This window comes from Okeania sp. SIO2C9 (genome assembly GCF_010672455.1).
GTDB lineage: Bacteria > Cyanobacteriota > Cyanobacteriia > Cyanobacteriales > Microcoleaceae > Okeania.
The window spans coordinates 1-115343 of record NZ_JAAHGO010000018.1 but is presented as its reverse complement, the minus strand read 5'-3'; the positions used below and the strand labels follow the sequence as shown (position 1 = coordinate 115343).

The window sequence follows — 115343 nt, the reverse complement described above, 5'->3', positions numbered from 1 at the left end:
CTCCAGAATACAGCATCAGAAGCTTTAAGTCAAGATGCTCCTACTCGCTACGTTAAACCTAGTTCAATTCAGTCTACCCAATCACCTGCAGCATATCTTAAGTATATTTATGATTTGGCTAAGGCGATCGAGAATGTTAATCCAGATTTCGATTTAATTGTTCGTCGTCCCGATCTAGAGGACTTGGTATTAAACGAAGATAATTTACCGAAAAATAGGGTCTAAAGCCTCCCTCTTCTAGGGCAGGGGGACTTGATCTGATCGGATTTTTTTGCAGCTCATAGTTTTATCTGCCAAAATATATGATAAAATAATACTATATAAATTAAACTGATAGCAATGTTAGTAAGAGAAGCCAAGCTATTAAACGGGACTTTAAATCAATATAAATCTCTAGATGAAGCTATCAGAACAGCACAGTTTATCAGAAACAAAGCTGTTAGATACTGGATGGATAATCAGGGGGTGAATAAGTCACGTTTATATAAACTGAGCAAGATATTAGCGAGTGAGTTTGTCTTTGTAAATAAGTTAAACTCCTCAGCTAGACAAGCCTCAGCAGAAGTGGCTTGGACTTCTATCAACAACTTTTATCGTCGTTGTAAAGAAGGGGTAAAAAAGAAAGGCTACCCTAAGTTTAAAAAGCATTCTCGGTCAGTAGAATATAAACAATCTGGTTGGAAATTATCAGATGATTGTCTGTTGATAACATTCACTGATAAGTTTAAAGCTGGCAAATTTTCTCTGTACTGTAACTCAGAAACAAGAGAGGATTTATTCACTCTTAAAATTAACCGAGTAAGGGTTGTTAGACGTGCAGATGGTTACTACTGTCAATTCTGTTTAGATGTTGATAGAAAAGAGTCAGGAAATTATACAGGTAATCTAATAGGAATTGACTTAGGATTAAAATATTTCTACAAAGACCAGAATGATAATGCTGTTGTTTATCCTCAATATTTAAGGAAATCAGAAAAAAAATTAAAACGTCTACAACGGCAGTTAAGTAAAAAGTTTGTTAAAAGCAAAAAGCCTCAATCAAACAATTACCACAAAGCAAGAATTCGACTAGGGTTATGCCATTTGAAGGTTAGTAGACAACGTAAAGACTGGGCTATCAAACAAGCTCGGTGCGTAGTAGCATCTAATGATGTTATCGTCTATGAAGACCTCAACATAAAAAACATGGTCAAAAACCATCATCTGGCCAAGTCAATATCTGACGCTTCATGGTATCAATTCATTCAATGGCTTGAATACTATGGAAAGATTTGGAACAAAGTAGTTGTTTCAGTAAATCCTAATTTCACCTCTCAAGACTGCTCTAATTGTGGGCATAGAGTTAAAAAATCTCTATCAACTCGTACTCATGTTTGTCCTAGTTGTCATACAGAAATTTGCCGTGATACAAACGCTGCAATTAATATCTTAAAACGTGGATTAGAAGCAGTAGGTATTGAGTGGAATAACAGTACCGTAGGGCATACGGAAACTGCCGATTTAGCCTCCTACGGAGGAGCTTCGCTAACGGAAACGCTTGGGGAGACTTGAACCAATGCTGATGATAGGCAACTAGATTTAGTAAGTTCTGTCATTGAACCAAGAATCACTATTTAAGTGGGAATCCTCATGCGTTTACGCCGGGGAGTATGTCAAATCAGGAAGTGACGACTCTGGATGGTAGTTTAAGTGATTCATACTGGTATAAAGGTAAAGTAGCCAATCTTTAGATTTACAACCGAGCATCATCGCCAGCAGAAATTGGTGAAAAATATTCTTCTCTTTCTCAAGTAGACAACTTCCGAGAAGCAACCAAACTTTCAACAGAAGAATTCAATCAATTCTACCGCAACTACAGAGTCAAAGATGACGCAGACAACAACTATCAAACAAACGAAGTCTATGCTACCTATATCAGTAACGGTCATAACTTAACTCTCAATACAGTGCGTGAAAAGTTAGTGATGGGTTATGACGACGAAACATATCTAGATGACGACTTCTTCTATCGCTTCAACCGCATCATCCGTCTCCATAAAAGGACAAATATACCATACTATCAATTAGACTGGTTACTCAATACAATAGAAAATACAAACGGACTAATTGATAATGACAGACTAAATGTTGTTGCCCATTATCTATACTGGAGCCACAAATATCAATTTAGTGTAGATGAATTTGTCGGTATACTGACAGAAGTTAATAGTTATCGTCGCATGGGAGAACAAGAGACTTCCCTGCTGCGACAAATATTTGGGAATGCAGCACCAGCATTAGTAGAAGTTCTCAAAGATGGCAATACAAAATTTGCCGATTTAGAATCTTCCCTCAAAGAATATTTGATTATTGGTTTGCGCATCACTTTTGTAGAATACAATGCTATTGTCAAAGCAATAACCAATGATAAGCTAGATGCAGTATTTGACAAAGCAGCATTAGCACGAATGTACCGTTTAGTCAAGGTATTTACATTATTTGAGTGGGGTATTGCTAAAGGAATTGAATTAGTAGAAAAATTAGGACTAACTAAGGTATTTGCTCATCCTGGAGAAAAAGTAACTGATGTATTATCAGCATTAGACAAACTCGTGTCTTTATCTGAGTGGATGAAAGCAGAAGGTAATAACCTGACAATAGATAACATTCTGACAATCTTAACACCACCGGATGATGCAGGAACTTTGCAACCAACCATAGAAGCAGGTGAATTTTTGGATTTACTCGCACAGGATATTCAAGAGCAACGAGTTGTAGAATTCAGTTTCACTAATTATGAAAGTTGGCAAATTATCCAAGGGAATGATGAGAATACAATCCAAATCATAACTATTCCTTCCGAAGAGTGGTATCGACTCTTGCAACAAGGCGATCCAAAAATTCTTGATAACTATGGATTAGTTCTAAATGTTGAAACAAAACATATTGCAGAGCGGGTAACAGCAATTATCAATCAGAAAATAACAGCAGGATATCAACTCACAGAAGCAGCAGAAGGACAAAAACAAGAATTAATTGGAGAAATTGGTAATTTCCAAAGACGACAACAAGAATCTCTTGCCAAAATTATTACAGAGAAACTGAGCGAACTTAGTCAAGAAATTATCCCTGTGATATTGCTATGGATGGGAACAGATTATTATCAGACACTTAAGCAATTATTAGGGTGGCAATATCCAGACTCAGAGGAAGCAAAACTAAATAAAAAGACCCTGGAATTACTGTACAACTTTAATCGTCATGGAATAGTTGTATCTCAGTTGGAGTTAGACACATATACAGTATTAATTGCTGCGGAAAAACCAGAATGGTTAGTAACAGAAATGAGTCGTGACCTATCTCTGGAGCAAGTATATTATCTGTATAAGTTCAAAACTCTATTGAATGCTCAAGTCAGTTCTAAACATTGGTTAGTTTATCTAGCAACAGTCAATGAGGATGAATTTGATAAAGTAGAAGAACAAAACCGACTATTAGCTGCATTTTTAGATTGGTCTGTAGAAGATATTCCCAACTTAACTAAAGAAATTGCTAACGGTTTGGTGAAAACTGTACAACAAATAGAGTATTTGCGTCGTCAGATAGAACTTTGCCAAGATTTGCATATTCCGGGAGAACAACTCCATCAATTAAATAATGCAAATGGTAATGAACCTGAGTGGGAAGCAGCAGTCGCAGCAGTCAAATTAGGATTAAATCGTCAAAATGACGAAGTACGCAAAAAAATAGCGACAGATGCTATCAATTTAGAACTTAGGGATGCTTTAGTTGCCAACTTTATGAATGAAGTCGTTGGTAAGAGCGAACTGCTGCAAGATAAAATCAAGAGTTGGGAAGATATTTATCAATATTTGCTCCTGGATGTCAATGTTTCCTCTCAAGTACCCACAACTCGTTTATTAGAATGTACTGGTGCAGTGCAATTGTATATTAACCGGATGATCCAGGGAGTCGAGGATGCAAATTGGAAATCAGGTCAGTTAGAGAATCTCAAAAAAGATTGGGATCTATCACAACAGTATCGGTTATGGGAAGCGAACGAAAAATTAGGATTATATCCTTCTAGTTATATAGAACCCACATTACGTTTGCATAAGACAGAGATTTTTGAAACCTTTGAACAAAGTTTAGGTCAAGGTGCTCTGAATGAAGAGATGGTACAGCAAGCAGTGATGCAATATTTGCAGCAACTACAGCAGTTATCAGAGTTGCGGGTAGAAGGTTTTACTTCTCAAGAATTAAGGGATTCTATTGAATTTTGTTTTACAGCAAAGGCAACTTGGGAAACGAATAGTTATTACTATCGGTTGTTGAGGGTTGATAAAACTAAGCTGGAAGCAGGAAGTAAGTATGCTTTTGAATGGGGTGGTTGGATAAAAGCGGAGCTAGTATTTAGTCAGCAACATATTTATGGTGTAGCTCCCTGTTATGGTTGGAATCGATTATATATGTATTGGTTTGAGTTGTTTGAAACCCGTTCTGAAGATGGTCAAACAAGACTTTATTATTTGCAACCTAAATATTGTCGTCAAAATACTGATGGCAGTTTTGGGCAACCGAGGAATAGTGTGGTGGAAATAGACGGAAAGATTGCACCTCAGGGGATTAAGATTGAATATGAGGGAGAAAATATTGTAGAACAGCTACAGGTTCAAATTTATCAACCTTTTTTTGATCCCACAGTAGAGCAGATATTAATGTATTTTTCTTCTGGTATTAGTAATCCTCTTGAGTTATTCTTTTCTGTTACCTCAAAAGAAGAAACCGTTGTGAAAACAACTGATGATTCTATTGAAGAAGATGAAAAGCCAAATGGTTACTATGCAATTAGCAAAGTACCTACTCCACCACTAATTATAGTTCCTGGAAAGAATACATACCCTCCTATAGAATGGCTCTCTATACTACCAGACAACCGGGAATGGTCTAATGAGTGGTTAACTGGGATAGAGATAAAATGGCTACCTCCGGAACTCAATGATGGTGGTACAATCAATTTAAAATGGGAATTGAATTGCCGAGAAGCCTACTACTTCCTAAATAAAACTCAATATCAGGTAAATGACTCTGAGACCTTTAGTAACAGTCACCATGATCTTACTGATCTAGAATTCATTGCTAGCAACGGTTCCTTTGATGAATGGGCACCTTTATTCTTGAGCCACAGTAAGGAGACAAAAGAGCCTCTTCCTTTGTCTCCTCTGCTAGTGAACCATGGTTCCATTTCGTTTGACGAAAATGAAAGCCAAGGAACAGAGTTTGATATTAGGGTTAAACTTAGTGTTAGGTGGTTTTATCACCGTATAGATGACTATAAAAACATACCTAGGAGAAAAGAAGAAACACTATTCACATTTAGAGTCATTTCTTTTACTCAAGAGCGAGCGGTCTTCGTTAGAAACCACAGACAAGATAATCCAAGTTTAGCCGATCAGCGTTTTCTAGTGTTTTCTCATAACAACTCCTTCTATACAACAAATCTCTACTCTACCGCCATTCAACGAGTAGTCGAACTAGCTCACCCATATTACGACATTCATCAACTCTTTGATTTAGCTCATCAAAACTACAAAGAAGAAGGGATTCAACATTACTTAGATGCACTGAAAGAAACCGAGACTTATAAGAACATCTCCAACCCCAAACCTGATGAATATATGGATTTCTGGGGACCTTATGGCATATATGCTTGGGAAATCTTCCACTACATTCCTTTAATGGTAGCTTACAAGTACACTCAATCCCAGAACTTTGATTTAGCCAAGAAATGGTTAAAGCACGTTTACGATCCTACCCTCAAAGGTAATCCTTGGAGAAATTATCCTTTAGCATATCGACCAAACGGAATTAGTGCTTTGGGTATCAATGACCCAGATGCGATCGCTCGTGAGATTCCCTATTATTATCGCATATCTACCATTCGTCAATACATACAAAACCTGATCGAACAGGGAGATTACTATTATCGTCAGATTACAACGGAAACTCTGCGTCAAGCAAAAATGTATTATGTGGAGGCGAAGAATTTATTCAAAGAAAGCACAGAGTCTTTAGGAAATATTCAAATAGGAGAAGACTGGAGCGATCCGACTTTAGGAGAAGTGACAAACAAGGATTTTATAGAACCTTACGACGAAGAAATCATCAAACTCTATCAGACAATAGAGGAACGACTATATAATCTACGTCATTGGTTGGCAATAGATGGAACGCCGTTGAATATACCTCTACTTGCTCCTCCTGTTGACCCCAGAGTGTTGCAACAAGCAGCTCTTGCTGGAGTTTCACTTACAGAACCTCAACAACCAGCAACCAGAACTCTGAATTATAGTTTTGATGACATACTCAGTCGCGCTCGCAGTTATGTGCAAGATTTAATTAGCTGGTCAACTAATTTGCTGCAGTATTGGGAGAATTATGAAAACGTCCAGTATCAAAACCTAGCAGACAGTTTAATTTCCTTTGATTCGGCGATATTGATGCAGGAGAAAACAATTGAAGCTCTAGAAAAAAATATTGAGATTCAAGAAAACACGAAAAAACAAACTGAAGATGAGCACGATCTTTATGAATATGAAAAGACATTGATAGATGTCATTGATGCTACAATTGAAAAGTATTATGCAGTAATGCGGAGGATAAAGTTAATATCATTGTCAATGAAAGCAGTTGTAGGAGGTTTAAAAGCCATACCTAATGTATTTGGACTTGCTGGGGGTGGTTTTAGACCTGAAGGACCAGCAGAGGGTGTAGATAATTCACAGGAAACTTCAAGTGAGCTTAAAGAGATACTAATTGAATGGTATCAAACAGCATCAGAACTGCAAACAAAAAAGAGAGAAACCTCATTTAAAGAGCGTCAAGCGGAGAACGCAATAGAGATAATTGAAAAGGAAACTGAGGTATCAAACATAGAGTTAGAGATACAAAAACAGGTTCTTGAAGATATTAAAGGAGATAAACAAGACGCTGAGACATTGGCAGCATTTAATCAAAAACGTTTCACTAACGAAATGTTTTTCAAGTGGTATGTTGATAATTTGAGGCAACTTTATCGCACTCTGTTTGACCAGACTGTTAGTTTCTGTTTATTAGCAGAAAGGGTGTATCAAGAGGAAACAGGAGAAAAAACTATATTTATTCGACCTCAATGGGATGATGTTTATCATGGTTTATTATCAGGTCAGAAGTTATTGCTGAATCTCCAACAAATGGAGTACAGTTATTTGCAAAAGACTCTCCATAATGAGCAAGCTATAACACGGACTTTCTCCCTAGAGGAAAAAGATGAGGATGTACTGACAAGTCTGAAGACTCATGGAAAAGCTGTGATTCATATTCAGGAGTCTTGGTTTGAGGAAGATTTTCCAGAGGAGTTCGGAAGACGTATTCAGAGTGTTAAGGTGAAATTCTTGGGGTTAGAAGGTAGCAATCCTATAGCAGCAGAATTAACTCAAATTTCTAACCGATATTCTGCTAAAGAACGAACTTTGCAAAAGGTTTGTGCTTACGGCAAAATTAAGCTATTAGGTGTGGAGACAGATACAGCAACGATGACACCGAAGCAAAAAGGACGATTATTACCATTTGAAGGTTCTGGTGTAGAATCTACTTGGTTGTTATCTGTTCCGGCGGCGGTGAAAGCTATCCAGGAGAAACAAGTTAAGTTTAAGCATAAGTCTACTCTGGAGAAACTTGAAGATATTGAGATTACTGTTCGTTATACGGCGAAATATTAATTTTCGGCGTTGCTGATTCTGGGTATGATGCAAGCCCCCCTAACCCCCCAATGCGTGGGGGGAATAAAACTCTAAAAGTCCCCCAATTTTGGGGGATGCGCGGGGGCTTGACTAGAACCAAACAATCGCGCATTCATACTTCAATTCAGCAACGCCTAATTTTCCTTATTTGGTGGGGGGTTTAGTTCCCAAATCCCTACGATATTGAATTGTACCGAGCTTACAGCGCTTTTCATTTGAGGAGACCACAATGGTAGGGACGTTCCATGGAACGTCCCTACAGGTTTATCTCAACGTTGGTTGAAGACCCCCGCTCTCCCGGAGGGGAGCGTCGGGATGAAAACCAATCAATAAGAGCGGTTTTACAGATGAGCATGTTAAAATACAAGTGTTGCTCAACCAAAAACCAAAGTTGAGACTACTATCACTTTTAAATCAAGTCGCCGAGGGGCACCCGGAGACTTTAAATGGACACTGAGGAAGCGTTAGACTGGCAAGCCAGCATTTTCGGTGTGAGGTGTCAACCCGCCCTGAGTCATTTGTTTAGCTTAGTATGCTTGAATGATGGATGGGAATCCCGCGCTGCAGGTGTAGGTCAGCGTCGGGAGGATGTCAATGTTTTTTTTAGGTACTCCTGCATAGTAATGGTATACAAGGAACAAGGGATACTTGGTACGGGAGCAAGATGCTCCCACTGCCATTACAATGCACCACCACCTTTTTTTAATGTGGTTATTGACCTGAAAACCTTTGTATGGTAATATTATATCCGGATAATTAGTGATCAAAAACCTTGCTCCTTCTTATACCTTACAGCCCTTTTCAGATTGATAAACCACATCGTCATCACCAAAAACCTATAAGGGCAAATGCCATTCGCCCCTACTTTGGTTCATTGACCTGAAAACCGCTGTAAGAAACTTCTTCTTCTTCCCTCCTGACTCCTGACTCCTGACTCCTGACTCCTGACTTAAAAAAAGCGATCGCCTGAACATGATAAAATGTAGCATTATACATTATTTTTGTATAGACAATATAACTAAACTATGCTACAAACCACCAAAAAAAAAGACGTTCAAATTGCCATCATTACTGAAGAAACAAAAGTGCTCCGGTCTCGCACTTGGGATAGACTAAAATTTGAAGTCGAATATTCTCTACAAAAAGGCACTACTGCTAACTCCTATCTCATCCAAGCTGAAAAAACTGCCGTTATCGACCCACCAGGTGAATCATTTACTAAAAATTACTTAGACTCATTACAAATACGCTTAGATTGGCATCGCCTTGACTATATAATTCTAGGACACTTTAATGCTAACCGTGGTACTACCCTCAAAGCTTTATTATCCCTCGCACCTCAAGTAACTTTTGTCTGTTCAAATCCCGCAGCTTTAACTCTCAAAGACTATTTTAAAGAACAAGAATTGAAAATTCAAATAGTTAAAGGTGAAGATACTCTAGACTTGGGCAACGGTCATCAATTACAATTTATTACCACTCCTACCCCTAAATGGCCCGATGGTTTGATGACTTACGACCCACAAACTCAAATTTTGTTTACTGATAAATTTTTCGGCGCTCACGTTTGCGGAGACCAAGTTGCTGATGAAGGATGGAGTATCTACAGCGAAGACCGACGTTTTTATTACGACTGTCTCCACGCCGCTCAGGCAAAACAAGTGCTTTCTACCCTAGATAAAATTTCTGAGTTGAATGTAAAATTCTATGCTTCCGGTCATGGACCGATAGTACGCTACGGAATGACCGAGTTAACCAGTTTATATCGGAAATGGAGTCAGGAACAAAATTCACGAGATTTGAATGTTGCCTTGCTTTATGCTTCAGCTTATGGTAATACTGCAACTATTGCTCAGGCGATCGCTAAGGGTTTAACTAAAGCAGGAGTATCTGTAGAATCAATTAACTGTGAAGCTGCCACGTCTGATGAAATCAAGGACGCAATTGAAAAATGTGATGGATTTATTATTGGTTCTCCCACTCTTGGCGGTCACGCACCAACTCAAATTCAAACAGCTTTGGGTATTGTACTGAATACAGCTTCTAAGAGTAAATTAACTGGGGTATTTGGCTCCTTTGGTTGGAGTGGTGAGGCCATTGATATTTTGGAAAGTAAGTTAAAAGATGCGGGTTATAAGTTTGGTTTTGAAACTATTCGGGTGAAGTTTAAGCCAGACGATCTGACGCTTCAAACTTGTAAGGAAGCAGCTATTGATTTTGCTCAGACTTTGATTAAGTCTCGGAAACTTCGCGCTCCCAAACCTTCGGCAAGTGCTTCGGGAAGCGACCGCACAGCTCAAGCAGTGGGGCGTGTTGTGGGGTCTTTGTGTGTGATGTCTGCCAGACGTGGAGATGTCACCAGTGCCATGTTAGCTTCTTGGGTCTCTCAGGCGACTTTCAATCCTCCTGGGGTAACTGTTGCAGTGGCGAAAGACCGAGCGCTGGAATCTTTGACTCATACAGGCGATCGCTTTGTGTTGAATATATTAGCTGAGGGCAAACAATTGAGGAAGCATTTTCAGAAGTCTTTTGCACCAGGAGAAGATCGTTTTGTGGGAGTGGAAACCAAGGAAGCTGAGAATGGTTGTCCGGTTTTGACAGGTGCTCTAGCTTATTTGGAATGCAAGGTGGCAAACCGGATGGAATGTGGCGACCATTGGTTAGTTTATGCAGTGGTGGAGAATGGTCAGGTCTTGAATGAGGGAGTAACAGCAGTTCATTTCCGCAAATCAGGTAGCCATTATTAAAGTAAAGTCATTGAAAACTTTCTCCTACAATACAGTAGGAACATACTATATAGCGTCCCTACATCAGTAGAGAATTGTCAGAAAGAGACATTGAGGTTTTCATTTGGGTAGACCACAGTAGGGACGTTCCATGGAACGTCCCTACAAGGTATTATTTGTGAAGATGTGGTTCATCAACTTGAAAAGCGCTGTAAAGGTCAATTTGCGTAAGTCCTGTTAGAAATACATTTAATTGTGCTACTGGAGTGGCACACCTAAAACTGTGCACTCTGATTTTTGTTTCTAGGTGTCTTTTTCTCCCCCTAACCCCACATTCACCTCCAGGGAGGGGCGCACGGGTGGGTACCCACACTTCCCACACTCCCCACACTCCCCATCTCCCCACCTCCCTATTTCTCCATCTCTTTTTAAATAGATCTCAAATGGGTTTTATTAGGATAAGAAAGAATAATATCATGTCCGGTTGAACAGTGATAAATAAACAACGAAGGAGTCAGGAGTCAGGTAGGGGAGCCATCGGATTGGCGACCTACAGGAGTAAGGAGGGAAGAAAGAAGAAGAAGAGTAAAGAGAAGGAGAAAGTTGTTGATCACGCTATTATCCGGACATGATATAAATGAAAAATATTAGGTATTGCAGCCCAGAGCTTACAACATTCTACAGCAGTAGGAAGCAATCATAATCACAATTCCATATATAGCAGATATTTATTATGCTTATTATTATAATTATCAAAATAATATGGGTCGTGCAACCCCGCCTTTTAAGGCGATCGGGTTTTTGGAGCGGGGCTCAAATCTCCTACTTCCCCTCCCAGGAGGGGAGGGGGAGGGGCTAGGGGTGGGTTAACTTCTGACTTCTGACTTCTGACTTCTGACGCGCGTTAATTAACCCAATACGATCGGGACTTACTAACTAACTATAACTGAACAAGATATGATAATAAAAACTAAACAGTTGTTCAGGAGGATATAGTCTATGACATTGCTATTAGCTGGTGACATTGGCGGTACTAAAACAATACTACAATTGGTGGAAGCTAAACGGCAAGAATCAAAGGCTGCCGTGGAATTGCAGAGCCTTTATGAGAATCGTTACTCCAGTCACGATTTTCCAGATTTAGTACCTATAGTACAAAAATTCTTGGCAGAAGCAAATGAGAAATTGGGTGAGCAATTCCAACCAGAAAAAGCTTGTTTTGCGATCGCAGGTCCGATAGTCAACAATACTGTTAAATTGACGAATCTGCCTTGGATGTTGGATGCCAAACTGCTAGAAAATGAGTTAGGGGTATCCCAAATTAGCCTGATCAACGATTTTGAAGCAGTGGGTTATGGAATTTTGGGCTTAACTGACAATGACTTGGAGACTTTACAAACTGGCGAACCCCACGGTGATACTCCAATAGCTGTAATTGGTGCAGGTACAGGATTAGGGGAATGCTTTTTAATTCGAGGAGCAGGAACAGTTAAAGTTTACCCCACAGAGGGGGGTCATGCAGATTTTGCACCACGCTCTGAGTTGGAATTTGATCTATTAAAATATTTGTTAGCAAAGCATAATATAGACCGAGTGTCTGTAGAAAGGGTAGTTTCGGGAATGGGAATTGTGGCAATTTATCAATTTTTACGCGATCGCAAATCTGCTGCTGAATCTCCTGAAATAGCGGAAGTACTAAGAAAGTGGGAAACAGAAATTGGCTCAAGTGAAACTACAGTAGATCCAGGTGCAATTATTGGGAAAGCTGCGTTGGAGTCGAGCGATCGCCTGTGCGAGAAAGTTTTAGAGCTGTTTGTGGAAGCTTATGGAGCGGAAGCAGGTAATTTAGCCTTGAAGCTTTTACCTTATGGTGGTTTATATATAGCGGGAGGTATCGCTGCTAAAATTCTGCCACTGATGAAGTCAGGTACTTTTATGGAAGCTTTTCACCATAAGGGACGGATGAGACCATTGTTAGAAAAAGTACCCGTTCATATTGTGTTAAATCCTCAAGTGGGATTAATTGGTGCGGCGATTCGTGCTTCTAATTTATAGGGAATGATATTAAGTAGGGGAGTAAGGGAGTGGGGGAGTGGGGGAGTGGGGGAGTGGGGGAGTAGGGGACTAGGGGAGATTAAATATTGAAGTAATTGGGCGATCAGTAGTTTTAAAACCTATGTTAAGACCATTTGAGCTGCTGTGAGAATCCTTAAAACCCTGATTAATTCGTAGGTACTGCACCTTAGAAGTTCAGAACTTACGCAAATTTACCTTTGAAGCATCATCTGTAGGGGCGAATGGCATTCGCCCTAGCCATAAGTAGAGTCCCTGCGTCACTTCAGTTATCAGTTATCAGTATCTCTGCAATAAGGAGGCTTCAAATATGGAATATGCTCTTTTTTTATCCCCTTAAAAGGGGAGGCGCATACCCAAATTTTTTCGGTAATTCTAAATTCTTAATTCTTGAACGATCGCCCTCCCCTAGATATCCTCTACAATGTACTTAGTACTTCACCAAATTTTATTATTGATATAATTTGCGGTGGTGGATTAAAGAGTAAGAATAATCAAATAATTCTAAATTCTAATAGAGCTTCTAATTGTAACTGTTCGACCAGATATGATATTACTTCTAAATTTAAAATTCTAAATTCTAAATTCTAAATTCTAAATTCTAAATTCTAAATTCTTGAACGATCGCCCTCCCCTAGATATCCTCTACAATGTACTTAGTACTTCACCAAATTTTATTATTGATATAATTTGCGGTGGTGGATTAAAGAGTAAGAATAATCAAATAATTCTAAATTCTAATAGAGCTTCTAATTGTAACTGTTCGACCAGATATGATATTACTTCTAAATTTAAAATTCTAAATTCTAAATTCTAAATTCTAAATTCTAAATTCTAAATTCTATGTGGATACCCTATCTAGAATCAATTTGTCGGGAATATGCCAAATGGTGGGAAGTTTATACTCTGACGGATGTGAGAGGAAAAAAGTCTTTTCAGCAGCAGCAAAATATTTCCCCACTGTTGGATTTAGGTTTAATGGTACAAACTATTGAGTCAGAGGAAAAGCAGAGGGAAAGACAAGAAAAGAAAATTGAACGGTTGACGGTTTTGGAGGGTTTGCGAAAATATGCCCCAAATCATGTGTTGTTGGTGGGGCGGCCGGGGTCAGGAAAATCTACTGCTTTGGCCAGATTATTGTTAGAGGAAGCAGATAAGGTCAGGTCTGGAGAAAATGGCCAAATTCCCGTTCTCATAGAATTGCGCTACAGTCAATCTTCCATACTTGACAGAATCCAAAAATTTATCCACAAACACCACCCCACTATAAATATAGATAAAGCAACTCTAGAAACTTGGCTCCGTCAAGGTGAATTTTTGGGCGTTGCTGAACCAATCGATGAATCTTTCACGAACCACACTCCCCACACCTCCCACACTTCCCACACCTCCCACACTCCCCACACCTCCCACACTCCCCACACCTCCCACACTCCCCACACCTCCCACACTCCCCACACCTCCCACACCTCCCACACTTCCCACACTCCCCACACTTCCCACACTCCCCACACTCCCCTTTTGCTCTTATTCGATGGGTTTAACGAGATGGCATCGGAAGCGGCACGACAACAGGTGAGAATGTTTCGGCAAGACTACCCCAAAACTGCGATGGTGTTTACGACGCGAGATTTGAGTCTGGGGGGAGATTTGGGCATTGAGAAAAGGTTGGAAATGCAATCTCTGACCGAATCTCAAATGCAGAAGTTTGTCTGTGCTTATTTGCCTTTTGATGGTGAAAAATTATGGCAGCAGTTGCAGGGGAGGTTGCGGGAGTTGGGGGAAACTCCGATGTTTTTGTGGATGTTGTGTGATGTGTTTGCTCATAACAATGTAGTACCTGCTAATCTAGGGTTGGTGTTTCGGAGTTTTACTCAGATTTATAGTGGTCGCCTCAAGCAAGATGTTCCCGTTGATGAAAGTTCTCGACGTTGGTGGGATAGGTTATTGCAGGAGTTGGCGTGGGTGATGACCAATGGGGAGTGGAAAACTGAGATTATGGTTACTATTCGTCGGCGAAAAGCTGAGGAGCTGTTGACGGAGTTTTTGCGAGGGGAGGTGGTAGCTCCGACTGACTGTGCGATGCGTTGGTTGGAAGATTTATTGGAGCATCATTTGATTCAGGTGGGAGATGATGGTCAGATTTCGTTTCGCCATCAATTGTTGCAGGAGTATTATGCGGCGGAAAGGTTGTTGTGGCAGTTGTCTGGTTTGAGTGACTATGAGTTGCAGTGGGATTATTTGAATTATTTGAAGTGGACGGAAGTTGTGGCGTTGATGTTGGCGTTGGTGCAGGATGAGGGGTTGGCAGTGCGGGTGGTAAGGTTGGCGTTGGAGGTAGATTGGTTTTTGGGGGCGAGGTTGGTGGGAGAGGTGCAAAGGAGGTTTCAGGAGTTGGCGTTTGGGGAGGTTGAGCGGTTGGAGTTGCCTGTGTTGGTGAAGGTTGAGTTGGCAGGGTTAACGAAGTTGGAGGCTGCTGTTTCGGGGTTGATTAAATTATTAGAAGACTCTGAGGAATCTGTGCGTGAAGCAGCAGCATTTGCTCTGGGTGAAATTGGCTCGGATACTGCTACTTCGGGGTTGATTAAATTATTAGAAGACTCTGAGGAATCTGTGCGTGAAGCAGCAGCATTTGCTCTGGGTGAAATTGGCTCGGATACTGCTACTTCGGGGTTGATTAAATTATTAAAAGACTCTGAGGAATTTGTGCGTGAAGCAGCAGCACTTGCTCTGGGTGAAATTGGCTCAGAAACTGCCATTCCCAAATTAATTAAACTCCTAAAATCTTCAGAAAAATATGTGCGTGAAGCAGCAGCATTTGCTCTGGGTGAAATTGGCTCAGAAACTGCCATTCCCAAATTAATTAAACTCCTAAAATCTTCAGAAAAATATGTGTGTGAAGCCGCAGCGTCTGCCCTGGGCAAAATTGGCTCAGAAACTGCCATTCCCAAATTAATCAAAATCTTAGAAGACTCAAACAAAGATGTGCGTAAAACAGCAGTAGCTGCTCTGGGTCAAATAGGCTCGGACGCTGCTATTCCCAAATTAATTAAACTCTTAGAAGACTCAAATAAAGATGTGGTTGAAGTAGCAGCATTTGCCCTGGGCAAAATTGGCTCAGAAACTGCTATTCCCAAATTAATTAAACTAGATTGGCATATCAGAATGGCGTATTTTCTAGGTGCAAATGGCCAAGAAACTGCCACTCCCGGATTAACTAAACTCCTAGAAAACTCAAATAAAGATGTGCCTGAAGCAGCAGCATTTGCCCTGGGCAAAATTGGCTCAGAAACTGCCACTCCCGGATTAATTAAATTCCTAAAAGACTCTGACTCTAATCTGCGTAATAGTGCAGAATTGGCGATAGTTAAAATTGGCTCAGAAACTGCCACTCCCGGATTAATTAAACTTCTAGAAGACTCAAACAAAGATGTGAGTAAGAATCCAGCAGATGCTCTAGGTAAAATTGGCTCAGAAACTGCAATTTCCGAATTAATTAAACTCCTAAAAGACTCTGACTCTAATCTGCGTAATAGTGCAGAATTGGCGATAGTTAAAATTGGCTCAGAAACTGCAATTTCCGAATTAATTAAACTTCTAAAATACTCTGACTCTAATATACGTGAAAAAGCAACATATCTTATGGGTGAAATTGGATCAAAAACTGCTATCCCAGCATTAATTAAACTCCTGGAAAAACCAGAGTCTGATGTGTGCAGGATAGCAGTATCTGCTCTATGTAAAATTGGCTCAGAAACTGCTATTCCTGAATTAATTAGGCTTATAGAAAACTCAGAATCTGATTATGATCTGCGTGAAAGAGCAGCATTTAGTATAGGTAACATTGGCTCGGAAAAATCAATTATTGAATTAACTAAAAAACTAGGCAAAGATAGTTTTGTTAAACTAAGTTTATATGAAACTATCGACGCCATCCAAGCCATCCAACAACGCCTTCAATACTACAAACCAACCCCCAAAATACCCATGTCTAACACACTTTCTCACAACTACGCCCTACTAATAGGAGTCGGCGACTGCAAATACCCCAACTGGTCACTCCCCACCACACTCAAAGACGTTCAAGCCATCAAATCATTCCTCATAAACCCCGACTTATGTGGTTACATTGACAATGAAAATTATCTCCGGGTACTCTGCAATGAACAAGCAACAAAACAAAATATTTTAGACAATTTAAACTGGCTCCAACAACAAGCAAAAAATGACCCAGAAGCAACAATGTTAGTCTATTATTCCGGTCATGGTTGGCTAGATAAATCAACCCAAAACTATTATTTAATCCCTCACGACACCAGTCCGGTAAAACCACAAAAAACAGCATTACCAGCAACAGAATTTAACAACGCAATCCAGCAAATATCCGCCCAAAAACTATTAGTAATTATAGATAGTTGTCACGCCCAAGGAATGGCAACTGCCAAAGAAACAGACGAACTAGAATTACCGGAAAACTTCAGTCAAACCGCCCTCCCGAAAAACTTAATAGAAGACTTAAGAAAAGGAACAGGGCGAGCAGTTTTTACCTCATCCACAGGAGAGGAGTCATCATGGATACGCTCCGATGGAAAAATGAGTATCTACACAGACCATTTTCTGGAAGCATTACATGGTGGTGGCAATAAACCAGGAGATAAATTTGTCACGGTTTCCAATTTAATGAATTATGTGGGAAAGACTGTTCCTGAAAGCGCTAAACAATTAGGGAGAAAGCAAACTCCTATTTTTGATTTTTCTCAGACAGAAGACTTTCCGGTAGCGTTATTGTGTGGGGGTAAAGGTTTACCGGATGGTGGGTGGGAGGAGGTTAAGTCAGAAGTTCAGGAGAATATTTCAGCGGGGCGAGATGTTTATAGTGCTGATGGTGATAATATTAGCCAAATTAATGTTTTTGGTGGTTCTGAAGCAAATATAACAATTAATGAGATTAGATCCAAACGAAGCTAGTAACTATGTAGGGGCGATTCGCGTTTGCGGAGCATTCCGTTAGGAAATCGTCCCTACAGATTGTGTATAATTAGATATTTTTCGTGATTTTGCCCCCCTAGCCCCCCAATTCTGGGGGGAACAAGAGTCAATTTGCTTCTCAAAGTCCCCCAATTTTGGGGGATGCGCGGGGGCTTGACCGGAACCAAACAATCGCGCATTCATATTTTCTAGAGATGTCTAATATTATAAGCAGCAAGTATAATCTGTTGAGTTAAGAGGATATTTGAAAAGTTGTTTAATACTGAATTTTGCCCCCTAGCCCCCCAATTCTGGGGGGAACAAGAGTCAATTTGCTTCTCAAAGTCCCCCAATTTTGGGGGATGCGCGGGGGCTTGACCGGAACCAAATTTTGCCCCCCTAGCCCCCCAATTCTGGGGGGAACAAGAGTCAATTTGCTTCTCAAAGTCCCCCAATTTTGGGGGATGCGCGGGGGCTTGACCAGAACCAAACAGGCGAAGCGCAAAACCCAACCCCGGTCTACTTTCACTTTTGACTCAAACCATACTTATCATTCAAAGCATCCCTTGCTTGCTCCCGGTCATCAAAATGGATTTTTTCTGTTCCCAAAATTTGATAATCTTCATGACCTTTTCCTGCTATTAATACCCCATCTCCAGGTTTTGCTTCCATAATAGCAGTGCGAATAGCTTGGGAGCGATCGCCTATTACTAAAGGCTTAACTTCTGGAGATATTCCCTCTAAAATATCCTGTAATATTTTTTCCGGGTCTTCAGTGCGGGGGTTATCAGATGTCACCACAGCTAAATCTGATAATTCAGCAGCTATTTTACCCATTTTTGGCCTCTTAGTGCGGTCGCGATCGCCTCCACAACCAAATACACAAATCATGCGACCGGGAATAAAAGGTCGTGCTGCTGTTAATAAATTCTCTAAACTATCGGGAGTATGAGCATAGTCAACTATGACGCTGACATCTTGCTCGTTACGAACCTGCACCTTTTCCATCCTACCAGGAACGCCAGGAAATTCTGATAACTGAGCAACCACCATTGCCAAATCTAAACCCAAATGTAAAGCTGTTCCCACTGCTGCTAACATATTAGATAAATTATACTGCCCTACCAACGGCAAACTAAAAGGAATTTCACCTTGGGGAGTATGTAGAATTCCTCTAACTCCAGTAGGTTGATATGCCAAATCTGAAGCCCAAAAATCGGCAGAAGTATTGCTAGTGCTATAACTCCAAACTTGCTCCGGTTTCATTCTGGCGATTAACTTTTTACCGTAGGGGTCGTCAGCATTAACTATAGCGCGACCCTTGAGATAGTCTGAACTAAACAACAATGCTTTTGCCTCAAAGTAATCATCCATATCTTTGTGATAGTCGAGATGATCTTGAGTCAAATTGGTAAATACTGCCACCTCAAAACTACAACCCCAAACACGTTTTTGATGTAAAGAGTGGGAACTAACTTCCATAACTCCATATTTGCTACCTGCTGCTACTGCTTGCGCCAGTTGTTTTTGCAATTCCACTGGAAAAGGTGTGGTGTAAGCTGCTGTTTCCTCAAAACCAGGCCAACGAGCGTAGAGGGTGCCGAATAAAGCAGTTGGTAATTGAGCGTTATTGAGGAGAAATTCCACTAAGTGGGTCGTGGTTGTTTTGCCGTTGGTACCAGTAATACCTACCATCTTCATTTTTTGCCCAGGATAGTCGTAGAATGCTGTAGCAACTTCCGGACAAGTTTGAATCATGTCAGCAACTGGGATAACACATTCATTTTTTGCCTGATGTTTTTGAGCTGCTTGTTGAGAAACTAGAGCTGCCACTGCACCATTAGCGATCGCGCTGCCCCAAAATTCTCCTCCATCGACACGTGTACCTGGCATTCCTAAAAATAAATCCCCTGTCTGACAAGCATGAGAATTTGTGGCTAAACCTGTGATTTCTGTCTCTAATGCAGGATGATTATTGGCAAGGGAAATACTGGGAACTTTTGTTAATAATTCTCTCAATTTCATGTTAGGAATTCCTATAGTTTTTTGCTAAAGTTTAGGACTTTTTACCAACAGGATTTTTTGGTTATCCTTACTACAAGTTTACCGAATAATTAAGGTTTAAAGCTTCTCCTTTAAAGGAGAAAAAAGCGGTCGTTTTGCTTCGCAACATGTAAAGCGCAGCTTTCCCGTAGGGTGGGATGGCGAGGCCTTCTCGCCATATCCAATTGACCAAGAGAAGAAAAAATTTTCCTTTTAGTCAATCCTCTCCTTGAAAAGAAGAGGTAATAATTAATAATTAATAATTAATTATTAATTATTAATTGTTGAAAAATATTTTTGTAACATTTGCTGCAATTTTCTCACTGACATTCTGGGAGAGGGACGTGGTATGAATTGTTCAGTTGTGGTATCCGTTTCACAGAAGGAAAGAACGGGTACTTCATATTGATATGCTTGAAACCAATCATCACGGGTGGTAATGTCTCTAATCTCTAAGTCGAATTTACAGGGGTTTTCAGGGTCTTTCAGTATTTCTTCAAGTTTTTCTTGGAGTCCTTCGCAAAGATGGCAACCTGGTTTACTGTATAAAATTAGGTTCATGGTTTAGATTAAATTCTTCAGTTTACTCATTTTAGAGTGCCTGGGTTTCAAAAGTATATATAGTGCTGTGCGCAGGCAACAGCTCCGGAAAGCAACAGCTCATCTGGGGAAATAAAAAACTGATAATATAAGGCTTTTAGCTATTGGACAGTTCTTGTAATTTGTAAATATGCCAGCGCAAATTGCTATATATCAGGACTTACGCAAATTGACTTTTAAACCACCATCTGTAGGGGCGAACGGCCGTTCGCCCCTACAGGTGATGTATAATTTGATCTGCGTGGGTAAGTCCCATTAGGAGTAGGGGAGTAGGGAAGTAAAGCTTAAAACTCAGATAAAACAAGATTTTTCCTTCTTCCTTCTTCCTTCTTCAATGGATTTAATTTTGATCCCCTTGACACAAACGCTGCAAAATATTGCTACGAAAATCTTGTAATTCCATAGAAGGTTTCTTAACTTTAAATACTTCTGATAAAGCGTCAGACCATAAATTACGTTCAGCAAAAAATTTAACTCTAGCTAGAGCGATCGCTTCTTCTGTAGCTCCTTGTTTGTTTAAATCTTGATCGAGTTTGGCTAAATCTTGAGTAATAGCTTCATGTTTTTCTAAATCAATAATTTCAAAAGTTCTTCGTTGTATACCAACTAAAGAATCTGCACTAGAAGTTGAATCAAATATTCTCCAATAATAAGTATTACCAGGTTCTAATTCTTCCCCAGTATAATCAACTATTTCTTCATCATCTTGAATATCAAAAGTCCACAAAACCTGATAGCTATTAGAGGGACGAATCTCAATTCTGCTTAATTGTCCTTGCCAAATAAATATAGGACGAGTATTCCAAATTTTTCCTTCTACCTCTATTAGACCAGGAGAAACTAAACATAAGTCATCACCTCTGCTAGTACCATCTTTCATCTTTACTGGTGGGTCTTCATCTGATTGATTAAATACGTCTTCAAAAGCTTTTTCCCATTTTCTGCTAGTAGCATATTTATCAGGTACTGGAGGTTGATTGTCTTTTTTTGAGTGATTTTGTACTTGAATAGTTTGTGCTATTACTCTTGGTAAATGCAAAGGTGTCATTATTGTTAATGCTAAGAAAAATAACACCAGATTTAATTTTTGATTCATCATAATTCTCGTTAATATAATTTAATTACAATTTTTATGAGTATTTATTCCTAGTTTAACAGAAATTATATCAAACATAGTTAATTAACTATACTATTTCCCTTTTTTCAAAACAGATGATTTTCATAAATTAATATTATTTCAAGAGTTGAAAAATATTAATACTATCATTAGATTATACCAATTAATGGATTTAAATAAATTTGATAATTTTCAATATATGAATTACCATCTATTAAAAGGTATCTTAAGCTTTACTCCAATATGATAGCCTAACTTTCCTGTAACCTTCCCGTTTTGCATAAGCTATTCTTACCCATAAATAGAGTATTATATATACATCACTTTAATCAGGAACTTATCTGTTTGTTGTGGTTTTATAATCTGAGATATATCAGAAGTAAAAAGAAAGAAGGCTTTAGTTATGGGTGCATCTCATATTTGCAAAAATACTTTTTTCCTATATATTCCCTATTCCCTATTCCCTGTTGCCTGTTGCCTTCCGGAGCTGTTGGCTAAAAGCGATAAATTTTTGGCTTTCTGCAAAATTGAGATGTACCCTTAGTTATCTAGGAGAGAAGGAAAAATCTGGTGTTGTCTGAGTTTTAAGCTTTTGATATGTCCGCGCCCTTTTCTTCCACTGCTATAATTACAGAAATTGGGACTATATATAAGGTGGTTTGGTCAACACTTCATTTAAAGATATATAGCAAAACTTTTGAGATTTGGTCTGATATAGCTAATTAATTTATGCTAAACTTAAGAAAAACAACTCAACTTAACTCAAACCGTTTAATTATTTGGTTCAACGTAAGTATTGAAAATATCAAAAACAACTTGAATTATAGAGGCAAAAGCAACTAAAATAATGATAGTTAAAGATGAAAGTAAATTAGCAGAAGTAGCAATAACAATAATAAATGCTGCTCCTCCAAGGCGGTAAAAACTCAAAATTCTTGTACATTTAGTTTGTCCGATATTGCAACTTGTCCAATGAATTCCCGCTAGAATTAACATACATAAAGCTACAGAAAGGCAAAATAAAGTTTTTTCCATATTTACAGGATCGTGAGCTAGACCGTGAATCATTTTTTCCACACCAACTCCTGTAGCTGTTAAACCAATAGTTAAAGGCAAATGAGAATAAAGCCAAGTAAGAGCAATATTCATTTTGCCTTGTTTCATGGCATATAAAGGAGAATTATCTATAGTATCAAAGTACATCCACCAAAAACTAAAAGTAATAGATAAACCTAGTAAAGCAACAATAATAGAAGATAAATTCCATTCTATTCCTGAGACTCCACCAACTACTGCTACGATAGATTCTCCCAAAACAATAATAGTAAATAAGCCAATTCTTTCCGTAGTATGGGATAAATCTGGGGGGACTTGTACAACTTTTTTTCCTGCTGTTAAAGGAGTAGCAAAATCGATTACTAAACCTACACCCCAACATAAAAAACGCCAAGGAGTGGGAATAAACAGCGAAATCAACCATAAAACAATACTGCTACTAAATCCCAGAGAATACCAATTAGTTAATCCTCTTGCTTCTGGAACATGATATCCTGCATGGAGATATTGACAGATTAAAACACTCCTAAATGCTATATAACTAAGAGCAAAACCAATAGCAGAAGAGTCTAAAGCATGATGTATATTAGCTGCCATCATAGCAACGATTGCCATTTGGACTAAAGTGATGAGACGATCTACTAAGCCATCATTATCAAAGCGAGTGTCATAAAAAGTTGCTCCTATCCAACACCACCAAACAGGAATAAACAGAACCGCAAGTTTTGCTAAACCAACAATGGAATAATCTTCATGCAAATTATGAGCTAATTGAGCGATCGCCACTACAAAAACAAGGTCAAAAAATAATTCTAACCAAGTTGCCCGACGTTCACCTTCTTCAAGCTCTTCTCTGCGCAACCTTGGAGGCTGAAAAATAGCTTTAGTCATAGTTAAATATTTAAAATCAATTGGTTATTATAATTTATTTAGAAATATTATCATGTGGGTTAGCATCTATTGACAGCCTTTATAAGTTTTAGATCTTGTCTGAATGACCCACCATCTAGTGCAGGATGGCGGAAATAACTGACCAGTTACAAAATCCCAAAACAATTACAAATCAAAAATGATTGACTGTCAGATGTGCGTCTTACATTCTGGAGGGGCTGTGTGCGGAATTACTTCCGCACTTTATACACCCCGTAGGACACCTCGCCAATTAGCACTCGATGCATGAATTTTGACTTTTAACTTCCGCGTAGCGGCACTACTCTCATAGAAGAAGGTAGGTCTATAGAATTTGAACTAAACCCAATATTAGACACAGATGGTACACATACATTAGTAGTTAAAAGTACAAGTACTTCTAGTGTTGGTAATTATGCTTTATTTGCTCAGAATATCACTAACCCAGAAAACTCGACTCTACTAAACTTTGGTAATTCCACATCTGGAAGCATATCTGTCAGTGACGAAATTGATAGCTATCATTTTAACGCTACTGCAGGAGAACAGATCATCTTCAACTTACTGGGGAACTCATTTAGTTTAAATCCAGAAGTAGAAATTATTAACCCTGATGGTACTATCTTTCCTGTAAATGAGGATGTAGCAATATTTCAAATTTCTCTAGAACAGACTGGTAACTATACCGCTTTGATTACAGATGATTTTGGTAGCGATACAGGTGATTATGGTCTGAGTTTGCAAAGTACCACTAATCCCGGTAACGTTACTCCTACACCAGCACCAACAGAACCGCCAGCTCCCACTCCAGCACCAACAGAACCACCAGAAGATCAGACCCTCAATGGTGGTAGTGGTAACGATACTCTTAATGGTAGCAATGGCAATGATTCATTAATTGGTGGAGGTGGTCAAGACACTCTCAATGGTAGCAATGGCAACGATACTCTCAATGGTGGTAGCGGTAACGATACTCTCAACGGTGGTCAAGGTAGTGATCGCCTATTTGGTACATCTGGTAATGACTCTTTAATTGGTCGCTCCGGTAACGATATCTTGTTAGGTGGTTCTGGTAACGATACTTTAGAAGGAGGTATTGGTCGCGATCGTCTCAATGGTGGTAGCGGTAATGATACCCTCACAGGTGGCGGCAGTATTGACCGCTTTATCTTTAACACTAATGAGCCATTTCAACTGGAAGATTTGGGTGTAGACGCAATTACTGACTTTTCTCAAGCACAGGGAGACATTATTATCCTAGACCGCAAAACTTTCACTGCTATTAATAGTGAATCGGGAGTAGGTTTCAGCATTGCGAGTGAGTTGGCTACAGTTACTGATGACGAACTGGCAGAAACTGCTGATGGAGTCATTGTCTATAACAGTGAAAACGGTAATTTGTTCTACAACCCTAATGGTAGTGAAACTGGTTTTGGCGATGGAGGTCAATTTGCCACTTTGATAAACACTTCACCGTTAGAAGCAGGAGATTTCTTACTCAGAGGTTAAAACTAATTGAGCGGGTAAATCTAAAACTACAAGTATGCTCTAGTTAGAATCTTAAATTTAACGGGAGTATCTTTAGTCAATAAGAGAAAAATTTATATAGTGTCAACATAACTACTAAGTGTATATCAGGGAAAAATAACTATGTTTGAACTCCAAAATCCTAGTAACACACCTTTTACTAATGTAGATGGTCCAAACCGTTTTAATGGGACAATTTTAGCTACACCTTATTTACTCTCAATTAATGGTCAACCAGGATTATTTATTAATGGCCAGAAAATTATTTTCCCTAATTTTCAGGTTAGTTTTATTTACGCCGTAGATACTGAGTTTTATTTTTTTGATTCAGGACAATATCAATTCTTATCAGATAACTTATCTAGTAATCCTATTTTTAGTATACCGAAGGGTTGGTTCAGTGGAGAAGCTACTACAGCAGATTTTGATGGAGATGGCAGCGACGAACTTATTTGGAGTTATTTCAATGGTGGTTTCCTATCTAATGCAGACCCCCAAGTTGATTATTTTAAGTTAAATGATAATGGAGTTTATGAACGAGTCAATGTTCCTTTTGATGATTTAGACCTGAGTTCGGATTTTCATTTTCACGCAGCTATTGATGTAGATTTTGATAACGATCTTGATATCGTCTTTGAAAATTTAGCAACAGAAGAAATTCAGATTTATCAAAATGATGGAGGCAATTTTTCCTCATTCTTAGGTGATATTTTCTTTGGTATTCCTTTGGATAATTTAGAAAATATTCATAGTGTAGATGATGATAATGACGGTGATTTTGATGTTATAGTAGAGGATAGTTTTGGCAATTTTTCTTTCTATATCAATCAAAATGGTGCTTATATAGAACAATTTGGCGATAATAATCCCTATGGTAATTTAGATGCTACAAACCTTAATGTTTCTTTTTATGATGTAGATCGAGATCGAGATATTGATGCCTTATTTCTGGATGAGGATGGCAAAGCAATATATTATGAAAATCTCAAAATTGACGATAATAAAATACCTTTCGTAATTGGCGATCGCGCTCAAGTTTTAAGTGATACATCTGAAACTATTGATGTTTTAACAAATGACTGGGAATGGGATGGAGAGAACTTAGAAATAACTAATTTTGAGACAATAACAGCTCAAGGTGCGACAGTCAGTTTAGACAATAATAGTACACCTAACGATCCTAGTGACGATCGGTTAATTTACACCAGTCCACCAGGAATTACTGCAGATACCAACGATAGTTTTACCTATACTGTTGAAGATACCGCAGGAAATGAAGCTACTGGAACAGTAGAGATAGAAATTGATTTTGATGAGCCACCAAACCCAGAAAATGATAACATAGATGTCTTTGCAGATGATAGTAAAAGTATTGATGTTCTGTTGAATGATTCTGAACCGAATTTTCAACCCCTAACTATTACTAACTTTGATACTAATAGTATTTTTGGAGGAACGATCACTCTTAACAATAATGATACTCCTGATGACTTACAAGACGATCAATTAACTTATACTCCACTTAGCGGGATTATTGAAAAAATTGAGGATTCATTCACCTATACAGTCAGTGATGATACTGGAAATCTGACAACAGCTACGGTCAATGTAACTATTGTTCCCCGATTATTTGTTCGACAACCAGAAAGTAATAATCCTTTTGCTGGCCTAGATGCAGGTACAACTAATGGCAGTACAGATTTTTCTACCCCTATTTTAGTCGATGTAGATGATGATAGCGATCTTGATTTAGTTTCAGGCAATCAAGATGGCAAAGCAGTTTATTTCCGTAATGATAATGGTACTTTTAACCAACAAATTGGCAATGATAATCCCTTCGATAATATTCAAGTAGGTGGTACTTTAGGTACTTATTCTAGTTTTGCCATTGCTGATTTTGATGGAGATGGAGATCAAGATATTGTTGGTGGCGATCGCGACAGTCTGGGCTACGATTATTGGCAGAATGACAACGGGGAATATACAAAACTTACTGATGAATCCAACCCGATAAAAGTGGAAAGTTTTACCCCATCCTATAGTTTAGTTACCGCTACAGATTGGGATCAAGATGGAGATATAGACCTGGTTACAGGCAATGAAATCAGATATCTGCGTTTATTTGTCAATCAAAATGGCATTTTACAAGAAGTATCTGATGAAAATAATCCTTTTCAATCTCTCAATCCGGATCAGAATTTAGGTAACCACATTAGTCCAGCTATCATAGACTTCGATGGCGATGGAGATTTAGATTTACTCGCAGGCAATGATAATGGAGAAATATTAGCCTATCGTAATGATGGTTTCGATCTATGGACGCAGTTAACTGGTTCAGATCATCCTTTTGGGGAAGATATTGATGTCGATCCTAGTAATTTTATCGAACGCACCACTTTAACTTTAGGAGATGTAGACGGGGATGGTGACGATGATTTAGTCACAGGTACAAGAGATGGTAGCTTTTTGTATTGGGAAAACATTACACCAGCGAATCCTATTATTAATCCACAACCACAACCACAACCAACACCAGCACCCACCCCAGCACCCACCCCAGCACCCACAGAACCACCAGCACCCACCCCAGCACCCACAGAACCACCAGCACCAACTCCAGCACCCACACCAGAACCAACAGAACCACCAGTACCCACACCAGAACCAACAGAACCACCAGCACCCACACCAGAACCAACAGAACCACCAACTCCCACACCAGTACCAACCCCAACACCAGAACCAACAGACCCACCAACTTCCACACCAGTACCAACAGAACCACCAACTCCCACACCAGTACCAACAGACCCACCAACTCCCACACCAGTACCAACTCCCACACCAGCACCAGCAGAACCACCAACTCCCACACCAGAACCAACAGAACCACCAACTCCCACACCAGAACCAACAGAACCACCAACTCCCACACCAGAACCAACAGAACCACCAGCACCCACACCAGAACCAACAGACCCACCAACTCCCACACCAGAACCAACAGACCCACCAACTCCCACACCAGAACCAACAGAACCACCAGCACCCACACCAACTCCCACACCAGAACCAACAGACCCACCAACTCCCACACCAGAACCACCAGCACCCACACCAACTCCCACACCAGAACCAACAGAACCACCAGCACCCACACCAACTCCCACACCAGAACCACCAGCACCCACACCAACTCCCACACCAGAACCAACAGACCCACCAACTCCCACACCAGAACCAACAGAACCACCAACTCCCACACCAGAACCAACAGAACCACCAACCCCAACACCAGAACCAACACCAGCACCAGCACCCACACCAACTCCCACACCAGAACCAACAGAAACACCAGCACCCACACCAACAGAACCACCAGCACCAACAGAACCACCAGAAGATCAGACCCTCAATGGTGGTAGTGGTAACGATACTCTTAATGGTAGCAATGGCAATGATTCATTAATTGCCGGAGGTGGTCAAGACACTCTCAATGGTGGCAGCGGTAACGATACCCTCAGTGGGCAAAGAGGTAGCGATATTCTCAATGGTGACAGTGGCAATGATTCATTAATTAGTGGTATCGGTAATGATACTCTCAATGGTGGTAGCGGTAACGATACTCTCAACGGTGGTCAAGGTAGCGATCGCCTATTTGGTACATCTGGTAATGACTCTTTAATTGGTCGCTCCGGTAACGATATCTTGTTAGGTGGTTCTGGTAACGATACTTTAGAAGGAGGTATTGGTCGCGATCGTCTCAATGGTGGTAGCGGTAATGATACCCTCACAGGTGGCGGCAGTATTGACCGCTTTATCTTTAACACTAATGAGCCATTTCAACTGGAAGATTTAGGAGTAGACGCAATTACTGATTTTTCGACTACACAGGGAGATATTATTATCTTAGACCGCAAAACTTTCACTGCTATTAATAGTGAGTCGGGAGTAGGTTTCAGTATTACGGGTGAGTTTGTTACTGTTACTGATGACGAGTTGGCAGAAACTTCTGATGGAGTAATTGTTTACAACAGTGAAAATGGTAATTTGTTCTACAACCCTAATGGTAGTGAAGATGGTTTCGGTGATGGCGGTCAATTTGTTACTTTGACAAATGCTGCACTCTTAGAAGCAGAAGATTTCTTCATCAGATAGGCGATCGCTCTTTGTATTAGGCAAAGTCAACTGTTTCAGTAATTGCCAAATCATTAGTTGATAGCGGTTTTCATAAAAGTATACTGTAGACTATAGTAGCGAGTATGGTTCAACAATTAATAATGAATAATGAATAATGAATAATTACCTCTCCTTGAAAAGAAGAGGATTGACAAAGAGATGAAAATTTTTATTCACAGGAGTCGATAGTCGGACAGCTCCGAGACCTCGCCATCCCATCCTACGGAATGCTGCGCAAACGACCGCTTATTATCCCCTTAAAAGGGGAGGCGCATACCCACAATTTTTCGGTAAAAATTGAGGAGTCATATAATTGATAGTTGTAGTCTATTAATGAAAACCGCTATTCTAAATTAAAATATTTTTCTTGCAGTTTTAAAGCTCCTAAAATATCATTTAATTTTTTGTTTTACTATACTCATGATTTGATTAAATTTCAATATATTTGATATGATTAATTAAATATAAATAACTGTTTTTTAGTAATTTCCTGAAAGTTTTTTGTACTTGTTTGGAGGCTGTATCATATTATTTTAATTCTGTTTATATTAGGAAGTTTCAGTGATTTGAAACAAGATTTTTCCGTTGTAATAGTTATGTCCGCTGCTTAGGTTTTATCTGTCATTTTTGCTTTTTCATTTTTTCGATTTAAACTATGGGTCATTTCAGTTATCAGTTATCAGTTATCAGTTATCAGTACCGACCACTAAAGCCGGAGGCTTGAAATACTGAACTGAATATTTTTTCATCCCCTTAAAAGGGGAGGCTTTATACTTCACTTTTTGGTAAAAGTAATTTATCTTTAATTTTATCTAGCACAGAATCAGTTAAATTATAATCACAATAATATAGACAATATAAAAGCAAAACATTTGCATGATAATATTCCTTCAACAGCAAGCGATCGTGCCAACTAAATTGCCAGTCGTGACCAATATCACGATATTCAATCATTACTTTTCTGAGCTTTTCTGTCCAATTTTTACTATTAGTTTTCCACCAAGCATCAAACAGTTCTTCTTTTTGATTTGGGTCTGGCAATTCGGATTTTAATTTCTGTAATGCTTGTTTTAGTTCTACATCAATATACTGTCCATCTCCAGTCAAATCATCAATTTCACTAGCTAAAGCATTTTTAGGGTAAAAGTGTGAATATCCACCAAATTCAAGAAGATCGTATAACCTTTTATCCATTAAAAAGTCGTATAGTAGATATTCATGTATTTCATAAGCTACTTTCATTTTTTCGTCAATCTTACTAACATCAGTAGAAGTAATAAAATCCCAAAATACTTCTCCAATTTATTCTATAGAAGGGATACCAAAAAAACTAGCTAGTTCCAAAAATTCGTATTGCTCAAAAATTCCGAAACTGTACACATATTCAAGACAAAGATAAAAAGCTCTAAAATCTAATGGAGTAAAATCTGAATATACAAGAGTAACTTCTCTTAGCCATTCTAAAAAATACTGAATTTTCTCATCGCTTACCAATAATTTATCAATTTCTTCTTTCATCAACAGAAGAGTATTATCCAGAGAATCTAATCTTGTCAGAGATTCTGCTCTAATAACTGGATGTAGCCAATATTTTCCTGCTTCAAACTCTATTAAATATCGTCTTTGTAAAGATTCAATTACCTGCATAGTTTCTGACTTTTTTACATCCCAAAGTAAACAATAAAGCCCAATTTTTTGCACTCTAGGAATCTCTCGATAAGAATAAATTCCTAAACGATATAGAAGATTATAAGCATGACGGTTATGTTCAAATAAACGGTCGAACTGACTAGCAATTAAATCCTTAATTTGTCCCTTTAATAAAAATTGTTTATTATCCAGCCAATAATCCTCTAAGCTACCACCATAATATGTTTCTATTGGATGGGTAATAACTTTCATTGCTAAAGCATTTCCACCATATGCTTTATGAATTTCACTCAAAACAAGAGTATTTATATTAATTTCAAATATGCTGAAAAATTCTTGCCATGCTAACTCGCTTAATTCTGGCAGTGGATATGATTCTATAAAACTTAATTTTGCCTCATTAATTTCTTCGCGACAAGTAATTAATGTTATGGCATTAACAGTGGGGTGATTTAAAACTCTTGTGATTAATTCAATATAATCACGATGTCTCTGTTGGAATTTTCCCTTTTCATCAAGAGCAGTTTCTAAATTATCAATTAATATCCCTACCTTTCCTTTTTCATTCTGGAGTAAATATTTTAGTTGCTCCAGCATATCAATAAATTTTTTTTTAGCTTGCTGTTTAAATTGTTCGTTTATTTGACGTTTTACCCAACTTTTGACAGAAACAATATATTCAGTATCCATCCCAACATTAAGCTCTAAAATTTTGAGTCTTTGAATTTGCAAATATTCACGAGCAAGAGTTGTTTTTCCAATACCTCCCTTGCCATAAATACCAATGATTTTTGCATTTCGGTTAGTAATAAGAGTATTAAGGTGAGCGATCGCTTCTTCTCGCCCTACAAAATCTGGTTTTTTCGGCACATTTATTTCTGTAGTTAATTCTTGCGGTAAAGAGTTGTTTGAAGAAAGCGAGATAGATGACTTCCCAGAGCAAAATTTTCGTCTTTCCAATGCTCCCCAAAAATTAGTCTTACTAACCTTTTATCCCAATACTTCTGATAGTAACCGCCAAAAAGTAGCACCTTCATTCTTAATATGCTGCTCATCATAGCCATTATTTTCAGCAATTTTTCTATAAGTATGCTTTTGAAAAGCACCAATAAAAATAAGCTCTTCAATATCTTTGAGTTTTCTTAGTTCCTTTTCAATAATTGCCTCATTAACAATTTCTAATGCTTCTTGCTCATTCATCATTCTTTTACTTAGAAAACTTTCTTTTTAGTTAGGGCTTGCTGATTAAATCTAAAAGCATTGATAGATAAATATTTTCGCTGTTTTAGGTAAAAAAAATGCCTGTTTTTCAGCTCTTCATGCTCAAAAAGTTAGTATTTTAGGCGCATAGTTGGGCAGAAAAATCATTCTTACAATTGTTACTTCTACCTCCTCTTAATTCCCATTTCTCCTGTTTTCCCCTCCTGGGAGGGGGAGGGGCGAGGGGTGGGTTGTCTCCTGTCTTCTGTCTCCTTCTCCTACTAAAAGACTTTTTCCGCAAGCCCTAGTTAAACCTTACTTTTGCGTACCTAGTCAGGTTACTAAACTTCTTAATTTATCTTACCGACAAATAATGAAATTGTCAGCAGAATAGTTTCATACCTTAAATAAATAGGAAATATCCAAATGTTTATAACTACTAACTCCCACTGGAAAAATATCGACCCCTTTAACTGCCAAGAACTCATTCAAGGCAAACATCAACATCGTTACCTACTCTTAAAAACCCTCCGCCAAGCACAAGAAAAAATTATTATTGTTTGCCCTTGGTTAACTCGTTATAGCCTCGATAATAATTTGATTCAAGAATTTAAAAATACCCTTAACCGCAAAGTAAAAATACAGATTAATTGGGGATGGCAACAAGATATTGGTAATATTATTATTCCTGGTAATGGTTGTTGGCAATTAAATCCTGCCAATATTTGGAAATACGATGCTATGAGAGAATTACAAAAACTTAAACAATTATACCCCAAATATTTTCAACTTAAACTAATAGGCACTCATGCCAAAATTTGGGTTTTTGATTATAAAATTGCCGTAATTACAAGTGCAAATATTCTCTGTTCAAAACCAGGAAATACTGATAACTGCCATGAATAAATTGGAATTTGGACTAATAATATTAATAACATTCAAAACTTGATTAACTCTTTTACCCAAGCACCAAACTTAGCAGCAAAAAAAACTTGTTATATCATGTCCGGTTGAACAGTTATAAATAAATAACGACCGAGGAGTCAGGAGTCAGGATTCAGGAGTCAGGAGGGAAGACTGAAGTTGGAAGAAGGAAGAAGGAAGAACAAGAACTGGAGTTGAAGGAGAAAGTTTTTTGATCACGCTCTTATCCGGACATGATATTAGGAATAGATAAAATTAGGATGCGATCGCTTCTCAAAAATAACTGAAAAAGCCATTGCATCCCCCTAATATTTTTTCAGCAATAATATTAATTAGGGCTTGCTGATTAAATCTAAAAGCATTGACATATAAAGACAAGTACCTTTTTGGGGCCTTTAAAAAGTGCCTGGTATCACGTCTAATATCATGTCCGGTTGAACAGTTATAAATAAACGACGAAGGAGTCAGGAGTCAACCCACCCCTAACCCCTCCCAGGAGGGGAATTCAGGAGTCAGGAGGGAAGACTGAAGTTGGAAGAAGAAGAACTGGAGTTGAAGGAGAAAGTTTTTGATCACGCTCTTATCCGGACATGATATAAAACGCTCAAAAAGTCAATATTTTAGGCGCATAGTTGGGCAGAAAAATCATTCTTACAATTCTTACTCCTACCTCCTCGCTCATTCCCGTTTCTCCTGTCTCCTGTCTCCTACCCCGGCAAAAAGACTTTCCATACGCAAACCCTAATTATTAGGTAGTGTACTCAGCATTAATTTTCACATAATCATAACTCAGGTCGCACCCCCAAGCTTTCCCACTACCAACACCATCGCCAACTTTGACAGAAATTAACACAGTATCATCCTTCAAATATTCTCCCGCTGCTCTCTGCTTCAAATATTCGCTAGCAGCAGCTCGGTCAAAATCTAAAGGTTGACCGTTTTCCATCATCAAAAAGTCTCCTAACTTTATCTCTAACTGCTCCTGCTCAAACTTCACTCCAGCGCGACCAGCAGCTCCGGCAATTCTTCCCCAGTTGGGGTCGCGACCAAAAATAGCTGATTTTACCAGAGAAGATCCTGCAATAGTCTTAGCAATTTGATTGGCAGATGCTTCATCAGATGTTCCTGTAACCTGAACTTCCATCAGACAAGTTGCCCCTTCACCATCACGAGCTACCGCCTTTGCCAAATAGACACAAACCTCTGTCAACATCGCCTCCAACTTTTCCGCCTCCGCCCCCACATTAGTAATAGCAGAGGTGCGAGACTGACCATTTGCCAAAGCAATTACTGTATCATTAGTACTCGTATCCCCATCAACAGTAATTTGATTAAAACTACGATTAACTGCTCTTGTTAACATCTCTTGCCATAATGGAGGAGAAACCGCTGCATCACAAGTTACAAATGACAGCATTGTTGCCATATTCGGATGAATCATCCCAGAACCTTTAGCAATGCCACCAATACGCACCGGGCGATCGCCCATTTGAGTTTCCAGAGCAATTGACTTTGTGACTAAGTCTGTAGTGACAATAGCTTTTGCTGCTGCTTCTCCCCCCTCTGTAGAAACTGTAGAGACTAATTCAGGAATTGCTGCTTTGAGAGCATCCATTTTAATTCGTTTGCCAATAACTCCTGTAGAAGCTAGTAATATTGACTCTGGAGAAATATTGAGTGCTTTACCCAATGCTTCCGCACTTTCCACAGCATCCTGCAAACCTAAACTTCCAGTACCAGCATTTGCTTGTCCAGAATTACACAAAATGGCTCTAGCACTTGGTTTAGCTTCTAGCTGTTGCCGACAGTAGTCCACACAAGCAGCTCGTACTTGACTTGTCGTGAAGACTCCAGCTGCGATCGAGTCTACATCTGACAAAATCAAGGCTAAGTCTGGTGCCCCGGAGGGTTTAAACCCCGCAGTAACTCCTGTTGCTCGATATCCTTTAGGAGCTGTTACCCCGCCAGTTATTACTTGCCAGTCTGACATAGTTTCTTTCCTTTATTTGATAATTGTGCTGACTGGCAATTATAAATTATTTGGGGGGTATTACGGATTAAACTTCATCATAAATCTAGATTTTCATTTGAGGATAAAAAAATCAGTGGCAACTTCCTTTGATGGATATCTCAAATTATTATTGATATTTCCTTGTTTGAGATATTCCATCAATCCTAATCTTTGTGGCTACTCCCACAATACCTTGCTATCATAAACTAAAGCGTTCCGTTTATCCATCAGTTTCTGTTCTTCACTAATTACTGCCTCCATTTCCTCTACCACCTGCTCGGAAACTCCCATTAAACCTGCCATTTTCCGAATTGCTGCTTTTTCTAGATCGTTATATTCTGCATCTGCAGAACATGCTTTTATTGCCCAATAGATCACACCTTTTTTCCCTTTCTGCACTATTGGACTACGGGACAGAATATCTGCAATATCTTCATTAGCATCGTACGCTCTCCCTGCCTCAATTATAGACATAGGCATTTCCCTACAAGCCGCAAAACCAAGCGCCCACTCACGCTCTGCTTCGCTAATGACAGCATCGCCTTTAGTACAGACCAAAAGCGCCTTTAATAAATCCAATCCTTCTTCATCACTGAGGTAGGTATCAGAAGACCATCCCCATTGTTCTTTGATCGCCCAACGGGAAGCCATTTTTAGTAAAGTATCTTCGTTACTCAACTTCTTAAATCCTTGAAAAACAACAAACGCCGCTATGATAGCAGCTATGAAGACATTTGTCAAGGTTTGAGAATTGTAACTTAAAAGCTACTGGGAAAAGGATTTCAGGCAAAATAATCTCCTTACTTAGGGTTTGCTGAAAAAGTCTTTTCGCAGGGGGAGGAGGACCGAGTCAGGAGGACCGAGTCAGGAGAAATGGGAATAAGCGAGGAGGTAGGAGTAAGAGTTGTAAGAATGATTTTGCTGCCATAGTCAGCCCAAAATACTAGCTTTTTGAGCGTTTTCAACTGAAACAGGCGCACTGCAATTAGACCCTCAAAGCGATCTAAGCTTTATATATCAATACTTTTATAATTAATCAGCAAGCCCTACTTATCTTAACTTAACACAGCAACCAGACTGCCGTGTCAATGTGCAACATGGAGGACGCGATCGCCTTCGGATTCTGTTACATCACTTTTGTTTTCAAAAGTTTTTACTAAGTTAACAAGCTATCAGCTATCAGCTAAAATCGGCGGGTTCGGTGTCCCCCACTAATTATATCATGTCCGAAGGCAATCGTTTGTGTAAAAGTTAGCGTGGATATCTACAGGAAATTTAAGTTTTTTTCTTGCCTGTTGCCTGTTGCCAGATGAGCTGTTGCCTATTTACTATATAAGACCGATGCTACCGGACATGATATTAGTGGTGTGCGTTGATGGGGGGGTCAAATTCCCATCATACGCCTTGAGAGCTGACCGCTGACCGCTGACTGCTGACTGCTATTTTTAATTTAACCATCCCAATTTTCTTGCCCAATTTCCAGCAAAATATATAGGCTTCATAAAACTCTCAACTACAGCCTTAAACCCATAGACCGCACGACCCCTTAAACCAGCTTTAACAACGATGACACCATTGAAAGGACTCACTGGTAACTTTGCAATTAATTCTTGAGCTAAGGCTTCCTTCTGACCTAGTCCTCGCAAACGAAACTGAGTAGCCTGGGTAGGACCATATACTATACGCAGCCATAGATTAGGATGTAAGAAGAAGTATTTCCACAACGGGGGTTTGCATCCAATTAGACCTGCTAGTTCGTCGATGTAAATATGATAATCAACTAAGCTTCGTATGCGAGCAGCATTATATTCAAACTGTTTTAAATATTTCTCTCGATCTATAGATGCTACCTTTTCCATTTCCTCAGAACTTGGGAGTTCCCTTTCCCCAGTGCAGATCGAGGCGAAAAATCGGGCTTGCATTTCTGAAAGAGGAAACTGACTTCCCAGGGCAGGACGCGCCCATCCTATCCAAGCAATTTTGTCTCGATACTGGGGATGAAATATATGTTTGTAGATAGTCCGAGGGTCAGTTTTCTTTAGTTCGTCGGGAAGGAAAGATACATAATTTTTGTAACCGGTACAAAAAACTACTGCATCCACATTTTCCAAAATTTCCCCATCGGCAGCTACTAGGATTCTGCCTCCATCTTCTACTTTCAATATTTCGCCGACGACTTTACACCCATGCTCTACAATTGCCTTTGGTAAAGAGAAATTTTTAGTTCCATAGACCCCCCAAATTCCGTTTTTGCACTTAACCTTTTGATTGAGCTTAACTGCAGCTTTGTACATTGGATCGTTGAAACTCAACCATTTTTGCGATAGGAGTTTGCTCAAGGTACGCCCGTATTCCCTGGGTAGTCCGTACACGCCCCGATGACTAGCATTGTCGAGAGCAAAACCACCTCTTTTCCTGGGTATTATCCACCCTGCTGAATTGCGAATGCTGACCCAGCAGTTATTGGCAACACGGGATATTTCTAAGGTTATGTCTGAAGCGGACTCTCCGCCACCAACTACTAATACATTTTTGCCGACAAAGCGATCGCCACTGCAATATTCCTGGGAATGGGAAAACTCGATATTAGTTAATAAATCTTTCCACTGTGGATAATTGGGGATACTGTTGTTGCCTATGGCTAATGCTACTCGTTTTGACAGCAGAGTTTCTCCAGATTCTAGTCTAACTTGCCATACTCCATCGTCTTGGGGAGTGACTGCCATGACTTGGGAGTTGAAACGGATTTTCTCAAAAACGCCAAAATGTTTGGCATACCTTGTCCAATAGTCAATTGCTTCATCCTTTGTCCAGAATTTGTGCTGATTGCCATCACCTATCCAGAAATCAGAAAACATACTAAACGAGCAAGAGGTAGTCAGAACTAAACTATCGTAAGCTTTAGAATAAACGCCTCCTATCTTTTCAGTTTGCTCCAAACATACTACTTGCTGCAATCCTCTTTCAAGTAATTCTTTGGTAGTAACTATACCTGCTACACCTGCTCCAATGACAATGCAATCTAACACCAGATTTAACCTCCTATTATAATTAAAATCCATCGGTTATTTTAGTTAACTATCAGGACTGACGCATAACCACAACATATATTAGGGGTGAATGGCCGTTCACCTCTAAAAATAGTGTATAATTTAATCTTTGACGTAAGTCCTGTCTATATTTCTCAATCTTTCACTGCTTCAATGATACTAAGCTCTGATTCTGTTGGAACTATTTTAGTAAGTTTGAATCCCGTCGTTTTTAATAATTTTCTATATTCAGTCTCACTTCGCACCCTTCCACCGGGAGTCATTATTAACATATTCATATCTATAAATTTACCCATATAAGGGTCGTTTCCTGGAGGCATGACTATCTCGATTATTAATAGAATTGCTTGTTCTCCCATCGTTTGATAACAATTCTGGAGAATAGCGATCGCCTCTTCATCACCCCAGTTATGAATAATATGTTTCATCATATAAGCATCCCCTCCAGTTGGAATAGCTTTAAAAAAATCCCCTTTTGCTAGTTGCAGGCGATTTTTAACCCCCATACTTGCTGGGAAATCAGATGCTCTATCAATTACATTAGGTCGATCGAACAACACTCCAGTCATATTCGGATAAGCTTGCAAAATAGAAGATAGCAATCTACCATTACCACCACCCACATCAACCAATTTACCAATAGATGAAAAATTGTAACTAGATAAGATACTAGGATTTACAATTCCTGAAAATTCTGTCATAGCTTGGTCAAAAGTTTTTGCTGGTACAGGGTTTTGCTGCAAAAATTCGTAAATATTCATACCATACAAGTTCTCAAAAGCATTCTCACCTGTTTGTATACTAAACATCAAATTTCCCCAGGTTTGATAGTGCTCTTCTCCAGACATAATTGCATAAGCATTTAAAGAATTAGGAATATTGCTTTGCAAATATGTTGCTAGTGGAGTCAGGCAAAAATAGTGGGGTTTAGTTTCAGCAAAAATGCCAAAACTTGCTAGAGTGCGTAACAATCTATAAATAGCATTTTTGTTGGTATTCGTTGCAATTGCCAAAGTATCACTATGTTGTTCTCCATCTTTAAGCAGATCGGCAATTTTAAGTTTAGCTACTATATAAATACATTGTGAAATTTGGTAGCTTCTAATCATGCCTAGTAGAGTTGTTGGAGATGGAACTTGGTTCAAGTTGGTTGGATAATTTGATGGAGTCATTTCAGTTATCAGTTATCAGTTATCAGTTATCAGTTATCAGTTATCAGTACCGACTGCTGTTTGCGCAGCATGACCTAGGAAAGCATAAGGCACCGAAATACTGAAGTTTAGTTTCTCTTGGTCTATTGGATATGGCAAAGTTTCCTCGCCATCCCACCCTACGGGAAGCTCCGAAGATAGAACTCCGTTCCGCTGTCACGAACGACCGCTTTTCATCCCCTTGTAGAGCGACACTCGCGATGCAGTCAAGGGGAGACTATTGACCCTATTTTTTTGTCATCAGTATATAACAAAAGATATGAGTTATACTAATTTGAAAAAAGAATGTTACAAATAATTTCAAACTTTAGATGTCGAATAATTTGCTGAAATTACTGAAGCATCAAAATTTTGAGCTATAAAATCATAATGCATGACTGTCTTGAGTGCGTCTTACATTCTGATATCCCCTCAGAATTACGCACTCGATGCATGACTTTTGACTTTTGAATTCCGTGAAACGGTATTAAATTGTAGCTAACTATAACCTTAAAAAAAATTAGTCGCAACTTTTTACAGGAGGTAAAAAGTCGCGACTATTGAGTCAAAAACATTATTCAGTTATTCAGAAAATATTTCTAACTCATGGAAGCATGACTACGGTCATAAGTAGTGACAAAACTAGGATGTGGTTTTCCTTGAATATTTCCCCAGTAATCATCTGCTTCTACACCGACTTCTGTGGCGGTGCGGTTCAGCATTGACTGTTGACGATTTTTAATCAGGTTATGATGACGGATCATTAAAGAGCGTGCTTGATTTTCTACATACATATTTTTAATTCTCCTGTTGCTGAGTTTTGATTTTTACTCTAACTCATGGAAGCATGACTACGGTCATAAGTAGTAACAAAACTAGGATGTGGTTTTCCTTGAATATTTCCCCAGTAATCATCTGCTTCTACGCCAACTTCTGTTGCAGTGCGGTTCAGCATTGACTGTTGACGATTTTTCACTAGGTTGTGATGACGGATCATTAAAGAGCGAGCTTGATTTTCTACAGACATATTTTTAGTTCTCCTGTTTGATTAACTATTGTTTGTTAAAGATTAATGAAGGTGGCAAGAAAGAAAATAAATTAGCTCATTGAAGCATTACCACGCTCATAATTTTTCCTAAAGCTAGGCTGTACTTTTCCTTGAATATGGCTCCAATAGTTACTATTTTCTAAGCCCACTTCTGTAGCTACTCTGTTTAGCATTGACTGTTGACGATTTTTTACTAGGTGGTGATGACGTACCATTAAAGAGCGTGCTTGAGGTTCAGTAAACATATTTAGCTGTTCGGGCGAGAAGCCCCACGCCATAATCTCCGATTTGACGATGGGATGAATCGCCAGTAAAATGATTAATGTAGGTAAAGTTAAATACAAGAGGGCTCATCCACCTACAAACTGAACCTAGACAACTGAAAGTATGGGGTTTTACAAGGAATTGTGCAGAAATTGCAGCCGCCGCTTGTATGTAAAACTTTCAAGGAAAATAGGTAGAGCGAGAAATTAATCTCTACTCCTTCTCCGGTGGGGCAGCACAGGGAAGTAAAACCAAAGCTTGTGAAATGTCCAACGGGTTGCCGGGAGTCAACGAGAAGCCCGCGCTATAGCTCGCAAGAGTTTAGCGACGGGAGCTGTCACATTTTCTCCCCTGATTATTGAACTCACGTTTGGGAAGTTTTTTTCCCTTACATATTCATATTAACTAAAAATTCTGTAACTGTTGCTACAAAATACTAATTGTTTACAAATATTTATATTTATTGTTTCTAAACGCTATATGTAGAGTTGCATTATATTAAATTAATATATGTAGCGTTTTGGCGCAAGAAGGCAGAAGGTAGAAGGAAAGGTTAGAAGAGGGAAAGTTTTTCGATCGCTAGAAATCTCCAATACAGCGCTTTTGCTAATTTATGAACCACATCTTCACAAACAAAACCTTGTAGGGACGTTCCCATGGGAACGTCCCTACTGTGGTCCAATCTGCATTAAGAGAATTAGCAACTACCCTGGGGCACAGGGAAAGTCACGCCTCTGGAGAGAACGACCTCTGATTGCTTGAGGAAACTCAGGCAAGTAAGTTGACTCGACGAAAGAGGAAAGTCTCGCAGTGATGTGGGAATCTCCGTTGCTTTAGCACGGAGAGGATGTCAATGAAAAAGTGGTTTGTAAACTCGATAGTTGATTTGAGGAAAAATATTGTCGATCACCTCCAGCTTTTCCAACCAACCTGAATCAATCTTTCCCTGTAGAATCTCTTCATAGAGCTTATTAAAACGCATCAAATGGGATCTTGTTCTCCGCACAGCATAAGAAACCATAGTCCCCGTACTCATAATAAAAGCCCAATCAGAAGATTGAGCCAGTAAAAGTTCTCTGGCCGCTTGATTTAACGCCCGCAACTCCAACTCATCTGCTGGTGTTCGTCCCGCCAACTCAATCATTCGCTCTGCAGTAGTATGTAGATGAGGATAAATCCAAGAGTTAGTATTATTGAGCCAATATTCATGGAAACCCTTATATCCCCAACTAGACTGTGCTGGAAGACAAACTTGATGTTCTGGGTGTTTCTGCAAATAATCTGCTAAATGAGTCATCCGATAGGTACTTTGGTCATACCAAGTTTTACGGAAGAGGAAATCCAAAAACCAAGGTCCTTCATACCACCAGTGCCCAAACAACTCAGCATCGTAGGGAGAAACAATAATCGGGAGTTGCTCCATAATATGGTATAGATGCTCAACTTGGCGTTCCCGATTAAACATAAAATTGCCAGCGTGTTCCGCAGCTTTTTCCCTGGCCCAGTATGGGTCGTAAAGTTGTTTATCCCCTAATCCCAAGCCACGACCTGTAATTTTGTGATACTTAATACCAGTATTCTTCCTCTGGCCATTAGGCATAATGTAAGGTTTAATATATTCATATTCTGCTTCCCAACCTAAATCTTTATAAAACTCTCGATATTCTGCGTCTCCTGGATATCCTACTTGGGAAGACCAAACCTGTTGAGAAGATTCATGGTCTCTGGAAAAAACAGCTACTCCTGTTTCTGTAAAGATAGGAGCATAACTACCAAATCTAGGCCGTGGTCGAGCATAGAGTACGCCGTGGCTATCTGTTAAAAAGTAACGTATACCAGCATCTGCCAACATTCGCTCCAGACCTTCATAATAGGCACATTCTGGCACCCAAATTCCTCTGGGACGACGGCCAAAATTTGCTTCATAATCTTGACAAGCAACCTCTATTTGTGCCCAGACTGCCTCCGGATACATTTTCATTAGTGGAAAGTAACCATGAGTGGCCCCACAGGTCATAATTTCTAGGTTATTGCTGTCTTGAAACTGTTTAAATGCAGAAATTAAGTCGCAGTCGTAACGTTCCCAGAGTTCTCGAACATTATTGAAGTGAGTGGCGTAATGTTCTGCAAGGTAGCGGATATGACCGTTATGGAGATTGTGGTCATATTCTTTTTCTGCTAATTCTTCAAGTAAGCTTAAATGGTGTTCATAGCGTTCTTGTAATAGTGGGTCTCGTAGCATAGACACCAAAGGTGGTGTGAGACTCATAGTAATTTTAAAGTCCACACCATCTCGTTTTAATCCCTCAAACATTTGTATCAGGGGGACATAAGTTTCGGTTATTGCTTCAAAGAGCCACTCTTCTTCCAGGACATAATCACTTTCTGGATGTCTGACAAAAGGTAGATGGGCATGAAGAACAAAGGCGAGGTAGCCAATAGCCATAGTTTTTAAGGGTAATTAATAAAAGGGCGAATTAAAATTGAAAATATTTACAATGTTTTAAGATTTTGACTACTCCCCGGACTAAAGTCAAGAGAATTCTAAGCGGATACTACACAACAGGATAAATCCTTGTTGCTTTGTCTCTTCTTAGCTGAAATAAACTCTCTGGGGACAAGTCAAAGTATCCCTACACAGTTAGCTTAAGTCTAAACCTAGCTTTGTGCTTACTTTTCGGATAATATTTGCAGCGACCTTACAGTCTGCATTGACAAAACAATTATTACCTGTTCTATACAAACCACGCTTTGTTCTTCTTCCTGACGGTTTCCAATCATTGGCCCGTAGGGTCGGTGCTTCCTTGCTCGGAACCTGAGTCCGAGCACCAGCACCGAGTTTTTCACCATAAATAGGTGGATAGTCACCATCTAAAAATGTAGGGGCGAATGGCCATTCGCCCCTACAAGTATAACTTTCTTCGGTTTCTATAAATATAATTCCATATTCTTGAGATAATTGAGCTATTCTTTCTTTGAGTCTAGCAATCGGAATTTGTACAAATTCTGAGTTATTTTTCTTGCCTAATTTTATTTCATTTTTTTGTCTTTTATTCCAACCAAATACAATTGTACCAATATTATTTTCTAAACAATGATTAATGACTATTCTGATTACTTTATTGATACCATCAAGCATTTGACGGCTGCGTTTTTCAGTAATCTCAGCTAGTCTATTGGACCAAAGTTCGGTCGGCTTGTTTTCTTTGATAGTTGATATTTGTTTGTTGTACCAACTATTCATTGATTTGAGGTGTTTTCCATCTACTATCAAACTATTACCAACATTCGATACACAGGTCAACCAGTTATTTAAACCATGGTCTATCCCTAATCCATTGTCTTGATTTAATTGAGGAATAGTTACTTCTTTTTCATAGACAAATTCCCAATAAAAACATCTATTTATCGGTAATATTCTCAGTTCTTTAAGAGAATTAAATTCTAGATTACTCGGCTTATAAATATAAAAGCAATCTAAACCAAACCAGCGCTTACAAGTCTTACCTAGTGGAACTCTAATTTGATTACCTTTGAGTTTTAACCCTTGTTTAGGATAACTAAATGTAGCCATTCCTCCTTTTTTTCTGTAGTTAGGAATCCTTGGTATTTTTGTTATTTCACCTTCAGTATAGGCTTTAATTAGACCATAATAATACCTAAATGATTCGGCTAAAGTTCTGAGTATTTGTTGTGCTGCTTGAGAATGTATAACTTTATAGTGATTATTGTTTTTGTAGACCTTTTCCAAGTAAAATTTACCAATGGTTTTTTTCGACTTAAAATATAATTGTCTAGCATAATATATGCCCATGTTAGTTAGTTTGTGGGACTGCTCACACAAGAATTTTAAAATAGCAATTAATTCGGAATTTTTACCTACTAAAACTTGCTGAAAACCATACATTTTTCGCTCCTTTAAACTTCAGCTAATTGTACTATATAATTGGAACGACTTTAGTGGTCTACCCTGAACAGCTTCCTCGGTTCAAACACGGGGACTTTCAACGGCAGCTTTTCCGCAAAGGGTACAAAAGTTAATTTGATGTCCTCTCCACGGCGTTATACCATTTATCTGTAACAATGCGCTTAATAATTCTTACCAAAACCTGAATTTTACTAATAGCTGTTATCTTTTATTAAGCACAACTTCATGGAGAAATGGTATTACATATTTGCGGGATAAATTATAGTTTTAGATAAAGAGGAAGTCAAAGACGGGATTTACCTCTTCTGCAAAGATTCATCCCTTGGTTGAGCAACCCTTGAATCCCAATTTCCTAGTCAATTAGTAGCTGATACCTTCAGCCTATCTATATTGATATATACTTCCATCAGGTAAGATTGCACCATTGAGTTTGGCATCGATGAAGCTAGCATTACTAATATCAGTGTCCCGCAAATCTGCTCCTCTTAAATCGGCATTCCAAAAAATGGCTTCTGTGAGGTCTGCTCCGCGTAAATTGGCCTCTTGAAGATTGGCTCCCCAAAAGTTAGTAGATTTGAGAATAGACCCTTGTAAGTTGGCTTCTTGTAAGTTGGCGCTCTCGAATTTTGCCCCTGTTAAGTCTGTATTGGTAAAATTGGCTTCTTCGAGATTTGTACCAGAGAAGTCAGCATTTTGTAATACGGAACCAGTCACGTTCATTTTCTGATACTTATTAGAATCACTAAGATTTATATTGGAAAGGTTGCAGAAAAAACATTCTTTTGTACGTTTTAAAATTCGTAGTTGCCACCTTGTATATGCCACTACGGGTGTAGCAAAAGCTAGTGAAAATAATAGGGTTGTTATTAATATTTTAAATTTCATTTTAGCCATTAATATTTGAAGACAAAATAAACTGTAGATAGCTAAGTTTATTATAGCAACCGAGAAGGAAGAAGGAAGAAGGAAGGAGGAAGGAGGAAGGAGGAAGGAGGAAGAAGGAAGGAGGAAGAAGGAAAAATATTAGACATCTCCAATAATAAAAAATTAAATCAATTATCCTGTAGAAATTATCAATTATTTCTCCCTATTCCCTCTTTTCCGGAGGGGTCTATTGCTTTTTCTGAGTTTTCAGCTTTCGATCTATCTGCCCCCTTTTCTTCGACTGCTATATCAGTATTATTTATTTAGTATTTAGGAATTGCATCAAGAGCGATCGCTATCTGAACCGGAGCAACATTTATAATTACAGGACTTACCGAAAAATTGTGGGTATGCGCCTCCCCTTTTAAGGGGATAATAAGCGGTCGTTTGCGGAGCAGTCCGTTAGGATGGGATGGCGAGGTCTCCTCGCCATATCCAATCGACCAAGAGAAAAAAAATTTTCATGAATTTGTCAATCCTCTTCTTTTCAAGGAGAGGTAATTATTCATTATTCATTATTAATTGTTGAAGCACGCAGACGAAATTATACACCATTTGTAGGGGTTAACGGCCGTTAAACCCTACTCCATATTTGTACTCTAAAGCTTTGATAAAATTGCTTTTATTAGGTAATAAAGCTGAATGCTGAATGCTGAATGCTTACTTAATAAGAGTTTTCATAAAAAGCTAAAACCAACCAATATCATATAAAAACCAAGCCAAACTCCCTGAAATTAACATTAGTCCAAATGCATATATATAAGTAGTTGTTCTTTGAGCCATCGCCCATATTTCACCATAACTAAGTTGGTGATTTTGAATCATCATAAAAGCAGGAGGACTAAAAATAAAAGGCAATATCCGACTCAACAGTAACCGGATAAATGCGATTACCATCAGCTTTAATTTCTGTTAGGTAAAAGTCTGTATTAGGAACACTAATTTTTGCTAATTTTTCAGTTAAACCCAATAAATCAGTAAATTTTTGACCGCGCCCATCTATTAAATAATGGAATGATTTATCAGGTTCATAAAAATCTGCAGCAGGTCGTTTTTCTAATACTGTAATTTGATGCCAACCACGTTTAGCTAACATTAGTGCAGTGGCAAAACCAGCCGGACCTCCACCGATAATTACTGCATTTTGGTTCGAGTTTTTTGTTTCTGTAGACATAATTTTTAGGAAATAATAATAGCAATTTTATAAATATTTGCTACAAATAGTTAGAGTATTTATTAAAATTAAAGTAGGAGAACCGTCGGATTGGTGAGGTACAGAATGAATTGCTTTAATGCCAGTTTTTAGACCAAAAACTCTCTTTTTTGTCAAAGGGATATTTCCTGTCAAGTAGGCTCGTTAACGTAGTTTGGCGCTAGCCAATGACCATTCACTCCTACTGATATTGTTATTTGTAATATCAAATATGCTAGGGTTCGGTATAAAAAAATGTTCCATCTTCAACCATTACCAAATATTTCTCGATCTCCCCATCTCCCCATCTCCCCATCCCCCCATCCCCCCATCTCCCTTCCTGACTTCTCTTATAACTACTCAACCGAACATGATATGACTCAATCCTCAAATTTATTGTATATTTCGGAGTCATTTTGGATTTGAGTTTCGTATTTTCTTAAGCTGTATAACCTGCTAGAAAAACACTGCAAAATAGCTAAAATATCTTCTACAATTTCAGTTTCAGGAGACAAATATTTGCTGTTTAAAACTACTAATTCACAATGATTTTGTTCGCACACCCAGTTAAATAAATCAAACCCAAAACGAGCTATCCTATCTTGATGAGAAACTACTACTTTTTCCACTTCACCTGACAAAATTTGTGAGAGTAACTTCAGTAATTTTTTACGTTGAAAATTTAACCCACTACCTACTTCTTTAATAATTTCAGCATCAGGATAAAGGTTTTGTAGTTCAGCTACTTGATGGTTTAAGTATGGCTTTTGAGCATTGCTTGACACTCGACAGTATAAAACTGTTTTTCTGCTAGAAACAGACGCATTTTGAATATAGGAGTCAATATCATAACGCCTTTGACCAGCAGGGGTTTTTATAGCATTTATTTGACCAGCTTGTTCCCATCTCACCAAAGTGCGAACATCAACTCCTAATACTTCAGCAGCTTCTTTAGGTTTGACAAATTTTACCACATAATTACCAGTAACAACTGGCGTATAATAACGCTTTATGACGTAAGTTGTCAACTCTAGCGCTGTGCGCAGGCAACAGGCAACAGGCAACAGGGGGAATAATATCATGTCCGTTTGAATGCTTATAATTAAGATGGGAGCGGGGGAGTAGGGGAGCGGGGGAGTAAGGGAAATAGAAAGATTTACATCTGAAGCACTCATGATAAATTTTTTCATCACGCTATTATCCCGACATGATATAAATTGCTGTTTGCGGAGCATCTCCGTTGGAATAATATAAGATTGACATCTCCAGGGGTTGAAACACCCTGGATTCCGTGGTTAATCCACCGCAAATGGGATGAATCCACATTTGCTTAAAGCCTGAAGGGCAGACTTCTAAACTCCTCGACATAGACCGAAATCTAGCTGTGAGTCTACTTTTTTTTAGCTTTCACGAGTGGTTTTACTCAATATGTTGGAGCAATCTTCTCGCTGCTCTAGCTGCCTGCTTGCTTTTCCTGCGGAATGCTACGCAAACAGCCGTCGTAAGAAATTAATTCCCCGTCTCCTGTCCGCCGGAATTTCACCGCAAAGCGCGATCTTGTCATGGCGACAAACCTTGTTCCTTATTCCGCTAGTATACCAGACTTTTACGCCGCTTTATTACCCGCGCGTCGTTATTCAACCAGGGGATAAATCTTCCGGGAACTTTCCTCCCGCCATTTTTTATGTTTTAGCTATTAGACGCCTCCGATAATTAAAAATAAAATCAATTATTCCATAGAAATTATCAATTCTTTCCTCCTATTCCCTACTCCCTACTCCCTCTTTTCCGGAGAGGTCTATTAGACATCTCCTGCAATTTGTAAATATACCAGCGCATATTGCTATAGCAGGGAATAGGAAACAGTGGGAAAAACATCTCCCAGTCTTTATGCTCCTATCGAGTGTTCCCTGTTGAATTTACCAAAAAATTGTGGTTGAAATCCTCTTCTTTTAAAGGAGAGGTAATTGTTAATTATTAATTATTAATGGCTTTGTTGCATGAAAGTATATAGCTGCCGCACTTGCTTGTGCATATCTACTTCATAACGCGCGGAACTGCTGTAACTATTGGACAATAGATAAATAGAACATCAATGTTTAACATAAAAAGGCTGAAACTTTTACCTGTAAGAGCTTTGAGGTTTAATAGGCACAGCAATAACTATTGGACAATAGTAAATAGAACATCAATAATCGTCAAACACAGCGATATAGCTGCCGCACTTGCTCCGCCAACGCTTTGTGTGCAGACCAATAACTATTGGACAATAGATCAATAGAACATCAATGTTTGACATAAAAAGGCTGAAACTTTTACCTGTAAGAGCTTTGAGGTTTAATAGGCACAGCAATAACTATTGGACAATAGTAAATAGAACATCAATGTTTAACATAAAAAGGCTGAAACTTTTACCTGTCAAGGCTTTGAGGTTTAATAGGCACAGCAATAACTATTGGACAATAGTAAATAGAACATCAATAATCGCCAAACACAGCGATATAGCTGCCGCACTTGCTCCGCCAACGCTTTGTGTGTAGACCAATAACTATTGGACAATAGATCAATAGAACATCAATAATCGCCAAACACAGCGATATAGCTGCCGCACTTGCTCCGCCAACGCTTTGTGTGCAGACCAATAACTATTGGACAATAGTAAATAGAACATCAATGTTTGATATAAAAAGGCTGAAACTTTTACCTGTAAGAGCTTTGAGGTTTTATCAGTAGAACGATAACTATTGGACAATAGTAAATAGAACATCAATGTTTAACATAAAAAGGCCGAAATTTTACCTGTCAAGGCTTTGAGGTTTAATAGGCACAGCAATAACTATTGGACAATAGTAAATAGAACATCAATAATCGCCAAACACAGCGATATAGCTGCCGCACTTGCTCCGCCAACGCTTTGTGTGCAGACCAATAACTATTGGACAATAGATCAATAGAACATCAATGTTTGATATAAAAAGGCTGAAACTTTTACCTGTAAGAGCTTTGAGGTTTAATCAGTAGAACGATAACTATTGGACAATAGTAAATAGAACATCAATGTTTGACATAAAAAGGCTGAAATTTTTACCTGTAAAGGCTTTGAGGTTTAATAGGCACAGCAATAACTATTGGACAATAGTAAATAGAACATCAATAATCGCCAAACACAGCGATATAGCTGCCGCACTTGCTCCGCCAACGCTTTGTGTGCAGACCAATAACTATTGGACAATAGATCAATAGAACATCAATAATCGCCAAACACAGCGATATAGCTGCCGCACTTGCTCCGCCAACGCTTTGTGTGCAGACCAATAACTATTGGACAATAGATCAATAGAACATCAATGTTTGATATAAAAAGGCTGAAACTTTTACCTGTAAAGACTTTGAGGTTTTATCGGTAGAACTATAACTATAGCAATGTGCGCTGGCATATTTACACATTATTTTTTGTACACCTGTTCTAGACTGCACTTTGAGCTGGACATTGTAAATACCTGAGCGCACATTAGGGCAAACGCATCTTATTTTGAAGTTCTGACAGGGCAAGGATGTCAAGCTTATAAGTATTTATACTAATTACCTCTCTAAAGTTTAACAGTAGAAACTTCCAGAATTTAGATGCGTTTTCCCTGGAGCGCACATTGCTATATTGGACAATAGATCAATAGAACATCAATAATCGTGAAACAGAGTGATATAGCTGCGGAATGAATATTCTATCGCTACTTTCATGCAACAAAGCCATTATTAATTATTAATTATTAATTGTTGAAACCTATGTTGCTTAAAACCCCAAACTTTCCAGCATTTTCCAATGCTGAGAAACAGGTGCAAGAGTATTTGCTGCTATCATCCCGCTAACTGCTACTGCAGGCAAACCTATACCAGGAAAAGTAGAGTCACCACAACACAATAATCCTGGTAAAGGTGTATTTGGTCCTGGAAACAAACTCTCCCCGGAGCGAATTGCAGGTCCGTAAGTTCCTCGGTGACGGCGGAGAAAACGTTCGTGAGTTAGTGGAGTACCAACCAATGTTACTTCACAACGAGAACGCACATCAGGTATGACTCGCTCCAATGCTTGCCACATCACTTCAGCTCGTTGTTGTTTTTGTTGTGCATATTCCTGACTCTTTCTATCCATACCATGCCAAAATTTATAAGGTTCATTTCCTGGAGTATAAACATGAATAACGTGCTTACCAGGTGGTGCAAGAGTAGCATCTATCAAAGATGGAATGGATACCAACACAACATTCTGAGGTGCATCTATCTCATCCCAATGATTGACAATAATGTGGTGACACGCCAAGTCTGGTTTGATGTCTGTAGCATCAATACCTAAATGTAAGTGCATGAAACTATTACATTCTGGTGTCTGTTGTCGTTCTTCCCGAAAAGATTTTGGCACGGCACCTTCTGGCAATAATTTCAAAGTATCCCAAATAGAAGCATTAGATATTACTGCTTTCTTTGCTCTAATTTCTGTTCCATTTCTTAAACCGACACCAACAGCACGACCATCTTTTACTAACACCTCTTCTACATGAGCATTCAATATCAATTGACCACCGTGACGTTTTAACCCACGCACCAAAGCATCAACTATTGCTCCACTGCCACCAATAGGATAGTCGAGTACAACTCCTGGTCGATACCATTCGGCAAACATAAATGCAACTTCGGCAGCACTGGTACCATTTGCAGGTAAACCTGAAAGTAGGAAACAGAGTAAGTTAAGCCAGTTATCAATAAAAGGGTCTGTGACAACATTTTCCATAATTCCGGAAAACGGTCCTGTTAACTTACCAACGTTGAAAATATGTTTTGCCATAGCAGGTAGAAACTGCCCCATGGTCATTATCGCTCCTAAGTCAAAACGGAGAGAAGCTGGTGGAATAGCGATCGCTGCTTCTGCAAATGGAGCCATAACTTTTTGGAGTTGACGCCATTCTGCTACAGCACTTTCTCCCCTCAATTTTCGGAGAACATCACAAAATTGGTCTGCACCTACGGAGGTATTAAAGTCACCTTCTGGCAAACAACAACCCCAAGTGTTGTAGGTTACACAGGGGACTTTTTCGCCGATCGCATCCAAAACTTGTGCTAGTGGGTTGGTAGAGGGACGATAGGATAGACCAGAATGTAAAGATGGTCCAGAATCAAATTTATAGCCTTGATATTCAAAACTATGAGCAGCACCTCCAGCAATAGAGTGACTTTCACAAACTATGACATTAAAACCATAGCGCGCTAGTAAAGCTGCACAACTTAGACCACCTATTCCACTACCGATTACAATTACATCAGTCTGAGACATTTTTTTTTGGTTAATTTTTAATTTATTTGATTTCTGACTTCTGAGTTCTGACTTGCGCGTAGCGCTATAGCTGTGAGTGAGTGGGAATTAAGCCTGTGTAAGAAGTTAAGCGTCAGGGTACAGGAGCAGGTATTGACTACAATCACACAGCTTACTACATTATAAGTAATATCTCAAGTTTCCTCTAACTTATAACTAATACCAAATTCACGCAAAGGCAGTTATATCTTAATTTGTGATTTATTCCTAAAAGAAAAAATTATAAATTCCATAAATTCTAAAATTTACACCTTTTTTCCTCTTTAATATTTATGTTTTTCTTTCTCTGTTCCCAGTTAAGTGTTCCCAGTTAAGTGTGTCCTCACGCTTTGCAATATTTTATGAAATTGGTATAAAATGAAAACTACTCTTAATGTTAAAAATATTGCTGCTGCTTTACCTAATTATTAATTATTAATAATTAAATAATTCACGCCTTGAAGCCTCCCCTTGATCGGGGAAAAAAAGCGGTCGAGGGATGGCGACGTCTCCTCGCCATATCCAATCGACCAAGAGAAGAAATAATATCTCCTTATATTCAATTCCGTAGCGGTTTTAACCATAGGTAATTATCAATTATCCATTATCCATTAATGAACAATTTTTGTTGAAACCGAACAAAAGGAAAAGTTTTTATTTGTCTTAGGTGCTTTAATGACTAGATTAATTAGTTTGAGAAAAGGTGCGGAAATTATGGGAATTGATGCTGAGGAATTATTGCAAATCTTGGATTTATTAGGCATTGAATTTTCCTATCTTTCCTCTGAGGATATAGAACAGGAACAAAGGTGGTAAACAATTAATAATTAATAATTAATAATTAATAATTAATAAGTAATAAGTAACTGGAGAGTACAAGTTCTCCCAAAAAACTATTTTTATTGAAGGCTGAAAGTATTACTGGCAAAAGCTTACAACACTTACAGCTCCGAATAAAGATTTTTTAACCCTTAGAACGCTGAAAGCTTTATCTAGCAATAGTTATTCCCAGAACTTTGCACTGTTTAGTAAGTAATAATTAATATTTTAATAAGTAAAAGTTTTGAAAATCGCGATTGATTCGTCTCCTATTATCTTTTTAGTCAGGTTGCAGGCTTTAGAATTATTTATTAATGACAATTATGAATTTTATACAACGCCTTCTGTGGTGACTGAAATCCATGCTAAAAGTGATGATATTAGTCAGGCATTGACTCCCATATTAGTAGCATAAAAATTAATTATAAAAAGCACTAATTTAACTTCTTTATTTAATCGGTTAAATATGAGTTTTGGTCGGGGTGAATCAGAAACTATTGCTCTGGCTAAGGAATTACAAACTGATTTTGTAATTTTAGACGATTTAGCTGCTAGAAAAATGGCTACTAATTTAGGATTAAATGTAAAGGGAACTTTAGCTATTTTGAAAAAGTTATAGCAATCCTATTTTATTCGTGTCAAAAATCTTACTACTTTTTAGGGAATAGGGAACACTTAACTGGGAACAGGTAAGAGTTTCAGTTTTTTTATCTACTTTTTGATTTGTCGCAACCTATTTAGGATTGCTATAGCTGTGGAAGGAAGAATAGAAATGTAAGGATTCAGGTGAGAGCGATCGCTCTGTGGAGTTGTCAAAACAAAAGATTTGAACTACTCAACATAATAGAAGGGGATAATACTCTCATTCAGAGTATCAGTTTCAGCCCTGATGGTAAAACTATTGCCTCTGCTGGTTATGACAATATTGTTAAACTAAAGTTTGAATACTCATCAGGCAAATATTTTGAGTGTGAGTTTTAGTCCTGATGGCAATTTTTTAAATATTCAGTAAAACTACGGAAAAGTAGTTTAAATTAGGAAAAAATTAGTTATATTTACTGATGATTGTATGAATATACTATAAAGTTGTACTGAATTATTGCCTATTTTATGAGGAATCAATCAGTGAAGTTTTTAATAAACAGTTGCTATTTCAATAATGTTTGTGCTACTATATTTTCACATCTAAAAGAAGTAAGTAATTATGATCAAGAATAATCAACGACACAAAAAAAATCCCCTAAAGTTTTTACTGTCTACGACAGTAAAAACTTTAGCTACTGCTGTAGCAACAAACACTATCCTAGCTACTGCTGCAGTAAGTGCAGTTTCTCTTTTTAGCCTCAGTACAGCTAATGCTGCTCAATTGCTGAGTCCTAGCGATCAGATTATCGGAGGGCAATTGAGTGATGGTCAATTCAATGTGGGAACAGATGGACTTTTGCTTGGATCAAATAACTGGCCGGAAAATGAGCTGCCTGAAGAGCTGATCAATGGCGCGATCGGTGGTGAGAATGAAAAGTATCTAAACTTTGGTGAATTTAATACTGGCATTATTGTCACGCCGACTGGCGCGACTGGGGGGTTGGGCAGTATTGTCAGCAGCATTGAGTTTTGGGTTGCCAACGATGCCGAAGCACGTGACCCTGCATCCTACGAATTTTATGGGACGAACAATAGTATTGGTGGGGTTTCCTCCTATTCTATAGGTGACTTTAGCCTGATATCTTCAGGATCGCTGTCATTGCCATCTCAGCGGGATACGGTTACTGATACTACTGGATTCAGTCAGATCGTAAATTTTGCAAATAACGTTGCCTACACGTCTTATATGCTGGTTTTCCCGACGGTAAAAAACAGTTCACTTGCAAACTCAATGCAACTATCGGAGGTGCAGTTCTACGGCACCGTAGTCTCCGAAACCCCAGCAGCAACCCCAGAACCAAGCTTAGTAATTAGTTTGATTGCACTAAGCGGTCTTATGCTAGGGGGAACTAGAAAGTCTAGAAGCTAAAAAGAACTCGATATGAGTAGAAAGGGGCATTTTCCGTTCTCAATTAACACCTGAAGCAGCTTCAATTTTAGGTTCGTTAGCTTTTGGTGCTGCTGGTGCTAGTTCCATGTTAAAATGCAAATATAATTACTAAAGTTATAAATAATTAGATAAGAACGATCGCTTGTTTGTTTTAGGAGCGATCGTTTTTCATTTGGTTCCGATGACAAGATTATTATGTAGTGCATCAAGAAAGTGTGGGAATGGTAAGATGAATGTTGTCCTTAAATAGCTGGACTTTTGAAAAAAAGTAAAATATATTTACCTCTATTCTATTATTAGAATCGGTTATACCTGAGTCTACCCCCAGATCTTCACAGGGGTAGATTTTTTGTACAAAAAAACTGCGAAAGCTAGGCATGGCAAGCGTTTTAGCGATTCTGATTCTAAATCTTGAAACCCTTATCCCATAAGGGTTTCACAAAAAAACCTGCCCCTGTGAAACTCCCCTACTCCCACACTCTCACTTCTCCTTCTCCACGAGGATCTGCTGCGGCTTCCAACATCCCACTTTCATCCACCACAACTACATTTGCATTTCCCCAACCATCACGGATTTCAACATTATGTCCTCGCTGTTTCAACTCATCCACAGTTGCTTCGCTAAACCCTCCCGTTTCCAAAAGTAATCTATCTGGCAACCATTGATGATGAAAACGAGGTGCTGATACTGCTTCGGCAGCATTCATTTGATATTCCAGTACATTTAACACTACCTGCAACACTGTAGTAATAATTGTACTTCCTCCTGGAGAACCAGTTGCCATAATTAACCGACCATCCTGTGTCACAATAGTAGGAGTCATACTTGACAAGGGGGTTTTTCCTGGAGCGATCGCATTTGCCTCACCTCCCACTAGACCATATAAGTTTGGTACTCCTGGAGCAGCAGCAAAGTCATCCATCTCATTATTTAATAATATTCCTGTACCACTCGCTACTACTCCAGCACCAAAGCTACCATTTATTGTATATGTCATACTCACAACTTGGCGCTCTTCATCCACTACAGTCAAATGAGTAGTATCTGGAGATTCCCAAATATAACGTTTTAGAGTTTCTGGTGATGCAGGTTTTACTTCAGTGGAAGGTCTGACTTGTTGGAGGTTAATAGCTTGACGTTGCTGTTGAGCATAACTACGACTGGTTAATTCTCTGACAGGTACTTGTACAAAATCTGGATCTCCTAAATATTTGGAGCGATCGGCATAAGCAACCCGCATTGCTTCAGTTAGTAAATGAATAGTATCAGGATTTTTATTACCCCACTGTTGCAAGTTAGTTTCGCCGACAATATTCAATATTTGTAGTAGATGAACTCCCCCAGATGATGGTGGCGGCATGGCACAAATTTCTGCTTGTCGAAAATTGCCACAGATAGGTTGACGCCAAATTGGTGTGTAATTTTTTAAGTCTTCTAATGTAATTAAACCTCCATTAGCAGCCATATCATTAGCGATCGCTTGAGCAATTTTGCCTGTATAAAAGCTTTGTGGATTTTTGGCAATGGTTTCTAAGGTTTGAGCTTTATCCTTTTGAATTAGTAAATCTCCTGACTGATATGCTTTTCCATCTTTTGTAAATATTTCTCTTGCTGCGGAATTTTTGTTGATTACTTCTAAACGTCTTTCTAATCTATTAACGAAGCGATCGCTTACTTCAAACCCATTTTGAGCATAATTAATAGCTGGTTGTAATAATTCTGACCAAGTTAATTTTCCATAGTTTTTATGAACAGTATATAATCCTGCAACAGTTCCAGGTACTCCTACTGCTAAATGTCCATCTAAACTTGCTCTTTTTTCGATTTCTCCTTGTGAGTTAAGGTACATATTTTGGGTTGCTGCTTTGGGCGCTCTTTCCCGAAAATCTAATGCTTGAATTTTATACTGTTTCTGAATTTCAGGATTTTCTGGGGGAGTTCCTAATAGCAAGAAACCACCTCCACCAATACCTGCGGAAAATGGCTCTACTACTGAAATAGCGAAGGCAGTAGCAATGGCTGCATCTACTGCATTTCCCCCTTTTTGTAGAATTAATTCCCCTGCTTCACTTGCTAAGGGATGAGCTGATACTACTATACTTTGTTTACTGCGTTTTAATTCTGCTATGGGTGTTGCAGATTTTGGAGAGTTTTGAGTACATCCAAATAGTGAAATGGAAATAGTGAGAAAAGTAGATAAGAATATTTGGCTTTTCGTTTTAAGTAATGAAATTTGAGGCATTTAGCAAGTATATAAAATTTATTTTTATTTATAGCAGAAGAAAGAAGACCTTTAGTTATCTAGGCAATTAGTTTTCTACCAGAGAAGGAAGAGGCTTGCATTATCTAAGTTTTGAGCTTTTTATATGTCAAAACCTTTCCTGATATGGAATTAAACATAGTAGCGATCGCTGCTTTGCAGTTCAAATTGCCCATCAACTTTTACAACAGGGAATTAATCCTGGTGAAGTTCTCTCCCGTTAAATAAGAGCGATTATAACGGTAGCTTCTCAAACAAAGAAGTTTCTTGCTTCACAGGCTGACTAACATCTAAGCCTCCACAAGCAGACAAGATGATACCCACCTCGTTTAATGCTTTATTTAAAATGTTGATTGCAGCATTTTCATCTCTATCTAAAACTGTTCCACATTTATGACAAGAGTGAGTTCTAACTGATAAAGTTAATGGTACTTTATGACCACAATTACTACAATTTTGTGATGTATTGTGAGGATTAACTTTTATTACATGAACACCGCGTTTTACCGCCACTGCATTCAATTTTTCAATAAAATTACCCCAAGCTACATCATAAATTGATTTTGATAGTTTCGTGTTTCTAGCTAAACCTCTAATGTTTAGGTCTTCCACAGCAATTAAGTCATATTCTTTAACTAATTTATGAGCAATCTTATAGTGGAAATCTTCTCTTTGTCTGGCTATATGTTGATGTAGTCTAGCTATTCTATTTTGTGCTACCCTCCAATTATTTGACCCAATTTTTTTTCTAGATACTTTTTTTTGCTTTCTTGCTAAATTAGATTGAGATTTTCTATAAAATTTAGGAACAGAAACAGTTTCACCAGTATTAGTAGTTAAAAATTCTTTTAACCCTACATCAATACCTACTGCAGTTTTAATATTATTTGTAGGAATTAGACTGGGAACTGACTTGTCTTCCAAACTGAAACTAACATAATAGCCATCAGCTTTTTTGGTTATAGTTGCAGTTTTAATTGTAAAGCTATCTGGAATTGGTCTATGAACTATGACTGGAATAGCACCAAATCTCGTAGTAACTATTTGTTTTCCATCAAATTTTATTACTGCTTTGGGATGATTAACTCTACTGAAACAAAATGACCTTAACTTCCCTGACTTTTTAAATCTTGGTCGTCCTCCACGTTTACCCTTTTTGTCAGGTATGAGCCAACGTTTCCAAGCTTTATCTAGTCTTTGTAAATTAATTTGCTGGACTTCTGAATATATTTCTTTGTAGTCAGGAAATAACTTTTTTGTCTGTTTAAGTGCTGATTGCTGAAAATAGTAATCTGGTAACTCTTGAATCTCGCCAATAGGGCATGAAATTAATGAGCAACGGTCAATTTGACATCTGGTTCTATTCAACCAGTCTAGTCTTTGACCTAGTGCGTAATTCCAATGCCTTCGTAACAGTTCTAGCCAATAATCTATTTTGACTGACTGTTCACAAGTGGGCTTAATTTTGTAGCAATGAGTAATTATCATAATTTTATACTACTCTTTAGTGCTATATTTGAACAGCAATCGACACCTGTTTAATTTACAGCTCGGCAATTCCCCTCCAGTTAAATAGCTAGATTATCACGGGAGACTCCTTGCCGAATCAAGTTGGACACTCAGAAATGGCAAATTATCAACCATTTTATCTCAATAATAATTAGGATGGTTCACCTCATAATTAATAATTAATAGTTAATAATTAATAATTGGACCATTCAGGCTTTAAGCTTCCCCTTTTAAGGGGATAAAATCAAAAATTTTCCTTTTAGTCAATCCCCTTCTTTTAATAATAAGTAATTATTAATTATTAATTGTTAATTGTTAATTGCTAAATATCCTCATCAAATAATTCTGTCAATTCTGTATCGAAAGTTTGCAAAACATCATTTAATTTAGTCTCTGGACATGATGCAATTAATACATCAAAAACATCTAGTAACTTAGCTGCCGTCTCCCCTAAAGTTGGACTCATTCCCCAAACATCTTGCACCCAATCTTGAGGACGTTCCTTGTCAAAAATTAATCGTTCTAATAATTGCTTTGCTTCTTCTTTTGATACAGGCATAATTATAATATGAATCTTTGAACAATTAAAAATTACCACAATATTTATGAATATACCTAATTGGATTACCTTTTCTCGTCTTCTGGGAATACCTTTGATTCTTTACATTCTGAAAACTCCTACTAATCAGAATCTTTGGATATGTCTAGTAATATTTTTAATTGCTTCAGTTACAGATTTTTTAGATGGTTATTTAGCACGAAAACTTAATCAAGTCAGCGACCTAGGTAAATTTTTAGATCCTTTAGCAGATAAGTTATTAGTATTAGCACCTTTATTAGGATTAATTGAATTAGGAAAAGTACCAGCATGGGGAGTATTTTTAATTCTAGGTAGGGAGTTAACTATAGCTGGTTGGCGTGTTAATCAAACACACATTTCAGGAGCTAATATTTGGGGAAAATTAAAAACAGTAAGTCAAATTATTGCTATTTCTTTGTTAATTGCCCCCTTACCTGAATTTTGGGCAACTCCGGCTATAATTATGTTTTGGATAGCTGTAGCTTTAACAGTAGTTTCAGGAATAATTTACTTATGGCCTAATCAAGAAGTTAGTAATAGTTGAAGAAGGTTTTAGGTTGTAGGTTTTATATATAATCCGGTTATATAATATATATTGATAATTCTGTAATTACTTTAATATTCAATTTCCCCTACTTCTTTAAGAAGTCAGAAGGCGCGAAATTATATAGAATCTGGTTATATATTATATGTTGATAATTTCTTAAATTACTTCAATCTCCCCCACTCTACCACTCCCCTACTCCCCTACTCCCAAATATATGAATAGTTGAAGTATGTTTTAGGTAGTAGGTGCTAGAGTATAGCAATGTTAATTTTTGACTTTTGACTTTTGACTTTTGACTTAAAAAAAGAATCCGGTTATATAATATATATTGATAATTCTGTAATTACTTTAATATTCAATTTCCCCTACTTCTTTAAGAAGTCAGAAGGCGCGAAATTATATAGAATCTGGTTATATATTATATGTTGATAATTTCTTAAATTACTTCAATCTCCCCCACTCTCCCACTCCCCTACTCCCCTACTCTCCTACTCCCAAATATATGAATAGTTGAAGTATGTTTTAGGTAGTAGGTGCTAGAGTATAGCAATGTTAATTTTTGACTTTTGACTTTTGACTTAAAAAGAGTGTAGCCATGTTAATTTTTGACTTTTGACTTTTAACTTAAAAAGTTAATTTTTGACTTTTAACTTAAAAAAAAATCCGATTATATAATATATATTTATAATTATATAATTACTTCAATCTCTCCTAATTAATTTTTGACTTTTGACTTTTAATTTAAAAATACTGTAGTCATGTTAATTTTTGACTTTTGACTTTTAACTTAAAAAGTTAATTTTTGACTTTTGTACGGGCGAATGCCATTCGCCCCTACGACTTTTGACTTAAAAAAATTTAATTTTTGACTTTTGACTTAAATAAATGAGTATATTCACACTTCAATCAGTAAAAAAAGACTTTGGCATCAAGGAAGTTTTAAGAGATGCTAACTTCAGTTTAGACACCAATGACAAAGTTGGTTTAATTGGTACAAATGGTTCTGGAAAATCAACCCTATTAAAAATGATTGCTGGTTTAGAACCTATAGACGGTGGTCAAATTTTGATTAATCAAAATGCCAGAATTATTTATTTGCCACAACAACCAGATTTAGATGAAAATAATACTGTATTAGAACAAGTTTTTTCTGATAGTGGAGAACAAATGTTACTGGTACGAGAATATGAAGAATTATCAGAAAAATTAGCTCATCACCCTGAAGATAATCAACTAATGGCGCGTTTTTCTGAAGTAACTCACGCCATGGATAATACCAATGCTTGGGAATTAGAAACTAAGGCAAAAATTATCCTCAGTAAATTAGGAATTCAAGATTTTGATGCCAAAGTTGGTAACTTATCTGGGGGTTATCGTAAACGTATTGCTTTAGCAGCAGCTTTACTTTCTGACCCTGATGTTTTGTTAATGGATGAGCCAACAAACCATCTGGATGCTATGTCTGTAGAATGGTTACAAAGTTACTTAAATAGTTTTTCAGGAGGAATTTTATTAATTACTCACGACCGTTATTTTCTTGACAGAGTTACTAATAAAATTATTGAAATAGACCGGGGCGATCTTTTTACTTATACGGGAAATTATTCCTACTATTTAGAAAAGAAAGCTTTAGCTGAAGAATCAGTTGTTAGTTCTCAACGCAAACATCAAGGAATATTACGTCGGGAATTAGAATGGTTGAAGCGAGGACCAAAAGCTCGTAGCACTAAACAAAAAGCTAGGATTCAACGTATAGAAGAAATGCAAGGAACGGAGTTTAAACAAGCTTTAGGAAAGGTGGATATTTCTACCCCTGGTCGTCGAATTGGTAAAAAAGTTATTGAGTTAGAAAATGTTTGTAAGTCCTACGATAGTAGAACTCTAATCAAAGATTTTACTTATGAATTTATCCCAGAAGATAGAGTCGGAATTATTGGCGGTAATGGAGTGGGAAAATCTACCCTAATGGATATTATTACAGGTAGAGTTAAACCTGATTCTGGCAAAGTAGAAATTGGTGGAACAATACATATAGGATATTTTGACCAACATTCAGAAAATTTATTGGATGCCATGAATGAAAGTCAACGGGTAATTGATTATATTAAAGATGTGGCAGAGTATGTGGAAACTGCTGATGGTACTCAAATTAGTGCGTCTCAAATGTTGGAAAAATTTCTGTTTCCTGGAAATCAACAATATGCTCCTGTATATAAACTTTCTGGAGGGGAAAAAAGACGATTATTTCTGTTGAGAGTATTGATGAGTGCGCCGAATGTTTTGATTTTGGATGAACCTACTAATGATTTAGATGTACAAACTTTGGCAGTTTTAGAAGAGTATCTGGAAGAGTTTAATGGTTGTGTAATTGTTGTTTCTCACGACCGCTATTTTCTTGACAGGACTGTAGAGAGAATTTTTGCTTTTGAAGGAGTAGGAAATTTACGACAGTATCCAGGAAATTATTCTCTTTATATAGATTATAAAGAAGTAGAAGCAGCAACAAAAAAAGCTGAGGCAGTTGCAGAAAAGTCTAAGGAAACTTCAGCTAAACCAAAAAAATCAGAAAGGGTTTCTTGGGATAAGAATAAACAAAGAAAATTATCGTCAAAAGAAAAGCGAGAATATGAGAACTTGGAGAAAAAAATTGCTCAGTTAGAAGCGGAGAAATCAAAGACTGAAAATGAACTTTATAATGCACCTCCTGGAGAAGTAAGTGAAGTTCAAAAACTCCATGAAAAAGTAGAAAGTTTAGAAAAAGAAATAGATACTGCTACAGAAAGGTGGTTAGAGTTAGCAGAAATAAATTCTTAGATGGAGGGTAAATAATTAATACCATCTATCAAAAATTTTTCTACATTTTCTTGAGTGGGGGAGTAGGGGAGTCGGGGAGAAGTAAACATAAGAATAATTAACATTAATACCAATTTTATAAATGTTTGCTACAAATAGCTAGGCTATTTCTTAGGAGTCAGGAGTCAGGAGTCAGGAATCGTATGGGAATTGTTTCAATACCAGTTTTTAGGTCGTAAATTCTCTTTTTTGTCAAAGGGACATTTCCTGCAAAATCTTTTTATCGCACTTATTATTCGTAACATTCTTTTTTCAAATTGGTATAACTTGCTAATTATTAGCAAAAATGCGATTAGGCCAGTATTAATTACTTAATAACTGAAGTGTTGCCTAAATAGGGCTTGCTGATTAAATCTAAAAGTATTTACAGATAAAGGTTTTAGCCTTTTTGGGTTCAAAAAAAGTGCCTGTTTTTCAGCTCTTCACGCTCAAAAAGTTAGTATTTTAGGCGCATAGTTGGGCAGAAAAATCATTCTTACAATTCTTACTCCTACCTCCTCGCTTGTTCCCATTTCTCCTGTCTCCTGTCTCCTGTTTCCTGTCTCCTACCCTCACCCATAAGACTTTTTCAGCAAACCCTAAATATAGTATTAATATATGAGAATTGGCATAACAATTAATCATTACATCTCCTGAAAAGGGATAGGATGAGCGAAAATTATTTTTTGTCTTTATTTATTCTTTTAGGGCGAAATTATGTCTTGATAATAAGCAATAAACAAATGAGAGTAAAAACGAAGCCTTTTTTACAAAGAGAAGCTACTGAATGTGGTGCTGCATCTTTGGGTATTATTCTTAAATATTATGGACGTGAAGTTCCTTTAATGGAGTTGCGCGGTAAATGTGGTGTGAGTCGAGATGGTACTAATGCAGGGCAAATTGTGAGAACGGCAAGGGAATATGGTTTAACAGCTAAGGGTGGAAAAAGTACCGTTGAATTCTTAGAAAATATTGATTTACCTGTGATTATTTTTTGGAAATTTAATCATTTTTTGGTAGTAGAAGGTTTTGATAAAAAATTTGCTTATCTTAACGATCCGGCGTTGGGTAGACGCAAGGTTAGTAAGGAAGAATTTGCTAAGTCTTACAGTGGTATTGTTTTGCGGATGGAACCGGGGGAAGAGTTTGTTAAAGGAGGAAAAAAAAGAAATTTTATTGCTTATTTAGCTGTTCGTTTACAAAACTCTAAAAATGCTCTTGTTTTTACTTTTATTGCTGGTTTTTTTCTCAGTTTAATTCGCTTAATTATTCCGGCTTTTAGTTTGGTTTTTGTTGACCAAGTTTTAGTGGAGGGTTTGCAAGATTGGCTCCGCCCTTTACTTGTAGGAATGGCAGTGACAACGATTCTGCAATTTACTGTTGCTAGGATGCAATATATTTTCTTGCGGAAGTTAATTATTAAACTTTCTATTACGATGAATAGTCAGTTTATCTGGCATCTGTTGCGGTTGCCAATGAAATTTTATGCCCAAAGATTTGCTGGAGATATTAGTTCTCGGGCTGCTTTGAATGACCAAACTGTGCAATTATTGAGTCGGGTGGCAAATACTTTAATTGATGCGATAATGTTGGTTTTTTATGCGGTTTTAATGAGTTTTTATAATGGAGTTTTAGCTGGAATTACTATAGTTTTTGGTTTGATTAATGTGGCAGCATTATATTGGCTCCGACAATTGCGGATTGAAGCAAGTTTGAATTTGAGCGAAAAAAAGGGAAGATTATCTGGTTATCTTTTGGGTAGTTTAGGAGGAATTGAAACTCTGAAGGCGGGGGGTTTAGAATCTTATATTTTTGCGCGGATTTTGGGAATATATTCTCAGGTAATGAATGAGGAGCAAAGATTAAATATTCAAACTAAAGTTTTAACTGTTTTGCCAACTTTTTTAAGCACTTTTACTTCTGGGATGATTTTGGTATTAGGAGGGTTAAAAGTAATGGCGGGGGAAATGAGTATAGGGATGTTAGTGGCATTTCAAACTGTAGCTTCTGGTTTTTTAAATCCTCTGGGGGAATTAATTAATTTTGGCAGTAGTTTACAAGAGTTGGAAGCAAGTTTGGAACGTCTTGATGATGTTTTAGATCATCCTATTGATGAAGATATTGAAGTTACTGAAGCTGTAGAAAGTTCTATTTTTGAAGAAGGAAATAAGCTGGAAAAATCAATTCCTGATGCGGTTAATTATGATGCGGAGCAAGATGATGGTGCGGAGCAAGATGATGGTGCGGAGCAAGATGCTGGTGCGGAGCAAGATGCTCCGCCTATATTTTCAATTCCATATTCCCTATTAAAAGGTAAAGTTGAACTCAGAAATATTACTTTTGGTTATAATCCTTTAAAACCTCCATTAATTGAAAATTTTAATTTGTTGATTAAGCCTGGTTCAAGAGTTGCTTTGGTGGGAAAAAGTGGGTCTGGAAAGTCAACTATTGCTAATTTGGTTTGTGGTTTATATGAAGCTAAATTAGGAGAAATTTTATTTGATGATATTGCCCGTCGAGAAATTCCTCGCTCGGTCTTAACAAAGTCTGTGGCAATGGTGGCGCAAGATATATTTTTATTTGAGGGAACGATTCGAGAAAATTTAACTTTATGGAATCCAACTATTAGTAATTCTGCTTTGATTCAAGCTTGTAAGGATGCAAATATTCACGAGTTTATTATGACTTTAACTGGTGGTTATGATGCTAATTTGTTGGAAGGTGGGGTGAATTTATCGGGGGGTCAAAGACAACGTTTGGAAATTGCGAGGGCGTTAGTAAATAATCCTCGGATTTTAATTTTAGATGAGGCAACGAGTAGTTTAGATGCGGAAACTGAAAGAATTATTGATCGTAATTTGCGTCGTCGAGGTTGTGCTTGTATTGTTGTGGCACACCGTTTAAGTACGATTCGAGATTGTGATGAAATTCTGGTTTTAAAGGAAGGAAAAGTATTAGAAAGGGGTACTCATCAACAACTTTGGAATCAGGGTGTTTATTATCGGGAATTATTAGAGGTAGAGGAAGGAAGAAGGAAGAAAGAAGAAGGAAGAAGGAAGGAAGAAGAAGTCACGAGTCGTAGGGACGTTGCATGCAACGTCCGTACAGGAGTCAGAATGAAGGAAGAAGAGAGTTGGGTGTCAGGAATAAATGGAGAAATACAAGAGAAAAATATTTCTGAAAATTCTGTTTTTTCTAATCAGTTATTGACTCAGTTAGAAAGCATAGGAGAAAATTATTTCCTGGAAGGTAATCAACCTCTAATTTTTGAATCTCCACAAATTATCTGGTTAGTAAAATCTGGGGAAGTGGAAATATTTTATTCTCTGGAATCAGCGGGAGAATTAATCGGAAATCGTCATTATTTATTTACAGTTAAACCGGGAGAGTTAATTTTTAATTGCGATGCTCAGACTCAAGGCAAATTATTAGGAATTGCTTTGGATAAAGCTGAATTAGTCCAGATTAATCTTACTAATATAGATTTAACTGAAGATTTGAAGAGTTTGTCTATTCCTCTAGTAGAAAAATGGTTAAACCACCTTTTTATAATTCAAAAGTCAAAATTCAAAAGTCAAAAGTATGAATTTATTACAAGTCAAAATTCTAAAGCCATTTCAATTCAAAAGTCAAAAGTCATTTCAAGTCAAAAGTCAAAAGTCAAAAGTCAAAAATATGAATTTGTAGATGAATCTATCAATTCAATACCAAATGATTTTTCCTTGCCATCTTTTGCCGAATCTGAACATCCTAATTTTTCCCAAATTGTTTCAATTAACAATAACTTTTGCAATTATCTCCAGGAAGCTATTTTGGCAGAAGAACAAACAGAAATATTCAATTCTCAACAACTCAAAACCTATAATCAACGCAGTCAAACAGAAACTATGCAAAATTTTGTTTCTGTCTTATACGACCGAGAAACAACTAACTCCATAACCTCCAACTTTAATGACTTATTATTAATAGCAGTAGGAGCAATAGGTCGCGCCAACCAAATAGAAATTAAACCACCATCTACACAAGCAAAAAATTTCCCAAATATCCCCCCAGAAAAAAAATCTCCTGCTGATTATCAACGAGATTTACAAGAGATTGTTAAAGCTTCCCGGTGTCGAATCCGGACAGTAAAATTAAAAGATAAATGGTGGCAAAAAAAATCTGGTGCTTTGTTAGGTTGGCTAGAATCAGAAAATATACCCGTTGCTTTATTACCCTACAAAAATAACTACCTTCTCTACAACCCAAAAACTCAAACATCTATTCCCATAAATCAAAAAGTTGCTGCTACTTTATCATCAACAGCATTTACTTTTTATCGCCCCTTCCCTTTCCAGGTAAAAAATGTTTGGGAGATATTTTTATTCGCCATCAAAAGTTATGAATGGGATGGAATTAAAGTAATAATTTTAGGCACAATAATCAGTATCATGGGTATGCTTACTCCTCAAGCAAGTGCTATTATTGTTAATAATGCTATTCCTGACAGTGACAAATTATTATTATGGCAAATAGCAATAGGTTTATTTGCCTTTGCTATCGGAAAATCTTTATTTAGTTTGCTCCAAGGAATAATATCTATCAAAGTTTCTCAGGGGATACAAATTAATTTACAATCAGGAATTTATGACCGCCTCTTTCGGCTAAATCCGAATTTTTTCCGAGAATTTAGTTTGGGAGATTTATTAACTCGGATTGCTGCTATTAGTCAGATTAGTAGTTTAATCAATAGTGCCGTTATTACGACGATTTTTACAGGCGTATTTTCCCTCTTAAATTTAGGTTTAATGTTTTTCTATAGCCGAAAATTAGCTTTAATTGTTCTAATTATTGGTTTAATTTCTTTCCTAATAACCTTGATTTCCGGCATAATTTTAATTCGTTTTGAACGAGAACAAGAAAAGCTGAGTGGGAAAATTCAAGGCTTAACCGTACAACTAATAAACGGCATTCAAAAATTACGAGTTGCCGCTGCTGAAGTTAGAGCTTTTGCCGTTTGGGGTAAAAAATATCAACCTCAAATTCAACTTAATAATCGGATTTTTCAGATTAACGATATTATTTCTGTGATTAATAAAGTTGTCTCTCTGGTGACTTCTATATTGATTTATTGGTTTACTATTCAGATTATTATTTCCGCTCAACAAACAGGAACTCCCGCTTTAAATATCGGTACATTTATTGCTTTTAATTCGGCGATGGGTGTGTTTCTTAGTGGCGTAACTTCTTTAAGTAATACTATTACTGATATTATTGGCATTGTGCCTTTGTGGGAAAGAGCAAAAAGTATTTTAGATTCTCCCATTGAATATAACCCTAATTTGGCTCACCCCGGAGAATTACAAGGTGGTATTTCTGTCGAAAATATCACTTTTAGTTATAATCAAAAATCTAAATTAACAACAGAAACTACCGATAAAAATCTCCCAGAAATTAATGTCACCACCGTACTCCATAATATTAGTTTAGAAGTCAAACCAGGAGAATTTGTCGCCATTGTCGGTCCCTCTGGTAGTGGTAAGTCTACTTTATTCCGTTTGTTATTGGGGTTCGAGCAACCACAAACGGGAAATATTTTTTATGATGGTAAAAATTTAGCGGAATTAGACTTAGAGGCAGTTAGACAACAATTAGGAGTAGTGCTGCAAAATGGGAAAGTAATGACGGGTAGTATTTATGAAAATATCAGTAGTGGGGAGTTAGTAAGTCCACAGAAAGCATGGGAAGCAGCTCAGAAAGTAGGTTTTGCAGATGATATTGAAGAAATGCCAATGGGAATGCACACGGTAGTGAGTGAGGGAGGAAGTAACCTTTCTGGGGGGCAACGACAAAGGTTGCTTATTGCCAGGGCGTTAATATTGGAGCCAAAAATTCTTTTGTTTGATGAGGCAACCAGTGCTTTAGATAATAAAACTCAGGCGATCGTGACTGAGAGTTTGGAGCAGTTGAATGTGACGCGGGTGGTTATTGCTCATCGTTTGAGTACCATTCGGAATGCCGATGTTATTTATGTGATGTCTCAGGGGCGAGTTGTGCAGAAGGGGGGGTTTGAGGAGTTGATGGAACAGGAGGGGTTATTTCGGAAATTGGTTAGTCGTCAGTTGGCAAATTAAATTCAAAATTCAAAAGTCAAAATTCAAAAGTAAGAATTTTTCAAGTCAAAAGGTAAAAGCTACACCAGTCCAGTAGGGTGCGTTAGTGGAACGAAGTGGAGTGTAACGCACCCTAAGGGTGCTGTGGCTTGCGTTAGCGATAGCGTAACGCACCCTAACTACTGAAAGAAGGAATATTTACGACAAAATGCGGATGCTATTGTGTGGATAGGGACGGTAAAGTCTATAATTCGTAAAACCGTAAACACGAGGAGAGGAAAAATGGCCAACCGCGAAACTCGAACTAAAACTGAAACTGCCGCAATGGCCTCCGGGGTGAAGAAGGGAGAAGAATATCAAGAACTAGACCTTTTTAGATTTGATAACTGTTAACTAAGGAGACATGGGCAGACCAAAAAGAGAATTCAAAGCAGATTATTCGTACCACATTACGACTCGGTGTATTTTAATCTTGACAAGGCAGTAGTGGCGCGTCAACCTTGAAAGACAGAAAAACGTCTTGACAAAAAGAGCGATCGCTCCACAAAGAGAAAATATCTACTTACCTCGCTCAAGAGCAGATATTTTCTGGGAAAGTCTCTGGCAAATTTTTCACTACCTATATATAAGAGTGAAATTTTCATCTTGTCAGAAAACTGGCAAAAAATCTAGGGGAGGCAAGAGGCGATCGCTCCCTGAGAGAAGAAAATATCTACTTATCTCTAGAAAGAGCAGATATTCTCGAAAAGTCTCCCTCGAAATTTTCGACTATCTATATATAGAAATTTTCATTTCCTCAGAAAAAACAGAAGTTGCTCAAACATCCAATCTCGAAAGACTGAAAAATGTTTTGACAAAATAGAGCGATCGCCCTGTTTCTCTTGATTGATGTTTAATTCATCTGTTGGACAATAGTTAGAACTTTTTGACACAAGCCATTTGATCTCTCCTTCCCGATCGCCCTGTTTCTCTTGATTGATGTTTAATTCATCTGTTGGACAATAGTTAGAATTTTTTGGCACAAGCCATTTGAACTCTCCAGAAAAGAGCTATTGAGGGAGTAAGCAGTAGTGGAAATTTCCTACGCGCAAAAAGTAGCGATCGCTCTGTTTCTTTTGATTGATATTTAATTCATCTGTTGGACAATAGTTAGAATTTTTTTGAGACCAGCCATTTGATATCTCCACAAAAAAGGTATGGAAGAAGTAGACAGTAGTGGAAATTTCCTACGCGCAAAAAGTAGCGATCGCTCTGTTTCTCTTGATTGATATTTAATTCATCTGTTGGACAATAGTTAGAATTTTTTGACACAAGCCATATTTATGGGCACATTCTTCCAGAGTAAACGACAACGGTTGTTAATTGCACGAGCGTTGATATTGCAGCCGAAAATTATTTTGTTTGATGAAGCGACCAGTGCTTTAGATAATAAAACTCAGGCGATCGTGACTGAGAGTTTGGAGCAGTTGAATGTGACTCGCGTTGTTATTGCTCATCGTTTGAGTACCATTCGGAATGCCGATGTTATTTATGTCATATCTCAGGGAAGGGTAGTGCAGAAGGGGGGGTTTGAGGAGTTGATGGAAGAGGAGGGGTTGTTTCGGCGGTTGGTTAGTCGTCAGTTGGCATGAGAAGGGGGGTGATGGGCTACGTTTGCCATATCTTCAGGGTCACATACATCTTAGTATTTTTGGGATCATACACATCTTCATCTTCACATGAGCCAAACACAACTTGAATAATATCAATAGAATGTGAAATGAATAAGAAATGTTCAATATTTGAATATTTGAAAAAAAATTAAGATATATAATAATTATGTGTAAAGCTATAAGGAAAGAAATAAGAAATGGACAACCGAACCACTATGCAACAAACAGTGGAAAAAGCGACCCAAGGGAAAAAAGCGCATAACCCTAAGGGGGTATATGAAGAACTTGACCTTCTGGAACTAGAGAAAGTGGCTGGTAACGGGCGCGGGGGGGCTGGTGGCTCCACATGCATACGGAACGGGCGACCATCCTTGTCGTGTGGGCGCGGGGGGGCTGGTGGCTCCACGTACATACGGAACGGGCGACCGTCCTTACGTCCTTAGGGTGGGCCGATCACACCACCTTCAAGTAACGCACCATTGGCGTTAGCAGAAGTCTAGTAGTGGACTGTTTCATCTAAAACTGTGCATTAGATTTGTCATTGCGAACGACAGTGAAGCAATCTCCAGACACTTTTCTATTGCAACATTTAAGATTAAACAGTCCACAAAAAATCTCTACTTACCTCTAGAAACAGCAAATATTCTGGAAAAGTATCTGGCAAATTTTTCACTACCTATATATAGAAGTGAAATTTTCATCTCTGACAAAAACTGGCAAAAAGTCGAGGGAAGGCATGAGGCGATCGCTCCCTGAGAGAAGAAAATATCTACTTATCTCTAGAAAGAGCAGATATTCTGGAAAAGTATCTGGCAAATTTTTCACTACCTATATATAGAAGTGAAATTTTCATCTCTGACAAAAACTGGTAAAAAGTTGAGGGTCTGGTTGAGGTGATCGCTCCACTTCAAAAAATATCTACTTATCTCTTGATTGAGCAAATATCTGGAAAAGTCTCTGGCAAATTTTTGACTATCTATATATAGAAGTAAAATTTTCATCTCTTAGGAAAAATGGCAAAAAGTTGAGGAGAGGGTTGAGGCGATCGCTTATCTATATATAGAAGTGAAATTTTCATCACAATTAGTTATTCTTGGTCATTTAATAGTATAGTTTTTTTAATAATTTACTTTTGGGAATAAAACCAATGCCTGAAGTTGCCAGATTTTACGGAATTATCATTAAATTATTTTTTGCCGACCATCCTCCTCCTCATTTTCATGCAATTTATGGAGAATATAATGCTCTATTTAATCTAGAAACTTTGGAAATTATTGAAGGTGATTTGCCAAATAGAGCCACAAAAATGGTAGTAGAATGGGCATCAATGTATGAAACAGAATTATTACAAATGTGGAATACCCAAGAATTTAGAAAATTACCACCATTAAAATAAATTATCAAATAAAATTTATGCTCTATCCCAAAATTCAATCAGCTCAAGTAGTCGATAACTACACTTTATTAGTACATTTCTCTAATTACCAGACAAGAAAGTATAACATTCAAAAATTATTAGATAAACCAATGTTCTTTCCACTAAAAAACTTTGCTTTCTTCAAAAATTTTCAAATAGATCCATCAGGGAGTGGAATTATTTGGAACGATGAAATTGATATAAGTGAGTATGAAATTTGGGTTAATGGTTCAGAAGAAAAATTTTAATCTTTTATGGATATTAGTCATTAAAAAAATCAATTCCAAATCCGATTAACATTATATTGGTCAAAAATAGAATCTCGACTCAAGATAGGTATTTTTTCTGTAATAGCTTGAGCTATTAATAATCTATCAAAAGGGTCATTATGGTGAAAAGGTAAGTTACTAACTAACGATAAATGTTTTAATTTTATCGGCAAAGTTGCAAAATCTTCTAATTTAATTTTTTCCTCAATATAAGGCTCTAAGGGTAAAGTTAAAGTTAACTTTCCCTTGCTTTGTTTAATAGCCATCTCCCAGACACTAGCTAAACTAATTAGTTTTTGATGTGTCGGGTTTTCCATTAAAATACGTCCAGTATCACTTAAATTAGAGCTACCAGTAAAGAACCAAATCAGGCTATGAGTATCTAATAAGAGTCGCATTACATATATTCTTTGAAGTCTACCAAAGGCTCATCAAAATCATCACTAATAGAAATACGGTCGCGATCGCTACCAAACAAAGGAGGTCGTTTTGTTTGAGGTTTAGCAGATATTAATTTTACCATTGGTTGGTGATTTTTAGTAATAATAATTTCTTTTCCTTCCGCAGCCATTTCTAGCAATTGATTGATTTGTAATACAGCTTGATTAATATCTATAGTTTCCATATTTTCACATTAAAAGTTAAAAGTAATTAAATTTTAAGTCAAAAGTCAAAGGCAATGAACTTGAGCCAGGAAAAATTCTTATTTTAGCAATTATCAGAATGTAAGATGAACTAAGCTATTTATTAGGAATAGCTAAATTCTAACATAACAAGGAGCCGAAGTCCATGTCCTACAGTGAATTTAAAACCATAGCTGAAGTGAGCGATCGCTTTGATTTGACAGTAGACGAATCAAAAAATTTATTTGCTGACATTGCTCCTGTAAAAGTAAGCGAATTTCTGCAACAAATCTTAGAAAGAAATATTCCTCTGGCAAGTGCTATCAATACAGAAAAAGCCCGTTCTGAACTTTTAATTGCCCCTACCCTATTAGAAATTCGACATATATATAAAAATGAAGTAGGTTTTTTTTCTGGTTCAGAATTCAATATCGATTCTGAGTTAGGATTAAACGGTTATTGTGACTTTATTTTAACAGCTTCAAGAGAAATTTATGAAATATGTCGTCCAGTGTTGACATTAGTTGAAGCCAAGAATGAAAATATTAAAGGAGGTTTACCCCAGTGTATGGCTGAAATGATTGCTGCTCAAAAATTTAACTTGAGAGATAATATCAATTTGCCCATTTATGGAGCTGTAACAACAGGGATAATCTGGCAGTTTCTAATCTTAGAAGGTAATCTCCTCTGTATCGATTTGCGAGAATATTACATCAGAGACACCGACAAACTTTTAGCTATTTTATCTCATCCGTTTCAGACATTAAAGTAAATTATCACTCTAAATTTATGCTCTATCCTAAAATAAAATAAGCTCAAGTAGTCGATAACTACACCTTATTCGTGCATTTCTCCAATAACCAGACAAGAAAGTATAATATTCAAAAATTATTAGATAAACCAATGTTCTTGCCACTAAAAAACTTTGCTTTCTTCAAAAATTTTCAAATAGATTCATCAGGAAGTGGAATTATTTGGAACGATGAAATTGATATAAGTGAATATGAAATTTGGATTAATGGTACAGAAGAAAAATTTTAATCTTTTATGGATATTAGTCATGCAAAAAATTAGTTCCAAATCCAATTGAAAATACAGTAGTCCTAAATGGATTTTAACATTTTACCGTAGGGATTTGGAAAGCAAATCCCACTTTTCCTTGGATTTGGAGACCCAACCCCTACAGTATTATAAAAATGATAACCCCGTAGGGACGTTGCATAACAAAGGTGAGGTACACCCACGCGAGCAAGATGCTCGCACTGAGAAAATTTAATTATTAATATCTGTATTTCATATACTTGGAATCTGCTGTAACTTAAAAAACTGACTTTTGACTTTTGACTTTTGATTTGACATGGCTTTTGACTTAAAAATTTTTACTTCTGACTTCTGACTTCAAACTTCTGACTTCTAAATCCCAGTCCACTCCCTTAAAATTGGTAAAACAAAAGTAATAGGCGCTCTTTCCTCAACTCTTACTCGTGCTGTTATAGTCGTACCAGCAGTTAATTTTTGTTGAGGTCCTTTACTTGAAGACCATTCATAACTACTAAAAGTATTATCATCTTTTTTCAGTTGAACATAAGCTTCAACTTGCCCTCCACTTTCCCCAATAATATTCTCTACAATTTCTGGATTTCCTACTACAAAACTTGCACCTTCTTTAGTCACAGGAAAATTAGAAATAGAAGTAATATTCCCAATAATCCCGCCAAATCTTTCCCGTTTCACAGTATCAGGAGTAATATGAATTTCCATATCAGACTTAATCCGCTTGCCATCTTGAACAGGGAAATAACTAACCGCTACTAATTCAGATGTAGACTTTCCTTGAACATTAATTTTACCCAGAGAAGTACCAGGACTTACATATTGTCCGACAGTGCTTTTAATTTCCAAAATACATCCATCTATCGGACTCAGAATTTTACTATTATCAGCCACCTGTTTTTCTAGTTGAGCAATTTCTCGGTTAACTTCTGCTATTTGATTTTTGCGACTATTAACTGCTTCTAAATTTTCTTGTTCCAAACGTTTTCTCTGGGTATCTAAATCCCGTAAATCTACATTTAATTGCGCAATTGTATTCTGATTTTCCAAATACTTTTCCATAGCTTCCGTTTCTTGCAATTTAACTTGCTGCAACTGCACCTTTATCTCATTAATTTGATTCTGATTATCCAGAAATTGTTTAGAATTTTCAGTCCTTTGTGAATCTAATGCCTGTAATTGAGTTTCAATTTCTCTAATAGTATTAATATTATCCAAATATCTCTGATTAGTTTCTACTTCCTCAAACTCTAAATCCTTGATTTGATCTTCAATTTCGCTAATATTACTGAAATTTTGTAAATATTTTTCAGTAGTTTCTGCTTCCTGTACTTCTACTTGTCTTAATTCAGCTTCAATTTGAGCAATAGACTGTAAATTTTGCCGAAATTCTTGTTCTGTTTGTAATAAATTATCTTGAGAAATAGCACCCTCATCAAATAATTCTTGGCGTTCTGTTAGTCTCTTTTGAAAAACAGGAACTAACTCTTGAGCATCCTTCAAACGTTGCTGTAAACTTTCTCGTTGTTGTTGCAATGCCAGTTCATTTTTCTCCCGCAAAACAGGAGTTAAATTTTGAGCATTTTCTAACCTTTGCTGAAGAGTAACTTTTTGTTCAGCGATAACTTGTAATTTTTTATCCCTCAATTCGGGAGTTAATTTTTGAGCATCTCGCAAACGTTTTTCTAAACTTGTTCGTTGTTGGTTAATTTCCTGTAATTTTTCCTCTTTTAATATTGGAGTAACAGCTTGCATATCCTGTAAACGTTGCTCCAAAGTCTGACGTTTTTCCCGGAGTGCTTTTAAAGTATTATTTTGTAGGGTAGGAGTAAGATTTTGAGTATCTTGCAAACGTTGTTTTAAACTTTCAGCTTTACTTGTCAAACCATCTATTTCTAATTCAGTGCGTTGACTTTCTAACTGTTGAGTATCTACCGCTTGAGTTTGGAGAAGAATTAGCTTTTGCTGTTGTAACTCTAACTGTTTTTTGAGCTTAGATGGATCGATAGTTGCCAGTACATCATCTTTTTTTACACACTCTCCATCTCTAATTTTCAGAGATTCTAAATTACCTTGAATTGCTGATTGAAATTCTACTACTTGTCGGGGGCGAATTAATACTCCTTTCCCAGTTACAGTAATAGGTATTTTCCCAAAAATACTCCATGAGATACCAACTAATACTAGACCGCCGAATATGGCAAAAGATAGCCAGTCTTTGATAGTAACTACTTGTATTAATTGGTCAAATTCTTCTGGGGAAGATATCTGTTCCCATGAATCTTGAGAAAACATACGGCGTTTTGGGGAGTCGGTCATTTCAGTTATTAGTAAAGGGAGTAGGGAGTAGTCATACCGTTTCACGGAAGTTAGAAGTCAAAAATCAGAAGTCAGAAGTGAAAGTCTATAAACTTAAAGTAATGGTTATACACTAATTTCAGCTTATTCTTTCACAGAAGTATAATTGTGACATCTTTAAAGTGAATTGGTATCAGTTTAGTAGGTTGGGTTAAGCGTATCTAGCAACCCAACAGGTATAACTTTACACTAGATTTTATATAATACCAATTCCCAAAAATAATACTATACTTCATCAAGGCTTCAGTTATTAAGTAATAATAATAGTTCAGTAATGTTTGTAACGATTATAGACATTAAACCAAGATATCTTTTGCCTTTGAAGAATTGATGACACGCTCTACAATAATTGATTTGATTTTTGAGGAATTGGAAATGTCTTTTGAGGAAAAGATAAAAGATATAAGTTAAGTAATAATAGCGTACACCTAAATTTTTAGAGATGCGCTTAGGGATTCTATAAAACCACCGTAAGCATTCAGCTATTAGCAGTCAGCTTTTCCTGCGGAATGCTGCGCAAACAGCAACAAGACTTTCTCTTTAAGAATAGTGTTGAAATTAACAACTGACTTTAAAGTCAAGGGAACCAATTTTTTGTAGTAAGACAATTAAATATTGCTTTGATCGTAAACTAAAACCAATAGCTGATAGCTGATGGCTGACAGCTGAATGCTTACAAACCACCTAAAACCTATCATCTAAATTCTTAATTTGAGCTGCTTCTAAAATCAAACGTTTTTCCGCACGAGCGATTGAATTATAAGTTTTATCCACAGCATCAACATTAACAGAAATAGAAGTAATACCCCACCTAATTAAATTATCTATTATTTCTGGATATAAAGCAGGAGCATCACCACAAATAGAACAAGGAATACCAGAAATTTTAGCCTGATAAATTAATTGTTGAATGGCTCTCATTACTGCTGGTTTACGAGTATCAAAAGCACTTGCCATTTGTTCTTCTTCTCGGTCTACACCTAACAATAATTGAGTTAAATCATTAGTGCCAATAGCAATACCCCGAACACCAGCTTTCACATATTCAGGTATTAAGAATAAAACTGATGGTACTTCTGCCATAATCCAAATTTGGAAATTATTAGGTCGATTTTCCCATTTAGTTTGAATACGACTATGACAAAATTGAAATTCTTCTACAGAACGTACAAATGGTAAGATTAAATGAACGTTAGTATAACCCAATTCATATACTTGAGATAAAATATCTATTTCTAAATCTAGTAAATTTGGTTCTAGCATATAACTAAATGTACCGTGTCGTCCTAGTATAGGATTAGAATAATTAGTCCGATGATTATGAAGATTTGACTTGGTCTGGTTATCTTGATTTTCAGAATAATTAGTTATAAATTCTTCTGGCATTTTAGTAAATGTTTTTTCCCCATCGCTAGAGTTAAATAATGCTAAATCAAGAGAACGATAAAAGACTGGTTTAGGAGTAAAAGCTACAGCAAATTGACTAAGCTTTTTCACAATTAGACCGACCAATTCTGGTTGACGACCTTGTTGTATCCACCATAAAGGATGATGATTTTCTAAAAGTTCAATAGCCATTAACTCTGACCGTAATAATCCTACTCCATCTATCAGCGAATCTGGAACTTTTTTAATTGAATTAATTTGACTGAGATTAACGAACAGTTTAGTTCCTATTGGTGGTAAATTTTGATTTTTCAGAGAATTTTCTACTACTGGCATCTCAAATTTATGAGGATAATAGTTATCTTCTTTTGCCAGATATATTGCCCCATTATTACCATCAATGAATAAATGGTCGCCTGTTTTAATTATATTGGTAGAATTAGTCGCTCCTACAATAGCAGGAATCCCAATTTCTCTAGCTAAAATTGCAGCATGACTTGTGATACCGCCCTGTTCAGAAATAATTCCAGAAGCTTTTTTCAGTAATGGTAAATAACTCGGAATAATTACAGCTACAACTACAATTGCTTTGTCAGGAAATTCTTCTACTTCTGGAGGAATATTTTTAATAACTATAGCTTTAGCTGTTACTTTTCCTGATGATGCTACTATGCCTTTGACAATAGGATGTTTAGTATTAGGAATAGATATTGATTTTTCTTCTTTTGCTGATTGTGGCAATTGTGCCAAAATTTTATCCTCTTGTGGAAATCTTTCAAAATCTGTAATTAAGAGTTCAAATTTTGCATCATTAGACCTTTGGAAAAAACTCCATTTTACTCCGAAATTAGTACCAATATTATTGGCTATATCCTGAGTTAATTGAATTAATGATTGTAATTGCTTTTCCTCTAAAACGAATTCTTTTTGTAGTTCTTCTGGCAATAAAAAAATTTGCAGTGCTGCTAAAGTTTTGGGAAGAGGAATTTGAGTATGATAATTTCCTTGCCATGTATCTGTATCCCTAACTTTAATAGTTCTTGCATCAAGGTTATAAGCAATAATTTTATTACCTAACTTCTTGTTTTCTACAGTGCAATTTTCAGCAGAAATTATATAAGAATCAGGGAGAACTTGTCCCAGCTCAATAGATACTCCTAAACCATGAGTTGCTTGAATTTTCCAACTATTAGTAAAAACTTGAATATTTCCCGAAGCGATCGCTGACTGTACGGGTTGTACTATAACTACTGGTTGAAGTTGTGGAATTTCAACTTGCTGACTATTCCAATATAATAAACTTTTAGCATTAAATATTTCTGCCCAGATTTGTTTAATTCCTGGGACAAATTCTTCCGGTCTAGTTTGAGAAATTATTGGTTCTAATATGCCTAAAGTTTTTAGGTAAGGAGATGCTAAGTCAAGGTTAAAACTTAAGACTTCGGCATTGAGATTCTTAATCGCATATTCTAGAGATAATAATAACTCGGATGGTAAATCTGTAGATGCAATATTGTAGTTAATTGATTGAGAAATTTGTTGTAATTGTTGATAGTTATTGACATTAAAATGTAATGCAGAATTGGGGAAGTCAGTTAATAATGGGTCAGACCAATCAATATGTTGTAAAAATTGCCAAAAGCTATTTGCTGGAATGACAAAACCAGGAATAATTGGATAACCTTGCTTCATAAGGTGAGCTAAATAAAAAGCTCTTTCTCCCACTGTTTTCCAGTCTGAGGATTTAATTTGATCTAGCCAGTAAAACTTATAGTTCATAAAAATATAGTCACATAATATAAAATCCGGTTATACAATAATCGCAAAATCACTTCCTAAACTAACCGAATAATTAAGATTTAAAGCCTCTCCTTTAAAGGAGAAACAAGCGGTCGAGGGATGGCGAGGTCTCCTCGCCATATCCAATCGACCAAGAGAGAAAAAATTTCCTTTTATTCAATCCTCTCCCTAAAAGGAAGAGGTAATTATCAATTATCCATTATCAATTATCAATTATTGAAAGATGTTAATCATAAATATGAATTGAAAAAATCATGTTGATTAATCCTTTCTTTCTCCTGAATCCTGAGGACTAAGCGATACGATAACTAATTACTGGGTGAACTAGAATATCCTAATTCCCATGGTCAAAGACAAAAGGGAGCTACTTTTATCATTATGTTTAGAGAACCATTAACAGACCTCATTAATTAGGGTTTGCTGAAAAAGTCTTTTAGTAGGGGGAGGAGACAGGAGACAGGATAAATGCGAATGAGCGAGGAGGTAGGAGTAACAATTGTAAGAATGATTTTTCTGCCCAAATCTTGAGCAAAATCCGCTCCTAATTGAACCATTACCACTTAAAATATCGCACTTTTTGAGACTTAAAAAGGCTAAAATCTTTATCTATAAAGAAAGACTTTTAGATTTAATCAGCAAGGCCTAATTAACCCTTTACTGGCGTTACGATACAAACCTCTTTTTATTCTTTTTCCAGAAAAGGTGACTTGATTTTTCTGACCTTTCTTGTACACAGGAAGAAAATCATTATCTATAAAACTTGCTTTTGAGGTGTAATACCAATTAGAAAAAAGAATGTTACGAATAGTAAGAGCGATAAAAAGGCTTTACAGGAGATATCCCTTTGACTAAAAAGATAATTTACACGCTAAAAAATGGTATTAAAGCTATTTCCATACGACTCCTGACTCCTGAGTCCTGACTCCTCAGAAAGACCCTAGATATTTGTAACAAACATTTATCAATTTGGTATAAGATTCTTCTGTAATAATTACTGAATAATTAATCATTAATAATTAAATAATTCTGGTTTAAAGCCGACCCTTTTAAGGGGGGGGAAAGAAATAATATCTCCTTATATTCAATCAAGAGCGGTTTTAACCAGAGGTAATTATCCATTATCAATTAATGAAATCTATCCCTACCATCTTGGCTTTATAAGATAACATTTCTATTTCCTTTTTATAGGGAACACAGACAAAATTTTGATTATTTCCTTTCCCTAAATTTATCTCCTGCTTCCAGTTCTTACTTTGCCCAATTATCAAAGTTCCTATTTTTTGATTAAGACGAAATTGTTTAATTTGCGAAGTAGCTATAATGATTTTGAGATAAATCCTAGTATGAGTTGGATAAATTATTCCTTAAAAGGATTTTCGGTGCGGAATCCGTCAGGAAACAGGATTGAAAAATGTCCTAACCAATCCTTGTAGTGCTATATCAGTAAATAGTCTAGTCTCAAAATAATAATAAATTGTTAACAGATAAACATCAGAAACTATTCAATATTTTAGATTTTTTAAAGGTTCTTTACCATGATTAAATTTTTCTGGAGAAAAATACTTAAACCATTTCTGAATATATTTCTTAAGTCTAACTGTCCTCTTTGTCAGAGACCAGCAGACAGAGAGTTTTGTAAATATTGCGAAAGACAAGTTTGGCAATGTCAATTTCCTCATGGAGGACAAACATTTCCTGGAAAAATTCCAGTATTTATCTGGGGTGAGTATAAAGATAGTCTCAAACGAGCGATCGCTGCAATGAAATATCAGGATAACCCACAAATAGCAAGACCTTTGGGATATTGGTTAGGGGATGGGTGGTTAAATTCCCCAGTTTCCAAAAGGCAAGTAGGGACAAATACTCTTGACAAAATTGTCGTTGTACCCATTCCCATGCACAAAAAAAAGCTGAAAGAGCGAGGTTTTAATCAAGCGGAATTATTGGCAAAAAGCTTTTGTGAATTGACTGGTTTGCAATTACGACGAAATGGTCTGGAAAGAGTGAAGCAGACCCAAGCATTATTTGGTTTGTCCAGTGGAGAGAGGTTGGAAACCGTTAAGGATGCTTTTACTGTAGGGAAAGATTTCCGCAGGGGTAGTCCCCGTAGTTTAGTTTTGTTAGTAGATGATATTTATACAACAGGTGCAACGGTTAATTCTGCAATTAAGGTTTTGCAGAAAGCAGGTATTAAAGTTGCGGGAGTTTTAGCGATCGCTACTACAAAGAAACCAAGTCCTCGTAGGGGAGTAGGGGAGTAGGGGAGTGGGGGAGTGGGGGAGTAGGGGAGTGGGGGAGTAGGAAAGAAATCGAAATACATCCTCATTTCTTTTGTCTTTTTCTTCCCTGTTCCCTGTTCCCTAAAACAAACGAATTTTGTACCTCACCAATATGGTAATTGCTATATTGACGCGAATAAATCCTCTCAAATAAATTTTCGTAATTAGCTATGCTTAGAAAAATAGACCGGAATATTTGGGTTAGCGTTTCACTAAACTCAAAAGTCAAAATTAAAAAGTCAAAAGTCAAAACTCAAAAGTCAAAATTAAAAAGTCAAAAGTCAAAATTAAAAAGTCAAAAGTCAAAAGTGATATTTTCTACTTACAGCACTTTTGAGGAAGGGTGGGGTACAGTTTTCAAGAATTTAGAATTTAGAATGCGCGAATTTAGAATTACTTATCTTTTAAAACGGATAGGATTGACTCAAAGGAAATTTTTTCTTTTTATTCCCTTAAAAGGGGAGGATTTATACCACAATTTTTCGGTAAAACTATTCTTATATTGGGGTTGCACATTATGGAATGATATTGCCAAAAATTAGTTTAGACTTTGACTAAAAAAACAGAATATCAATCATTCTAGCAATTGATTAATCGAAAATTCTGTTCATCAAAAATCTCAAATCATTCATCACTGTGTAACGCCCTTATATTTCCTGTTCCCTATTCCCTATTCCCTATTCCCTTTTTAGTAATTATACCAAATTGAAAAAATAATGTTACAAATAAACTGGCTAGTAAATAACTAATAATCTACCTAAAACCTAACACCTACCACCTATAAAATTATTTGTAGCAAACATTTATAAAATTGGTATTAGCTATGCTCAGAAAAATAGATTGTAATATTTGGGTTGCAGAGCAACCTTTCAGATTTTTGGGATTAGATGTTGGTATAAGAATGACCGTAATTAGTTTAAAAAATGATGAACTAGCTGTCATTTCTCCAATTAAAGTTGACAATAAAATTATTGAGCAATTTAGAGAAATTGGAAATGTCAAACATATTATTGCTCCAAATCTTTTTCACCATCTTTTTTTATCTGACTTTAAAAATATTTATCCTCAAGCACAAATTTATGCTGTTTCAGGTTTGAAGAAAAAAAGACCGGATATTTCTATCGATAAAATATTAGATGATGATGAAAAATATTTTGGTAGTAAGCTCGAATATTTCTTATTTGAAGGACTGAATACTTTTCTTCTGAATGGAGTATCGCCTTTACATGAGTATGTTTTTTTTCACGGTGAAAGTCAAACATTGATTGTGACAGATATTGTATTTAACTTCGATGAAAGCTTTCCATTTACAACAAAGTTAGTATCTAAAATTCTGGGAGTATACAAACAACTTAGACCATCATTTTTAGAACAGTTGGGTACTAAAGAAAAAGAGAAAGTTAGACAATCAGTTCAGAAGATTTTGCAATGGGATTTTAGAAGGGTTATTATGGCTCATGGTACTATTGTAGAGGATGATGCAAAGCAGAAATTTAAGAAAGGATATGAGTGCTTTTTAGAGAAAATTTTTTGACAATAAATAAGTAACTAACGAACCCTTTAGGGAAGTCGCACAGTTGTTGTCTGCTATAGAACCCCTGATCGTATCTTCATAAATATGCGCGTTTTTTTAGCCTTGAGTCAGGAGACAGGAGACAGGAGTTCATTAATTGATAATTGATAATTACCTCGGGTTTTAATTGTTCTTGATTGAATATAAGGAAATATCCTAGCACTTTTTTTCCCTTTAAAAGGGGAGGCTTCAAGGCGTGAATTATTTAATTATTAATTATTAATTATTCGGTAAGAAGGAAAAGGGAAGATGTGGGGAGAAATAATACAAAAAATTCAACACTCCTTATAGCTGATTTTTCCTCAAAATTGATGCGCGAAAAGACTTGAATACCATAATTATATAGATATCAAATGGGTTCTATAGTAAATATTTATCTAAATAGTATTTATCTAAATATGGCAATCCTAAATTGGTTGTGAAAATTTTTATAATAGTTAATTTGAACTGAAAACTTTTAAAATTCTGTAGGTTGCCAATCCGAAGATTCCCCTACCTGACTCCTAACTGCCATCAAAATATTACAATTTAAATAGGATTGCTTATAGTCAAGATTTACAAAAAGACACAATCTTATAGCAATTTATCTAAAAACAATTATCTAAATCAAAAAAGTAGTTTTTAGTTACTTACTTTTTTGATTTATTTGTCAATCAAGAAAAAAAATTAAGAGCGCACAATAGATTAGATATGATTTTCATCAAGCTGCTTTTTTCTTAATTAATTTTTTACAAGATTTAACAACAGTCCATTTTCCTGTTGTCGGGTCACGATATACTTTAAAAGGGTTAGATTTAAGTGATTTATAACTATTTTTAGGCTTCATAATGTACTCCTGATTTTTTGATATATAGCACTACGGAAATAGAGCGCGGATATTTCTATACTTCCTGCTCCCGGACAACTAAAATTTATTGTCAAACTCAAAAAAATGTAGTGCTATATTATTATAGTTTCAAAAAAATCATAAAAAGTCTGTAACCTATTAGGTAATTAAATGTGATGATAATTAATATTTAAAGTGATTTAAGTCACTTTTTATATATAGAAGAACAGGCTGTCAAAATTTTCCAATTTTATTTTCTGTTATCGAGACTAATATCATAGGTTTCTCATGGAAAAATTAATAATTATTTAAGTAGGAAGAAGGTGTGACTAAAAACTGGTACTAAAGTCATTAATTATGACTTGGTCCTCCTGTACGTCGCCAATCCGACGGCTCCCCTAACTAATACCATTTGTCAAAAATTTTTCTACATTTTCGCATTGCAGGGGACTCACCCCTAACGCCTCCCAGGAGGAGAAGTAAACATAATAATAATTAATGCTAACTAGCTAATAATCATCAAAAAACTTTTTCCTTCTACTACTCTTTCTTCTTCTTTCTTTCCTCCTGACTCCTGACTCTTGACTCCTGAATTCTAGATAATTAAGATTAATATCATACACGCGCTTTACCAACGCCAAAAATATGAGTAAAAAGCCTAGGAAATTAACAAAATTTTTGACAACAACTATAGTAATAGCAGGGATAATTAGCTTTGATTTTTTGCAAGATATATTCAAGCCAAAACCAGTTGATACTGCTGAAAGAATAGTATTGAAAATTCCTAATTTTATAGACTTATATATGTCTGTAGATTCTCTAGAAGTCTTTGCTAAAGAAGGAATAATTAGTAATTATTTTGCCTTTTATGCTGCTTTGATGAAAGAAGAAGATTTGGCAAATTTGCAGAAAGTATTGCAAAAACGTTTTGACATTCCCCCTGAATTAATTTCTCGTATTACAAATATGGCAATGGAGCAAGATTTCCTCAAATATTTTGGTCGTTTAGTACAAATTGAACCCGATATTAATGGTTATGACGGGATAAGAACAGCTTTAATAGAAGCTGCATCAGACCCAGAGGAAGGATTCACTATTATCAATGTTATTAAAAAATTTCCCGCAGAAACAATCCGAATAAGTACAAATTTTTTATCTGAATTTTCTAATGAGTTAACTACTTTTAATGAGTATCGAGATACTTCAGTTACAGCAATTATCGAACAGACAGAAAAACAAATTGCTAGAGACTCAAAAATTGATTATTCTCAACTTGCAGATTTGAGTAAACCAGGTCCCTATAAAGTCATTAAAAAATCTATTAGTTTTGAAATAAGTGGTTTACGCCAAACTTACACAGGTTTAGCAGGTTCTTATAATCTTGAAGCTGATATTTATTTACCAGAAGGAATTTCTCAACCAGTACCATTAGTAGTCTATAGTCATGGTTTTGGAGCTGAGAAAAAAAGTATTCTTTTAGCAGAACATTTAGCATCTTATGGCATTGCATTAGCTGGTGTAGAACATTTAGGCAGTGACTTAGCATATCGCCAATCTTTTTTAAAAGGAGAAGTTGATATAGATATCAGTCCTATTGAATATATTAGCCGACCATTAGACCTCACTTATTTATTAGATGAACTGGAAAAGTTAGGTGAAACTGACCCTAATTGGAAATCAAAACTTGACCTAAATAAAGTAGGTGCATTGGGAAATTCTTTTGGTGCAACGACAGTCTTATCTTTAGGGGGCGCAAATATTAATTTGCCCAGATTAAATCAAGAATGTGACCCGGAAAATTTGAGCTTAAATATATCAGTATTATTACAATGTCGTGCCAATTATTTACCTCCTTCAAACTATCAGTTAAGAGACCCTCGTATCAAAGCAGTTTTTGCTTACTTTCCTCTGACAAGCGTAGTTTTCGGACCTGAAGAAATGAGAAATATTTCTGTTCCTACTCTAATGATGGGAGGTAGTCACGATCTTCTCACCCCAGGAATAGAAGAAGATGTTCATCCTTTTATTTGGATGGATAACTCAGATAAATATTTAGCTTTTTTGGTTCCGGGAACTCATTTTTCTACCAGCACTTTAATACCTGGTTTGCCTGAAATATTACAGGGACCGACACCAGATGTAGGACAGTATTATCTCAAAAATTTGAGCGTAGCTTTCTTTAAAAAATATCTAGATAATCAATCAGAATATGAACCATATTTAACTGCTTCTTATGCAAAAGTAATGAATAAAGACTCCCTAAGTTTGAGTTTAATTCAATCTTTAACAGCACAACAATTAGAAACTGCTTATGGTAGTTCTCCGCCAAAACCAATCATACCTCCAACTGTTACTGCTCAAGTTCCTAAAAGACAAGAAAGTATCTTAGAAGAAATTCAAAGAACGGGAGTAATGAAAGTAGCAATGAGAAGAGATGCTACTCCTTTTGGTTATGTAAATAATACCGGAGAATGGGCTGGTTATTGTGAAGATATAATAGATGCTTTTGCTCAAAAAATTGCTCAAGAATTGAAAATTTCCACTGGAGTTAAAGTAATAAAAATTCCATCTAATTTAGAAAATCGTTTTCAGTTAGTTCAGAATGGTAATGTACATTTAGAATGCGGCCCAAATACTATTAGAGATGATGTGAAAAATGTAGCTTTTTCTAATCCTTTTTTTGTCACAGGAACGAATTTTCTAGTTGCTAAGAACACAGAAATAAATCTTAATAGCAATTTAGCAGGAGTTAAAACAGGTGTCTTGATAAATACTACTACAGAAAAATTTATTCAAACAAAATATCCAGAAATTGAAGCCTTTTATTTTGAAGGTAATACAGGAGTGAATCAAGCTGTAAAATCTTTAGCTAAAGGAGAAATTCAGGCTTTTGTTAATGATGGAATTTTATCTGTAGGGGAAGTAGTCAGGCAAAATTTAGATATTAATAATTACAAGCTAGTTCCAGAAAAACCTTTAACCTGTGATTTTTATGGGATGATAATTCCCAATAATGACCCGGAATGGCAAAATAAACTTAACTCTTTTATTGATGGCGATAAATCTCAACCTATTGATGAAAAATGGTTCAAAAATTTGTTTCCTTATCAGTTAGAAAATCTCGATTATTGTGTGAATCAGAAAAAGTAATACCTTGAAGAAGGAGTCAGGAGTCAGGAGTCAGGAGTCAGGAGAGAAAATTGCATGAGGATTGGTCTCCCAAACAATTTTGAACACCCTGTAGACGGTGGGGTATTATACCAATTTGATAAATGTTTGCTACAAATAGTTAGGGTATTTCTTAGGAGTCAGGAGACAGGAGACAGGAGACAGAATGAATGGCTTCAATACCATTTTCAGGTTGGAAATCATTTTTTTGTCAAAGGAAATATCTTGCATTTGTATTTTTATTCCCCTTACTATTCGTAACATTCTTTTTTCACGCTTGGTATTAAACCCGCAAAAAAAAGATAAAATTTATTCAAACAAAATATCCTCAAACTGAAGCCTTTTATTTTGAAGGTAATACGGAGGTGAATCAAGCTGTAAAATCTTTAACTAAAAGAGAAATTCAGGCTTTTGCTAATGATGGAATTTTATCTGTAGGGGAAGTAGTCAGGCAAAATTTAGATATTAATAATTAGGGTTTGCTGAAAAAGTCTTATGTGTGAGGGTAGGAGACAGGAGACAGGAGACAGGAGAAATGGGGAATGAGCGAGGAGGCAGTAGGAAGAATTATCCCTTGATTTTTCTACCATAGTCAGTCCAAAATCCGCTCCTTTTTGAGCTTTTTGCACCGAAAACCTTGTACTTTTTCAAGACCTAAAAAGGCACTTACCTTTATCTGTCAATGCTTCTATATTTAATCAGCAAGCCCTAATTACAAGTTAATTCCAGAAAAACCTTTAACCTGTGATTTTTATCTAATATTGGCATTTATACCCGCATTATCCTCGTCGGTAGCGTCGTATGGGAATGCAAACCCATGCTATATAAAACTACGAACGTGTTAGTAATAGATCAAAAAAATTGAAATATAGATACAAATATCGCATCTATCCTAATCATATTCAAATAACCAAATTAAATCAACTTTTTGGTTGTTGTCGATATGTCTGGAATCAAAGTTTAGCATATTGTAATCAACTATATGCTGGTGGTCAAAAAAAACCTAGCTATGTAGATTTAACTAAACAATTCATAACTCAAGCTAAAAAAGAATTGCTTTGGCTGAAAGATGTAGCTTCTACACCACTACAACAATCTTTGAAAGATTTAGACCAGGCATATAAAAACTTTTTTGATAGTTGTACTGGAAAACGTAAAGGAATTCAAGTAAAACCTCCTAGATTTAAGTCAAGAAAGTCTAGGCAAACTGCTAGATTTGTAGGGGCTAATTACAAGATTTGTCAAGACAAAATCTATCTACCAAAAGTAGGCAAGATTAAAATATTTTGGTCAAGAAAACTACCATCACAGCCTAGTTCTGTAACCATCATTAAAGATTCATATAATCGTCCTAGCATTGCTAGTTTTGTTGTAGAAACTTGTGCAGAAAATTTGCCAAAATCTGGTAATTCTATTGGGATTGATTTGGGTATTAGCACATTTGCCACATTGAGTAATGGCGAGAAATTTAAGCTATCATTACCTCTCAAAAAAAACCTCAAGAAATTAAGTAGGTTTCAACGTAAATTTGCCAAAACTGAGCTAGGTAGCAAACGTCGTGAAAGGGCAAGGGTTAGAGTTGCAAAACTTTCCTACGGAATGCTGCACAAACACGCAAAAGTCAAAGACATTTCCTACGGAATGCTGCGCAAACGTACAGACTTCCTTCACAAGTTATCGACTGATTTAGTTAGAAAATACGACACAATTGTACTAGAAGACTTAAATGTTTCTGGCATGGTTTCCTACGGAATGCTGCGCAAACGTAATCGCAAATTGGCTAAAGCAATTAGTGATTTAGGATGGAGAGAATTTAGGACTTTAACTGAGGCTAAATGTGAGAAATATGGCCGGGAATTTGGAACTATTTCTAGATGGGAAGCAACTTCTCAAAAATGCTCTAATTGTGGTTTTAAAGGTGGCAAAAAAGAGCTAAATGTTAGGGAGTGGACTTGCTTAAATTATGGTACTTTGCACGATAGCTTACGCTTAACCGGAGGTTATCGTGACATAAACGCTGCTATCAATATTTTAGAAGTTATTCAGCCAAAAACCAAGGTTGAAACTACTGAAGCTAAAGTAATAGAAACTCCTGTACAATTATCACTTTTCAATGAAGTCCCCGAGGGGCACCGGTCGATTATTTATCGGACACGGAGCCATCGTAAGTCGTCCCCTAAAAAGGACGCAAATGGCAGTGATGTGTCAACCCGCTCTGAGTCACCAATTCAACTTCGGTTGTTTGATTGATAGATGGGAATCCCGCGCTGTACCGTAGGTCAGCGTCGGGAGGATGTCAAGGGATGATTATTCCGAATAATGACCCGGAATGGCAAAATAAACTTAACTCTTTTCTTGATGGCAATAAATCTCAATCCATTGATGAAAAATGGTTCAAAAATTTGTTTCCTTATCAGTTAGAAAATCTAGATTATTCCGTGAATCAGAAAAAGTAAATGAGTAGTAAAATTCAGCCTAATTTTTCCATCAAGCGTCCAAGAAAAACTAAAAAAAGGATGTTCTTATGGTTACTATCCCTCGTTTTAGTAACTACATCACTTGTGCTAGTAAATTTCTCAGCTAAAGCAGCAGAACAGATTCATTTTAATTACGGTTTTCTGAAAATTTCTGTATCTCTAACTGCTTTAGAAACTTATGCTGAAACAGGTAAAGTTGAAGATGATTTAAAGTTATATTTCCTATTGCTTGATGCTGAAAATCAGCAAAAATTGAGAAATGTACTCCAATTTAATCTGAAAATTAACCCCATGCAACTTGCTCAAGGTTTGTATTCCCCCATGGGAGAAAAATTACTCCAATATTTAGGAGAAATGATTCAAACTCAAAGTAGAAATAATGGAGCGATCGCTCTGAGAGAGGCTTTAATTAAAACTGCTGAATCTCAAGATTTTACACCTATAAATTTTTTGCAAAACTTTCCAGGAGAAGTACAGTTTAATATTCGGAAAATTCTGGCAGTAAATCGAGAATTTTCTGTCTTACTAGAAGATACAGAAAAACTACTAACAGAAGTTAAACAAATCACATTAAGCGCTGCTACAACAGAAGAAAAAATAGATTTTTTCACATTGCCAGACTTACGTCAACCAGGGAATATTTCTTTCTATCAAGAAACTCTAACCCTCAACGATAAAAGTCGTAACCGCCAATTTCTAGTTAATCTTTATTTACCATCTAACCAAATACAAACTCAAACTATTCCAGTAATTATTCTTTCCCCTGGTTTAGCAGCAAAACTTAGTCAATGGCAACATTTAGCCATACATTTAGCCTCTCATGGTTTTGCCGTAGCAAAAATACAACATCCAGGCAGTGACTTTAATCATTTTCAAGCTTTTCTAGAAGGAAAAGAAACAGAAATATTTCAACTCAGAGAATTTATTAATAGACCCCTAGATATTACCTATTTATTAGATGAACTTGAACGTCGCAATAAACTTAAATATCAAGGAAAACTCAACCTAAAAAATGTCGGCATGGCAGGTCAATCTTTTGGTGCTTATACAACATTAGCTTTAGCAGGAGCAAAAATTAATTTTGCACAACTAAAACAAGATTGTTTACCCCAAATTAAATCTTTAAATCCTTCCCTATTTTTACAATGTCGTGCTTTAGACTTACCTCAAAAAAATTATGATTTACGAGATAAAAGAATTAACTCAGTATTAATTATGGACCCAGTAAATAGCAGTATATTTGGTAAGTCTGGTTTAAGTCATATTAATATACCAATTTTGTGGGTTGCTGGTAGTGAAGACCAATTAACCCCTGTAGTAATAGAACAAGTTTATCCCTTTACTTGGTTGCCAGTAAAAGAAAAATATTTTATGTTGACAAAAGGAGCAAAACATCTAGATTTTAATATTACTGAAATTCAAAACGTAGAATCTGTAGATGATGATTCCTTAAATCAGTTAGTTAGTGCCAGTTCCCCAGTAATTAAATCTTATATTGATGCTTTTAGTTTGGCATTTTTTCAGACATATCTAGAGAATAATTCTGATTATTTAGATTATTTAAACTCCTCTTATGCTGTAGCTATTAGTGAAGAACCCTATACCCTTGGTTTTTTATCTGCTTCGACAGCAGAAAAGTTAATTCCCGCTTTAGCTAAAGATTAGGAAAAAGCCATTTCAGTTATCAGTTATCAGTACCTATGCAATAAGGAGGCTTGAAATCTGGAATATTCTCTCTCTTTTTTTATACCTTTAAAAAGGGAGGCTTTAGAGCACAATTTTTCGGTAATAGAATTAGGGTTTGCTGAAAAAGTCTTTTTGTAAGAATAGGAGTCAGGAGTCAGGAGAAATAGGAATTGTAGAGGAGATAGTAAGAAGAATTTTCAAATGCTCATAAGCATGAGCTTTTTATATCAAATCTGTTTAATTCCGTATAAAAAAATGTTCTATCTAAGTGCCATTGCCAAATCTTTCTTTATCTCCCCCACTCCCCTGCTCCCCTACTCCCCCACTGCCTAATTAGGGTTCCGTGAAACCCTGAAAAGCTGCGACTAAAACATTAGCAACTGGATGGTTAATAGCCTCTTTAAATGCTTCCGTTCCTCCTGACTTCAACGCACCTATTACCCGTTGTTTTAATGTAGGGTTATTTTCGACAATTTCAATGGCTTGGGTAACAACTGCCATTTGACCTGCTGTAGTTTCTGTAGAATTTGATTTTTCTAATTGTTTGAGTAATTGCTGAATTTCTGCTGCTGTTTCAGCTAAAGTTTTTTGTTGAGCGTTATTAATTATCGGAGCAAATGACGTTGTAGTTATAATGAAAAGCTAATTAATTATAGAGTCGGGCGATCGCTATATTCTGAGTCTGTTTCAAACCAAAAACTAAAACGTTATAGTTTTACAGACCAGGAAAGACCAAAGTTAGAATCAACAAAAATATTGCCCTATATTCTGAGTCTGTTTCAAACCAAAAACTAAGACGTTATAGTTTTACAGACCAGGAAAGACCGAAAGACCGAATCAACAAAAATTTGACGCTATATTCTGAGTCTGTCTCAAACCAAAAACTAAGACGTTATAGTTTTCGTACTACCGAAAGACTAAAGTTAGAATCAACAAAAATTTGACGCTATATTCTGAGTCTGTTTCAAACCAAAAACTAAGACGTTATAGTTTTACAGACCAGGAAAGACCGAAAGACCGAATCAACAAAAATATTGCCCTATATTCTGAGTCTGTTTCAAACCAAAAACTAAGACGTTATAGTTTTACAGACCAGGAAAGACCGAAAGACCGAATCAACAAAAATATTGCCTTATATTCTGAGTCTGTTTCAAACCAAAAACTAAGACGTTATAGTTTTCGTACTACCGAAAGACTAAAGTTAGAATCAACAAAAATATTGCCTTATATTCTGAGTCTGTCTCAAACCAAAAACTAAGACGTTATAGTTTTCGTACTACCGAAAGACTAAAGTTAGAATCAACAAAAATATTGCCTTATATTCTGAGTCTGTCTCAAACCAAAAACTTAAGACGTTATAGTTTTCGCACTACCGAAAGACCGAAAGACCGAATCAACAAAAATATTGCTCTATAGTTAACCCACCCCTAACCCCTCCCAGGAGGGGAAGTAGGGAATTTGAGCTTCGCTCCAAAAACCCGATCACCTTAAAAGGCGGGGTTGCGCGACCCAATTATTTTAATAAATAAATACTTATTACCAACTCAATAAATTTTTTTTTGAAAATTCAAATAATTTGAGTATATAGCAAGGAACCAGTTGGTTAGGACATAAATTATAGATTAATGATGAACCTTCAAGAATTAAGAATTTAGAATTAAGAATTTAGAATTACCTCTCCTTATAAAACGGATAGGATTGACTCAAAGGAAATTTTTTCTTCTCTTGGTCGATTGGATATGGCGAGGAGACCCGCTCTTATCAGAGCCGCTCCGAATGGCGCCATCCCTCGACCGCTTTTTATCTCCTTAAAAGGGGAGGCTTTATACCACAATTTTTCGGTAAGACAGAGAAATACTTTTCCCACTATTGCCTGTTGCCTTGCCCTATAAAACTCTTGAGTGGCCCAAAATTTGCTAAATTGAAAATTGAGATAATATTTCTGTTATATCCCCCTATATTTAGCTGCTGAAAATGTACACTCACTCCAATCAATTGCAAGTAGTTTTACCTAGCTTAAAAAAAGCAGGAATTACTCAACGAATAGCCTTGGGACATATCTACAAAATCAAATTCCTGAATAACGATTTATTAATAATCTGTGCCAGTGGTGGTACGAGCTTATACGAAATCAATAATTGGCAACGGCTGTGGGATATCGACTGCCCGGCAAAATGTGGCACAATTAGTGACGATGGTACAACACTAGCATTAGGTTGGGGTCAAAAAATTTATATTTGGGATTTACGGCAAAGGCAACTTTGGCGACAACTACAAATACAAACTGATGATGATATAACAATAACTTGTATTGCCATTAGTTCTCAAGGTCAATTTCTTGCCTGTGGAGATAATAAAGGTACTGTCAGATTTTGGAATTTAGCATCGATAACAGAAACTCCAACGATGGAATTATCTTATCCTGAAGAAGAATTAGAAGTAGTGAGTGTGGCGATCGCCTCCGATGGTAAATTTCTAGCAGCTACATATATAGATATAGGTGATGTTATAGTCTGGGAAATAGCATCTGCAACTCAAGTAAAAATGATGACAGGAGAAACAGACTTTCCGTCTAATTCTGTATTTTCTAGTCCAGACGGCAGATTAATTGTTTGCGGGAGTAATGGTTTACATATATGGGATATGGTAGCAGGAACCGAGTCAAAATTTCTCGACTCATGGCATAACAATGCTGCTATTAGTTCTGACAGTCGCCTCCTAGCTGCGGATAATCAAATCTGGGAGTTGGCATCGCAAAGAAACATAGTGACATTACCCGGTCACCCTAATTACATTGGTAGTATAGCCTTTAGTCCTAATAGTGAATTTTTGGCTGCTAGCAGTTACGACCGAGTAAATATTTTAGAAATTCCATCGGGAAAAACGATGACAGTGCTGGAAACTCAAACAAATTTTTTCATCAAAAAAGTGGCTTTTAGTTCTGATGGAAAATTTCTAGCTATTGTCAGTCGTAATCAAGTCCAATTATGGAATATCCTTTCTGGAGAAAAGATTGAAACAATAGTCTCAGATATGGAGTGGGTGCAAACAGTTGCATCTAATTCAGATGATTATTGTTTTGTGTTTGGCAGTAGTCTGATTTCTGATGGTAACTTTAATCAGATTTGCTTGTGGGGAAATCAATCAGAAACCTATATTCAGATACCGCGAAATAGTTGCCCGAAAATTATTGCTATCAGTCCAGACCTAAAATTAGTAGCGTTTATCAATTCAGAACATCATGTAAGTTTATGGGAAATTGCATCAAAGCAAGTAGTCAAAAATTTTTGGGGACATAAAGGCTATATTCAAAGTGTTGTTTTTAGTTCTGACGGTAAGTTTCTTGCCTCTGGTAGCGACGATGGTACTGTGAGGTTATGGGATATTGCTTCTGAGACAGAAATCAAGATTTTAGAGGGTTGCTTTAGTTGCATAAATAATGTTGCGATCGGTAACAATGGTCAGTTTCTGAGCTTTAGCAATTGTGAGCAAGTGCATTTATGGAATATGGTATCTCAGGATGAGGTTACAGTTTTAGAAGGATATAACAACTCAGTAGAGAGTGTTGCAATTAGTCCTGATAGTAGGTTTTTAGCTGCTGGAGATAGGGATGGTATTGTCAAGTTATGGGATACAAAATCAGCTACAGAAATTCAGGTATTGGCTGGACATACAGGTGCTGTGAATGATATTGCTTTTAGTCCAGACAGTAAAATGATTGCGACTGGGAGTGAGGATGGAACAGTGAGATTATGGCAAATTTAGAAGATATAGCAGAAGGAAGAAGGCGTTTGGTTATCTAGGAGAGAGGAGAGAAGAGACGTTGCATAATTGCGGGATGATCATCACATTTGCACGTATCTGAAAATGTTGATAGATCAAAACAAATTTTTTGACACATATCAAAATCATCCTATGATATCAAATCCGGTAGCATCGGTGTAATTAGATGGGGAGTGTGGGAGTGTGGGAGTGTGGGAGATGGGGAGTTCGAGAAATATTTGGTAATGGTTGAAGATTGAACATTTTTGTATACCGAATTAAACGGATTTGATATGATGATGCAATGCCCAATTTTAATCTAAACTAAAATAAATTCTGACTTTAAACCTAAATTATCAGTAATATCATGTCCGAAGGCAATCGTTTGTGTAAACCCAAGAGTGAAGATCTACAGGAAATTTGGGGTTGCACATTATGGAATGATATTGCCAAAAATTAGTTTAGACTTTGGCTAAAAAAAACCTAATATTAATCATTCTAGCAATTGACTAATCCAAAATCCAATTCCATCAAAAATCTAAAATCATTTGTCACTGTGCAACGCCGGAAATTTAAGTTTTTTTCTTCCTTCTTCCTTGTGATGTAGTCGATGGGGATATCACTATCCCTCACCTCTACTCCAAAACCGTACATGAGAGTTTCCAGCTCATACCGCTCTTGAGCACAAGGATTTCGCTGGTTAGTGCAGGATGGCGGAAATAACTGACCAGTTACAAAATCCCAAAACAATTACAAATCAAAAATGATTGACTGTCAGATGTGCGTCTTACATTCTGGAGGGGCTGTGTGCGGAATTACTTCCGCACAGTAGGCGCCCCGTAGGACACCTCGCCAATTAGCACTCGATGCATGAATTTTGACTTTTAACTTCCGCGTAGCGGCATTAGGTACGCATACTCCCTTCTTCCCACCTTTGTTTCAAGGGTTCTAGGGTTAGACACTAGTCAGAAGTCAGATAGGGGAGCCGTCGGATTGGCGAGGTACAGAAGTTAACCCACCCCTAACCCCTCCCCCGACCGTGGAGGGGAAGTAGGGGATTTAAGGCCTGCTCCAAAAACCTGATCGCCTTAAAAGGCGGGGTTGCGCGACCCATGTTATTTTGATAAAAATTGCCCCTCAGTGGTAAAGACTTAATTGCTTTTCCCACACTTTGCGCTCTGCACTACCGAATATTTTTTCTAGACGGTATAAGCTACCAGCTAGTCAAAATATAATATCATCATCAAATTCAAGGTGTTCATTTTTTTCTGGCTCATCTATGCCAATATTACTATCTTCATACTCAAAAATCTGAGAGTTAACCGATAACTGAGAAGACTCTGATGCAGCAGATAAATCAGTTTTATCTGCTGATTTAATTAACTCTATGTCTACTATTTCTCCCTGAAAAAAATCAGCTATTCGGCGAGTGGCAACTGCTACAGTTTTTCTTTCTTTTTCAGGATATTTTTCCTGTCTCGCGACATTATCCAACTGTGGTTGAAACAAAGAAATATCTGGCATAGTTCTGTTTTCTCTGTCCGATTTTATTGTCTTAGAATTTTGAATGGCTTCTGGTTCATCTTCTATGACTTCATCATCAGAATTAGAGGTTTCTTGATGTTTTTCATGGTTAGTTATGTTTCTTTCTCTTTTACTATTATTGGGATCAAGATTTTCATTAACACTTTGATTTTTTACCTTGGTATTTGTTACTTCTACTTTAACTTTTACCGCGGTCTTAAAAACCTTCTCAAACCCAGCTTCAATATTAGCAACTTTAGACATTACCATTTTCTGCCATTGATCAGAACTAACACCAATACGTGCTACTTGATTGTTAAACCCTAATAATATAACTTGGGGCTGGGGTTGAAGTAGTAAATGTTGGGTACTTAATTTAACTTCAGCAAGTACCCTTTGCCAAATTTCTTGTAAATCAACTTTTTCAGGATTAACATTAACAGCTTCCGAACTAACTAAATTTTCCTCACTTTTTGATGCAGTAGAAATTTTTTTTCCCTCCGACATTTTTCCTTCTGGAGGTCTAGAAATAGGTGCTTGTGATTTTGCTTGAGGTAAAGTTTTTGGTGTACTTTGAACCGAAATATTTTGACTTTTTTGTCTAGTTGTTTGTTGTTGAGGTAACTGTTCAACTATTGTCATCGAACTTGCCAATGCAGCAGGCAATAATCCCAACAAAGTGACCTCCAACCATAAACGAGGTTGAGTAGTATTTTTAATTTGTACTTCAGAAGTTTGTAAATGCTTTTGACCGGCTAAAATAGTACTAATATCCCATGTTTGAGAAACTTGACAAAGTTGTTCCCAAGTAGGTTTTGTCAAAGCCACCAAATTTGCATTTGTCGGTGCTGTTTTTGCTATTAATAAATCTCGGTAAAATCCTGCTAAATTTTGTAATACAATAATAGGCTCCCGACCCCTGTCCATTATTTGACGAGTACATTCCAAAACATCCGTAGAATTATCAGAGGCGATCGCTTCCAAAAGTGCCATTAAATCTCGTTCAGGCACTGCCCCTACCAAGTCCCATACTCGTTCAACTGTAATCTCACCTGCCAATAAACTCAACTGGTCTAACAAACTTTCTGCATCTCGCAGTCCACCTTGAGCAATTTGAGCTATCATTTGGACAGCTTCAGTGGTAATTTCAATTTTTTCTTCCGTAGCAATTTTTTGCAAGTGTCCGACCATCGCTTCTAGAGGAATTCTGCGAAAGTCAAACCTTTGACAACGGGAGATAATAGTCGGTAAAACTCTCTGAGGGTCTGTAGTTGCCAGAATAAAGACCACTCGGTTTGGTGGCTCTTCTAAAGTTTTGAGTAGAGCATTAAAAGCTGACACAGATAACATATGGACTTCATCGACCACATATACCTTATAACGACATTGAACGGGTGCAAACTGGGATCTTTCAATCAATTCCCGAATGTTGTCCACACCAGTATTGCTAGCTGCATCAATTTCTATTACGTCCAGAGTTGACCCTTTTGTAATACCTATACAAACATCACAAGTACCACAGGGAGTGGGGGTAGGGCGATTGTGGGAAAGACAATTGAGAGATTTTGCAAAAATTCTGGCGCTGGAAGTTTTTCCTGTACCTCTGGGTCCGGTGAATAGATATGCTGGAGCTATTCGTTCCATATGTATAGCATTGGTCAGGGTTTGGGCGATCGCTTCTTGACCCACTAAGTCAGCAAAAGTCTGAGGACGATATTTGTGATGGAGAGGTTTGTAGGCCACAATTCAGAAATAAGAATGATTTCGTATATTCTAGTTTGATGAAAGTAATAATCAATACTAATTTATTGCTTTTCTAAGTATTTCTATTTAAGAAGTTGATTATATTTTAGTTATATTGTCTATGAAAATTTATTCTTTTACAAAGGTTTTAACAATTTATGTATTTTCACTAATTTATATGAACTATAATATCTACTATTATAGAGTAGTAGCTCAAAGATTCTAAATATCTTAACTTAATTTTTGTGAATAAATTAATGCAGGTCTAATTTCTAACATGATTCCTAACTGATGAACTGATTCTTAGAAAAATAGTTTTAATAGCCTTTATTTTTTGAGTAATTTTGAAAAAGGTATAACTTAATTTAGAATCGGCTATCAATTTATGAGGCGAGAAAATTGTCTGGTGTAGAACTTATTTTTGATTACTTAGATAATCAATCTTTACTTTACAGACCATAGAACAAAAAAAAATCTAGATTTTATATGAGACCTTGTATATAAGATAAGTCAAAAGTGAGTGCATAACTCTGAGGTCTTCTCAGAATTTAAGAAACTCTGAAAACAGACAAAAGCAAGATAAATTTATGGTTTATGTTCTGTAATTTATTTGAAATTCAAATTATCAAGATGCTTACTATACCTGTAATCGTAGTGATTTTCAACCAATTTATAATTTCTGGCCAATCAATAGCCTCAATTATTTTCTACAAGAATAATCATCAGGCATTTCTCCTAAAAACATTAACTCCCTGATTTTCACTTTAAATTTTTGTAAATTAATTGTCAAATTTTGTGTAGAACCTATGTTAACACCAATTACTATTGTGGAACCAAGGTTAGCCCAGGCCTCACCAGCACCAGAAATAACTTTGCCAAAATCAGAATATATTTGGATGAGTGCATCTGGATTACTATTGCTATTGCTGATTATTATGAGTATATTCCACCAAGTAAAAATGAAGCAATTTACCAAAAAACTTAATGTAGAGGAGTTTAGAAATAAAGACCTGCAGAAAAAATATAAATTGGCTGTAGCAACTATCTCAAAAATGGAAAAAAATCCTGACTTAATCCATTCACGAGAGTTTAATTTAGACTACTTAAGAATGCGGATGGCAGAGGAAGTTTTTCACTTTGCTATTGTCAATCAAATTAAGGTAAAAGTTAAACAAAAAATTAGTATTGCACTGCGTCCTACTCCATTAGCAGCAGGAGAAAAAGGCAATCCAAGTGGGCGACAAATTGATTCTATGTTTGATGTAGAATATGATACTGGAGAAGCAGGTAAAGATGTAAAAAAAAGAGTGTTATTTCGGGTGTCAATCAAACTGACAAAATTACCAACTCAGGCAACTTCTCAAACTATTAATCAAATTATTGATTGTTTAGAAACTTACCTTAGTCCTAGTGACGATCATGATAATTGGACTCCTACTATTCAAGGTCGAATTGTACATATTGATTGGGATCAAAAAGCAAAACCAACACCGATGTTGGTACTAGAACAATCTAATGATGGAGTTCTATTTCGTATTAACCGACCAGCAGCAAGGAGTGTTAGTCCACCTCCACCTCCACCTCCGCCTCCATCCAGATCAACTGTAAGTAAAAGAAATACTACTAAAAGAGCCACAACGCAACTATCTACAAAAGGGAAAACAAAAGGTGCAATTAAAAATCATGCTAAAAATACTCAAATTCGGAAATAATTAAAGTCAGGAAGAAGGAAGAAGAAAAGCAGACTTCAGGAATCATGTAGTGTAGCGAAATGTTAATGAGTGGATATTGACTACTTTGATTTTATTGTGTTTAAATATGCCTAGCTTAACAGGCAAAAATCTTCAATTTTAACTATCAGGTTAGCAACAGCTAAAATGCGATAATTGTGAGTGAAAAGAAATATAGTGGTCTTCTTTTTTCTAGCTAAATTTTGCAGAATTTCAACGTAAGAATTCAGCTATTAGCGGTCAGCTATTCCTAGGTCATGCTGCGCAAACAGCTTTTTAATAGACATCTCCACCAAATGAGGGAGTAGGGAGTAGGAAGTAGGGAACCCACCCCTCGCCCCTCCCCCTCCCAGGAGGGGAAAAATTGATAATTACTGTGGGATAATTGATTTGATTTTTTATTATTGGAGATGTCTAATGAATGAAGCAAACATTAATTTAATTTATACTGCATTCTCAACCAGATATTCGTACTCTGAAACTTTGATAAAATTGCTTTTTTCTATTTGTAAAGGTAATAAAGCTGATAGCTGATAGCTGACTGCTGTTTGCGCAGCATTCCGCAGGAAATGCTTACATTTCAACTATATTGATACTAGATTTATTATCTAAAGCAACTGTAGGTTAATCTACTGTAATACTAACTTAGGTTTAATTACTAAAGCATGAGTGATCGCTACCCTTTTCTTCTTGCTCGCCAGATAAATTCTTAAGGTAGTAATGTACTCTTTCTCCTAATCCTACTGCTTCTAATATCTCTATGATTTGATGAATAGTTTCTGCCTAAAAATATTGGGGTGAAATTCTCAATAGATTTGCACATTTTGCGTCACATTTATAGCAAGGAATAGGGAACAGCGGTGTTACCCAGCGTCGGCGACAGACGCAAGCAGTCTGAACCCGGTAAGATTTCCTCGTCTTGAAATACTTTCAGCCGAAAAAGTGTTTCATTCTTATTTGAAATTACTATACAATTTAGATTAGCTACTGACTCTCGAATTTGTTGAGTTGTAGAGACGTTCGATTAAACATCTCTACAATCTTTAATATATATTAAATACCATGTCCGGATAATTAAATATAATAAAAATGTTCTCCTCTCAATCTGGAAGGAATATCCCAAACTTCTGCTCCGTTTCCAGTGTTCCCTCTTGAATTTATCGAATAATTAAGGTAAAAATCCTCTCATGAGGAAGGAGAAACAGCGGTCGATCTTCGCAGCTTCCCGCAGGGTGGGATGGCTCCGAAACCTGCGCCATATCCAATCGACCAAGAGAAGAAAAAAATTTCATGATTAGTCAATCCTCTTCTTTTCAAGGAGAGGTCATTATTAATTATTAATTATTAATTATTAATTGTTGAAACCTACCAACTAAGAACTTTATTCTCACTAATTAAGCGGACATGATATAACAAATCAAAAAAAATTATTTGCAATTTCTTTTGTAATCATTAATCAGGACTATCAAATAATACAGTTGTCAAATAATAATCTGTCCATTCAGGCCCAAAAGCTTTTTCCAAGACTCGGCGAGTTTTGTCGTTTTGTCTCTGCTGACTAGAGTAATGGCGTTGAGCTTTAAGAATCTCAAGTTGTTGTTCTGAGGTAACAGGTTTTTGGGCGATCGCTTGTTGGCAATGTATTTCTAGGTAAGATTCCACTATAGATAGAAATTTTTGTTCTTCGTCTAAATCAGTAGGTCGTATGAATAGACAAAATTCTGAAAATATTTCGCCCCATTCAGGGAGTTGGCGAGGATAAGAAAATTCTTTTATTGGTAAGTTTTTAAGTTGGTAATTATAGACTTGTGGCAGTTTCCTTTCTTGATTGAGGGGTGATAGATCGACTACTGCTGCACTTATTTGACCTCTTGCTCCCACTAAATCTGTGCCAAATATAGGTAGGGCATAACTTGTTCTAGGAAACATTACGCAGTGTAATATATCTAAGCTTTGACCTACTTTGGCCAGTTCCAGATGTAGCTTGCGGAACTGGGAGGTTTGATAGCATTTATTTTCTATTGTTAGTTTTTCTCCTTCGAGACGGCCTTCTACATACCCTAGTTCTGCGGGTAGGTAATATGGTTGTAAGTCTAGATAGCGATGCCAAATTGCTTCTATGGTATCTGCTAGTTGGCATATTAAGGAGTGCTGTTGTTCTCGTAGTGATGGAATTGATGTTTTTAACATTCTAGTTATAGGCCAGTTAGGTGTAATTTTACTATATTAGCTTTTTTAGATTTTAGATACTTACTTAATTAGTAGTTTGTATATTCATTAGAATCCCACAATTCTACCTCATTGTCTCAATAAAAATCAGAAATTGAAAGGAGAAATTATTGTAAATAGAAAGTGAGGTGAAAGTTGATAGTGAACTTGGGAAGTATTTTCTTGATTTTGCGAATACTGCGATTGCTATCTAGCATATAACGGTGTTCAAAGTTATTAATTTTTCAATTCTTAACACCATATATTGTTACTTTCCTAAATACTAAATTATGTCCTAATCAGAGTTTGACTTAGATTTTAATTATATAGTAAATATGACTAAAATTTAACCTAGATTTACAATATCAAAGGTATTGAAAAGCTATTCAGTGAAGTTTCGTTAAATTAACTTGCATAGTTAATTAATAGTGCTAAATTAAAAACATGAAGAAGCAAAAAGGCTTCTTTAGCAGATGTCAAAAGTTGAAATAATAACTTAGGAGGTAACAAAAAACTGTTTAACCTGCTCATCATCTGTTCGTTTAGACTCCAACAGCAACCAACGGTGGTTGATATTTCCTAAAATATTTGTAGGGGAGCAATGAATTTTAATTTTTGAAAATTCTAACTCTATTCAATATTGAATAATGTAGAGGAAATTACTCAGCCAAGGAGGTAAAAAAAAGCTGTTTCATTTTAAGTTAATCTCAATACAAAGTCGGAATAACACCCATCTAGAAAGCGAATACTTCCTAAAAATTTGGGATTAGTACAGTGAATTTAAAGCTGTGCATCCAAGACCTAAAGAGGAAAAAAGGAAGTAATAAAGTGAGTATAGGTGGGTGTTATTGTTTGAAAAGATTGACTTAAAAAGATAAAGTAAAGTTTCGTTAAATTGTCTTGTAATAGTTAGTAAAAGTGTTAAATTAGTAATTGAAGCAAGTAATTGCATTAACAACCTCATCTTTTTTGCTCAAAGAGTTATAACTTAATACTGAGTGTTAAGGTTTTGACCGAGAAACAGGTTGTTGTCAACCTTAATTGTTAGTTAAGTAGTTGACATTAAAAATAAGGAGGAAAAAAATACTGTTAACTCTAGTTATCTGTGTGATTCAACAACAGCAACTTCTTTGGCAGAGGCTGATTGTTCCTCAAGTTGTAACAGTAAGGAAGTAAAGATTGCTCAAGTTTAGATTTGAGTTAAACTTCATTTCAAATTCATTAAAACAGAGGAAATAATTTCAGGAACTCAGGAGGTTACAAAGCTGTTAAATCTACGAAAATCTGTCTCCTTAAATAATCAAAAACAACGCCAAAATAGAAAACTAATACTTCCTTAAATGGTAAAAGGGGAGCAATGTAACTAAGATTTATTTCATGACTTAGTGCAACTCCAGAAATAATCCAGAAATTGAAAGAAGTCACTGAGTGAGTAAGACTGAGGCGTTGTTTTTGTTTTGGGTTTCTTACAATTGAAACTTAATTCCATACACGCTCCGATGCTACCAGACATGATATAATTATTAATCTAGGACTTACGCAGTAGAAGGTATTTCCGTCATTGCGACCCATAGGGAAGCAATCTCAAACGTTACTTTTTCGTACCTCATGCGTAAGTCTTGTAATTGAAATATTATTGTCAAATTTAGAGTTTACAATAATAGACATCTCCACAAAATAAACTTACCCTTTCTTTACCATAAGCTAGAGTTGTAGAATTTCCTGACAAAATCATTTTCTATACATTTTTACTTAAAATATATTCCCTATCCCTGTTAAATTTTCCCTACTTTTACAAAAAATCTATATATTTTTCAGAGATGTCTAATATATTTGAGTAGATTCAGAATCAATTGAAATTTTATATAAAGGGATTAGTTTTGAGACAGATGAAGAGCGGAAGTAGATATAAATATCAATATAAATTGCATAATTGGTTACTTATCCAGAAATATAACTAAATGAAAGGAAATGCTTGTGGTGCATAGTAATGTATAGATGTTAGGAGGAATATAATTTTTCTACTACTCGCGCTCAAAGATATTTGAGGGAATCTATATTTAGGAGAATGCCAAGTTTTACTCAACACACTATTACCATGCAAGACCACTAAGGAAATTATAGAGCAAATTTATGTCAAAGAGTTTTGATTCTTTAGAATTGCCTCTTCCGGGGTTTGTTTTCTTCACATTAATTAGTGCATTGTCTTTTATAATACTAATATTCAAAATATATTTTGAGGATATACAAGTAAGTTTGAACTGTGAAAAATTCCCAGCAGTGGGAATAATCAACTGTTACTTAAAAAGAACAAATTTGATGAAAGAAGAAAAACAGATATTGTTGGTATCAGGTGAGTTAAAAGGTGCAAGGTTAAAGACATATCAATATAAAGTTTCAGAAGGACGACCTATCAGAAGAGTAAACAAAACATACTATTGGATTCTTCTTGAAACTCAAATAGGTGACATTTCACTGAAAGGCTCAACTTTAAAAAGTGCAAACTTAAATATAGTTAACCAAATTAATGGTTTTGTAGAGAAACCAGACATCAATTCTCTAGATATACAATTACCCGCTTCTTCTAGATAATGGCTTCTTTTTATTCTAATAAAAACAGGGTTAATTTTTGTTATTTCTGTATTTGTTACTGTGTGGCAAATCATATCTCATTTAAATGGCCAGACTAAATTTATTTCAACGACAGACTATCTGGAATGAGAAAAAACGAGTCCTATTCGCTATGAATATCTCTACGGTGAAATATTCGCTATGTCTGGTGGCAGTGAAGAACATAACTGCATTGTAGGTAATATCTACGCTAGTTTATTGGCGCACTTACGCGGAAGTGAATGTCAAATATTTAGTGCAGATATGAAAGTCAAAATTTCCCTTGCTGAAAACGACTCTGACTTTTTTTATTATCCGGATGTGATGGTAACTTGCGACCCACAAGATACGGAAAAATATTATAAAAGTTATCCTTGTTTAATTGTTGAGGTACTTTCCCTTTCTACTAAAGATATAGACAAACAAGAAAAACTCTTGAATTACCAAAGCTTAGAAAGTTTGCAAGAGTATGTGCTGGTTTCTAAAACAGGAATGAAGGTAGCAATTTATCGTCGATTAGAAGTTGGTTGTTGGTCTGGGGAAATTTTAGGTAAAGAAGATTGTTTAAAGTTAAATTCAGTGGGGTTAACTTTAACAATGACTGATATTTATGATGAGGTTTTGATTGGATAAATATAGTAAATTGCATAACTGTTTGGTTCTACGGATATATCATTGAGTAAAACCAATTTTAAGAGTTAATTTTATGAAAGCAATAATTAAATATTCTCTGGTGTGGGGAGCAACAATTATTAGTATCTGTGGGTTAACTGTGGGGATGGTTAAACCAGTAGTAGGGGAAATTAAACCTGCTGTGGTAGCGCAACAGTCTGGGGAAGTCGAGGAATTTAAGCGACTTTTTCAACAGGCAGAACAGTTATCGGAACAGGGCAAATATAGTGAAGCGATCCCATTGTTAGAACGTATCTTAGTTAGTTTAGAAAGTGCAGGTGCTTCTGAAACCCTTGATGCTGCTATAGTTCTTAATTTTTTAGGTATGCAGCACTATTACCAAGGGAACTACACAGAAGCCTTACCCCTATACCAAAGTTCTCAGGCAATATTAGAGAAAGCATTAGGACTAGACCATCCAGAGGTTGCCGCCAGTCTCAACAACCTGGCAGAACTGTACCGTGACAAAGGGAATCACAAAGAAGCCTTACCTCTATATCAAAGGTCTCTAGCAATCTATGAAAAAGCATTAGGACTAGACCATCCAAAAGTTGCCACTAGCCTCAATAATCTGGCATTACTGTACCAAGACCAAGGGAACTACACAGAAGCCTTACCTCTATACCAAAGGTCTCTAGCAATTTCTGAAAAAGCATTAGGAGCTGACCATCCCCATGTCGCTGCCAGCCTCAACAACTTGGCAAATCTGTACAGTGACCAAGGGAATTACACAGAAGCCTTTCCCTTATTACGAAAGTCTCTAGCGATCAGAGAGAAAACATTAGGAGCTGACCATCCAAAAGTTGCCAGTAGCCTCAACAACTTGGCAAAACTGTACCGTGCCCAAGGAAACTATACAGAAGCCTTACCTCTATACCAAAGGTCGCTGGCAATATTAGAAAAAGCATTAGGAACTAACCATCCACAGGTTGCCACCAGCCTCAACAACCTGGCAGGATTGTACCGTGATCAAGGGAAGTACACAGAAGCCTTACCCCTATTACAAAGGTCTCTGGGAATCTATGAGAAAGTATTAGGAGCTGACTATCCACAGGTTGCCACCAGCCTCAACAACCTGGCAGCATTGTACCGTGACCAAGGGAAGTACACAGAAGCCTTACCCCTATTCCAAAGGTCTCTGGGAATCTATGAGAAAGTATTAGGAGCTGACCATCCAGAGGTTGCCGACACTCTCAACAACCTGGCAGCACTGTACCGTGCCCAAGGAAACTATACAGAAGCCTTACCTCTATACCAAAGGTCTCTGGGAATCTATGAGAAAGCATTAGGAGCTGACCATCCAGAGGTTGCCTCCAGCCTCAACAACCTGGCAGCATTGTACAATACCCAAGGGAAGTATACAGAAGCCTTACCTCTATTGCAAAGGTCTATGACAATCACAGAGAAAGCATTAGGAGCTGACCATCCCTTGGTTGCTACCAGTCTCAATAACCTGGCAGTACTGTACCAAAACCAAGGGAAGTATACAGAAGCCTTACCCTTATTCCAAAGGTCTCTAGCAATCAGAGAGAAAATATTAGGAGCTGACCATCCAAAAGTTGCCTCCAGCCTCAACAACCTGGCAGTACTGTACCAAAACCAAGGGAAGTACACAGAAGCCTTACCCCTATTCCAAAGGTCTCTGACAATCATAGAGAAAGCATTAGGAGCTGACCATCCAGAGGTTGCCTCCAGCCTCAACAACCTGGCAGTACTGTACCAAAACCAAGGGAAGTATACAGAAGCCTTACCCCTATTCCAAAGGTCTCTGACAATCACAGAGAAAGCATTAGGAGCTGACCATCCAGACGTTGCTAACACTCTCAATAACCTGGCAGGACTGTACTTTGCTCAAGGGAACTACACAGAAGCCTTACCCCTATACCAAAGGTCTCTGGCAATCACAGAGAAAGCATTAGGAGCTGACCATCCAGAGGTTGCCGACACTCTCAATATGCTGGCATTAGTATACCAAGCTCAAGGAAATACAACCAGTGCCATCGAATATCGCACTAGAGGAATGGAAGTACAAGAAACCACCCTCACTACCTTCCTCGCCACAGGTTCCGAAAGTCAAAAACAAGCCTCCATGAGAATGCTCTCAAGTTCAACTCACCAAACAATATCCCTACACCTCCAAGACGCACCCAATAACCCCGATGCAGCTAACCTCGCCCTCACTACTATCCTCCGGCGCAAAGGTCGCATCCTCGACTCTACCATCAACTCTCTACAAACCATCCGCGACAACCTCACCCCAGAAAACGAAAAACTACTTGATGACCTGGCAACCACTCGCACTCAACTAACTGCCCTCATCTACAACAAACCAGAAAATCTGCCACTCCAACAATATCGCCAACAAGTAGCCACCCTCAAAGGCAAAGCAGAAAAATTAGAAGCTGACCTTTCATTAGCTAGTACAGCATTTGCTCAGACTACTAAACCAGTAACTATTGAAACAGTACAACAGTTAATTCCTGCTGATACAGCATTGGTGGAAATTATGCAACAAAGCCCTTACGATGCCAAAGCTAATAAATGGAAACAACCCCACTACGCAGTTTACATCATCCATTCCACAGGCACACCCCAATGGCTAGACTTAGGACCAGTAGCACCCATCCATAACACCATCAATGAATTTCGTAATAATTTATCACAACCAGATAGCTCCATCCAAGAAGTTGCCCGTACTTTAGATCAACAAGTAATGGAACCCATCCGTCTACTCTTAGGCAATGCCAAACACATCCTTTTATCTCCAGACTCCCAACTCAACCTCATTCCCTTTGCTGCTCTAGTCGATGAAAACAACCAATATTTAATCCAAAACTATAATATTACCTACCTCACCACCGGACGCGACTTAATTAAACTTGACATTGACTTCCCGAGCAAACAACCACCAATATTAGTTGCCAACCCCGAATATGACACCCCTGGAAATCCTACTTCTGTACGACTTGTTGCTAATAATAAGCGTGGTCACAAAAAACCTACTAGAGATTTAGGTAGTTTTTTATTTGCCCCAGAAAACTTAAGTTTTGGAGCATTATCAGGAACGAAAGCAGAAGTGGAAGCTATTGCACCAATGTTATCAGATGTGACTCTGTTAACTGAGTCTAATGCAACAGAAAATGCTATTAAACAAGTGAATGCACCAGAAATACTCCATATTGCTACCCACGGTTTTTTTCTGGAAGATTTAGAAGAGGTTGCACCACCAATATTGGTAGGGAATTTTAATACTGACATTCCCAACACAGAAACAAATAGATTAGAAAATCCATTGTTACGTTCGGGTATAGCTTTAGCAGGGTTTAATCCTCGTGAAAGTGGTGATGAAGATGGAGTAATGACGGCGTTAGAAATTGCTAATTTGAGTTTGGGGGGTACGAAGTTGGTAGTATTATCTGCTTGCGATACGGGAGTGGGAGATGTGAATGTGGGAGAAGGGGTTTATGGTTTGCGTCGAGCGTTAGCTATTGCAGGTAGTGAAAGTCAGGTGATTAGTTTGTGGCAGGTGGATGATTATGCAACGAAGGATTTTATGGTGAAATATTATCAGCGGGTGTTGGATAATGAGGGGCGATCAGAGGCAATGCGACAGACACAGTTAGAGATGTTGGGAACTGAAGAGTATCAACATCCTTATTATTGGGCATCGTTTATTCCGTCTGGGGAATGGCGGGAGATCGGAAGTCAGAAGTTAGTAGGGGCGAATGGCATTCGCCCGTAAAGAAGTCAGAAGTAATCTTTGACGCTCGTTTGAGCATTTTTATAGATGTCCGCTGCATAACTGGTTATATCATGTCCGGATAATTAGTGATGAAAAAACTTATCATAAGTGCTTAAACAGTAAATCTTTCTATTTTCCCTACTCCCCTACTCCCCACTCCCCCGCTCTCCTACTATTTTAATAATAAGTATTCAACCGGACATGATATAATATGATGTCAGTTAGTATTGTTTGTATAAACCCAAGGGTGAATATATAGAACCCCTGAGTGGTATCTATTTAAAAATAGGAGATGGGGAGATGGGGGGATGGGGAGATGGGGGGATGGGGAGATGGGGAGATAAGAGTATTTTTCTACCTTCAAGGGAAGCTACCAGGTGCGCTATTGGGCGACGTGGGGTCGCATCCGCTTTTTCCCTATTCTCATTCTCGTTCCTGAATTTCCACTGGTTCGCTCAGACTAAGGACGGAAGCCAAAAGCACATACCGCGTCCAAAGATCCGTTTAGGGGTTCTATACAGTAAATTTAGTAAATTTAAGTTTTTTTTCTTGCTATTAAGCCTTCCTACCTGTTTCCTATTCCCTACCTTTGCTATACAATACCGATGTTACCGGATATGGTATAACACCAATTTGAAAAAAGAATTTTACGAATAATAAGTGCAATAAAAAGATTTTGCAGGAAATGTCCCTTTGACAAAAAAGAGAATTTACGACCTGAAAACTGGTATGAAATCTATTAATTCTGACTCCTGAATTCTGGATTCTGGATTCTAATAAATACCCTAGCTATTTGTAGCAAACATTTATCACGCTTGGTATAACACCAGATAAATAAATTTATAAATCAGCTTTTAGCGATCGCCACCCCTAAAAAATTTATATATAGTGTAAACAAGAAATTAATGACACCAAATGTAGAAAAAATGAGATTAAGTCTACCATAGGAAGCTCAATAATTTATATTTGCAGATAGAAACCTAAGCACAATAGTTATTTTTTTGTGCTAATGTAAAATGTGAAAAATCTAACCATACTAATATAGTTGTTGTCTAAAAAATAACGTAGAAAAGAAAGTAAAAACTAGGGTGAATTAACACCAACAGGAATTACGCAAATTGACCTTTAAAGCAGCATCTGTAGGGGCGAATGGCATTCGCCCTCTCTATCTGTAGAGTCTCTGCGTAAGTCCCGATAGACCAAATTAGTTAGAACAAAACTCGGTGAAATATTAGTTTAGTAAAGCTTGACAACTAAAAGTGCGATAACAAAATGATTCCTCAAAAATTGAAACTAAAAAATTTCCTCAGCTATCAGGAAGCAACTCTAGATTTTACGGGTCTGCATACTGCCTGTATTTGCGGACCAAACGGTGCAGGAAAATCTTCTCTATTAGAAGCGATCGCCTGGTCAGTATGGGGAAATAGTCGCGCCGCTACAGAAGATGATATTATCAGTCTGGGGGAAAAGGAAGTGCGGGTAGACTTCACCTTTAGCAGCAACGGTAACATCTACCGTGTTATTCGTGGTCGTCGTCGGGGAAGTTCACCTACTCTAGAATTTCAAATTAGCACTGGTTCCCGGTTTAAAAGTCTTACTCAAAAAGGCGTCCGTGCAACCCAACAAACTATTATCCAACATCTCAAACTCGACTACGACACATTCGTTAACTCAGCATATCTGCGTCAGGGTAGAGCAGATGAATTTATGCTCAAACGTCCTAATGAACGGAAAGAAATTCTCGCCAACCTCCTCAAACTTGACCAATATGACACCCTTGGAGAAAAAGCTAAAGATACTGCTCGGCAATTTAAAGCTAAAGTGGAATTACTCGAACAGACCTTAGAAGTAAACCAAAAGCAACTGGAACAAAAAGAAGCGATCGCTAAACAACAGACTCATCTCCAAACTACCCTCACTCAACTCCAGCAACAACAAGAATGTGATCAAGAACGACTCAAACAACTGCAAACTCAACAAAACCATCGTCTAACCTGGGAAAAACTACTGCACGGACAACAACAACAATATGACAAACTGGTACAAGAATGTTATCGCCTCCAACAGGAACTCAAAACTACCCAACAACAACAAGACGAACTATTAGCAGTTTTGCAACAGGAAAATGAAATTAAAGCTGGATATGCTCATTTCCAAAACTTGCAAACTACCGAAGAGAGTTTATCTGCAAAATTTAGAACTCATCAAAATGCTCTGCACCAGCGTCAACAACTGCAGGAAAAACAACGTCAACAACTTCAAGAAGTACAAAACAAAATTCAGCAACATCAAGCACAGTTAAATTCCCTCAAACAACAGGAACAAGAAAATTTGGATATTTTGAGCAAGCGTGCTGATATTGAAACTGCTCTGACACAACTGCAAACTGCCAGAACAAAATTAAATGAATTAGACAAATTACAAGTGGAAGTTACTCCACTACAGCAACAACGCCAAAAATTACAAACTGAACTGGAACGGGAGCAAGCACGTTTGAGCGCTCGTTTGGAAGAACTCAATTCTAGAGTGCAGCAACTCAGAAAAACTCAACGGCAAAAGCAACCTCAACTACAGACAGCATTACAGGAAGTAGTAGAAGAAATTTCTAAATTAGATAATAAGCGGGTTTATCTGCGACGGGTACAGGAGAAGGGACAGGAAAGACATCATTTTCTCGAACGTTTAGTTCGTAATAAAAAAGACTATGAAACTAGACTGACTGAGTTAGACCAAAAGTTGAAATTATTAAATAAAGGCACCGATAATATTGAAATAGGAGTGACAGAGTACCCACCTTGTCCGTTATGCAACCGTCCCTTAGATGAACATCACTGGAATTTAGTCGTAGACAAACATCAAGGTCAGCAAAAGGAAATTAGAGATTTATTATGGGTGGCACGGGAACAACTAGCTATTTCTGAGCGGGAAATTCAGGTTTTGAGAACCGAATATCGGCAAATAGAGGGAGAGTTAGCTAAATATGATGAGTTACGGGAATGTCGAGGTAGTTTACAAGCGCAGTTAGATAATATTGGTAAAGATGAAACTTTATTGCAAGAGTTAGTAAAGGAAGTCGAGCAGGTAGAGCGATCGCTACAGACGGGAGATTTTGCTGTTAATTTATATGCTGAACTTAGCATTTTAGAGGAAAAAATTAAACTGCTTAATTATGATGACCGGAGTCATAGTTTAGCTAGACAAGAAGAGAAGAAATTAAGGTGGGCAGAAATTAAGTATGGGCAGATTAAAGATGCAGAGACAAAGTTGGGGAAAATTCGCGTTCATCTGCCAGAAATTGAGGAGCAAATAGTTAGTTTAAAGCAGGAGTTGGAGCAGCAAAAACAAACTTCTCATGTACAACAGCAAATTATTGTTATTGAGAGAGAAATTGCTGAAATTGGATATGATTTAGAAGAGCATAATTGTGTGAGATCTGAATTGAGAAAGACACAATTTTGGTTAACTCGTATCGAAAAATTATGTCAGGCTCAAAAACAATATCCCCACCTACTAAAACGAATTAATGAATTGAAAGAAGTTATAGAAAATCAGCAACAAGATTTAGCAGGAATTAAAAGCCAGATTTGTACTTTAAATCAACAGTTAGAACAAACTCCTGATGCCGATGAAAAGATTCTATTTTTAGATAAAAAAATTCAAGACCGTCGTCGGCGATTAGATGAACAGTTGGGAAGTTTAGGAAAAGTGCAACAGCAATTACAACATTTAGAGAAACTGAAAGTTCAAACCAGCCAACAATTAGAACAATTAAAAACTGCTAAACGGCAATATCGAATTTATCAAGAATTATCTTTGGCATTTGGCAAAAAAGGTATTCAAGCGCTAATGATTGAAAATATTTTGCCACAATTAGAAGCAGAAACAAATCAGATTTTAGCAAGATTAAGTGCTAATCAATTACACATTCAATTTGTGACTCAAAAAGCTACAAAAGGAAGTAAAAAAAATAGCAAATGGATAGATACATTAGATATTTTAATTGCAGACACTCAAGGAACAAGACCTTATGAAACTTATTCCGGAGGAGAGGCTTTTCGAGTTAACTTTGCCATTCGTTTAGCATTATCAAAATTGTTGGCACAGCGTTCTGGAACTGCATTACAACTGCTAATTATTGATGAAGGTTTTGGCACTCAAGATGCCGAGGGATGCGACAGATTAATTGCAGCTATTAATGCTATTTCTTCCGATTTTTCCTGTATTTTAACCGTGACTCATATTCCTCATTTTAAAGAAGCTTTTCAGGCGCGAATTGAAGTTAGTAAAACACCCCAAGGTTCTCAAATTATGTTATCTGTTTAAAGAAGGAAGAGGGAAGAGGGAAGAGGGAAGAAGGAAGAAGGGTTCAATAATTAATTATTAATAATTAGACTTGTCGCTTTATAACTTAAAAAATCCCCAAAAGGCTTGTTCTGTAAAGATTGTAGCTATCTGGTGGTAAAAATCATTGGAATTATTGCTCTGTCTAGGTTGGAGCGATTTTTTCCCTCTATTTAGCGACAACTCTATTAATTATTAATTATTAAATAATATCATGTCCGGTAGCATCGGAGCGTGTATAAGATTAAAGTGACAATAGTAGAAAACCTTCTGCCTCCCCCCCCCTTTCAAAGCTATGCTTTATAAGCAAAATTCTTTACAAAAGTGGATAATGCCTATTATCAAAAGCTTACGAGCATTTTGTTGGTTTTACAAGCTTTGACAAATTGACTAACTTGTGTACTCCTAAAAGTTGTTTTTTGTCGTTGCGATCGCAACGACACTAGGAGCTTTCAGAATGTAGTACATCAAATGATATTTTTGTCAAGTTTTATGTTAAGAAAGATGTTTATAAAGCATAGCCTTTCAAAGGGGAGTTGGGGGGATACATAGCTGCCTTCGGACCACCAAAGTCTAATTATTCAACCGGACATGATATTACGCATAAATACTTCTTTGATTGGTTACTCAATCACGGCAGTCATGATTTTCTTCTCAAATTCTGTCTCCTGTCTCCTGTCTCCTGTCTCCTGTCTCCTGTCTCCTGACTCCTGACTCCGCTACAATTACCCCCTTTGCGTAACTTTTATGAGAAAATTAGTCTGATATCTCAGAACTGTAAAAATCAAAACGAACAATTGGACTATGCTACTACAACAAGAAAAGCTGGCTCATATCAACACTATTGCCCATGAAGGCAAAGTCGTTGTTGTGGGAACCGATACTGACGGCAAGATATTCTATACTGTCAAGCAAGATGGTTTTGAAGACTCTTACCTACAGACTCCTGAAGACCAACGCACAGGATGGGAAGATTGGCAAGAGTTGGTATTACCTAACGAAGCAAAGGATGACCAATCTGTTATTGACAAGGAAAAAGAAGAATTAACTCATCAAAAAGATACCAACAAATTTATTCTCCGTTCCAGGTACAGAACTAAAGATGTATCTGCTGCTGCACCAGTCCAATTAATTTCTGGGATGGGACATATTTATATCTTTCGTCAGTCCAAAGCTAATGCTGACGCAACTAAAGCTACTCCCAATACTTTATTAGTAGACCGTTTTGTATTGGATGGCATGACTAACAAATTAGTGCCTAAGTTAGAAGTAAGGTTCAAACGCTCTCGGAAAAAATATGAACCGATTGAGAGTATGAAGAAAAAGGCCGATGGTGGATTGGCTAATATTGATTCTTTGGACTTTCGGGATGCTAATGGTGAGGAATTTCACGAAGCAACTACGGAACTAACTCTAATTAAAAATCTACATCAAGGTTGGTTTTCTGTAGTTTTGGTTCCAACAGATGAACACGATAAATTCCGTTGGCATATTTTTGCCTATAATTCTACAAGGCAGAAATTAGAGTTAACAACAATTCGAGCTTCTGATGAAGGATTGTTTGATATTAAGGACTATACAATATTAGAGTCGAAACCAGAGGCCAAGAATGCTTTAATACCTCGTTCTATTCCCGGAATTATTCACCGGACTTTAGAGATAAGTGGGGTTCAGGTGGCCAATGGACTTTCAGCTACTAAATATAATCTCCAGCGGGAACAGCTAACTAAAGATGGAATGCAGCTTTTGAAAGGTGCTACCAAGATAATGTTGGCAGTTCCTACAGATAAGGGTAATGTGGCAGCTTTGAGTTTTGCAGTGGCCAAAGATGGCACTTTAGCCATGATTGATGAACAAGTAGAACCTACGAAAATTCTCAGAAGTAATAGTCGGGATGTACTACTGCCTTTGAATACTCTGGATGACATTAAAGCAGTGGGAGATTCTACTCCTATATCCGAAGGTTGACTAACTATTGATAATTTGCTAATATTTGCTCACATAAGCTCCTATATGTTAATATAGCATTATGGGTTATGTTCCACTAAGGAAAGCCGTAGAAATACTTGGCTTGCATCCTAACACA

The 115343-nt window shown here is 36.9% G+C and carries 71 protein-coding genes and 1 pseudogene (1 of these 72 running past the window's edge); 37 read left to right on the top strand and 35 right to left on the bottom strand.

What is annotated here, in order from left to right; all coding sequences use genetic code 11:
* From F6K23_RS16680 to F6K23_RS16670, 3 genes are all read left to right on the top strand, one after another.
* Positions 1–225, top strand: the final stretch of a protein-coding gene (locus F6K23_RS16680; protein WP_293157614.1) for a Tc toxin subunit A. The gene continues 333 nt to the left of window position 1, outside the view; 225 of the gene's 558 nt are visible here — the last part of the coding sequence; its start codon lies beyond the left edge, outside the window; it ends in the stop codon at positions 223–225.
* A 114-nt stretch (positions 226–339) separates the two neighbouring features.
* Positions 340–1551 carry a transposase gene (locus F6K23_RS16675; RefSeq protein ID WP_293157611.1) on the top strand — a complete coding sequence of 404 codons (1212 nt, stop codon included), beginning with the start codon at positions 340–342 and terminating at the stop codon, positions 1549–1551.
* Between the two features lie 395 nt (positions 1552–1946).
* Entirely contained in the window at positions 1947–7739 is a 5793-nt protein-coding gene (locus F6K23_RS16670) for a neuraminidase-like domain-containing protein (protein ID WP_293157608.1), read from the top strand.
* 882 nt (positions 7740–8621) lie between these two features.
* On the opposite strand, the gene F6K23_RS16665 is transcribed toward F6K23_RS16670, so the two are convergent.
* The gene (locus tag F6K23_RS16665) at positions 8622–8756 is read right to left on the bottom strand and encodes a hypothetical protein (RefSeq protein WP_293157605.1); all 135 of its coding nucleotides are present in this window, start codon (positions 8754–8756) and stop codon (positions 8622–8624) included.
* Positions 8757–8785: 29 nt separating this feature from the next.
* Here F6K23_RS16665 and F6K23_RS16660 point away from each other — a divergent pair, with 29 nt between their 5' ends.
* Positions 8786–10507 (top strand): diflavin flavoprotein, encoded by a 1722-nt coding sequence (locus F6K23_RS16660; RefSeq protein WP_293157602.1) that lies wholly within the window; start codon positions 8786–8788, stop codon positions 10505–10507.
* Between the two features lie 151 nt (positions 10508–10658).
* Here the strand turns inward: F6K23_RS16660 and F6K23_RS16655 are convergent, their stop codons facing one another.
* Positions 10659–10892 carry a hypothetical protein gene (locus tag F6K23_RS16655; protein ID WP_293157600.1) on the bottom strand — a complete coding sequence of 78 codons (234 nt, stop codon included), beginning with the start codon at positions 10890–10892 and terminating at the stop codon, positions 10659–10661.
* A gap of 593 nt (positions 10893–11485) precedes the next feature.
* On the opposite strand from F6K23_RS16655, the gene F6K23_RS16650 reads away from it, so the two are divergent.
* Positions 11486–12541 (top strand): glucokinase, encoded by a 1056-nt coding sequence (locus tag F6K23_RS16650; RefSeq protein ID WP_293157598.1) that lies wholly within the window; start codon positions 11486–11488, stop codon positions 12539–12541.
* Positions 12542–13402: 861 nt separating this feature from the next.
* Positions 13403–17527 carry a HEAT repeat domain-containing protein gene (locus tag F6K23_RS16645; protein WP_293157595.1) on the top strand — a complete coding sequence of 1375 codons (4125 nt, stop codon included), beginning with the start codon at positions 13403–13405 and terminating at the stop codon, positions 17525–17527.
* 525 nt (positions 17528–18052) lie between these two features.
* On the opposite strand, the gene F6K23_RS16640 is transcribed toward F6K23_RS16645, so the two are convergent.
* The 4 genes from F6K23_RS16640 to F6K23_RS16625 all read right to left on the bottom strand — a co-directional run bounded on the left by F6K23_RS16640 (position 18053) and on the right by F6K23_RS16625 (position 23234).
* Entirely contained in the window at positions 18053–19552 is a 1500-nt protein-coding gene (locus F6K23_RS16640; RefSeq protein ID WP_293157592.1) for a UDP-N-acetylmuramoyl-L-alanyl-D-glutamate--2,6-diaminopimelate ligase, read from the bottom strand.
* Positions 19553–19840: 288 nt separating this feature from the next.
* Positions 19841–20131 (bottom strand): glutaredoxin family protein, encoded by a 291-nt coding sequence (locus F6K23_RS16635; protein WP_293157589.1) that lies wholly within the window; start codon positions 20129–20131, stop codon positions 19841–19843.
* Positions 20132–20510: 379 nt separating this feature from the next.
* A complete protein-coding gene (locus F6K23_RS16630; RefSeq protein WP_293157587.1) occupies positions 20511–21269 on the bottom strand; it encodes a hypothetical protein in 759 nt (252 codons plus the stop codon).
* A 789-nt stretch (positions 21270–22058) separates the two neighbouring features.
* Positions 22059–23234, bottom strand: a complete 1176-nt coding sequence (locus F6K23_RS16625) for a low temperature requirement protein A (protein WP_293157584.1) — start codon at positions 23232–23234, stop codon at positions 22059–22061.
* 708 nt (positions 23235–23942) lie between these two features.
* Here F6K23_RS16625 and F6K23_RS16620 point away from each other — a divergent pair.
* On the top strand, positions 23943–24761 hold the full coding sequence (locus F6K23_RS16620; protein WP_293157581.1) for a calcium-binding protein: 819 nt from the start codon (positions 23943–23945) through the stop codon (positions 24759–24761).
* A gap of 141 nt (positions 24762–24902) precedes the next feature.
* The gene (locus tag F6K23_RS16615) at positions 24903–28937 is read left to right on the top strand and encodes an FG-GAP-like repeat-containing protein (protein ID WP_293157578.1); all 4035 of its coding nucleotides are present in this window, start codon (positions 24903–24905) and stop codon (positions 28935–28937) included.
* A gap of 789 nt (positions 28938–29726) precedes the next feature.
* On the opposite strand, the gene F6K23_RS16610 is transcribed toward F6K23_RS16615, so the two are convergent.
* From F6K23_RS16610 to F6K23_RS16600, 3 genes are read right to left on the bottom strand one after another with little or no spacing between them, the layout of a single operon-like run.
* Positions 29727–30200, bottom strand: coding sequence for a hypothetical protein (locus tag F6K23_RS16610; RefSeq protein ID WP_293157575.1), 474 nt, complete (start codon positions 30198–30200; stop codon positions 29727–29729).
* 60 nt (positions 30201–30260) lie between these two features.
* A complete protein-coding gene (locus F6K23_RS16605) occupies positions 30261–31568 on the bottom strand; it encodes an ATP-binding protein (protein ID WP_293157572.1) in 1308 nt (435 codons plus the stop codon).
* 30 nt (positions 31569–31598) lie between these two features.
* On the bottom strand, positions 31599–31811 hold the full coding sequence (locus F6K23_RS16600; RefSeq protein ID WP_293157570.1) for a hypothetical protein: 213 nt from the start codon (positions 31809–31811) through the stop codon (positions 31599–31601).
* Between the two features lie 423 nt (positions 31812–32234).
* Between F6K23_RS16600 and F6K23_RS16595 the strand changes: the two genes are divergently transcribed.
* Positions 32235–32714 carry a phospholipase D-like domain-containing protein gene (locus F6K23_RS16595; RefSeq protein WP_293157567.1) on the top strand — a complete coding sequence of 160 codons (480 nt, stop codon included), beginning with the start codon at positions 32235–32237 and terminating at the stop codon, positions 32712–32714.
* A gap of 766 nt (positions 32715–33480) precedes the next feature.
* Here F6K23_RS16595 and argJ read toward each other — a convergent pair.
* The 14 genes from argJ to F6K23_RS16525 all read right to left on the bottom strand — a co-directional run bounded on the left by argJ (position 33481) and on the right by F6K23_RS16525 (position 51665).
* The gene (argJ, locus tag F6K23_RS16590) at positions 33481–34722 is read right to left on the bottom strand and encodes a bifunctional ornithine acetyltransferase/N-acetylglutamate synthase (protein WP_293157564.1); all 1242 of its coding nucleotides are present in this window, start codon (positions 34720–34722) and stop codon (positions 33481–33483) included.
* Positions 34723–34920: 198 nt separating this feature from the next.
* The gene (locus F6K23_RS16585; RefSeq protein ID WP_293157561.1) at positions 34921–35484 is read right to left on the bottom strand and encodes a hypothetical protein; all 564 of its coding nucleotides are present in this window, start codon (positions 35482–35484) and stop codon (positions 34921–34923) included.
* Positions 35485–36188: 704 nt separating this feature from the next.
* Positions 36189–37772: an NAD(P)/FAD-dependent oxidoreductase gene (locus tag F6K23_RS16580; protein WP_293157558.1), complete on the bottom strand. Its 1584-nt coding sequence runs from the start codon at positions 37770–37772 to the stop codon at positions 36189–36191.
* Positions 37773–37927: 155 nt separating this feature from the next.
* Positions 37928–38965: a methyltransferase gene (locus F6K23_RS16575; RefSeq protein ID WP_293157555.1), complete on the bottom strand. Its 1038-nt coding sequence runs from the start codon at positions 38963–38965 to the stop codon at positions 37928–37930.
* Between the two features lie 617 nt (positions 38966–39582).
* Positions 39583–39777 (bottom strand): hypothetical protein, encoded by a 195-nt coding sequence (locus F6K23_RS16570; RefSeq protein ID WP_293157552.1) that lies wholly within the window; start codon positions 39775–39777, stop codon positions 39583–39585.
* 38 nt (positions 39778–39815) lie between these two features.
* A complete protein-coding gene (locus tag F6K23_RS16565) occupies positions 39816–40010 on the bottom strand; it encodes a hypothetical protein (RefSeq protein ID WP_293157549.1) in 195 nt (64 codons plus the stop codon).
* Positions 40011–40081: 71 nt separating this feature from the next.
* Positions 40082–40276: a hypothetical protein gene (locus F6K23_RS16560; protein ID WP_293157715.1), complete on the bottom strand. Its 195-nt coding sequence runs from the start codon at positions 40274–40276 to the stop codon at positions 40082–40084.
* Positions 40277–41145: 869 nt separating this feature from the next.
* On the bottom strand, positions 41146–42741 hold the full coding sequence (locus F6K23_RS16555) for a glycoside hydrolase family 57 protein (protein ID WP_293157546.1): 1596 nt from the start codon (positions 42739–42741) through the stop codon (positions 41146–41148).
* A gap of 195 nt (positions 42742–42936) precedes the next feature.
* Complete coding sequence (locus F6K23_RS16550) at positions 42937–44202, bottom strand: transposase (RefSeq protein ID WP_293157543.1); 1266 nt, start codon at positions 44200–44202, stop codon at positions 42937–42939.
* A gap of 402 nt (positions 44203–44604) precedes the next feature.
* A complete protein-coding gene (locus F6K23_RS16545; RefSeq protein WP_293157540.1) occupies positions 44605–45108 on the bottom strand; it encodes a pentapeptide repeat-containing protein in 504 nt (167 codons plus the stop codon).
* 880 nt (positions 45109–45988) lie between these two features.
* Positions 45989–46321 (bottom strand): NAD(P)/FAD-dependent oxidoreductase, encoded by a 333-nt coding sequence (locus F6K23_RS16540; protein ID WP_293157536.1) that lies wholly within the window; start codon positions 46319–46321, stop codon positions 45989–45991.
* Positions 46322–46574: 253 nt separating this feature from the next.
* Complete coding sequence (locus F6K23_RS16535; RefSeq protein WP_293157533.1) at positions 46575–46703, bottom strand: hypothetical protein; 129 nt, start codon at positions 46701–46703, stop codon at positions 46575–46577.
* Positions 46704–46719: 16 nt separating this feature from the next.
* Complete coding sequence (locus tag F6K23_RS16530; protein ID WP_293157712.1) at positions 46720–47313, bottom strand: IS607 family transposase; 594 nt, start codon at positions 47311–47313, stop codon at positions 46720–46722.
* 2816 nt (positions 47314–50129) lie between these two features.
* Positions 50130–51665: an NAD(P)/FAD-dependent oxidoreductase gene (locus F6K23_RS16525; RefSeq protein ID WP_293157530.1), complete on the bottom strand. Its 1536-nt coding sequence runs from the start codon at positions 51663–51665 to the stop codon at positions 50130–50132.
* A 693-nt stretch (positions 51666–52358) separates the two neighbouring features.
* Here F6K23_RS16525 and F6K23_RS16520 point away from each other — a divergent pair.
* The 5 genes from F6K23_RS16520 to F6K23_RS16505 all read left to right on the top strand — a co-directional run bounded on the left by F6K23_RS16520 (position 52359) and on the right by F6K23_RS16505 (position 54516).
* Entirely contained in the window at positions 52359–52499 is a 141-nt protein-coding gene (locus tag F6K23_RS16520) for a hypothetical protein (RefSeq protein ID WP_293157527.1), read from the top strand.
* Positions 52500–52746: 247 nt separating this feature from the next.
* The gene (locus F6K23_RS16515; RefSeq protein WP_293157524.1) at positions 52747–52917 is read left to right on the top strand and encodes a hypothetical protein; all 171 of its coding nucleotides are present in this window, start codon (positions 52747–52749) and stop codon (positions 52915–52917) included.
* 51 nt (positions 52918–52968) lie between these two features.
* A complete protein-coding gene (locus F6K23_RS16510; protein WP_293157521.1) occupies positions 52969–53121 on the top strand; it encodes a hypothetical protein in 153 nt (50 codons plus the stop codon).
* A 167-nt stretch (positions 53122–53288) separates the two neighbouring features.
* A complete protein-coding gene (locus tag F6K23_RS41860; protein ID WP_367267724.1) occupies positions 53289–53483 on the top strand; it encodes a hypothetical protein in 195 nt (64 codons plus the stop codon).
* Between the two features lie 223 nt (positions 53484–53706).
* Positions 53707–54516 carry a hypothetical protein gene (locus tag F6K23_RS16505; protein ID WP_293157518.1) on the top strand — a complete coding sequence of 270 codons (810 nt, stop codon included), beginning with the start codon at positions 53707–53709 and terminating at the stop codon, positions 54514–54516.
* Between the two features lie 488 nt (positions 54517–55004).
* On the opposite strand, the gene ggt is transcribed toward F6K23_RS16505, so the two are convergent.
* The 3 genes from ggt to F6K23_RS16490 form a co-directional block, all read right to left on the bottom strand.
* Positions 55005–56780, bottom strand: a complete 1776-nt coding sequence (ggt, locus tag F6K23_RS16500) for a gamma-glutamyltransferase (RefSeq protein WP_293157515.1) — start codon at positions 56778–56780, stop codon at positions 55005–55007.
* A gap of 252 nt (positions 56781–57032) precedes the next feature.
* Entirely contained in the window at positions 57033–58286 is a 1254-nt protein-coding gene (locus tag F6K23_RS16495) for a transposase (protein ID WP_293157512.1), read from the bottom strand.
* A gap of 343 nt (positions 58287–58629) precedes the next feature.
* A complete protein-coding gene (locus F6K23_RS16490; RefSeq protein WP_293157509.1) occupies positions 58630–58866 on the bottom strand; it encodes a hypothetical protein in 237 nt (78 codons plus the stop codon).
* 46 nt (positions 58867–58912) lie between these two features.
* Between F6K23_RS16490 and pgsA the strand changes: the two genes are divergently transcribed.
* The 3 genes from pgsA (at position 58913) to F6K23_RS16475 (ending at position 68379) form a co-directional block, all read left to right on the top strand.
* The gene (pgsA, locus tag F6K23_RS16485) at positions 58913–59431 is read left to right on the top strand and encodes a CDP-diacylglycerol--glycerol-3-phosphate 3-phosphatidyltransferase (protein WP_293157506.1); all 519 of its coding nucleotides are present in this window, start codon (positions 58913–58915) and stop codon (positions 59429–59431) included.
* Between the two features lie 888 nt (positions 59432–60319).
* On the top strand, positions 60320–62248 hold the full coding sequence (locus tag F6K23_RS16480; protein WP_293157503.1) for an ABC-F family ATP-binding cassette domain-containing protein: 1929 nt from the start codon (positions 60320–60322) through the stop codon (positions 62246–62248).
* A gap of 761 nt (positions 62249–63009) precedes the next feature.
* Entirely contained in the window at positions 63010–68379 is a 5370-nt protein-coding gene (locus F6K23_RS16475; RefSeq protein WP_293157500.1) for an NHLP family bacteriocin export ABC transporter peptidase/permease/ATPase subunit, read from the top strand.
* Positions 68380–68852: 473 nt separating this feature from the next.
* Here F6K23_RS16475 and F6K23_RS16470 read toward each other — a convergent pair whose 3' ends face one another.
* Complete coding sequence (locus F6K23_RS16470) at positions 68853–69002, bottom strand: hypothetical protein (protein WP_293157497.1); 150 nt, start codon at positions 69000–69002, stop codon at positions 68853–68855.
* 144 nt (positions 69003–69146) lie between these two features.
* Positions 69147–69380: a hypothetical protein gene (locus F6K23_RS16465; protein ID WP_293157494.1), complete on the bottom strand. Its 234-nt coding sequence runs from the start codon at positions 69378–69380 to the stop codon at positions 69147–69149.
* 282 nt (positions 69381–69662) lie between these two features.
* Between F6K23_RS16465 and F6K23_RS16460 the strand changes: the two genes are divergently transcribed.
* The 3 genes from F6K23_RS16460 (at position 69663) to F6K23_RS16450 (ending at position 71675) form a co-directional block, all read left to right on the top strand.
* On the top strand, positions 69663–69989 hold the full coding sequence (locus F6K23_RS16460) for a hypothetical protein (RefSeq protein ID WP_293157491.1): 327 nt from the start codon (positions 69663–69665) through the stop codon (positions 69987–69989).
* Between the two features lie 1168 nt (positions 69990–71157).
* Positions 71158–71406 carry a DUF4160 domain-containing protein gene (locus tag F6K23_RS16455; RefSeq protein WP_293157488.1) on the top strand — a complete coding sequence of 83 codons (249 nt, stop codon included), beginning with the start codon at positions 71158–71160 and terminating at the stop codon, positions 71404–71406.
* A gap of 17 nt (positions 71407–71423) precedes the next feature.
* A complete protein-coding gene (locus F6K23_RS16450) occupies positions 71424–71675 on the top strand; it encodes a DUF2442 domain-containing protein (RefSeq protein WP_293157485.1) in 252 nt (83 codons plus the stop codon).
* Positions 71676–71704: 29 nt separating this feature from the next.
* On the opposite strand, the gene F6K23_RS16445 is transcribed toward F6K23_RS16450, so the two are convergent.
* On the bottom strand, positions 71705–72094 hold the full coding sequence (locus tag F6K23_RS16445; protein ID WP_293157482.1) for a type II toxin-antitoxin system VapC family toxin: 390 nt from the start codon (positions 72092–72094) through the stop codon (positions 71705–71707).
* On the bottom strand, positions 72094–72321 hold the full coding sequence (locus tag F6K23_RS16440; RefSeq protein ID WP_293157479.1) for a type II toxin-antitoxin system Phd/YefM family antitoxin: 228 nt from the start codon (positions 72319–72321) through the stop codon (positions 72094–72096). Before F6K23_RS16440 ends, F6K23_RS16445 begins: the two co-directional genes overlap by 1 nt.
* A gap of 164 nt (positions 72322–72485) precedes the next feature.
* On the opposite strand from F6K23_RS16440, the gene F6K23_RS16435 reads away from it, so the two are divergent.
* Both F6K23_RS16435 and F6K23_RS16430 read left to right on the top strand, forming a co-directional pair.
* Positions 72486–73091, top strand: a complete 606-nt coding sequence (locus tag F6K23_RS16435) for a hypothetical protein (protein WP_293157476.1) — start codon at positions 72486–72488, stop codon at positions 73089–73091.
* A gap of 59 nt (positions 73092–73150) precedes the next feature.
* A pseudogene (locus F6K23_RS16430) lies at positions 73151–73360 on the top strand (DUF2442 domain-containing protein); the annotation flags it as partial.
* 372 nt (positions 73361–73732) lie between these two features.
* Here F6K23_RS16430 and F6K23_RS16425 read toward each other — a convergent pair.
* Both F6K23_RS16425 and F6K23_RS16420 read right to left on the bottom strand, forming a co-directional pair.
* Positions 73733–75691 (bottom strand): NHLP bacteriocin system secretion protein, encoded by a 1959-nt coding sequence (locus F6K23_RS16425; protein WP_293157473.1) that lies wholly within the window; start codon positions 75689–75691, stop codon positions 73733–73735.
* A 723-nt stretch (positions 75692–76414) separates the two neighbouring features.
* Positions 76415–78895, bottom strand: a complete 2481-nt coding sequence (locus F6K23_RS16420) for a putative PEP-binding protein (RefSeq protein ID WP_293157470.1) — start codon at positions 78893–78895, stop codon at positions 76415–76417.
* A gap of 1556 nt (positions 78896–80451) precedes the next feature.
* On the opposite strand from F6K23_RS16420, the gene F6K23_RS16415 reads away from it, so the two are divergent.
* The 6 genes from F6K23_RS16415 to F6K23_RS16390 all read left to right on the top strand — a co-directional run bounded on the left by F6K23_RS16415 (position 80452) and on the right by F6K23_RS16390 (position 90904).
* A complete protein-coding gene (locus F6K23_RS16415) occupies positions 80452–81177 on the top strand; it encodes a ComF family protein (protein ID WP_293157467.1) in 726 nt (241 codons plus the stop codon).
* A gap of 829 nt (positions 81178–82006) precedes the next feature.
* Positions 82007–82729 (top strand): DUF4336 domain-containing protein, encoded by a 723-nt coding sequence (locus F6K23_RS16410; protein WP_293157464.1) that lies wholly within the window; start codon positions 82007–82009, stop codon positions 82727–82729.
* Positions 82730–84272: 1543 nt separating this feature from the next.
* On the top strand, positions 84273–86744 hold the full coding sequence (locus F6K23_RS16405; RefSeq protein WP_293157461.1) for an alpha/beta hydrolase: 2472 nt from the start codon (positions 84273–84275) through the stop codon (positions 86742–86744).
* Between the two features lie 879 nt (positions 86745–87623).
* Positions 87624–89012 (top strand): RNA-guided endonuclease TnpB family protein, encoded by a 1389-nt coding sequence (locus tag F6K23_RS16400; protein WP_293157458.1) that lies wholly within the window; start codon positions 87624–87626, stop codon positions 89010–89012.
* Positions 89013–89065: 53 nt separating this feature from the next.
* Positions 89066–89218 (top strand): hypothetical protein, encoded by a 153-nt coding sequence (locus F6K23_RS16395; RefSeq protein ID WP_293157455.1) that lies wholly within the window; start codon positions 89066–89068, stop codon positions 89216–89218.
* Positions 89219–90904, top strand: a complete 1686-nt coding sequence (locus F6K23_RS16390; RefSeq protein WP_293157452.1) for an alpha/beta hydrolase — start codon at positions 89219–89221, stop codon at positions 90902–90904.
* Positions 90905–91258: 354 nt separating this feature from the next.
* Here the strand turns inward: F6K23_RS16390 and F6K23_RS16385 are convergent, their stop codons facing one another.
* Positions 91259–91426, bottom strand: coding sequence for a hypothetical protein (locus tag F6K23_RS16385; protein ID WP_293157449.1), 168 nt, complete (start codon positions 91424–91426; stop codon positions 91259–91261).
* Positions 91427–91865: 439 nt separating this feature from the next.
* Between F6K23_RS16385 and F6K23_RS16380 the strand changes: the two genes are divergently transcribed.
* Entirely contained in the window at positions 91866–92183 is a 318-nt protein-coding gene (locus tag F6K23_RS16380) for a hypothetical protein (protein WP_293157447.1), read from the top strand.
* Between the two features lie 716 nt (positions 92184–92899).
* On the top strand, positions 92900–94690 hold the full coding sequence (locus tag F6K23_RS16375) for a WD40 repeat domain-containing protein (RefSeq protein WP_293157444.1): 1791 nt from the start codon (positions 92900–92902) through the stop codon (positions 94688–94690).
* A 1221-nt stretch (positions 94691–95911) separates the two neighbouring features.
* Here the strand turns inward: F6K23_RS16375 and F6K23_RS16370 are convergent.
* Complete coding sequence (locus F6K23_RS16370) at positions 95912–97954, bottom strand: DNA polymerase III subunit gamma/tau (RefSeq protein WP_293157441.1); 2043 nt, start codon at positions 97952–97954, stop codon at positions 95912–95914.
* A gap of 806 nt (positions 97955–98760) precedes the next feature.
* Here F6K23_RS16370 and F6K23_RS16365 point away from each other — a divergent pair.
* A complete protein-coding gene (locus F6K23_RS16365; protein WP_293157438.1) occupies positions 98761–99666 on the top strand; it encodes a hypothetical protein in 906 nt (301 codons plus the stop codon).
* A 1470-nt stretch (positions 99667–101136) separates the two neighbouring features.
* On the opposite strand, the gene F6K23_RS16360 is transcribed toward F6K23_RS16365, so the two are convergent.
* Positions 101137–101874, bottom strand: a complete 738-nt coding sequence (locus F6K23_RS16360) for a phycocyanobilin:ferredoxin oxidoreductase (RefSeq protein WP_293157435.1) — start codon at positions 101872–101874, stop codon at positions 101137–101139.
* Positions 101875–104025: 2151 nt separating this feature from the next.
* On the opposite strand from F6K23_RS16360, the gene F6K23_RS16355 reads away from it, so the two are divergent.
* From F6K23_RS16355 to F6K23_RS16330, 6 genes are all read left to right on the top strand, one after another.
* A complete protein-coding gene (locus tag F6K23_RS16355; RefSeq protein ID WP_293157432.1) occupies positions 104026–104484 on the top strand; it encodes a hypothetical protein in 459 nt (152 codons plus the stop codon).
* Between the two features lie 144 nt (positions 104485–104628).
* Complete coding sequence (locus tag F6K23_RS16350) at positions 104629–105135, top strand: Uma2 family endonuclease (protein WP_367267728.1); 507 nt, start codon at positions 104629–104631, stop codon at positions 105133–105135.
* A gap of 73 nt (positions 105136–105208) precedes the next feature.
* Positions 105209–108916 (top strand): CHAT domain-containing protein, encoded by a 3708-nt coding sequence (locus F6K23_RS16345; protein WP_293157429.1) that lies wholly within the window; start codon positions 105209–105211, stop codon positions 108914–108916.
* A 292-nt stretch (positions 108917–109208) separates the two neighbouring features.
* Entirely contained in the window at positions 109209–109355 is a 147-nt protein-coding gene (locus tag F6K23_RS16340; RefSeq protein ID WP_293157426.1) for a hypothetical protein, read from the top strand.
* Positions 109356–110188: 833 nt separating this feature from the next.
* Positions 110189–113239, top strand: coding sequence for an exonuclease subunit SbcC (sbcC, locus tag F6K23_RS16335; protein ID WP_293157423.1), 3051 nt, complete (start codon positions 110189–110191; stop codon positions 113237–113239).
* An 822-nt stretch (positions 113240–114061) separates the two neighbouring features.
* Positions 114062–115225 carry a hypothetical protein gene (locus F6K23_RS16330; protein ID WP_293157420.1) on the top strand — a complete coding sequence of 388 codons (1164 nt, stop codon included), beginning with the start codon at positions 114062–114064 and terminating at the stop codon, positions 115223–115225.
* The last annotated feature ends 118 nt before the right edge of the window (positions 115226–115343 follow it).

What these genes read in the sequence shown, in the direction of transcription:
- F6K23_RS16675 (WP_293157611.1), top strand. Translation starts at nt 340, where the DNA reads ATGTTAGTAAGAGAAGCCAAGCTATTAAACGGGACTTTAAATCAATAT.
- F6K23_RS16665 (WP_293157605.1), bottom strand. Translation starts at nt 8,756, where the DNA reads ATGTATAATGCTACATTTTATCATGTTCAGGCGATCGCTTTTTTTAAG.
- F6K23_RS16660 (WP_293157602.1), top strand. Translation starts at nt 8,786, where the DNA reads ATGCTACAAACCACCAAAAAAAAAGACGTTCAAATTGCCATCATTACT.
- F6K23_RS16650 (WP_293157598.1), top strand. Translation starts at nt 11,486, where the DNA reads ATGACATTGCTATTAGCTGGTGACATTGGCGGTACTAAAACAATACTA.
- F6K23_RS16645 (WP_293157595.1), top strand. Translation starts at nt 13,403, where the DNA reads ATGTGGATACCCTATCTAGAATCAATTTGTCGGGAATATGCCAAATGG.
- F6K23_RS16640 (WP_293157592.1), bottom strand. Translation starts at nt 19,552, where the DNA reads ATGAAATTGAGAGAATTATTAACAAAAGTTCCCAGTATTTCCCTTGCC.
- F6K23_RS16635 (WP_293157589.1), bottom strand. Translation starts at nt 20,131, where the DNA reads ATGAACCTAATTTTATACAGTAAACCAGGTTGCCATCTTTGCGAAGGA.
- F6K23_RS16630 (WP_293157587.1), bottom strand. Translation starts at nt 21,269, where the DNA reads ATGATGAATCAAAAATTAAATCTGGTGTTATTTTTCTTAGCATTAACA.
- F6K23_RS16625 (WP_293157584.1), bottom strand. Translation starts at nt 23,234, where the DNA reads ATGACTAAAGCTATTTTTCAGCCTCCAAGGTTGCGCAGAGAAGAGCTT.
- F6K23_RS16615 (WP_293157578.1), top strand. Translation starts at nt 24,903, where the DNA reads ATGTTTGAACTCCAAAATCCTAGTAACACACCTTTTACTAATGTAGAT.
- F6K23_RS16610 (WP_293157575.1), bottom strand. Translation starts at nt 30,200, where the DNA reads ATGAAAGTAGCTTATGAAATACATGAATATCTACTATACGACTTTTTA.
- F6K23_RS16600 (WP_293157570.1), bottom strand. Translation starts at nt 31,811, where the DNA reads ATGATGAATGAGCAAGAAGCATTAGAAATTGTTAATGAGGCAATTATT.
- F6K23_RS16595 (WP_293157567.1), top strand. Translation starts at nt 32,235, where the DNA reads ATGTTTATAACTACTAACTCCCACTGGAAAAATATCGACCCCTTTAAC.
- argJ (WP_293157564.1), bottom strand. Translation starts at nt 34,722, where the DNA reads ATGTCAGACTGGCAAGTAATAACTGGCGGGGTAACAGCTCCTAAAGGA.
- F6K23_RS16575 (WP_293157555.1), bottom strand. Translation starts at nt 38,965, where the DNA reads ATGACTCCATCAAATTATCCAACCAACTTGAACCAAGTTCCATCTCCA.
- F6K23_RS16570 (WP_293157552.1), bottom strand. Translation starts at nt 39,777, where the DNA reads ATGTATGTAGAAAATCAAGCACGCTCTTTAATGATCCGTCATCATAAC.
- F6K23_RS16565 (WP_293157549.1), bottom strand. Translation starts at nt 40,010, where the DNA reads ATGTCTGTAGAAAATCAAGCTCGCTCTTTAATGATCCGTCATCACAAC.
- F6K23_RS16560 (WP_293157715.1), bottom strand. Translation starts at nt 40,276, where the DNA reads ATGTTTACTGAACCTCAAGCACGCTCTTTAATGGTACGTCATCACCAC.
- F6K23_RS16555 (WP_293157546.1), bottom strand. Translation starts at nt 42,741, where the DNA reads ATGGCTATTGGCTACCTCGCCTTTGTTCTTCATGCCCATCTACCTTTT.
- F6K23_RS16550 (WP_293157543.1), bottom strand. Translation starts at nt 44,202, where the DNA reads ATGTATGGTTTTCAGCAAGTTTTAGTAGGTAAAAATTCCGAATTAATT.
- F6K23_RS16545 (WP_293157540.1), bottom strand. Translation starts at nt 45,108, where the DNA reads ATGAAATTTAAAATATTAATAACAACCCTATTATTTTCACTAGCTTTT.
- F6K23_RS16540 (WP_293157536.1), bottom strand. Translation starts at nt 46,321, where the DNA reads ATGTCTACAGAAACAAAAAACTCGAACCAAAATGCAGTAATTATCGGT.
- F6K23_RS16525 (WP_293157530.1), bottom strand. Translation starts at nt 51,665, where the DNA reads ATGTCTCAGACTGATGTAATTGTAATCGGTAGTGGAATAGGTGGTCTA.
- F6K23_RS16520 (WP_293157527.1), top strand. Translation starts at nt 52,359, where the DNA reads ATGACTAGATTAATTAGTTTGAGAAAAGGTGCGGAAATTATGGGAATT.
- F6K23_RS16510 (WP_293157521.1), top strand. Translation starts at nt 52,969, where the DNA reads ATGAGTTTTGGTCGGGGTGAATCAGAAACTATTGCTCTGGCTAAGGAA.
- F6K23_RS16505 (WP_293157518.1), top strand. Translation starts at nt 53,707, where the DNA reads ATGATCAAGAATAATCAACGACACAAAAAAAATCCCCTAAAGTTTTTA.
- ggt (WP_293157515.1), bottom strand. Translation starts at nt 56,780, where the DNA reads ATGCCTCAAATTTCATTACTTAAAACGAAAAGCCAAATATTCTTATCT.
- F6K23_RS16495 (WP_293157512.1), bottom strand. Translation starts at nt 58,286, where the DNA reads ATGATAATTACTCATTGCTACAAAATTAAGCCCACTTGTGAACAGTCA.
- F6K23_RS16490 (WP_293157509.1), bottom strand. Translation starts at nt 58,866, where the DNA reads ATGCCTGTATCAAAAGAAGAAGCAAAGCAATTATTAGAACGATTAATT.
- pgsA (WP_293157506.1), top strand. Translation starts at nt 58,913, where the DNA reads ATGAATATACCTAATTGGATTACCTTTTCTCGTCTTCTGGGAATACCT.
- F6K23_RS16480 (WP_293157503.1), top strand. Translation starts at nt 60,320, where the DNA reads ATGAGTATATTCACACTTCAATCAGTAAAAAAAGACTTTGGCATCAAG.
- F6K23_RS16475 (WP_293157500.1), top strand. Translation starts at nt 63,010, where the DNA reads ATGAGAGTAAAAACGAAGCCTTTTTTACAAAGAGAAGCTACTGAATGT.
- F6K23_RS16470 (WP_293157497.1), bottom strand. Translation starts at nt 69,002, where the DNA reads ATGAAAATTTCACTCTTATATATAGGTAGTGAAAAATTTGCCAGAGAC.
- F6K23_RS16455 (WP_293157488.1), top strand. Translation starts at nt 71,158, where the DNA reads ATGCCTGAAGTTGCCAGATTTTACGGAATTATCATTAAATTATTTTTT.
- F6K23_RS16450 (WP_293157485.1), top strand. Translation starts at nt 71,424, where the DNA reads ATGCTCTATCCCAAAATTCAATCAGCTCAAGTAGTCGATAACTACACT.
- F6K23_RS16445 (WP_293157482.1), bottom strand. Translation starts at nt 72,094, where the DNA reads ATGCGACTCTTATTAGATACTCATAGCCTGATTTGGTTCTTTACTGGT.
- F6K23_RS16440 (WP_293157479.1), bottom strand. Translation starts at nt 72,321, where the DNA reads ATGGAAACTATAGATATTAATCAAGCTGTATTACAAATCAATCAATTG.
- F6K23_RS16435 (WP_293157476.1), top strand. Translation starts at nt 72,486, where the DNA reads ATGTCCTACAGTGAATTTAAAACCATAGCTGAAGTGAGCGATCGCTTT.
- F6K23_RS16425 (WP_293157473.1), bottom strand. Translation starts at nt 75,691, where the DNA reads ATGACCGACTCCCCAAAACGCCGTATGTTTTCTCAAGATTCATGGGAA.
- F6K23_RS16420 (WP_293157470.1), bottom strand. Translation starts at nt 78,895, where the DNA reads ATGAACTATAAGTTTTACTGGCTAGATCAAATTAAATCCTCAGACTGG.
- F6K23_RS16415 (WP_293157467.1), top strand. Translation starts at nt 80,452, where the DNA reads ATGATTAAATTTTTCTGGAGAAAAATACTTAAACCATTTCTGAATATA.
- F6K23_RS16395 (WP_293157455.1), top strand. Translation starts at nt 89,066, where the DNA reads ATGATTATTCCGAATAATGACCCGGAATGGCAAAATAAACTTAACTCT.
- F6K23_RS16390 (WP_293157452.1), top strand. Translation starts at nt 89,219, where the DNA reads ATGAGTAGTAAAATTCAGCCTAATTTTTCCATCAAGCGTCCAAGAAAA.
- F6K23_RS16385 (WP_293157449.1), bottom strand. Translation starts at nt 91,426, where the DNA reads ATGGCAGTTGTTACCCAAGCCATTGAAATTGTCGAAAATAACCCTACA.
- F6K23_RS16375 (WP_293157444.1), top strand. Translation starts at nt 92,900, where the DNA reads ATGTACACTCACTCCAATCAATTGCAAGTAGTTTTACCTAGCTTAAAA.
- F6K23_RS16365 (WP_293157438.1), top strand. Translation starts at nt 98,761, where the DNA reads ATGTTAACACCAATTACTATTGTGGAACCAAGGTTAGCCCAGGCCTCA.
- F6K23_RS16360 (WP_293157435.1), bottom strand. Translation starts at nt 101,874, where the DNA reads ATGTTAAAAACATCAATTCCATCACTACGAGAACAACAGCACTCCTTA.
- F6K23_RS16355 (WP_293157432.1), top strand. Translation starts at nt 104,026, where the DNA reads ATGTCAAAGAGTTTTGATTCTTTAGAATTGCCTCTTCCGGGGTTTGTT.
- F6K23_RS16345 (WP_293157429.1), top strand. Translation starts at nt 105,209, where the DNA reads ATGAAAGCAATAATTAAATATTCTCTGGTGTGGGGAGCAACAATTATT.
- F6K23_RS16340 (WP_293157426.1), top strand. Translation starts at nt 109,209, where the DNA reads ATGGGGAGATGGGGGGATGGGGAGATGGGGGGATGGGGAGATGGGGAG.
- sbcC (WP_293157423.1), top strand. Translation starts at nt 110,189, where the DNA reads ATGATTCCTCAAAAATTGAAACTAAAAAATTTCCTCAGCTATCAGGAA.
- F6K23_RS16330 (WP_293157420.1), top strand. Translation starts at nt 114,062, where the DNA reads ATGCTACTACAACAAGAAAAGCTGGCTCATATCAACACTATTGCCCAT.